Source organism: Mucilaginibacter pankratovii, assembly GCF_014773265.1.
Lineage (GTDB): Bacteria > Bacteroidota > Bacteroidia > Sphingobacteriales > Sphingobacteriaceae > Mucilaginibacter > Mucilaginibacter pankratovii.
The window spans coordinates 230,687-346,029 of record NZ_JACWMY010000004.1 but is presented as its reverse complement, the minus strand read 5'-3'; the positions used below and the strand labels follow the sequence as shown (position 1 = coordinate 346,029).

The 115,343-nt window shown below is 46.1% G+C and carries 108 protein-coding genes, 1 tRNA gene and 1 riboswitch (2 of these 110 running past the window's edge); of the genes, 63 read left to right on the top strand and 46 right to left on the bottom strand.

Features of this window, described 5'->3' with window-relative positions; translation table 11 throughout:
* A protein-coding gene (locus IDJ77_RS10055; RefSeq protein WP_191188807.1) for a hypothetical protein crosses the window boundary here: on the bottom strand, positions 1-135 show its 5' portion. It extends 156 nt beyond the left edge of the window; only the first 135 of its 291 coding nucleotides appear in the window; the start codon lies at positions 133-135; the stop codon falls past the left edge of the window.
* Between the two features lie 437 nt (positions 136-572).
* Between IDJ77_RS10055 and IDJ77_RS10050 the strand changes: the two genes are divergently transcribed.
* The 7 genes from IDJ77_RS10050 to IDJ77_RS10020 all read left to right on the top strand — a co-directional run bounded on the left by IDJ77_RS10050 (position 573) and on the right by IDJ77_RS10020 (position 5,852).
* Positions 573-1,730 carry a homogentisate 1,2-dioxygenase gene (locus IDJ77_RS10050; RefSeq protein WP_191188806.1) on the top strand — a complete coding sequence of 386 codons (1,158 nt, stop codon included), beginning with the start codon at positions 573-575 and terminating at the stop codon, positions 1,728-1,730.
* 79 nt (positions 1,731-1,809) lie between these two features.
* The gene (gene hppD / locus IDJ77_RS10045) at positions 1,810-2,934 is read left to right on the top strand and encodes a 4-hydroxyphenylpyruvate dioxygenase (protein WP_191188805.1); all 1,125 of its coding nucleotides are present in this window, start codon (positions 1,810-1,812) and stop codon (positions 2,932-2,934) included.
* A gap of 131 nt (positions 2,935-3,065) precedes the next feature.
* Entirely contained in the window at positions 3,066-3,530 is a 465-nt protein-coding gene (locus tag IDJ77_RS10040; protein WP_191188804.1) for a hypothetical protein, read from the top strand.
* Positions 3,531-3,574: 44 nt separating this feature from the next.
* Complete coding sequence (locus tag IDJ77_RS10035) at positions 3,575-4,036, top strand: YciI family protein (protein ID WP_191188803.1); 462 nt, start codon at positions 3,575-3,577, stop codon at positions 4,034-4,036.
* The gene (locus IDJ77_RS10030) at positions 4,011-4,700 is read left to right on the top strand and encodes a DNA alkylation repair protein (protein ID WP_224751035.1); all 690 of its coding nucleotides are present in this window, start codon (positions 4,011-4,013) and stop codon (positions 4,698-4,700) included. The genes IDJ77_RS10035 and IDJ77_RS10030 overlap by 26 nt, the downstream gene beginning before the upstream one ends.
* A 65-nt stretch (positions 4,701-4,765) precedes the next feature.
* Positions 4,766-5,263: a TspO/MBR family protein gene (locus IDJ77_RS10025; protein ID WP_191188802.1), complete on the top strand. Its 498-nt coding sequence runs from the start codon at positions 4,766-4,768 to the stop codon at positions 5,261-5,263.
* A 49-nt stretch (positions 5,264-5,312) separates the two neighbouring features.
* Positions 5,313-5,852, top strand: a complete 540-nt coding sequence (locus IDJ77_RS10020; protein ID WP_191188801.1) for a hypothetical protein — start codon at positions 5,313-5,315, stop codon at positions 5,850-5,852.
* 366 nt (positions 5,853-6,218) lie between these two features.
* On the opposite strand, the gene tamL is transcribed toward IDJ77_RS10020, so the two are convergent.
* The gene (gene tamL, locus IDJ77_RS10015) at positions 6,219-8,612 is read right to left on the bottom strand and encodes a translocation and assembly module lipoprotein TamL (RefSeq protein WP_191188800.1); all 2,394 of its coding nucleotides are present in this window, start codon (positions 8,610-8,612) and stop codon (positions 6,219-6,221) included.
* Here tamL and IDJ77_RS10010 point away from each other — a divergent pair.
* From IDJ77_RS10010 to IDJ77_RS10000, 3 genes are all read left to right on the top strand, one after another.
* Entirely contained in the window at positions 8,603-9,352 is a 750-nt protein-coding gene (locus IDJ77_RS10010) for a TrmH family RNA methyltransferase (protein ID WP_191188799.1), read from the top strand. The two genes, tamL and IDJ77_RS10010, sit on opposite strands and share 10 nt — an antisense overlap.
* A gap of 46 nt (positions 9,353-9,398) precedes the next feature.
* Positions 9,399-9,469: transfer RNA gene (locus tag IDJ77_RS10005), tRNA-Cys, on the top strand.
* A 31-nt stretch (positions 9,470-9,500) separates the two neighbouring features.
* Positions 9,501-9,674: a spore protein gene (locus IDJ77_RS10000; RefSeq protein ID WP_078347886.1), complete on the top strand. Its 174-nt coding sequence runs from the start codon at positions 9,501-9,503 to the stop codon at positions 9,672-9,674.
* 419 nt (positions 9,675-10,093) lie between these two features.
* On the opposite strand, the gene tnpA is transcribed toward IDJ77_RS10000, so the two are convergent.
* Positions 10,094-10,555: an IS200/IS605 family transposase gene (tnpA, locus tag IDJ77_RS09995; protein WP_191188798.1), complete on the bottom strand. Its 462-nt coding sequence runs from the start codon at positions 10,553-10,555 to the stop codon at positions 10,094-10,096.
* A gap of 4 nt (positions 10,556-10,559) precedes the next feature.
* Positions 10,560-11,597 (bottom strand): quinone-dependent dihydroorotate dehydrogenase, encoded by a 1,038-nt coding sequence (locus IDJ77_RS09990; protein ID WP_191188797.1) that lies wholly within the window; start codon positions 11,595-11,597, stop codon positions 10,560-10,562.
* A gap of 95 nt (positions 11,598-11,692) precedes the next feature.
* On the opposite strand from IDJ77_RS09990, the gene IDJ77_RS09985 reads away from it, so the two are divergent.
* The 7 genes from IDJ77_RS09985 (at position 11,693) to IDJ77_RS09955 (ending at position 18,632) form a co-directional block, all read left to right on the top strand.
* Positions 11,693-12,460, top strand: coding sequence for an SGNH/GDSL hydrolase family protein (locus IDJ77_RS09985; RefSeq protein ID WP_191188796.1), 768 nt, complete (start codon positions 11,693-11,695; stop codon positions 12,458-12,460).
* Position 12,461: 1 nt separating this feature from the next.
* The gene (locus tag IDJ77_RS09980; protein ID WP_191188795.1) at positions 12,462-12,866 is read left to right on the top strand and encodes a hypothetical protein; all 405 of its coding nucleotides are present in this window, start codon (positions 12,462-12,464) and stop codon (positions 12,864-12,866) included.
* A gap of 63 nt (positions 12,867-12,929) precedes the next feature.
* Positions 12,930-14,858: an ABC-F family ATP-binding cassette domain-containing protein gene (locus IDJ77_RS09975; RefSeq protein WP_191188794.1), complete on the top strand. Its 1,929-nt coding sequence runs from the start codon at positions 12,930-12,932 to the stop codon at positions 14,856-14,858.
* Positions 14,859-15,230: 372 nt separating this feature from the next.
* A complete protein-coding gene (locus tag IDJ77_RS09970; protein ID WP_224751034.1) occupies positions 15,231-16,481 on the top strand; it encodes a type IX secretion system plug protein in 1,251 nt (416 codons plus the stop codon).
* 146 nt (positions 16,482-16,627) lie between these two features.
* Positions 16,628-17,152 carry an acyl-CoA thioesterase gene (locus IDJ77_RS09965; protein ID WP_191188792.1) on the top strand — a complete coding sequence of 175 codons (525 nt, stop codon included), beginning with the start codon at positions 16,628-16,630 and terminating at the stop codon, positions 17,150-17,152.
* 52 nt (positions 17,153-17,204) lie between these two features.
* Positions 17,205-18,074 (top strand): pepsin/retropepsin-like aspartic protease family protein, encoded by an 870-nt coding sequence (locus IDJ77_RS09960; RefSeq protein ID WP_191188791.1) that lies wholly within the window; start codon positions 17,205-17,207, stop codon positions 18,072-18,074.
* A gap of 33 nt (positions 18,075-18,107) precedes the next feature.
* Positions 18,108-18,632 (top strand): O-acetyl-ADP-ribose deacetylase, encoded by a 525-nt coding sequence (locus IDJ77_RS09955; protein WP_191188790.1) that lies wholly within the window; start codon positions 18,108-18,110, stop codon positions 18,630-18,632.
* A 97-nt stretch (positions 18,633-18,729) separates the two neighbouring features.
* Here the strand turns inward: IDJ77_RS09955 and IDJ77_RS09950 are convergent, their stop codons facing one another.
* The 4 genes from IDJ77_RS09950 to IDJ77_RS09935 all read right to left on the bottom strand — a co-directional run bounded on the left by IDJ77_RS09950 (position 18,730) and on the right by IDJ77_RS09935 (position 22,150).
* Complete coding sequence (locus IDJ77_RS09950; protein WP_191188789.1) at positions 18,730-19,137, bottom strand: EVE domain-containing protein; 408 nt, start codon at positions 19,135-19,137, stop codon at positions 18,730-18,732.
* Positions 19,138-19,310: 173 nt separating this feature from the next.
* Positions 19,311-20,057, bottom strand: coding sequence for a carbonic anhydrase (locus tag IDJ77_RS09945; RefSeq protein WP_191188788.1), 747 nt, complete (start codon positions 20,055-20,057; stop codon positions 19,311-19,313).
* Positions 20,058-20,069: 12 nt separating this feature from the next.
* Entirely contained in the window at positions 20,070-21,674 is a 1,605-nt protein-coding gene (locus IDJ77_RS09940) for a SulP family inorganic anion transporter (protein WP_191188787.1), read from the bottom strand.
* A 143-nt stretch (positions 21,675-21,817) separates the two neighbouring features.
* Positions 21,818-22,150, bottom strand: a complete 333-nt coding sequence (locus IDJ77_RS09935) for a hypothetical protein (RefSeq protein ID WP_191188786.1) — start codon at positions 22,148-22,150, stop codon at positions 21,818-21,820.
* 99 nt (positions 22,151-22,249) lie between these two features.
* Here IDJ77_RS09935 and IDJ77_RS09930 point away from each other — a divergent pair, with 99 nt between their 5' ends.
* From IDJ77_RS09930 to IDJ77_RS09920, 3 genes are all read left to right on the top strand, one after another.
* Entirely contained in the window at positions 22,250-23,791 is a 1,542-nt protein-coding gene (locus IDJ77_RS09930; protein ID WP_191188785.1) for an acyl-CoA carboxylase subunit beta, read from the top strand.
* Between the two features lie 118 nt (positions 23,792-23,909).
* Positions 23,910-24,335, top strand: coding sequence for an endonuclease domain-containing protein (locus IDJ77_RS09925; RefSeq protein ID WP_191188784.1), 426 nt, complete (start codon positions 23,910-23,912; stop codon positions 24,333-24,335).
* A gap of 81 nt (positions 24,336-24,416) precedes the next feature.
* Positions 24,417-25,250, top strand: a complete 834-nt coding sequence (locus tag IDJ77_RS09920; RefSeq protein WP_191188783.1) for an isocitrate lyase/PEP mutase family protein — start codon at positions 24,417-24,419, stop codon at positions 25,248-25,250.
* 99 nt (positions 25,251-25,349) lie between these two features.
* Here the strand turns inward: IDJ77_RS09920 and IDJ77_RS09915 are convergent, their stop codons facing one another.
* The 4 genes from IDJ77_RS09915 to IDJ77_RS09900 all read right to left on the bottom strand — a co-directional run bounded on the left by IDJ77_RS09915 (position 25,350) and on the right by IDJ77_RS09900 (position 27,903).
* On the bottom strand, positions 25,350-25,712 hold the full coding sequence (locus IDJ77_RS09915; protein WP_191188782.1) for a helix-turn-helix domain-containing protein: 363 nt from the start codon (positions 25,710-25,712) through the stop codon (positions 25,350-25,352).
* 102 nt (positions 25,713-25,814) lie between these two features.
* A complete protein-coding gene (locus IDJ77_RS09910) occupies positions 25,815-27,149 on the bottom strand; it encodes an MBL fold metallo-hydrolase (RefSeq protein WP_191188781.1) in 1,335 nt (444 codons plus the stop codon).
* A gap of 86 nt (positions 27,150-27,235) precedes the next feature.
* Positions 27,236-27,652: a type II toxin-antitoxin system VapC family toxin gene (locus IDJ77_RS09905; protein WP_191188780.1), complete on the bottom strand. Its 417-nt coding sequence runs from the start codon at positions 27,650-27,652 to the stop codon at positions 27,236-27,238.
* Positions 27,653-27,657: 5 nt separating this feature from the next.
* A complete protein-coding gene (locus IDJ77_RS09900) occupies positions 27,658-27,903 on the bottom strand; it encodes a DUF6364 family protein (RefSeq protein ID WP_191188779.1) in 246 nt (81 codons plus the stop codon).
* A 318-nt stretch (positions 27,904-28,221) separates the two neighbouring features.
* Between IDJ77_RS09900 and IDJ77_RS09895 the strand changes: the two genes are divergently transcribed.
* Positions 28,222-30,909, top strand: coding sequence for a valine--tRNA ligase (locus IDJ77_RS09895; RefSeq protein WP_191188778.1), 2,688 nt, complete (start codon positions 28,222-28,224; stop codon positions 30,907-30,909).
* A 106-nt stretch (positions 30,910-31,015) separates the two neighbouring features.
* Complete coding sequence (locus IDJ77_RS09890; protein ID WP_191188777.1) at positions 31,016-32,824, top strand: ATP-binding protein; 1,809 nt, start codon at positions 31,016-31,018, stop codon at positions 32,822-32,824.
* A gap of 2 nt (positions 32,825-32,826) precedes the next feature.
* On the opposite strand, the gene IDJ77_RS09885 is transcribed toward IDJ77_RS09890, so the two are convergent.
* Complete coding sequence (locus IDJ77_RS09885; RefSeq protein WP_191188776.1) at positions 32,827-33,285, bottom strand: type I restriction enzyme HsdR N-terminal domain-containing protein; 459 nt, start codon at positions 33,283-33,285, stop codon at positions 32,827-32,829.
* Positions 33,286-33,401: 116 nt separating this feature from the next.
* On the opposite strand from IDJ77_RS09885, the gene holA reads away from it, so the two are divergent.
* From holA to IDJ77_RS09865, 4 genes are all read left to right on the top strand, one after another.
* The gene (holA, locus tag IDJ77_RS09880; protein WP_191188775.1) at positions 33,402-34,424 is read left to right on the top strand and encodes a DNA polymerase III subunit delta; all 1,023 of its coding nucleotides are present in this window, start codon (positions 33,402-33,404) and stop codon (positions 34,422-34,424) included.
* Positions 34,425-34,518: 94 nt separating this feature from the next.
* Complete coding sequence (locus IDJ77_RS09875) at positions 34,519-35,274, top strand: YoaK family protein (protein ID WP_191188774.1); 756 nt, start codon at positions 34,519-34,521, stop codon at positions 35,272-35,274.
* Positions 35,275-35,297: 23 nt separating this feature from the next.
* Positions 35,298-35,981, top strand: coding sequence for a carbonate dehydratase (gene can / locus IDJ77_RS09870; RefSeq protein ID WP_191188773.1), 684 nt, complete (start codon positions 35,298-35,300; stop codon positions 35,979-35,981).
* Between the two features lie 96 nt (positions 35,982-36,077).
* Positions 36,078-36,422 (top strand): hypothetical protein, encoded by a 345-nt coding sequence (locus IDJ77_RS09865; RefSeq protein ID WP_191188772.1) that lies wholly within the window; start codon positions 36,078-36,080, stop codon positions 36,420-36,422.
* A 106-nt stretch (positions 36,423-36,528) separates the two neighbouring features.
* Here the strand turns inward: IDJ77_RS09865 and pruA are convergent, their stop codons facing one another.
* The gene (gene pruA / locus IDJ77_RS09860; RefSeq protein WP_191188771.1) at positions 36,529-38,166 is read right to left on the bottom strand and encodes an L-glutamate gamma-semialdehyde dehydrogenase; all 1,638 of its coding nucleotides are present in this window, start codon (positions 38,164-38,166) and stop codon (positions 36,529-36,531) included.
* Between the two features lie 513 nt (positions 38,167-38,679).
* The gene (locus IDJ77_RS09855) at positions 38,680-39,303 is read right to left on the bottom strand and encodes a Vps62-related protein (RefSeq protein WP_191188770.1); all 624 of its coding nucleotides are present in this window, start codon (positions 39,301-39,303) and stop codon (positions 38,680-38,682) included.
* Between the two features lie 958 nt (positions 39,304-40,261).
* On the opposite strand from IDJ77_RS09855, the gene IDJ77_RS09850 reads away from it, so the two are divergent.
* Positions 40,262-41,272 carry an energy transducer TonB gene (locus IDJ77_RS09850; RefSeq protein WP_191188769.1) on the top strand — a complete coding sequence of 337 codons (1,011 nt, stop codon included), beginning with the start codon at positions 40,262-40,264 and terminating at the stop codon, positions 41,270-41,272.
* 73 nt (positions 41,273-41,345) lie between these two features.
* On the top strand, positions 41,346-41,969 hold the full coding sequence (locus IDJ77_RS09845; protein WP_191188768.1) for a DUF3267 domain-containing protein: 624 nt from the start codon (positions 41,346-41,348) through the stop codon (positions 41,967-41,969).
* 42 nt (positions 41,970-42,011) lie between these two features.
* On the opposite strand, the gene IDJ77_RS09840 is transcribed toward IDJ77_RS09845, so the two are convergent.
* A complete protein-coding gene (locus IDJ77_RS09840; protein WP_191188767.1) occupies positions 42,012-42,350 on the bottom strand; it encodes a hypothetical protein in 339 nt (112 codons plus the stop codon).
* Between the two features lie 109 nt (positions 42,351-42,459).
* Here IDJ77_RS09840 and IDJ77_RS09835 point away from each other — a divergent pair, with 109 nt between their 5' ends.
* Positions 42,460-42,729 (top strand): hypothetical protein, encoded by a 270-nt coding sequence (locus IDJ77_RS09835; protein ID WP_191188766.1) that lies wholly within the window; start codon positions 42,460-42,462, stop codon positions 42,727-42,729.
* A gap of 168 nt (positions 42,730-42,897) precedes the next feature.
* The gene (locus IDJ77_RS09830) at positions 42,898-44,184 is read left to right on the top strand and encodes a hypothetical protein (RefSeq protein ID WP_191188765.1); all 1,287 of its coding nucleotides are present in this window, start codon (positions 42,898-42,900) and stop codon (positions 44,182-44,184) included.
* A 209-nt stretch (positions 44,185-44,393) separates the two neighbouring features.
* Here IDJ77_RS09830 and IDJ77_RS09825 read toward each other — a convergent pair whose 3' ends face one another.
* On the bottom strand, positions 44,394-45,335 hold the full coding sequence (locus IDJ77_RS09825) for a DMT family transporter (RefSeq protein ID WP_191188764.1): 942 nt from the start codon (positions 45,333-45,335) through the stop codon (positions 44,394-44,396).
* 312 nt (positions 45,336-45,647) lie between these two features.
* Between IDJ77_RS09825 and IDJ77_RS09820 the strand changes: the two genes are divergently transcribed.
* The 5 genes from IDJ77_RS09820 to IDJ77_RS09800 all read left to right on the top strand — a co-directional run bounded on the left by IDJ77_RS09820 (position 45,648) and on the right by IDJ77_RS09800 (position 52,664).
* The gene (locus IDJ77_RS09820; protein WP_191188763.1) at positions 45,648-46,064 is read left to right on the top strand and encodes a GNAT family N-acetyltransferase; all 417 of its coding nucleotides are present in this window, start codon (positions 45,648-45,650) and stop codon (positions 46,062-46,064) included.
* A gap of 203 nt (positions 46,065-46,267) precedes the next feature.
* Positions 46,268-47,383: a M42 family metallopeptidase gene (locus IDJ77_RS09815; protein ID WP_191188762.1), complete on the top strand. Its 1,116-nt coding sequence runs from the start codon at positions 46,268-46,270 to the stop codon at positions 47,381-47,383.
* Between the two features lie 76 nt (positions 47,384-47,459).
* Complete coding sequence (locus tag IDJ77_RS09810; protein WP_191188761.1) at positions 47,460-48,359, top strand: nucleotidyltransferase family protein; 900 nt, start codon at positions 47,460-47,462, stop codon at positions 48,357-48,359.
* A 272-nt stretch (positions 48,360-48,631) separates the two neighbouring features.
* A complete protein-coding gene (locus IDJ77_RS09805) occupies positions 48,632-51,565 on the top strand; it encodes a M16 family metallopeptidase (protein ID WP_191188760.1) in 2,934 nt (977 codons plus the stop codon).
* Between the two features lie 724 nt (positions 51,566-52,289).
* On the top strand, positions 52,290-52,664 hold the full coding sequence (locus tag IDJ77_RS09800) for a response regulator (RefSeq protein WP_191188759.1): 375 nt from the start codon (positions 52,290-52,292) through the stop codon (positions 52,662-52,664).
* Here the strand turns inward: IDJ77_RS09800 and IDJ77_RS09795 are convergent.
* On the bottom strand, positions 52,643-53,797 hold the full coding sequence (locus IDJ77_RS09795; RefSeq protein ID WP_191188758.1) for a DUF922 domain-containing protein: 1,155 nt from the start codon (positions 53,795-53,797) through the stop codon (positions 52,643-52,645). The two genes, IDJ77_RS09800 and IDJ77_RS09795, sit on opposite strands and share 22 nt — an antisense overlap.
* A gap of 226 nt (positions 53,798-54,023) precedes the next feature.
* Here IDJ77_RS09795 and IDJ77_RS09790 point away from each other — a divergent pair, with 226 nt between their 5' ends.
* From IDJ77_RS09790 to IDJ77_RS09760, 7 genes are all read left to right on the top strand, one after another.
* Positions 54,024-57,179, top strand: coding sequence for a tetratricopeptide repeat protein (locus IDJ77_RS09790; protein ID WP_317174324.1), 3,156 nt, complete (start codon positions 54,024-54,026; stop codon positions 57,177-57,179).
* A 14-nt stretch (positions 57,180-57,193) separates the two neighbouring features.
* A complete protein-coding gene (locus IDJ77_RS09785; protein WP_191188757.1) occupies positions 57,194-59,044 on the top strand; it encodes a hypothetical protein in 1,851 nt (616 codons plus the stop codon).
* Between the two features lie 38 nt (positions 59,045-59,082).
* The gene (locus IDJ77_RS09780) at positions 59,083-60,177 is read left to right on the top strand and encodes an HU domain-containing protein (RefSeq protein ID WP_191188756.1); all 1,095 of its coding nucleotides are present in this window, start codon (positions 59,083-59,085) and stop codon (positions 60,175-60,177) included.
* Positions 60,178-60,225: 48 nt separating this feature from the next.
* Entirely contained in the window at positions 60,226-60,939 is a 714-nt protein-coding gene (locus IDJ77_RS09775) for a MotA/TolQ/ExbB proton channel family protein (RefSeq protein WP_128531728.1), read from the top strand.
* On the top strand, positions 60,936-61,337 hold the full coding sequence (locus IDJ77_RS09770; protein WP_191188755.1) for an ExbD/TolR family protein: 402 nt from the start codon (positions 60,936-60,938) through the stop codon (positions 61,335-61,337). The genes IDJ77_RS09775 and IDJ77_RS09770 overlap by 4 nt, the downstream gene beginning before the upstream one ends.
* 103 nt (positions 61,338-61,440) lie before the next feature.
* Positions 61,441-62,256, top strand: a complete 816-nt coding sequence (locus IDJ77_RS09765) for an energy transducer TonB family protein (RefSeq protein WP_191188754.1) — start codon at positions 61,441-61,443, stop codon at positions 62,254-62,256.
* A 294-nt stretch (positions 62,257-62,550) separates the two neighbouring features.
* Entirely contained in the window at positions 62,551-63,864 is a 1,314-nt protein-coding gene (locus tag IDJ77_RS09760; RefSeq protein ID WP_191188753.1) for a bifunctional folylpolyglutamate synthase/dihydrofolate synthase, read from the top strand.
* A gap of 114 nt (positions 63,865-63,978) precedes the next feature.
* Here the strand turns inward: IDJ77_RS09760 and IDJ77_RS09755 are convergent, their stop codons facing one another.
* Positions 63,979-64,482, bottom strand: a complete 504-nt coding sequence (locus IDJ77_RS09755; protein ID WP_191188752.1) for a lipocalin-like domain-containing protein — start codon at positions 64,480-64,482, stop codon at positions 63,979-63,981.
* 104 nt (positions 64,483-64,586) lie between these two features.
* On the opposite strand from IDJ77_RS09755, the gene IDJ77_RS09750 reads away from it, so the two are divergent.
* Positions 64,587-64,934, top strand: coding sequence for a winged helix-turn-helix transcriptional regulator (locus IDJ77_RS09750; RefSeq protein WP_191188751.1), 348 nt, complete (start codon positions 64,587-64,589; stop codon positions 64,932-64,934).
* Positions 64,935-65,002: 68 nt separating this feature from the next.
* Here the strand turns inward: IDJ77_RS09750 and IDJ77_RS09745 are convergent, their stop codons facing one another.
* Positions 65,003-65,521 (bottom strand): GNAT family N-acetyltransferase, encoded by a 519-nt coding sequence (locus IDJ77_RS09745; RefSeq protein ID WP_191188750.1) that lies wholly within the window; start codon positions 65,519-65,521, stop codon positions 65,003-65,005.
* A 157-nt stretch (positions 65,522-65,678) separates the two neighbouring features.
* On the opposite strand from IDJ77_RS09745, the gene mgrA reads away from it, so the two are divergent.
* The 3 genes from mgrA to IDJ77_RS09730 all read left to right on the top strand — a co-directional run bounded on the left by mgrA (position 65,679) and on the right by IDJ77_RS09730 (position 69,882).
* Positions 65,679-66,668 (top strand): L-glyceraldehyde 3-phosphate reductase, encoded by a 990-nt coding sequence (gene mgrA / locus IDJ77_RS09740; RefSeq protein ID WP_191188749.1) that lies wholly within the window; start codon positions 65,679-65,681, stop codon positions 66,666-66,668.
* A 196-nt stretch (positions 66,669-66,864) separates the two neighbouring features.
* Positions 66,865-69,321: a DUF5686 and carboxypeptidase regulatory-like domain-containing protein gene (locus IDJ77_RS09735; protein WP_191188748.1), complete on the top strand. Its 2,457-nt coding sequence runs from the start codon at positions 66,865-66,867 to the stop codon at positions 69,319-69,321.
* Positions 69,322-69,477: 156 nt separating this feature from the next.
* Complete coding sequence (locus IDJ77_RS09730) at positions 69,478-69,882, top strand: VOC family protein (protein ID WP_191188747.1); 405 nt, start codon at positions 69,478-69,480, stop codon at positions 69,880-69,882.
* A 68-nt stretch (positions 69,883-69,950) separates the two neighbouring features.
* Here the strand turns inward: IDJ77_RS09730 and IDJ77_RS09725 are convergent, their stop codons facing one another.
* A complete protein-coding gene (locus IDJ77_RS09725; RefSeq protein WP_191188746.1) occupies positions 69,951-70,484 on the bottom strand; it encodes a GNAT family N-acetyltransferase in 534 nt (177 codons plus the stop codon).
* Positions 70,485-70,601: 117 nt separating this feature from the next.
* Between IDJ77_RS09725 and guaA the strand changes: the two genes are divergently transcribed.
* The 5 genes from guaA to IDJ77_RS09700 all read left to right on the top strand — a co-directional run bounded on the left by guaA (position 70,602) and on the right by IDJ77_RS09700 (position 78,001).
* Positions 70,602-72,131 carry a glutamine-hydrolyzing GMP synthase gene (gene guaA / locus IDJ77_RS09720; protein ID WP_191188745.1) on the top strand — a complete coding sequence of 510 codons (1,530 nt, stop codon included), beginning with the start codon at positions 70,602-70,604 and terminating at the stop codon, positions 72,129-72,131.
* On the top strand, positions 72,088-73,338 hold the full coding sequence (locus IDJ77_RS09715) for an ABC transporter substrate-binding protein (protein WP_191188744.1): 1,251 nt from the start codon (positions 72,088-72,090) through the stop codon (positions 73,336-73,338). Before guaA ends, IDJ77_RS09715 begins: the two co-directional genes overlap by 44 nt.
* Positions 73,335-74,549, top strand: coding sequence for an RsmB/NOP family class I SAM-dependent RNA methyltransferase (locus tag IDJ77_RS09710; RefSeq protein WP_191188743.1), 1,215 nt, complete (start codon positions 73,335-73,337; stop codon positions 74,547-74,549). Before IDJ77_RS09715 ends, IDJ77_RS09710 begins: the two co-directional genes overlap by 4 nt.
* Before the next feature lie 194 nt (positions 74,550-74,743).
* Complete coding sequence (locus IDJ77_RS09705) at positions 74,744-77,152, top strand: ABC transporter permease (protein ID WP_191188742.1); 2,409 nt, start codon at positions 74,744-74,746, stop codon at positions 77,150-77,152.
* Positions 77,153-77,284: 132 nt separating this feature from the next.
* Positions 77,285-78,001, top strand: a complete 717-nt coding sequence (locus IDJ77_RS09700; RefSeq protein ID WP_224751033.1) for a DUF2306 domain-containing protein — start codon at positions 77,285-77,287, stop codon at positions 77,999-78,001.
* 777 nt (positions 78,002-78,778) lie between these two features.
* On the opposite strand, the gene IDJ77_RS09695 is transcribed toward IDJ77_RS09700, so the two are convergent.
* The 6 genes from IDJ77_RS09695 to IDJ77_RS09670 form a co-directional block, all read right to left on the bottom strand.
* Positions 78,779-79,348 carry a MarC family protein gene (locus tag IDJ77_RS09695; protein ID WP_191188741.1) on the bottom strand — a complete coding sequence of 190 codons (570 nt, stop codon included), beginning with the start codon at positions 79,346-79,348 and terminating at the stop codon, positions 78,779-78,781.
* Between the two features lie 13 nt (positions 79,349-79,361).
* Positions 79,362-80,528 (bottom strand): MFS transporter, encoded by a 1,167-nt coding sequence (locus tag IDJ77_RS09690; protein WP_191188740.1) that lies wholly within the window; start codon positions 80,526-80,528, stop codon positions 79,362-79,364.
* Positions 80,529-80,605: 77 nt separating this feature from the next.
* On the bottom strand, positions 80,606-82,162 hold the full coding sequence (locus IDJ77_RS09685) for an amino acid permease (protein ID WP_191188739.1): 1,557 nt from the start codon (positions 82,160-82,162) through the stop codon (positions 80,606-80,608).
* Between the two features lie 409 nt (positions 82,163-82,571).
* Positions 82,572-82,850: a hypothetical protein gene (locus IDJ77_RS09680; protein ID WP_191188738.1), complete on the bottom strand. Its 279-nt coding sequence runs from the start codon at positions 82,848-82,850 to the stop codon at positions 82,572-82,574.
* Positions 82,851-82,938: 88 nt separating this feature from the next.
* Positions 82,939-83,475 carry a glycosyl-4,4'-diaponeurosporenoate acyltransferase CrtO family protein gene (locus IDJ77_RS09675; RefSeq protein ID WP_191188737.1) on the bottom strand — a complete coding sequence of 179 codons (537 nt, stop codon included), beginning with the start codon at positions 83,473-83,475 and terminating at the stop codon, positions 82,939-82,941.
* Positions 83,476-83,762: 287 nt separating this feature from the next.
* Positions 83,763-86,003 (bottom strand): sodium-translocating pyrophosphatase, encoded by a 2,241-nt coding sequence (locus IDJ77_RS09670; protein WP_191188736.1) that lies wholly within the window; start codon positions 86,001-86,003, stop codon positions 83,763-83,765.
* 153 nt (positions 86,004-86,156) lie between these two features.
* Here IDJ77_RS09670 and IDJ77_RS09665 point away from each other — a divergent pair, with 153 nt between their 5' ends.
* From IDJ77_RS09665 to IDJ77_RS09645, 5 genes are all read left to right on the top strand, one after another.
* Positions 86,157-87,605, top strand: coding sequence for an APC family permease (locus IDJ77_RS09665; RefSeq protein WP_191188735.1), 1,449 nt, complete (start codon positions 86,157-86,159; stop codon positions 87,603-87,605).
* A gap of 51 nt (positions 87,606-87,656) precedes the next feature.
* Positions 87,657-89,084 (top strand): D-alanyl-D-alanine carboxypeptidase/D-alanyl-D-alanine endopeptidase, encoded by a 1,428-nt coding sequence (gene dacB, locus IDJ77_RS09660; RefSeq protein ID WP_224751032.1) that lies wholly within the window; start codon positions 87,657-87,659, stop codon positions 89,082-89,084.
* Positions 89,085-89,364: 280 nt separating this feature from the next.
* A complete protein-coding gene (locus IDJ77_RS09655) occupies positions 89,365-90,219 on the top strand; it encodes a bifunctional helix-turn-helix domain-containing protein/methylated-DNA--[protein]-cysteine S-methyltransferase (protein ID WP_191188734.1) in 855 nt (284 codons plus the stop codon).
* A 2-nt stretch (positions 90,220-90,221) separates the two neighbouring features.
* Positions 90,222-90,929 carry a 2OG-Fe(II) oxygenase gene (locus tag IDJ77_RS09650; RefSeq protein WP_191188733.1) on the top strand — a complete coding sequence of 236 codons (708 nt, stop codon included), beginning with the start codon at positions 90,222-90,224 and terminating at the stop codon, positions 90,927-90,929.
* Between the two features lie 84 nt (positions 90,930-91,013).
* Positions 91,014-91,610 carry a tetratricopeptide repeat protein gene (locus IDJ77_RS09645; protein WP_191188732.1) on the top strand — a complete coding sequence of 199 codons (597 nt, stop codon included), beginning with the start codon at positions 91,014-91,016 and terminating at the stop codon, positions 91,608-91,610.
* Here the strand turns inward: IDJ77_RS09645 and IDJ77_RS09640 are convergent, their stop codons facing one another.
* Positions 91,611-92,621: an MBL fold metallo-hydrolase gene (locus tag IDJ77_RS09640; protein ID WP_191188731.1), complete on the bottom strand. Its 1,011-nt coding sequence runs from the start codon at positions 92,619-92,621 to the stop codon at positions 91,611-91,613.
* A 93-nt stretch (positions 92,622-92,714) separates the two neighbouring features.
* On the opposite strand from IDJ77_RS09640, the gene IDJ77_RS09635 reads away from it, so the two are divergent.
* Positions 92,715-93,020, top strand: coding sequence for a hypothetical protein (locus IDJ77_RS09635; protein WP_191188730.1), 306 nt, complete (start codon positions 92,715-92,717; stop codon positions 93,018-93,020).
* Between the two features lie 5 nt (positions 93,021-93,025).
* Here IDJ77_RS09635 and IDJ77_RS09630 read toward each other — a convergent pair whose 3' ends face one another.
* Positions 93,026-94,120 (bottom strand): AI-2E family transporter, encoded by a 1,095-nt coding sequence (locus IDJ77_RS09630; protein ID WP_191188729.1) that lies wholly within the window; start codon positions 94,118-94,120, stop codon positions 93,026-93,028.
* Between the two features lie 296 nt (positions 94,121-94,416).
* Here IDJ77_RS09630 and IDJ77_RS09625 point away from each other — a divergent pair, with 296 nt between their 5' ends.
* Entirely contained in the window at positions 94,417-95,064 is a 648-nt protein-coding gene (locus IDJ77_RS09625) for a Vat family streptogramin A O-acetyltransferase (protein WP_191188728.1), read from the top strand.
* Between the two features lie 50 nt (positions 95,065-95,114).
* Positions 95,115-95,291: a DUF6496 domain-containing protein gene (locus tag IDJ77_RS09620; protein ID WP_191188727.1), complete on the top strand. Its 177-nt coding sequence runs from the start codon at positions 95,115-95,117 to the stop codon at positions 95,289-95,291.
* 37 nt (positions 95,292-95,328) lie between these two features.
* Here IDJ77_RS09620 and IDJ77_RS09615 read toward each other — a convergent pair whose 3' ends face one another.
* The 7 genes from IDJ77_RS09615 to IDJ77_RS09585 all read right to left on the bottom strand — a co-directional run bounded on the left by IDJ77_RS09615 (position 95,329) and on the right by IDJ77_RS09585 (position 104,839).
* Complete coding sequence (locus IDJ77_RS09615; RefSeq protein ID WP_191188726.1) at positions 95,329-95,850, bottom strand: hypothetical protein; 522 nt, start codon at positions 95,848-95,850, stop codon at positions 95,329-95,331.
* A gap of 6 nt (positions 95,851-95,856) precedes the next feature.
* On the bottom strand, positions 95,857-97,962 hold the full coding sequence (locus tag IDJ77_RS09610) for a M48 family metallopeptidase (protein WP_191188725.1): 2,106 nt from the start codon (positions 97,960-97,962) through the stop codon (positions 95,857-95,859).
* 2 nt (positions 97,963-97,964) lie between these two features.
* Positions 97,965-98,945, bottom strand: a complete 981-nt coding sequence (locus tag IDJ77_RS09605) for a Gfo/Idh/MocA family protein (RefSeq protein WP_191188724.1) — start codon at positions 98,943-98,945, stop codon at positions 97,965-97,967.
* A gap of 138 nt (positions 98,946-99,083) precedes the next feature.
* On the bottom strand, positions 99,084-101,111 hold the full coding sequence (gene ligA, locus IDJ77_RS09600) for an NAD-dependent DNA ligase LigA (protein WP_191188723.1): 2,028 nt from the start codon (positions 101,109-101,111) through the stop codon (positions 99,084-99,086).
* Positions 101,112-101,245: 134 nt separating this feature from the next.
* A complete protein-coding gene (locus tag IDJ77_RS09595; protein WP_191188722.1) occupies positions 101,246-102,091 on the bottom strand; it encodes an endonuclease/exonuclease/phosphatase family protein in 846 nt (281 codons plus the stop codon).
* Positions 102,092-102,287: 196 nt separating this feature from the next.
* A complete protein-coding gene (locus IDJ77_RS09590) occupies positions 102,288-104,405 on the bottom strand; it encodes a vWA domain-containing protein (RefSeq protein ID WP_191188721.1) in 2,118 nt (705 codons plus the stop codon).
* Between the two features lie 98 nt (positions 104,406-104,503).
* Positions 104,504-104,839 (bottom strand): winged helix-turn-helix transcriptional regulator, encoded by a 336-nt coding sequence (locus IDJ77_RS09585; protein WP_224751031.1) that lies wholly within the window; start codon positions 104,837-104,839, stop codon positions 104,504-104,506.
* A 111-nt stretch (positions 104,840-104,950) separates the two neighbouring features.
* On the opposite strand from IDJ77_RS09585, the gene IDJ77_RS09580 reads away from it, so the two are divergent.
* Positions 104,951-105,832, top strand: coding sequence for an NAD(P)H-binding protein (locus tag IDJ77_RS09580; protein ID WP_191188720.1), 882 nt, complete (start codon positions 104,951-104,953; stop codon positions 105,830-105,832).
* 60 nt (positions 105,833-105,892) lie between these two features.
* Here IDJ77_RS09580 and IDJ77_RS09575 read toward each other — a convergent pair whose 3' ends face one another.
* The 5 genes from IDJ77_RS09575 to IDJ77_RS09555 form a co-directional block, all read right to left on the bottom strand.
* A complete protein-coding gene (locus IDJ77_RS09575) occupies positions 105,893-106,471 on the bottom strand; it encodes a hypothetical protein (RefSeq protein ID WP_191188719.1) in 579 nt (192 codons plus the stop codon).
* A gap of 182 nt (positions 106,472-106,653) precedes the next feature.
* Entirely contained in the window at positions 106,654-107,397 is a 744-nt protein-coding gene (gene fabG, locus IDJ77_RS09570) for a 3-oxoacyl-[acyl-carrier-protein] reductase (RefSeq protein ID WP_191188718.1), read from the bottom strand.
* Between the two features lie 176 nt (positions 107,398-107,573).
* Positions 107,574-107,948, bottom strand: a complete 375-nt coding sequence (locus tag IDJ77_RS09565; RefSeq protein ID WP_191188717.1) for a hypothetical protein — start codon at positions 107,946-107,948, stop codon at positions 107,574-107,576.
* A 167-nt stretch (positions 107,949-108,115) separates the two neighbouring features.
* Positions 108,116-108,502 carry a hypothetical protein gene (locus IDJ77_RS09560; protein ID WP_191188716.1) on the bottom strand — a complete coding sequence of 129 codons (387 nt, stop codon included), beginning with the start codon at positions 108,500-108,502 and terminating at the stop codon, positions 108,116-108,118.
* Between the two features lie 6 nt (positions 108,503-108,508).
* Positions 108,509-109,030 (bottom strand): hypothetical protein, encoded by a 522-nt coding sequence (locus tag IDJ77_RS09555; protein ID WP_191188715.1) that lies wholly within the window; start codon positions 109,028-109,030, stop codon positions 108,509-108,511.
* A 325-nt stretch (positions 109,031-109,355) separates the two neighbouring features.
* Positions 109,356-109,549: riboswitch (cobalamin riboswitch) on the top strand.
* A gap of 167 nt (positions 109,550-109,716) precedes the next feature.
* Between IDJ77_RS09555 and metE the strand changes: the two genes are divergently transcribed.
* The 3 genes from metE (at position 109,717) to IDJ77_RS09540 (ending at position 112,897) form a co-directional block, all read left to right on the top strand.
* Complete coding sequence (gene metE / locus IDJ77_RS09550; RefSeq protein WP_191188918.1) at positions 109,717-112,020, top strand: 5-methyltetrahydropteroyltriglutamate--homocysteine S-methyltransferase; 2,304 nt, start codon at positions 109,717-109,719, stop codon at positions 112,018-112,020.
* A 49-nt stretch (positions 112,021-112,069) separates the two neighbouring features.
* Complete coding sequence (locus IDJ77_RS09545) at positions 112,070-112,462, top strand: acyl-CoA thioesterase (RefSeq protein WP_191188714.1); 393 nt, start codon at positions 112,070-112,072, stop codon at positions 112,460-112,462.
* A gap of 102 nt (positions 112,463-112,564) precedes the next feature.
* Positions 112,565-112,897: a hypothetical protein gene (locus IDJ77_RS09540; RefSeq protein ID WP_191188713.1), complete on the top strand. Its 333-nt coding sequence runs from the start codon at positions 112,565-112,567 to the stop codon at positions 112,895-112,897.
* Positions 112,898-112,957: 60 nt separating this feature from the next.
* On the opposite strand, the gene tatA is transcribed toward IDJ77_RS09540, so the two are convergent.
* The 5 genes from tatA to IDJ77_RS09515 all read right to left on the bottom strand — a co-directional run.
* Positions 112,958-113,146: a twin-arginine translocase TatA/TatE family subunit gene (gene tatA / locus IDJ77_RS09535; RefSeq protein ID WP_191188712.1), complete on the bottom strand. Its 189-nt coding sequence runs from the start codon at positions 113,144-113,146 to the stop codon at positions 112,958-112,960.
* Between the two features lie 90 nt (positions 113,147-113,236).
* Positions 113,237-113,635 (bottom strand): hypothetical protein, encoded by a 399-nt coding sequence (locus IDJ77_RS09530; RefSeq protein WP_191188711.1) that lies wholly within the window; start codon positions 113,633-113,635, stop codon positions 113,237-113,239.
* 9 nt (positions 113,636-113,644) lie between these two features.
* Positions 113,645-113,848 carry a cysteine-rich CWC family protein gene (locus tag IDJ77_RS09525; RefSeq protein ID WP_191188710.1) on the bottom strand — a complete coding sequence of 68 codons (204 nt, stop codon included), beginning with the start codon at positions 113,846-113,848 and terminating at the stop codon, positions 113,645-113,647.
* Positions 113,849-114,008: 160 nt separating this feature from the next.
* Positions 114,009-114,740, bottom strand: a complete 732-nt coding sequence (locus IDJ77_RS09520) for a hypothetical protein (RefSeq protein WP_191188709.1) — start codon at positions 114,738-114,740, stop codon at positions 114,009-114,011.
* Positions 114,741-115,078: 338 nt separating this feature from the next.
* On the bottom strand, positions 115,079-115,343 hold the final stretch of the coding sequence (locus tag IDJ77_RS09515; RefSeq protein ID WP_191188708.1) for a ribonucleoside-diphosphate reductase subunit alpha. Its footprint extends 2,111 nt past the window's final position; only the last 265 of its 2,376 coding nucleotides appear in the window; the start codon falls outside the window, past its right edge; its stop codon occupies positions 115,079-115,081.

The following is a 115,343-nucleotide window of genomic DNA, read 5'->3' as shown; positions in this document are numbered from 1 at the left end:
ATTGGTATAACTGTAAAAATACCACGGAAAACCCACAACAGTAATACCATCCGTTGTAGTTTTATCTTCAATGAATAATAGTGTTAAAATAATCCAGGCAACTATTCCAAATAGTATAGCTTCTTTCCTGATCATGCTGGTTTAATTGGAAATCAAACATAGTATTTTTTGTCCGAAAGTCCGTAAGTCGGAAAGCCCGATGATAGAGAATGTGCCTTTAATTCTTTCGGACTTACTGACTTTCCGACTTACGGACTACAAACACTTGCATATTAATTTAACTAAAGCTAAATTTGTACACCAATGATGAGCATTAAAAAACAGTTTTACTTTTCCCTTGGGCTCACCTCTATGAGTGATGCTTCGTCCTTCAGGGATGCTGTGCTCGCTACTGCCGTTTTAGCGCAATACTAACTTCTTTATTGTAAGGTTTTAATATTGAAAGGAGACGGTTGTGTTTCTGCTGTCTATTAAAACTATTCCCCCATTTCAATCGTTTAATAATTAATGATTTAGGTTAAGCTTTTAAAAACTTTCCAACCTTAAAACATTCCAACATTTAAACCAATACCATGCCTATTTACCATACTTTAGGGAGCATCCCGCCTAAGCGGCATACGCAGTTCCGTAAGCCCGATGGCACCTTATATGCCGAAGAACTGGTTTCTACCGAAGGGTTCTCCAGTCTGTATTCGCTGGTTTACCACACTTACCCACCTACCATCGTAAAGGCGCTGGGCGAGCCCTACTCCGTTGAACCAAAAATAGCCCGCGAAAAACACCTGAAGCATACCAGCCTCATTGGTTTTAATATCGAACCTGTCGACGATTACCTGCAAAGCCGCAAACCGGTATTGGTAAACGCCGATCTGCATATCTCCCTTGCCGCGCCCCGTAAAAGCATGACCGACTATTTTTACAAGAACAGCCAGGCCGACGAGGTGATCTTTATCCACGTTGGCAGCGGTACTTTAAAAACCGGCTTTGGGAAGATCAGGTTCGAATATGGCGACTACCTGGTTGTCCCTCGTGGTACTATTTACCAGCTGGAATTTGATACGCCCGACAATCGTTTGTTTATTGTAGAGAGCTTTAGTCCCATACGCTCGCCAAAACGCTACCGAAACGCATACGGGCAACTAATGGAACACTCGCCCTATTGCGAACGCGATATTAAGCGCCCTACCGATTTGGAAACGCACGATGAAAAAGGCGACTTTAAGATCCTCATTAAAAAACAAGGACTTATTTATCCCTACATCTACGGCACGCACCCCTTCGATTTTATCGGCTGGGATGGCTTCCACTACCCATGGGCATTTTCCATCCACGATTTTGAACCGATAACCGGTCGCCTGCACCAGCCGCCGCCGGTGCACCAAACGTTTGAGGGCAATAACTTTGTCATCTGCTCTTTTGTGCCACGGAAGTTTGATTATCACCCGCTCTCTATCCCTGCCCCATACAACCACAGCAATGTGGATAGCGACGAGGTGCTGTACTATGTAGACGGTGATTTTATGAGCCGCAAAAGTGTAGTAAAAGGGCAGATAACCCTGCACCCCGGCGGCATCCCGCACGGCCCTGCACCGGGCTCGGTGGAAAAATCTATCGGCAAAGAATTTACAGACGAACTCGCCGTAATGATAGACCCCTTCCGCCCGCTGATGCTAACGGAAGATGCGGTGAGAATTGAGGACGAAAATTATTATAAGAGCTGGGTTATTTAAGGTGAAAGGTTAAAGCTAAAAGGTTAAAGCTTTTGGAAATTCACTCATTCACTAACTCGCTCATTCACTAATTAAAACCATGGAAACACTAACATTAGATACAAAACCAACCACAACAGATTTTTTGCCGCTTAATGGTACAGATCATGTTGAATTTTACGTGGGCAACGCCAAGCAGGCGGCGCATTATTATAAAACCGCTTTCGGTTTCCAGGACCTGGCTTATGCCGGGCCGGAAACGGGTGTGCGCGACCGTGCATCGTACGTTTTACAGCAGGGTAAGATCCGGCTGGTGCTTACTACCCCGCTGCATTCTGATCACCCCATTGCCGAGCATATTAAAAAGCACGGCGACGGTGTAAAGATCCTGGCCCTTTGGGTGGACGATGCCTTCGACGCGTTTAAACAAACCGTAAAACGTGGTGCAGAGCCTTATCAGGAACCAAAATCCATCACCGATGAATTTGGCGAAGTTCGCACCAGCGGCATTAAGCTGTACGGCGAAACCGTGCATTTATTTATCGAACGCAAAAATTATAAGGGTGCGTTTTTACCTGGCTATAAGCCTATGCAAACCACCTACCAGCCAACCGATACCGGCCTGCTGTACGTAGACCATTGCGTGGGCAACGTGGGCTGGCATAAAATGAACCAATGGGTTAATTTTTATGAGGACATTATGGGTTTTCGTAACATCTTAACCTTTGACGATAAGATGATCTCTACCGAATACTCTGCCCTGATGAGCAAGGTAATGAGCAACGGAAACGGCTACGTAAAGTTCCCAATAAATGAACCGGCCGAGGGCAAAAAGAAAAGTCAGATAGAAGAATACCTGGAGTTTTACGAGGGCGAAGGCGTACAGCACCTGGCCCTGGCCACAGCCGATATCGTAAAAACCGTTACCGACCTGCAAAGCCGTGGCATCGAGTTTTTAACCGTGCCTACCACCTACTATGATGAACTCACCGCCCGTGTCGGCCATATTGATGAAGACCTGGGCCCTCTAAAAGAGCTCGGCATCCTGGTAGACCGGGACGACGAGGGTTACCTGTTGCAGATCTTCACCAAGCCCGTGGAAGACAGGCCTACGCTGTTCTTCGAGATCATCCAGCGCAAAGGCGCCAAATCCTTCGGCGCGGGTAATTTTAAAGCTTTGTTTGAAGCGATTGAACGGGAACAGGAGTTGAGGGGAAACCTTTAATAGATTTCGGAATTGGGAATTTCGATTTCGGATTTATACTTTGAGCCGGGCTGATTAGCCCGGCTTTTTAGCTCTATAACAATAAACGGTTTCTGTTATCTTTAGAGAACTAAAACCTCCTATCATTTATTATGAAACGTATTATCTGTTTATCTCTTTTGATTGGCCAACTGATGGCATTTCCAGTTACATTGAAAGCTCAAAATAAATTATTTATAAATCCTAACCCCGTTACACATCATTTGAACAACGGCATTCCAATAGGGAAAACCGACTTTGACAACAAGGTAGCCAAATACCTCAAAATGATGATGAATGGTTTTGAATTCGACAAACAAGATTATATAGACATGGTGAGGATATATAATACGATCGGCTGGTCGTTCGAAACACCTCGCGATAGTTACCGCTTATTTTATGATGCATTTTTAGTTGTACACGTTAGGCCCGCCGTGAAAAAACTAAATGCCGGATTAAGTAAAGGCATGTCGTATTACTCCCCTAAGTACAATTTGTATATAGGCGACGGACCAATCATAAAAGATGGTATCCGCAGCAGCGATAACAGCAAATTCAAAGTTGACACGCTACGTTAGAACAGATTACCTATCTTTATTTCACAATCCTAAAAACCTGCTGTATGTTACGATTAAAACTATTGCTGCCATTGCTGTTCATCGGGATGGCCTGCCTTGCGCAAACCGAAAAACCTGTTTATGATGCCGCGCTTGCCCAAAAACTGGGTGCCGACCAATACGGTATGAAAAAATATGTAATGGCTTTCCTTAAAGAAGGTCCAACAAAAATCACCGATGCCAAAGCCGGGCAGGAGCTGCAGATGGCACACTTACGTAATATTATGAAACTGGCCGCCGAAGGCAAACTGGTTGTGGCAGGCCCGTTTATGGACGATCAGCCTATTCGCGGGATCTTTATCTTTAATGTTGAAAGCATTGAAGAGGCCCAAAAACTAACCGCTACCGACCCGGCTATAAAAGCAGGTACTTTGGTGATGGAGCTGCACCCTTTTTATTGTACTGCCGCACTCATGCAAGTGAACGCTATTCACAATTCCATTGAAAAAAAAAGCGTTGCCGACTAAAGCACAAACCGATGCCGATAGCATCATTGCGCTGCTTAAACAGCAGGCCGATGCCAAATACCTGGCAGGGATGCTACGCTTTGGGATAGAGAACCAACGTGCCCTCGGCGTGAAGATCCCCGAGGTGCGCAAAATAGCTAAAGCTTATAAAAAAGACCATGAACTGGCCCAGCAGCTTTGGGCCACCGGCATCCATGAGGCAAGGATAATGGCCTCGATGGTGGATGACCCGGCAAAGGTGACCGAAAAGCAAATAAACGAATGGACCAAGGAATTCTACTCCTGGGACCTTTGCGACCAGGTTTGCGGCAACCTGTTCGACCGTACACCCTTTGCTGTAGATAAAGCCCATGAATTTAGCCTGCGCCAGGAAGAATATGTAAAACGAGCAGGCTTTGTGCTGATGGCAGAATATGCCGTTCACAATAAAAAAGCGCCCAATGAGGTATTTATGCAGTTCTTCCCCATAATGGAACGGGAAGCATACGACGACAGAAACTTTGTAAAAAAAGCAATTAACTGGGCGCTAAGGCAAATTGGCAAACGGAACGGTATCCTCAAGGTGGAAGCTGTGGACACCGCCCGGCGGATTCTTGCGCAGGATAGCAAAGCGGCTAAATGGATAGCGTCAAACGCCCTTACAGAGCTTTTAAACCGTCCTTAATCGCCAACAGAAGTCGAACAATCGCAGATTAAACATTTGAGTTGTCGGCGTGTTATAATGATACCATGAAAGCCTCCTCATCCCTAACCAGGTTCCAGCTTATTCCGTTTGCCATCAGCCTTTTTATCACACTGGCTATTGGCGGTGTTGCTACGCTCTTTACCCGCCCCGAGATCAAAGGCTGGTATGTTACCCTCAACAAACCGGGCTTTACGCCGCCAAACTGGCTCTTTCCGGTTGCGTGGACAACGCTTTACATCCTTATTGCCACGGCAGCCTACCTGGTTTGGAAACGCCGCGACGGCACACCGGTTTACAAAACCACGTCCATTATTTATACTATACAGCTGCTGCTTAATTTTTCATGGTCGATAGTTTTCTTTGGGATGCACCAAATATTTGGCGGGCTTATCGTCATCGTGCTTTTGCTGGTGTTCATCATTCTTAATATCGCCTGGTTTGGCAGATTCAGCAAAACGGCGGCCTGGCTGCTGGTTCCTTACCTTGTTTGGGTAAGCTACGCCACGCTGCTCAACATCAGTATTTATATACTAAATAAGTGATGGAAAAAATACTATTTTTATTGCAGGCTATATCCGCCTAAATACACTAATGAAAAAGATACTTTTTACCTGCTGCCTGTTTATCGTTGCGTCGGGTTTTGCTTTTGCAGATACCGTTTCTATCAAACATTTTGTGGTGAAGGAAAACCCCTTCGCTAAAGACGAGATAGCTGTTGTAGCAGTTGATACCGGCAAAAACATCCAGGAAAATGTGAACGGCACCTTCAGCTTTACTATCAATGGCTTTGTAGAAACCCTCAAGTTTGAAAAAGGCACCGCCTTTTACCGCCACAAGCTGGAAAAATCGAGCTTTATATTTGCCCGCCATCAAAACGACGAGGGTACCACCTCTATGCTGTACTACGTTTACCGCCACGACAGCAAACTCACCCCGGTAAAAATAAGCTGGATCCTCCTGATAGCCATACCCTTAGGCTTGGTTTTAATAGGCTATATGTTTAAGCGCTTCATCATCATCGCGCTTATCATCTTCTGTATCTTCCTGTATTTTAACTATCACAACGGCCTTAGCATACCCACGTTTTTCCAAAGTGTGCTGGATGGGTTGAAGGGAATATTTGCAGGTTAGAGGTTAGAGGTTAGAGGTTAGAGGTTAGAGGTTAGAGGTTAGAGGTTAGAGGTTAGAGGTTAGAGGTTAGAGGTTAGAGGTTAGAGGTTAGAGGTGAACGCCACTCTCTATTAGTTTGTTTGCGAAAATTCTTTTACTTAGCCAAATTTTTGCGTTCGGGATTGCAGCGGATACCGGCCATGTGGTTAAGGCCTGTGCAGTATGAGCGGAAAGCCCGGGCCGAAGGCAACGCCCTAATTCAATTGATTATATCTGTCTATTTACAACTTCTCCATCATCTAACCACTGAACTTTAAAGCACCAACAAATTAATACCTCACCTTCAATCTTACTCATTCACCATTCACTAAATCAATCCCTCACACATTAAAACGGCAGCCCTATACCAAAGTTCAGCTGCATAAAATTGTAGCTATCGCCTACGTAGTTGCCATTTCCGTCTAAACCGGTGCTGTTTGCCTTGATGTAGGCCTTCTTAAAATCGCCCGCTTTAAACAGTTCGTTGGCGTGTTTAATGAGCACCCACTGGTCTGATCCGCTAAACTGCGGGTCTTTAAATTTAAAGGCAGCATCCAGCCGGAAGATAAAGAAGCTCAGATCGAACCGAAGCCCGGTACCGATGCCGATAGCGGTAGAATTGAACAGATTATTAAACCTGAATTCGCCGTTAGGATTATCAGCAGTTTTGTGCAGGCGCCATACGTTGCCCATATCCATAAACAAGGCCCCCTTAAGTTTCGAGCCGAAGAAGTTATCAACCAGCTTATAACGGTACTCAATGTTGGCCACCATTTTTATCTCACCAAACTGGTCGAGATATTTTAAACGTGCCCTTGTGGTATCTGCAACGCCGCCTACGCCATAACTGGCGCGGTTAAACTGCCCCGGGCCAAGCGTACGTGGCAGCCAGGCGCGGATATCGTTAGCACCGCCGGTGTAAAAGTTCTTTTCAAATATCAGCTGGTTGCTGTTGCCGTAAGGGATACCAATGCCGGGGCTGAAACGGAAGATAAACTGCCGCTCTCCGCCAAGGCTTTTGTACAGGCGATAATCAATTTCGGTCTTTACGTATTGCGAAAAGGCGTTGCCGAAAAAGGTACGCTGGCCAAGGGTATCTTTAGGTGTTTTGAAAGCGCGGCTTAGTAAATTAAGCGTACCACCGCCCATATCCAGGCTTCCGCGGAAATAGTAAAAATTCTCGTAAGTATTTAGCTTGATGCTGTTATACTGAAAGGTGTACTGGCTGCCCGATGTAAAAGTTGTGCGGCCGATAAGGTAAACATACGAATAGCGGTTTTGCCTCAGCAGCTCTGCCTTGGCTATTGGGTCGATACTCCCGCTGGAAAACTCGATATTAATTGGGGTAATAGAGTGCTGCTTGGTGCGGGTATCGAAGAAATCGTAAGTGATGGAGTTGATCCAGCTGCGGCGCTGCACCAGTCCCTTTTGGTAAAACAGCGAGAAGTTGGTAGAGAAGGTGGTATGCGGCACCCCAAACTTGGCCAGGTTAGGGAAATCAAACGGCGATACAATGCGCGGGTATATCAAACTCACCCCGGCTTTAAACTCCTGGTTCTGGATGCCTTTACTGTCGCCGGCGTTGCGCCCGCTATCAAATAAAATGCTCCAGTTTAGTTTCACCTGTAACGCGGCGGCCTGCTTAAATAAATTACGGTTGGTAAAGGTATTACCTATGTTGTAACCGTACCGCCCGCCGTTGAACAGGAACTCCGCCTCCACCCGGTCGCTCATACGCTTAAGCGGGGTGATATCTATCCGCGTGTTCAGCCTGTTGGTACTATCGGGCAGTTTTTCGTAAATAGGGCTGGGTACGTTCCTGAATACGTTTAACTCCGATAAGCGCGAAGTAGTGAGCGTTTGCATATCGATATCAAACAAGCGCCCCTTCTTCTGGAAAATATAATCGGTTACCGTTTTTGGCTTAAATCTGCCGGAGTAATCTACATACCTGAACTGCGAATCCACCTGTATCGTATCGGGTTTACCTGTTTTGCGGCCATTGGGTTGTGCAATGGTTATCAGTGTGTTATTAATGGTATATGTTGGATGAGCCGGTTTATCCGCGGGGTTATCAATAATCATTACCAGGTCTACAATGCTTTGGTTATAGCTCGAGTCGGGCTCAAAGTTGATATACTGGCGGTAAAAATCAAAGTAGCCGTTCCGTTTCATCACCTGGAAGAACTGGTCGCGGTCATACGCCAGGCTATCGGTATCAAAGCGGCTGCCCGGGTTTACATGAGAGTATTGCGCTTTTGTGCGGCTGTAGAGGGCTTTTACGTTAGGGTCGGCAATACTATCCTTATAGTTGCGGATACGAAACATCGGCCCTTCGATAGCGGTAAATATCAGTTCGGCCTTTTGCTTTTTGACGACGATGGAATCAGAAACCTTTGCTTTGAGGTAGCCCTTGTTTTGCAGGTATTTTTGCAACTGCAGGCGCGAAAACTCCACCAGGTTACTATCCAAAAGGCGTGGTGCCTCGCCAATGTTACGCTTGCCTTTTTTACTGAAGGTGTAATAAAATTGCAGGTTGAGCCAGTTGTTGGGCTGCTGCTCTTTATCTACATAGTTAACGGCTGCTTCGGCAAATTCCTTATCAATACCTTTTAGAGTAAGCTTGCGTACAATGGCCTGGTTTGGTTTTATTCCACGCGTAACGCTGCAGCTGGAGATAATAACCACCAAAATACTTAATATTGCAATACGGTAATGGCCGGGTGTTAAATATGCTTTCAAAATCTCAGATCAGTTTACTAACGTCTTTACAACATAAAAAGTTTCGCCGGGAGAATGGTTTGTTTTTGGTGGAGGGGTACAAATCCATTATTGAATTTGCCGGTTCGCCCTACCGTATTCAAACCATTTACCATACGCCTGGTATCGCCCCAAAATTGCTTAATTTATCCCGAAAAATAAACTTTCAGGAAATTTCGTTAAACGAGCTGCAAAAAATAAGCGCTTTAAAGAACCCTGCCGATGCAATTGCGGCCGTTAATATACCCGAATGGGCAGGTTTTAGCGATAAGGACCTGAAGAATAAATTCACTTTGGTACTTGATGGTGTGCAGGATCCGGGCAATATGGGCACCATTATCCGCACTGCCGATTGGTTTGGCATCACCAATTTGGTGTGCAGCGAGGATACGGTAGATGTTTATAACCCAAAAGTGGTGCAGGCCACGATGGGGAGTTTGGCGCGGATGAATATTAATTATACCGATTTGAAAGAGTTCCTCCGCTCGGCAAAGCTGCCCGTTTATGGCGCTTTGTTAAATGGAAAAAGTATTTATAAAACCAATTTTGGCACTGAAGGACTGGTAGTTATGGGCAACGAAGGCAACGGCATCCGCCCCGAAATTGAAGCTTTGATCAATAATGCGGTGACGATTCCGCGCATTGGCGGGGCCGAATCGTTGAACGTGGCTATAGCTACCGCGATATTTTGTTCAGAAGTTGCAGGAAAATCCTCCAAATAAAATTGATTGGCAAATAATAATTACTATTTTTGCAGTCCTTAAAAAAGGTCGGATGGCCGAGTGGCTAGGCAGAGGTCTGCAAAACCTCCTACAGCGGTTCGAATCCGCTTCCGACCTCAGGGTTAAAACATTTATTAAATAAAAGATCATGGGCGTTACTCGTTTAAAAAGAAAAGATAGAAGAAACAAAACTTTCTCTCGTTTAGAAGTACAGTTTTTAAAGTTAGCTACTAACATTGAGTTAGGCAGCCGTTCTGCAGAGAAAAAAGATAGCCAGATAGCAAAAAACAATGCTGTTTTAGCTATTGCTGCAGGTAAATAATCTCTATCTACACAAAAGAATTTGAAGGTGTACCAATTAATTGGTACGCCTTTTTTTGTTGGGGGAATTTTAATCTGAACCATGATTTACACGATTTAAGGATTATGGCCAGCACCGCTCGGTAGGATTTGCAAGTTTTAGGGGGCACCTACGGAGCCTAAAATCCCATTCGATTCTTTCTATAAACAGGATGCTCCTAACGGAGCGTTGAAATTTTGTAATTATAAAAATTATGGTTGATAGGGATTCCGGGCGGAATCCCTTGTTTATAGCATGACCATAATAGCCGGTTCGTGAGGGCCACAATTACATCAATAAAAATCAACGCTGTTCCTGCGCTCCGTTAGGAGCATCCTGTTTATAGAAACACGGACAGCGTTCCCCGGCTCCGTAGGTGCCTCCTATCGCCTGCTAATTGCCTATTCGAAAAAATCAAACACGTACCGCTCATCAAACTGCAATTCAAATTTCTGCAACAAGCCTAAATATTCTTGCTTAAAGGTTTTCTTTTGATGATGTGCCTCCTGGTTGAGCACATAGTTAACTACTTTATCTATATGCGAATGCGAATAGGAAAAAACGCCGTAACCTTCCTGCCAATTGAATTTACCGGCAACCCACCCCTTACTGTTAATAAAATCGTTACTCTCCACCTTGATTTCCTTAACAAAATCAGAAATGGACATAGTTGGCTTAAACCCAACGAAGATGTGAATGTGGTCGGGCATACAATTTACCGCCAGCATTTTGGCTTTGCGGTTTTGCACAAGCCCTGTGATGTATTTATGCAACTCCTCTTTATGTGCCTTGGGTATCAGGCTTTGCCTGTTTTGTACAGCAAATACAAATTGTAAATAAATTTGAGAGAATGTATTTGCCATAATGCTACAAGGATAACAGCTCTTTATTAATTTTTGATATCAACCCTGGTCCCTCATAAATAAACCCGGTATACAACTGCACCAATACCGCGCCTGCCGCAATTTTCTCCACCGCATCCTCTGCCGAATGAATGCCGCCTACACCGATAATAGGGAATGCGCCGTTGGATGCTTTGTGCAAATAACTGATCACCTCGGTAGAGCGCTTGGTTAATGGCTTACCGCTTAGCCCACCCATTTCATCTTTAAATTTCGATGTTAGCCCTTCGCGACTGATGGTGGTATTGGTAGCGATGATGCCAGCTATGCCGGTTTGCTTTACAATATCGGCGATATCATCCAACTGCTCGTTGGTCAAATCAGGTGCTATTTTAAGGAGGATGGGGCGGCTGATACCGTTTTTGCTATTACGTTGCTGCAGGGTATTCAGGATATGCATTAGCGGCTCCTTTTCCTGTAGGGCGCGCAGACCCGGCGTATTGGGCGAGCTTACATTAACCACAAAATAATCTACTACATCAAACAACCTGTCGAAGCATTTGATGTAATCGCTCACCGCATCTTCGTTAGGCGTAACCTTGTTTTTGCCGATGTTACCGCCGATAATGAGGGCGGTTTCGCCTGGTTTTAAGCTTTTGCGGTAAGTAGCAATGCGTTCGGCAGCCACATCAACGCCTAAATTATTAAAACCCATACGGTTTATCAATGCCTCATCTGCAGGCAGGCGAAACATGCGGGGCTTATCATTACCGGGCTGAGGCAGTGGGGTAACCGTACCAACTTCTACAAAACCAAAACCCAAAGCGCCCATTTCTGCTATCAGTTCGGCATTTTTGTCGAAACCGGCAGCCAGGCCTACAGGGTTCTTAAACTTCAGGCCGAATACTTCTTTCTCCAAACGCTTATCGTTAGACGCCCAAATAGCTTCGCTGATGGCGGTACCGCCCGGCATTTTATTAAAGCGTTTTAAATTGCGGGTAACAAAGTAATGCACGTTCTCCGGGTCGAACTTGAACAGCAGGGGTTTAAGCAGTTGATACATGTCGCGAAGTTACCGTTTTTAATATTTAAGGGTAAACATCTTAAAGAATATTGTAATTTAGTTGCTGTCCGATTTATCCGAACATCTACGCATAAATGAAGAATTTTTTATTGAACTCGCGCCGTAACTTTATCAAAAGCGCCGCTATTGGCACGGTTGCTACTTTGTCTATCCCGCAAATTGTATCTGCCGCCATTGGTACCTCTTCGACAAAAAAAGTGGAGCTGAGCGATAATGACGTGATCCTTTTCCAGGGAGATTCCATCACCGATTGGGGCCGCGACCATAAAGCCACCGAACCCAATACCACCAACATGCTGGGCACCGGATACACTACTTACGCCGCCAGCGAGCTCTTACTTAAACATCCACAAAAGAACTTCAAAATATACAATCGCGGCATCAGCGGCAACAAAGTTTATCAGCTTGCCGAACGCTGGGAAGCCGATTGCCTCGCCCTGAAACCAAACGTGATAAGTATCCACATCGGCGTAAACGATTTTTGGCACAGTCTCACCAGCGGCTACAAAGGCACTATTGATACTTACATTAACGATTATAAAGCTCTGCTGGAGCGTACACAAAAAGCATTGCCGGGTGTAAAATTCATCATCGGCGAACCCTTTGCCTTAAAAGGGACCAAATTTGTAGATGATAAATGGTACCCTACCTTCCCGTTATTCCAAAAGGCAGCAAAAGACATGGCCGAGCAATTCGATGCGCCGCTGATCCCTTTGCAAAAGATCTTCGACAAGGCACTGGAAGTTGGATCTGCCAATTACTGGACGCTGGATGGCGTACACCCAAGCGTAGCAGGCTCCAGGTTAATGGCAGAGGGATGGTTGCAGGTAATGAAAGGATAATATGGGAAAGTTTATATTAACAATTACGCTGCTTTTATCGGTATGGGGTTTTAGCCCTCCTGCAACTATAAACGGTAAATGGAAAGTGGGCGAGGTACAAGTATCCGCCATAACGGAGAAAGCAACTCCAAAACAAAAGGCCATGCTTGTGGCACAAACCAAAAAGATGTTTATTGGCCAGATATTTGATTTCCGGGATGGGCAGGCTTTCTCTATGTCGCCCGGTATGCCAACTATGCCTGGCAATTTAACATGGTCTTATAACGCATCAACAGGCATTTTGCTTATAACGGAGGCTAATGACCCCCGCAGCCGGATTTTCGACATGGCTGCATCGGAACAGGATGGCAAGGTTATTTTCACTATCCGCGACGCGCCAATTGCATTAACCATGCACAGATTATAGGCTAATTACCTCATTTACTATTCCGTTTTATCCTCTCCCCGCAAAACCGTATCTTTGCGGCAAATGATCGCTATAAATAACCTTACGTTTGAGATTGGTGCGCGGGCGCTGTACGATGAAGCTAACTGGCATATAAAACCAGGAGAAAAAATTGGCCTTATTGGCGCCAATGGCACCGGTAAAACTACCCTTTTGAAGATCATTGTAGGCGACTACAAGCCTACCTCTGGTACGATATCCATGGCTAAGGACCTTACCATGGGTTACCTTAACCAGGATCTGCTCTCCTACTCATCCGATAAGAACATCGTTCACGTTGCCATGGAAGCCTTTGAGCGCCAAAACCAGCTGCACGATGAGATTGAGGCCCTGTTGAAGAAACTGGAAACCGATTACACCGAAGACCTTTTACATAAGCTAAGCGATAAACAGCACGAATTTGAACTGCTTGATGGTTACAACATCGAATACAAAGCACACGAAATTTTAGCCGGCCTTGGTTTTAGCGAAGCGGATTGCCAGCGCAAACTAAGCACCTTCTCGGGAGGCTGGCGCATGCGCGTAATGCTCGCAAAGATTCTGTTACAAGCCCCTGATATTCTTTTACTGGATGAGCCTACCAACCACTTGGATTTACCGTCCATACAATGGCTGGAAGATTATTTGAAAGCCTTTAACGGCGCTATCATCATCGTATCGCACGATAGGTGGTTTTTAGATAAGGTGATAAACCGTACGGTAGAATCGCGCAAGGGTAAGCTGAATGTTTACGCGGGTAACTATACTTTTTACCTGGAAGAAAAAGCCTTACGCGCCGAAATTCAGCGTGGTGAGTTTAAAAACCAACAATCGAAAATAAAACAGGAAGAGCGTTTGATCGAACGTTTCCGTGCTAAAGCTTCTAAGGCCAAAATGGCCCAGTCGCGTATAAAAATGCTGGATAAAATGGAGCGCGTTGATGACGTGGATGATGATAACCCGGAGGTTAACTTCAGCTTCCGTTTCAGCAAGCAAAGCGGCAGGCACGTGGTTACCATGGAGCATATCACTAAGAAATATCCTGCAATTGATATTTTGGACGATGCCGAAGCGATCATCGAGAAAGGCGATAAAATTGCTTTGATAGGCGCCAACGGTAAAGGTAAATCAACCCTGTTACGCATTGTAGCGGGTGCAGATACCGAATACGAAGGTACCGCCCAAACAGGCCACAACGTAACGCAAACATTCTTCGCGCAGCACCAGTTGGAATCGTTACACCTGGAGCACCAGATACTACAAGAGTTGCAGGCATTCGCCCCAAAACATACCGACACAGAGCTCCGTTCGATATTAGGTTCGTTCCTGTTTACCGGCGATGATGTGTTTAAGAAAATCAAAGTACTATCGGGTGGTGAAAAATCGCGCGTGGCCTTAGCTAAAGCCTTAACTGCCGATGCAAATTTTTTAGTACTGGATGAGCCTACCAATCACCTGGACATGGCTTCAGTAAACATCCTGATACAGGCCCTGCAGCAGTACGAAGGTACGGTAATCGTTGTATCGCACGACAGGTATTTCCTGGATAATGTAGCCAACAAAATTTGGTTTATCGAAGATCAGAAGATAAAACAATACCCGGGCACTTACGCCGAGTACGACGTCTGGAACGCCAAACGTATTTTGGAGCCAAAAGCTGCAACACCTGCCCCTCAGCCAAAAAAGGAAGAGAAGAAGGAGGTTGCCCCGGTTAAACAACAAGCCAGCGGCGATAATAAGCACCAGCAGCTAAAAAAACTTAACCAGGACCTGGGCAAGCTGGAAGACAACATTGCATCGGTAGAGAAAGAAATAAAAGCGATGGAGGCTCAACTGGCCGACAACAGCATTTTTAACCAGGCCGAGAAGTTGAAGCAGATAAACAATAACTATCAGCTAAAAAAAATGGAGCTTGGCGGCTTACATCAAAAATGGGAAGCCCTGGCCGACCAGATAATGGAGCTGGAAGCGTAAGAAATATATGCCTTCATAATCAAAGGCCTTTCTTAAACGGAAAGGCTTTTTTATTTGTCATCCTGAGGAACGAAGGATCTAATCGCCCGTGTGCATAGTGGAAAATAGATGTTTCGCTCCTCAGCATGACAACAGCCCCTTGAAATAATTTCCCACCCTCTACGTTTTTGTGCTATTATTGCGATAATGAAACAAGCGTTTTTGCCCCGGATTTTTAGTAGCACTCCTTTATTCCCCTCTCGAGAGGGCGCGCGCGGACTGGTGTGGTGGCAGGGGAGTGTTCGCCCCTATGCAAATAGCGCAAAACATTGGGTACGGAACACGCACCTCCCCCCCTCTCAAGAGGGGAATCGCACATTCCCCCGCTTTTCATTGTCCTTTATTATTCTTTGTCTCCTCATCCAAACCGCCTCCTTCGCCCAAGCCCCTTACGGCAACTACGTTTTCCGCCCCGAAATAAAAAGCGTTGAGTTTTACAAGGTGGATAAGCAGGCGGCATCCTTCCCGGTGATCAGTTTAAACAGCGACGAGAAGGTTGTTTTAGGCTTTGACGACCTGAGCGGTGGCAGCCGCAATTTTTATTATACCATTGAGCATTGCGATGCCAACTGGAAATCATCTAACCTCTCCCCTGCCGAATACCTGCAAACCTTTATGGACGACAGGCTTTTTAACTACTCCTATTCATCGGGCACGTTCCAAAAATATACTCATTATGAGTTAACGCTGCCAAATCAAAATATCGCCCCCAAAATATCGGGCAATTATATTTTAAAGGTTTACGAAGATGGCGACCTTAATAAAATGATCCTTACCCGCCGCATGTACGTACTAAACAGTCGGGTAGCCGTTGGTGGCACCATCGCCTCGTCGAACAACGTATCGGCAAGGCGCACTAATCAAAAACTAAATTTTACGGTAGATTATGGAGGCTTGAACGTGCAAAACCCCAATCGTGATATCCGCGTGCTGGTGATGCAAAATAACCGACCCGAAACCGGTAAAATAAACAACGTACCCACCTACATCCGCGGCACGCAGTTGGTTTATAATGATGTAAACATTAACGATTTTGCAGGTGGTAACGAGTTCAGGCATTTTGATACACGATCATTAAAGGTAAATTCGGAACGGATTGCGCGGATCTACCGCGACACGGCCAACACCGTAATGCTGCTGGGCGACCCAAACCGTAACCTGCCCAACTACACTTTACTGTATGATAACGATGGCAAGTACTACGTCATCAACCAGGATGGCCGCGATTCGCGCACGGATGCGGATTATGCGCATATGTATTTTAATGTAGGCACCAATAAATCGGAGACCGAAGGCACGCCCTACATCATTGGCCAGTTTAACGATTATAAGATAGACGAGAACAGCCGCATGAAGTTCGATAGTCGTGGCCGTTTCTATACAGACCTGTTACTGAAACAAGGCGTTTACGATTACATGTATGTTTGGGTGAACAACGCTACTAAGCAGCCCGACTACTTCGCACTGGAAGGCAATTACTTTGAAACCGAAAATGAATACCAATTATTGGTTTACGCCCGCCCCGCAGGCAGTCGCTGGGAGGAACTGGTGGGTTATAGTTTGTTAAGGACGGTAAGGCCGTAAATATTTTTTTGTAGAGACGCGATACTTCGCGTCTCCCTTAGGACAGGTAACAGATATTCGTTTTATAAAACATTCATCAAGCCGCGAAGTATCGCGGCTCTACGATGAAACAGATTATTTCCCCCTTAAAAACTATCTTTGCATATATGAAAGGAAAAGCGCCCAAAGAATCATTCACCATCATGAACGAATTGGTATTACCCAACGATACCAACACCCTCAACAATTTAATGGGTGGGCGCCTGCTGCACTGGATGGATATAGCCGCTGCCATATCCGCGCAAAAACATTGTAACCGCGTGGTGGTAACCGCATCGGTAGATAACGTATCTTTTCATCACCCCATAAAACTGGGCGATGTGATCACCATTGAGGCAAAGGTTACACGTGCGTTCACTACATCGGTAGAGGTGCGGATGGATGTTTATGCCGAGAATATCCCCTTAGGCACCCGCAATAAAAGCAATGAGGCGTATTACACCTTTGTGGCCCTTGATAAAGACGGCGGCAAAGTAGCTGTTGCCCCGTTGCTCCCAGAAACCGAAGACGAAACAGAACTTTACGAAGGGGCCCTTCGCCGCCGCCAGTTAAGGTTGATTTTGGGTGGTAAAATGAAACCGGATGATGCTACGGAATTGAAGGCTTTGTTTTTTGCTGCGCAGAAGAAGTAATATAGGTCTTCTGTAACTTTCTCGCTCCCCATCAATCCAAATAAAAAACCGGATGATGAGAAATATCTGCCTGCTTACCTTTGCGCTGCTCTTTACCTGCTGCAATACTGCACCGGCCCAAAACAAACTGCAATTTTCCATCCCCTTTACTTTGGTGGATAACCGCCCATTTATCGAAGTGAAGATCCAAAACAAAACTCTTCATTTCATACTGGATTGCGGCGCTACCGATGTTATTGATGTGACGACCGCCCGGGCTTTAAACCTTAAGTTGGAAAACGAGACCACCACCAGTGGCGCGGGAGCCAAACGGATGCCCTCCTGGGAAACTACGGTTGATACTACACGCATTGGCAAAATGACTTTAGTTAAGAGAGATTTCAATGTGGTGGATCTGTCCGAAATAAAAAACAAGCTACACCTGCCCTACCTGGACGGCGCTATCGGCTATAATTTCATGAAGGATTATATCGTGCAGTTTGATTACCCTAACCATACGGTAAACTTTTATAGCGCTTACGCCGGTAAGAGTGGCGTGCCCTTCAGCATGTATTACCATATCCCAAAACTAAAAGCTACTATCGACGGAAAACCCGCCACCCTCATTATGGATACCGGCGACCGCACCGCCCTTACCGTATTTAACCATTACGCCGAAAGCACAGGCATTAAAACCCGCTACCCTTTATCAGATACCAGCATCACCGGTTACGGCATTGGCGGGCCTATTTATGCCCGCACGTTTATACTAAAGCAGATAGGCATTGGCAAACAATTAATAGCCAATGTACCTTCCCGCATCCCCATGCTTAAAACAGGTGGCTTTGCCGATACCCAAATAGATGGCAGCATAGGCGGCGGCATTTTAAAAAGGTTTAAATTCACTATCGATTACAAAAAGAGCCTGCTTTACCTCGAGTAACAAACCCAAGCCGCAAAATTCCGTTAATACCTTATGGACAAAAGAATAAAACTTCAGCAAGGCGATATCACCAAATTACAGGTAGACGCTATTGTGAACGCAGCCAACAGCAGCCTGATGGGCGGCGGCGGGGTAGACGGCGCTATTCATCGTGCAGGTGGTAAGCAAATACTGGAAGAGTGTATTAAAATTATAGACCGCCAGGGGCGTTGCAAAACCGGCAACGCGGTTATTACCACCGGCGGCAACCTACCCGCCAAATATGTTATCCATACCGTTGGCCCGGTTTATAATGGTGGCAAAAATGTACTGAAGGAAGAAGAACAATTGGCCAATTGCTATAGCAACAGCTTAAAGTTGGCCATGGAGAACGGCATCAAAACCATCGCCTTCCCCAATATCAGCACCGGCGTTTACCGTTTCCCAAAACAGCGGGCGGCAGAGATAGCGGTAGCAACCGTTGATAATTTCCTCGCCGAAAATGAGCAAATGAAAGACGTGATCTTTATTTGTTTCGACGACGAAAATTTTGGCATCTATCAAAAACTCGGATTGTAACGATAGCCTAAAAAACGGTAAGAAAAGGGCGCGTTTCTATACCATTTTTAGATAAAAAACACCCAAAACCCCGTAAAAACGCGCAAATTTTCGGAAGTTAATTATTCGCCAGTTCCAGTATCCGGTCAAATTCCTCGCGTTTAACCGCCATTACCGATAGGCGGCCCTGGCGCACCAGGCCGATATCTTTCAGGCGCTCATCGGCTTTTATTTCCTCCAGGGTTACTGCGCGTTTAAGAGGCTCTACAGGCTCAAGATCTACCACTACCCAATTTGGGTCTTCGGTGGTAGGGTCCTGGTAGGCTTCTTTTACTACGCGGGCAATACCTACAATTTCTTTACCCTCGTTGCTATGGTACCACATCACCAGATCGCCGTTTACCATCAGTCGCAGGTTGTTACGCGCCTGGTAATTACGCACGCCATCCCAAAAGGTGCGGCCCTCTTTATTGAATTTTTCCCAGCTATATTTAAATGGTTCTGATTTTACCAGCCAATGATTCATGATAATAGTGCTATATTAAGAAGCAAATATGATAAAAATGCCCCTGTAAACTAAATAGCAGACTAACATATTTACGCAAATACCACACAGCCGCAAAACATTCGCCAACAAAAAACCCCGGCTGCATAACTGCAAACCGGGGCTAATTTAAACCTCACCTCAACATGAGTATCTTAATGTGCAGCTACGGCATCTTCGCCGTGCAGTTCGTATACATAACCCAGGTTCTGCGGGCTGCTGCTGGTTACTTTTAAGTCTTTTACAAGGCCGCTGCCCAGGTCTATCACCCAGCCATGTACCTCCAGGTCGTGGCGTTCCATCCAGGCATTCTGTACGATGGATGTTTTGCACAGGTTGTAAACCTGCTCGCTTACGTTAAGCTCAACCAGCCGGTTAACCTTTTGGGTATGGTCTGTTATGCGGTCCAGTTCGTGGCTGTGCAGGCGGTACACATCTTTAATGTGGCGCAACCAGTTATCAATAATACCAAATTGCTTGTTGGTAAGCGCGGCAGCAACGCCACCGCAGCCATAATGGCCGGCAACTATTACGTGTTTCACCTTCAATACGTTAACCGCATAATCCAGCACGCTCAGCATATTCATATCCGTGTGGTTACATACGTTGGCAATGTTACGGTGTACAAATACTTCGCCCGGCTTGGTGCCGGTAACCTCGTTTGCCGGTACACGGCTGTCTGAGCAGCCTATCCACAGCACTTCAGGGCTTTGACCTTTAGCCAGGTTGGTGAAATATTCCGGGTCCTCGCCAATGCGTTTAGCCACCCATTCGGCGTTATTTGCTATCAGCTTATTGTAGCTGTCTTTTTGTGCAAGCGATATTTGGCTTACATCGATTTTTGGTTTGCTTTCGCTGCCATTAAGGCCGTTGTTGTTTTTTTTGTTCTCTATGGTCGACATGGTAATGTTCTTTTAAAGTTTATAAACTAATTCTTTCAGCGGCGGAACGTCGTACCTTTCTTTGACGTCTACCAGTTGTACAATAATGCCCTTGGTATAGGCATTGTGCTTATAATTATGGATGATCTCCAACACATCCGGGTCTATAAAGCGCGAGTTGGAGGCATCAATGATCACATCGCTACCTTTTGGTAAGCTGGTAAGCGTTACCTGTATGGCCGCTTTATTCAGGAACGATACTTCTTCTGCAAGCCTCAGGGTGATGGTCTTTTTATCGCCTTTGGTGGTTATCTGGTAAAAGTATGGGTTGCGCAAATTGGTACGCAGTATATAAAATATACCTACCAGCATACCTATCCCTACACCAATTAGCAGATCGGTAAACACTACGGCCACAATAGTTACCACAAACGGGATAAACTGATCGAGCCCTTTGTGCCACATATGCTTAAACAGGCTTATACGTGCCAGTTTATAACCCGTCATTAACAAGATAGCTGCCAAACACGATAGCGGTATCTGGTTGATTAATTTGGGGATAAATAAAAGGGATAAAAGCAGCATCAGCCCGTGAAAAACGGCGCTTACCTTGGTACGTGCACCCGCATTTACGTTAGCAGACGAGCGTACGATAACCGCTGTCATAGGTAAACCACCAAGCAAACCGCTCACTAAATTGCCAGCCCCCTGAGCAACCAGCTCGCGGTTCGTCGGTGATATTCTCTTTATTGGGTCTATTTTATCAACAGCCTCCAGGCTCAGCAGCGTTTCTAAACTCGCTACCACGGCAATGGTGAAGGCTGTAATCCAAACTTCTTTATTGGTTATGGCACCAAAATTCGGGCTTTTAAACAGCGCGAAAAACTCTCCGCTGTTATTCACCATCGGTAAGTTAACCATCTGTTTTTCCTGCAATGCCAACCCTGTCCCGGCAAATAAGGCGCTCAATCCAATCCCTGCCAGCACCACTAATAACGGGGCAGGCACCATGGCCACCTTCTTAATTTTTGGCCAGTAGATCATTAATAACAAGGATACCCCTGCAATAATAACCGCGCCGTAATTGATCTTGCCGAATGCGCTCATGATCCCGCTGAAGGTGTTGTTACCTTCTCCTGCTTCACTAAAGCCTTCATCGCCTTCAAAATCTTTATCATAGCCAACAGCATGCGGAAATTGTTTCATGATGAGGATAATGCCGATAGCGGCCAGCATACCTTCTATAACGGGAGACGGGAAGTAATTAGCAATAGTACCGGCTTTTATAATACCCAGCAGTATTTGAAGTGCCCCGGCTATCATCACCGCTAATAAGAATGTTTCGTACGAGCCGAGCTTAGTTATAGCATTTAATACGATAACGGTTAAACCCGCGGCAGGCCCGGCAACGCTCAATTGCGAACCGCTAAAAATACCAACCACAATACCACCAATGATACCGGTTAATATCCCCGCGAAAAGCGGCGCGCCGGATGCCAGCGCAATACCCAAACATAAAGGCAGGGCTACCAGGAACACCACGACACTTGCGGGCAGATCTTTTTTTAGATTTTTAGACAGGAAATATTTTTTCAGGTTGAGATCGCCGCCGGCGATGCCTCCTTGATTAATTTGCATAACAGATTTTTTTTAGAATGAATTTGGGGACCTACAGCGGATTTGCCTAAGCCGCAATAATTGCGACAAAGCACGCTGCCTCAGCCGTAAACAAAATTGTACGGCTGGCTACCCGGTTCAGTAATTGAACCGGCGAAAAGATATTATGCGTTGGGAGGTGGGGTAGGTACTACCGGGTGGTAAAGCTGCTGATAAAGCGAGTGCTCCTGGTTATGCAATATGTTGGTTTCAACAATAAAAGTTTTGAATACAACAAAATGAAGGTAATTCTCATCGAAGATTTTTTTCTCCTTAAAGGCGTCCTTCTCAGGATCCTCCTTTTCAGTTTTCGATTCGTGCTCCAACTGCATAATAACCGCGTTCACCGCTTTATTATCGAGGCATAAAAAAGCAGGTGCAATGGATATAACCATCTTTGCAACAAAGATGCTCATAAACAAAACCACTACCGAAAGTTTTAAATTTCTTGCTTTCATGCGTCGCAAATATAGTAAAATCTATAAACCAAAAACACCGAAATAACAATCTTACAATTTAATTACTAATTTTAGCGCTGTACCTAATAAACCGGGATAGTGAATAAAAAGTTAGAGATATTACAGCAAAAGCGCCAAAAAGCGCTCGAAGGTGGCGGCCACGCCCGTATAGAAAGTCAGCATAAAAAAGGTAAACTAACTGCACGCGAGCGCCTTCACTTTTTATTGGATGATGGCAGTTTCCAGGAAATTGGGATGCTGGTTTCGCATCGCTCTACCGATTTTGGGATGGAAAAAGAAAAGTACCCGGGCGACGGCGTGGTTACCGGTTATGGTACCGTGAATGGCCGCCTGGTATACGTTTTCTCCCAGGATTTCACCGTATTCGGCGGCTCCCTATCAGAAACCCATGCCGAAAAGATCTGTAAAATAATGGATCTGGCCATGAAGAACGGCGCACCCGTTGTCGGGTTAAACGATTCGGGCGGAGCCCGCATCCAGGAAGGCGTGGTATCTTTAGGTGGCTACGCCGATATATTTTACCGCAACACCATGGCCAGCGGCGTAGTGCCACAGATATCTGCCATTATGGGCCCCTGCGCGGGCGGTGCGGTGTACTCACCTGCCATTACCGATTTTATTTTGATGGTAGAGCATACCAGCTACATGTTTGTAACCGGCCCCAACGTGGTAAAAACGGTTACGCACGAGGTAGTAACCTCCGAAGAGCTTGGTGGTGCTAATACCCATGCCACTAAAAGCGGCGTAACACATTTTGCCTGCACCAACGAGATAGATGCCATACAGCATGTAAAAAAACTACTGAGCTATATGCCCCAGAATTGCGAGGACCGCGCCCCTTCCCTGCCCTACGAAGCAGGCAACGAAAGCCGCCCCGCGTTAACCACCTTACTGCCCGAGAACAATTCACAACCTTACGATATCCGCGAGGTGATTGAAGAAGTAATAGATGGTGGCTCGTTCTTAGAAGTTCATAAAGATTTTGCGGAGAATATTGTTGTCGGCTTTGGTCGGCTGGCAGGGCGCAGCATTGGCATTGTGGCCAATCAGCCTGCGTTTTTAGCGGGGGTGCTGGATATCCATTCCTCCCAAAAGGCCGCCCGCTTTGTCCGCTTTTGCGATAGCTTTAATATCCCTCTGCTGGTGTTTGAAGATGTACCGGGCTTTTTGCCGGGTACCGACCAGGAATGGAACGCCATCATCACCAACGGCGCTAAACTGCTGTTTGCCTTTTGCGAAGCCACTGTCCCACGTATTACCGTTATCACCCGCAAGGCTTACGGCGGCGCTTATGATGTAATGAACTCCAAGCACATTGGTGCCGATATGAACTTTGCCTGGCCAACTGCTGAGATTGCCGTAATGGGCGCCAAAGGCGCCGCCGAAATTATCTTTAAACGCGAGATCACCACGGCTGAAGACCCGGAAGCAAAATGGCGCGAAAAGGAGCAGCAGTACGCCGAGATCTTTGCAAACCCCTACCGCGCTGCCGAGCGTGGTTTTATAGATGAGGTGATTGAGCCTGCGGAGACCCGCATCAAGCTTATCCACGCCTTTAAAATGCTGGAGAATAAAGTGGTGAACAATCCGAAGAAGAAGCACGGGAATATTCCGTTGTAGAGTTCAGAGCTGGGGATTTCGAATGTCCGATTGCCGATTTGCGGGCTTTTGTAGCTAATCCCTCCCTCGGGAGGGTAGGGAGGGGTTAACCACGCGCAAGGAAACGAATGTCAAAATAATGGCCAAAATAATTCCATACAACCCAAGCTTAAAAGCATTAGCCCGCAAATTACGGGATGAAATGACTTACGGCGAAGTGCTGCTGTGGAACGAGTTAAAAGATGATAAATTATGGGGCTTTGATTTCGACAGGCAACGGTGTATTGACAATTACATCGTTGATTTCTTTTGCAAGTCGTTAATGCTGGCTATCGAAGTGGATGGCATGTCGCATAATCATGAAGAAGCTTTTCACAAAGACGAGATTAGGCAGCAAAAGTTGGAAAGTTTAGGAATAACATTTATCCGCTTCAGTGAGGCTGAGGTAAAATATGATATGCTAAATGTGATGCGGGGTATTGAAGAAATTACTCTCCGGCTTATAAAGAAAGACAGTTCCATGAAACTTCCGAAAGATTTTCCATTGGAGGTATTAGATGGTTAATTATTTAATTCTCAAGGCATAGTTCAAGAACCCCTCCCTGCCCTCCCGAGGGAGGGATAAGCTCAAAAATTGAAATCTACCATGGAAAATCATACCCAACACCAAAAAGCGCTCGCCTTTAAAGCCCTGCACCAACGCAGCGGTATATTTGCCATCCCAAACCCATGGGATGCGGGTTCGGCGCGAATACTGGCAAGCCTGGGCTTTGAGGCACTTGCTACCACCAGCGCAGGTTTGGCATACTCCTTAGCCAAGCCCGATGGCGAAGGCGTGGTAACTTTGCAGGAAGCATTGGCCAATAGCGAAGCCATCAGCGGGGCGGTTGATCTGCCCGTATCTGCCGACCTGGAGAACGGCTACTCCGATGATCCGGAAGGATGTGCCCAGGCCATTTTGCTGGCCGCAAAAGCAGGTGTAGTAGGTGGTTCCATAGAAGATGCTACTGGCAAAGCTGATGCACCCATTTATCCCTTTGAATTATCGGTAGAACGCATCCGCGCAGCCGTTGAAGCCGCAAGGAGCCTGTCGTTCCCTTTTATGCTTACCGCAAGGGCAGAAAACCTCATCCATGGTGTTATCGACCTGAAAGACACCATTAAACGCCTCGAAGCTTACGCCGAAGCAGGTGCAGATGTACTTTTTGCACCGGGACTAAAGTCTGCCGAGGACATTGCAACGGTTGTAAAAGCCGTAGCGCCGAAGCCGGTAAATGTAGTAATGGGGTTGTCGGGCACAAGTTTTTCGCTTAATCAGTTAGAAGACCTGGGTGTAAAGCGGGTGAGCTTGGGTTCATCTTTAGCGCGTGCAGCTTACGGTGCATTTATCAATGCAGCCTCGGAAATTAAAAATACCGGTAAGTTTGATTTTGCAAACGGGATAATCCCTTACGGGGATTTGAATAAGTTGCTGAGATAGGATTCCACATTCGCCCGGCTAATTAACTCACCCCAATGCGCTACGCTGTTCTACCCTCTCTACCTGCGATAAAGAAGGTGAAAATAGGAAGGCTTTAAATTACCCTGCCTTTTGTTGCTCAGCGTTTCCCTTAATTTCCTGTAGTTCCAGCTCGTAGGCGCGCATGCGGGCGTGGAGGATATCCACCTCGGTACGCAGCATCTGAATTTCGGTGATAAGTTTGGCTGATTCGGGCTTGTGAATGTTCTTTTCGCCGGTGCCGAGGATGAGCCATTCGGGCGAGTATTTAAGCTGGAAACATAGCTTGCGGATAAGGTAATAGCTGATGTCCTGCTTTTTATTGATCACCTTGCTGATGAAGCCCTGGTCTACCCCAATAGCGTTTGCCAGTGCAAGCTGTCCGCCATGCTCCTTTACTATAACCTTTATCCGTTTTACAACCGCGTCGTCTGACATACTCATTGGTTGCAATTATAGTAAAAAAGTTCATAGTTTATAGTTCATGGATGATGGTTCATTGTTCATAGTAGCTTCGGCCATGAACTATCATCCATGAACCATCAACTAATTAAACTCCTTCACTGCTTCGCTCAGGTCGTAAACCGGAACGGCTTTTATTTTGCCAGAGATAATACCGGCTGCAGCAGCAGAACGATATCCGGCCGCACAATGCACCACAATGGGTTTATCAGCTGGGATCTCGCTTAAACGTTCCCTTAATTCGGGCAGGGGAATGGTCAGCGCATCGGCAAATAGTTTGCCGACGTTTATCTCCGCCCAATTGCGGGCATCTATAATAGTATAGTTATCGGTATGAGCTTTAAAGTCACCCAGGTTTATAATGGCGGATTTTACAGTAGCACTATCCGGCGTAAGCAAGGCCGCTTTTATATTTCTTTCGTAACCTATTTTAGCGGCTTTTTTGATCATCACATCCAGCTCCTCGTCTGTATTGGCGATCAAATAAAAAGCTTCACCAGGGCCAACAACCGATCCCAGCCAGGTTTCAAACTTCTCGCCATCCTGCAGGTTAATGCTATTTTTTACATGGCCTTTGCGGTATAACTGGCTTGGGCGGGTATCTATCACCAACAGGCCTTTTTCTAATTCGATATTGCTATCAGCCTTTACAACATTGTTGATGCTCTCGGCAAACCCCGGTGCACCCGTTTTATTTAGCTCCACATCATATCCAAAATACTTGGGCATAAAAGGCTGGTCGGCCAGCAGGGTTTGCACAAATTTCAGCTCATCCATCAGTTGCAGCGCGTAGTTCTCGCGCAGCTCTTTGCCAATGGTGGTATGCAGATCGGGGCTCATGCTTTTACCGCAAAGCGAGCCGGGGCCATGCGCGGGGTAAACCGTAACATCTTTGGGCAGTACCATCAGTTTTTCGCGGGTGCTGTGGTACATATCGCGGGCAAGCTCTTCTTTTTTGGCGGTAATGTTACCTGCAGTTTCGCGCAGATCGGGGCGACCTACATCGCCTGCAAAAAGGGTATCACCAGTAAAGATGGCGCAGTCCTTCCCTTTTTCGTCTTCCAGTAAAATACAAATAGAATCGGGCGAGTGGCCGGGCGTGTTGATCGCTTTAAGCTTGATGTCGTCCAGTTGGATCACGTCGCCATCATCAAAGGTTTCGTGCGGAAAAGTGCCGCCGGCCAGCTTGCTTACATAAATAACGGCACCAGTAGTTTGATGGATCTCGAGGTGCGAGCTCACAAAATCGGCATGGGGGTGGGTTTCTATCACGCCCAAAATATCGGCGCTGTGGATCTCGGCAAAGTCGTAGTAAGGCTGCGGGTCGCGGGCGGGGTCTATCACCACCATGCGGCCATTGCGAATGATGGCGTAAGAAGCGTGGGCCAAACCCTTATCGTAAAACTGGTTAACTATCATAGCGTATAATGGCCGCAAAGATAATGTTTCGGCTGAATGGTTTGAAAAGGGAAATGTTGGGCGGGGGTAAAGAATTGGAGAGGATTTTACCTAAGTGCAGCAAAAGCCTCGGCAGGCGTTAAAATGGCTAAGGTACTTTTCTTAAAATCCTTAGTATCCCGTGTTACTATTAAACTAATATCTTCTACGCTGAGAGCGCAATAATATTGGATGGCGTCTTCATAATCCTTAAAGTCTGTTTTTAAAGATTGCCTGATAATTGATTTGGTTACGTCTACTATTTCTGTCATTTCAGCTAACTCATTCAATAATGAGATTGCCATATTATTGCCGAAAGATCGCTTTACAACGTAGTGGATATTACCATAAGAAAGTGCTGAAATATAGATTTTTATCTTCTCCTTAACAGCCATATCAAACAACTTAGCAGCGTCTAATACGAACGGTTGTCGATTGGTTAAGAAATCTATAACCACATTGGTATCCATAAAAACATGCTTCATCGGGCTTACTTATATTTTTCGGCCAGGGCATCCCCAAGTTCCTTTTTGTAATCAAAATCATCGGGGACCTTAAGTATCCCCATCAGGCGGGTTACTTTGGGCGAGATTTCAGAAATTGTATCGTCCTGAATGGCTATAGATTTCAGATAGTTTTCTACAATGTCAGACAAACTTTTCCCATTATCACGAGCATATTTCTTCGCTGAATCAATTACTGTATCTTCCATCGTTAGCGTAAGTTTCGTAGTCATTACACGTGTGATTTATTAACCGAAGATACGTATATGAAATATTATTTCAAAGGTTTAAGCAATAAGTTAGAGATTTTCCCCTACTTATTAAACCACTTAATAACTACCGATAACCTCGATAATTTGAGCATAGCTGCCAGGAAACGATTTAATGGAATTGTTTTCATATCTGTGCTGTGATATACTTTATAAACTACTCCATATTTAAATTATTGTCAGCGAGGCTTATAAATACTAATTCTTAATAGTAGTATGCCTGCAAAACTCAATCTACATTAGGGCTTAACAATTTGGCGCAAATAGTTATTTTTGCGGGCTATGATCATTGCTAAAACATATTCCCCAAAAGAAGCCGAAGAAAAGTGGTACAGTTACTGGTTACAACACAATTTTTTCCGCTCGGTGCCCGATGAGCGCGAGCCTTATACCATTGTGATCCCTCCGCCAAACGTAACCGGCGTGCTGCACATGGGGCATATGCTAAACAATACCATACAGGATGTACTCATCCGCCGTGCCCGTATGAAAGGCAAAAACGCCTGCTGGGTTCCCGGTACCGACCATGCCAGCATTGCTACCGAAGCCAAAGTTGTGGCTATGCTGAAAGAGCGCGGCATCAACAAAAAAGATATCACCCGCGAGGAGTTTTTAAAATACGCCTGGGAGTGGAAGGAAAAATACGGCGGCATCATCCTGGAGCAGCTAAAAAAACTCGGCGCATCCTGCGATTGGGAACGCACCAAATTCACCATGGATGAGGATATGAGCGAAGCCGTTATCGACTACTTTGTTCGCCTGCACAAACAGGGCCTCATCTACCGCGGCGTACGCATGGTTAACTGGGACCCGCAAGGTAACACCGCCGTAAGCGACGAGGAAGTTATCCGCAAAGAGGTAAACCAGAAGCTCTATTATATTAAGTATTTTTTTAGTCCGCAAGACGGAAATGCGTCCTCTCTTTCGGACTTGCCGACTTCCGGACTTTCGGACTTCCTCACCGTAGCTACCACTCGCCCCGAAACTATTATGGCAGATGCTGCGATATGCGTAAACCCTAACGATGAGCGCTACCTGCACCTGCATGGCAAAAGTGTATTTATCCCGCTTATCAACCGCGAAATACCGGTGATACTGGATGATTACGTGACCATGGATTTTGGTACCGGCTGCTTAAAGGTTACCCCGGCGCACGATCTGAATGACTACGCCCTCGGCCAAAAACATAACCTGCCCATCATCGATATTTTAAATGATGATGGTACCCTGAACGAAAAGGCACAGATATTGGTTGGCGAAGACCGCTTTGCTGCCCGTAAAAAAATTGCCGTATTGCTGGAAGAAGCCGGCGCGCTGGCCAAAACAGAAGACTACACTTCGCAGATAGGCTTCAGCGAGCGAACCAACGCCGTTATCGAACCAAAACTTTCGATGCAGTGGTTCTGCAAAATGCAGGAGATGGCTAAACCGGCTTTGGAGTATGTACTTAATGGTGAGGTTAAACTGATCCCCGAGAAGTTTATTAACACCTACCGCCATTGGATGGAGAACGTGCGCGACTGGAACATCAGCCGCCAGCTTTGGTGGGGCCAGCAAATTCCCGCCTACTACCTTCCCAACGGCGAATACGTGGTTGCCAAAACAAAGGAAGAAGCTTTGGCAATTGCAAACGAAACTTACCACTCACCGCTCACCATTAACGATCTGCGCCAGGAAGATGACGTGCTTGATACCTGGTTCTCATCGGGCCTGTGGCCTATATCGGTTTTTGATGGCGTGCGCAACCCGGATAATGCCGAAATAAACTACTACTACCCTACCAACGACCTGGTTACCGCGCCCGAGATCCTGTTCTTCTGGGTGGCGAGGATGATCATGTCTGGCCATGAGCTACGGGGTCAAAAGCCGTTTAGTAATGTTTATTTGACCGGTATAGTAAGGGATAAACTGGGCCGGAAAATGTCGAAGCAATTAGGCAACTCTCCCGACCCGATAGAACTGATGGGCAAATACGGCGCCGACGGCGTTCGCGTGGGTATGCTGCTTTGCTCGCCTGCCGGTAACGACTTGATGTTCGACGAAAGCTACTGCGAGCAGGGCCGAAACTTTGCCAATAAAATATGGAATGCCTTTAAACTAATACAGGGTTGGGCGGTTGATGAAAACTTAACCAATACCAACCAGATAGCTATTGAATGGTTCGATAGCCGTTTTAACCAGGCGCTGGCGCAGATAGAAGACGATTTTAAACAATACCGCTTATCGGAAGCTTTGATGGCCACCTACAAACTGGTTTGGGACGACTACTGCGCCTGGTACCTGGAGATGGTGAAGCCCGTTTACAAACCTAATGCCGAAAAGCAAAGCATCGATGCGGAAACCTATGCAGCTACCATCAATTTCTTTCAAAACATCCTAAAAGTGCTGCATCCGTTTATGCCCTTCCTTACCGAAGAGCTATGGCATGATGAACTGTTTGGAGAAAGAGCGGAACTCGATTGCTGCATTGTGGCGCAATTGCCCGCAATTGGGGAAATCAATACTCAACTGGTTTCCGAAATTGAAATTATCCAGCAGATTGTTGCCCAGGTTCGCAACACTCGTAATACCAAACAGTTATCGCCAAAAGAAGCTTTACCATTAGCGGTTAGAGCAAATTCGGCTATCGATTATATAAAATATCAGCCTATTATTAAACATCTGGGCAACATCAACGAGCTTACTTTGGTTACCGAAGCCATTGGCGGCGCAGTAAACTTTATTGCCGGTACCGATGAGTTCTACATTGCTTTGAATATAGAAATTGATGTAGCGGCAGAAAAGGAAAGGCTGGAAAAAGAGAGGGATTACCTTATTGGTTTCTTAAAGGCCGTAAATGCCAAATTAAGCAACGAACGCTTTATGGCTAATGCCAAACCCGAGATCATCCAAAATGAATTGAAAAAGAAAGCCGATGCCGAAGCACGTTTAAAAATAGTAGAAGATGCCCTGCGGGGATTGGCAGGCTAATTGCAATACGTTAAGGCTGTTTTAAACCTACATATAATTTATTGCGTATATTAAACCGCAAATATTTTTTTTAGATTTAAATAAATTAACGGCGCAAAATAGTAAAGTGGATTTTTTTAATTTCTCAATTTATAAAATACTTTCAAGAGACCTGTCGATACTCGACCAGGCGCGTATCCGTTTACTTTATTATGGCTTCCTGCTCATCTTTGTTGCGCTTGGCGCCTTGTTTTTAAGCGTTTATTTGCAGGGGCTGCCTTTACTAACCGCAACATCAGGTATTTTGATGTTCTGCGTAGCGGCGTTGTTTAAGTACCTCACCTTTAAGCCGCATTGGCGCCAGATCTCGCATATCCTGCTCATACTTGGCACCATAGTAAATCTTTCTACCGTGTTTGTGATCATGCAGGATGTTAATATCATCGTGATACAGATCATCATCCTGGTGGTGGTTTTCAGCTTTTATATGCTGGGCCTTAACTGGGGCATGTTTTATTCCCTGCTGAATTTGCTGCCGGTATTACTGTTCCTGGTGATGGTTTACGATCATAACTATTACATCGATTTTAAGCCCGAAAAAGTAGATGATGCCACTATTATTATAGGGGTGTTCGCCAATTTTATACTGATTATATTTATCCACAGCCACTTTTATACCGCCTTTTTAAAGAACATACAACAGCTTAAAGATACCAGCGAAGAACAGGCTGCCCTCAACATCAAATTCGAAAAGGCGATAGAAAAAGCCGAGAAATCATCCCAGGTGCAGTCGGAGTTTTTGTCCACCATGTCGCACGAGATCAGAACGCCGCTCAACGCCGTTATTGGTATGAGCAACCTGCTGATGATGAACAGCCCCCGGCCAGACCAGGGCGAGAACCTGGAGATCCTGAAATTTTCGGCCAACAACCTCCTTGCCATTGTTAACGACGTACTCGATTTTAACAAGATAGAGTCGGGTAAGATCGTATTCGAAAAAATAAAATTCAACCTGGTAGATCTGCTGCACAACATCTGCGGCGGGCAAATTATCAAGGCCGAAGAAAAAGGCTTATTGTTTAAGCTGGATATCGATAGTGCCCTTCGGCGAAAAGTGATCTTTGGCGACCCTACCCGCCTCACGCAGATCATCTTCAACCTTACCAGCAACGCCATTAAATTTACCGCGGCAGGCAGCGTTGGGGTGCGCGTAACCTGTATCGAAGACCGCCACAACAATATCACCGTAAGCTTTTCTGTAAAGGATACGGGTATAGGTATCAAAAAAGAAAACCTCGAGAGCATCTTCGAGCCGTTTACCCAGGAATCTATCACCACCACCCGCCAATATGGTGGCACAGGGCTTGGCCTGGCCATTGTAAAACGACTCCTGGAATTGCAGGGTGTAAAAATGCACGTTCATAGCGTAGTTACCCAGGGTTCGGAGTTCTCTTTCAATATGGAGTTCCCTGTATCCACAGAAGCGGTTGTGCCACCTGTTCAAAAACAAAAAATTCAGCAATCCGCGCCCGAGACCGACATTTTTGGCGCCGCCAACTTGCGCGTGCTGATAGCCGAAGACAACCCGGTGAATGTGATGCTAATGAAGAAGCTGTTCAGCAAATGGCAGATAGTACCTACCATCGCCGAAAATGGTGAGCGCGCCGTGGAAATTATGCAGTACGGTAACTTCGATATTATTTTGATGGACCTGCAGATGCCGATCATGAACGGTTTCGATGCCACCATCGAGATCCGCAAGATGCCCGATCCGGCCAAAGCTAACATCCCTATTATTGCGCTCACTGCCTCTGCCCTGTTTGATATTAAGGACCAGGTAACCAGCGCCGGCATGAATGATTATGTGGCCAAGCCATTTAAACCGGATGAACTAATGGAAAAGATCCAGAACCTCGTGTCGGCAAAGGTGGCATAGGGCTATAGATCTCTATAAGAGGGCAATTCCTCTAAAAACCTGTATTTTTCCTGCTCAAAATCTATCCGGCAATAGTAGTGTTGCAATCCGTTGCTCACAACAAGCAGCTGTACTCTGTGTACCATATTGTACCGCGCAGCCTGGTCGAACGTGGCTTGGCTGATGGCTACCGAAGGTGCTTTGCATTCCACCAGTAAAACCTTCTCGCCCGATGAATTATGCACCACGATGTCCGATCGTTTGGCCATACCATGCAGTTTCAGCCCGCCCTCCAGCTTAATCAGCGACCGGGGGTAATGCTTTTCTTTGATCAGGTACTGCACAAAATGCTGGCGTACCCACTCCTCGGGGGTAAGGATGATCTTTCGTTTCCGCAATTCGTCAAACACGCTCAGCTGCCCGTTCTCGTCGGTAAGTTTAAAAGGGTATGGCGGAAGATTGAGCGGGAGTAGCAATTCCATTTGTTCTAAGTCGAAAGCCAAAAGTAGCAAGTCTTAAGTCAAAAAAACAAAATGCCTGGTTTTAGTTAAAACATAGATTTGACTTCTTACTTTTGGCTTCCGACTTTTTACTTGAAATGACTGCTCCCGAAATCATAAAAGACCTTAAGGCCCGCAAATTTAAGCCCCTGTACCTGCTGCATGGCGAGGAACCTTATTTTATAGATCTGGTGAGCAACTACATCGAACATAAGGTACTCTCCGATGCCGAAAAAGGCTTTAACCAAACCGTGCTGTACGGTAAGGATACAGATATTATGACGGCCATTAACGCCGCCAAACGCTACCCCATGATGAGCGATTACCAGGTAGTGATGATAAAAGAGGCGCAAGACATGAAATGGGGCCGCGATGATGAGGACAAAAAGCACATCAACCCGCTCCTCGCCTACCTGGAGAACCCACTACCCAGTACTATACTGGTATTCTGCTACAAATACGGCAAGTTTGATAAACGCAAGAAAACGTACAAAGCGATAGACAAGAACGGGCTGATCTTCGAATCGGCAACGTTGTACGATAGCAAGATCCCCGCCTGGATAGAGGGTTATATTGCTGATAAAAAATACAAGATCAACGGGCAGGCATCGGCTATGCTTGCCGAATACCTCGGTAACGACCTCTCTAAAATTGCCAACGAGCTTGATAAACTGATGCTGAACGTAGCAACAGGCGAAGAGATCACCCTCAAACACATCCAGGATAATATTGGCATCAGCAAAGAGTATAACGTTTTCGAGCTGCAATCGGCATTAACTAAAAAGGATGCCTATAAGGTGAACCAGATAGTAAACTACTTTGAGGCAAACCCGAAGGCAAACCCCATAGTACTTGTTTTAGGCAATTTGAACAACTTTTTCAGTAAGGTACTGGCCTATCATTACATAAAAGATAAATCGCCGCAGAGCCTTGCGCGCGAGCTTGGCGTGAGCCCCTATTTTGTAAAAGATTACGAGCAGGCGGCACGCGGCTACAGCCTCGGCAAAACCTTCCAGGTGATCAGCTACCTGCGCGAGTACGACTTGAAAAGCAAGGGCGTGGAATCAAACACCGGCCAAGGCGGTTTGATGAAGGAGCTGATGTTTAAGATATTGCATTAACTTATCGCCCCCCGGTGTTAGGTTTTTAAAATTCCGCTAAACTTTTTTTGCGGCAGTGAGTTTATGGTTACGTAACTAAAACGCTGATTAAACTATGCTGAGGCAACCGCAAAAGAAAAGATCTCTTAAACAAAACCTCATGCTGGCCTCATCCACCGCATTTGTTGCCGGTATAATTGATGTGGTTGGTCTCCTCGCTTTCCTGGCGTTTACTTCCAACGTAACAGGTCACGTTGCCAACCTCGCCAAAAATATTCTTCAGCAAGACATTCGCGACATCCTTATATTTGGCTTTTGGTTGCTGATGTTTATGCTGGGCTCTTTCGTATCAAGCTTTGTGGTACGCTCGCTAAAACATATCAGTACCTACCGGGCGCATTCGGTACCTATCATCATCGAGATCATAGTACTACTGTTTGTAGCCCTTTACGGCAATAATTTTTATAACGAAACGCAAAACGAGCGCCGGATAGTAATTGCCGCCTTATTGTTTGCCATGGGTTTGCAGAATGGGCTGGTATCCAATATATCGGGCGGGTTAATAAAATCCACTCATCTTACCGGCTTGTTTACCGACCTGGGCGGCGAACTGGCCGATTGGATACATCCCCGCACGGAAGATACTCAAATAGTTAAAAATAAAATTTATGTAAGGGTAACCATCCTCACCTTCTTTATTTTTGGCGGGCTGGTTGGCGGTTACTTTTTTAATTTGTATGAGTTTAAAGTTTTGTACTTTGTACCGGTAATATTGCTAACCATTTTGTATTACGATATGCTACCGGTATTATACCATAAAATATACCAGCTGTTTTATCCAACAAAGCGAAAACTATCTAAAACCGAGTAACATCATAAAACCTATATTATATTATGTGCGCAAAAACCAACCCCATACACGACACCAGCCACATTACTTACGAAAGTCTGCTGGAAGGAAACCGTCAGTTTGTGGAAGAAACCCTGCAGGAAGACCCTGAGTACTTTACCACCCTGGCCAATGGCCAAAAGCCGCCCGTTTTGTGGATAGGCTGCGCGGATAGCCGCGTACCCGCCAACCAGATCACCCATACCCGGCCGGGCGAGATCTTTGTACACCGCAACATTGCCAATATGGTGATCCATACGGATATGAACATGCTAAGCGTGCTGGATTATGCAGTGAACGTGCTGCAGGTACGCCATGTTATTGTAACCGGCCATTACGGCTGCGGCGGCGTACTGGCATCCATGACGAATAAGCAATTTGGTATTATTGATAACTGGCTCCGCCACATTAAAGATGTGTACCGCGTACACGCCCGCGAACTGGATGCCATTGAAGACGAAACCAAACGCGGCGACCGCCTGGTAGAGCTTAACGTGATAGAGAACGTAAACAACCTCTGCAAAACATCCATTGTGCAAAACGCCTGGCAAAACGGGCAGGACTTATGCGTACATGGCTGGGTATATAGCCTGGCAACGGGCATCATTACCGATATGAAGGTAAGCGCCAACAACAACTCCCAACTGGATGAGGTGTTTAGGTTTAGCGCCCCAGCCCCCGTTGGCTAACGGGGGAGTTTTTGAAGAATTTGATCCCAATCCGCCCGGATTGGGATTTTTTGTTTTTAGGCAGTATCTTTATACTACCAAACCAATTGACAATTTATGTGGAATACCGATACATTATGGGTAGAAGTAGCTGTAGTAACTATCTTTTTCCTGCTTGGGCATATTTACTTTGGGCACTTTGAAGAACGCAGCCCTAAATGGCGTAAACTATTAAAGTATATTGTTACTCTCGGCATCATTATAGCGCTATCGGTTTATGTAGGGAGGGTGTATGCCTTCGGCTTACTTGGGCTGGCGTTATTGCCTGTTGCTTATATACATGGCGTTGTGCTGCCTAAAAAAGGCATCAACGGCTGGACGGGCGAACCCAAAGGCAAATACTACGAATTTAGAGGATGGAGCAAAAATATTTTTGGCGAAGGAACCAATAATGTCGAATAATGAATATTGAATATCAAACGCTGAAGTTCAACTTCATCATTCGATATTCAACATTCGGTGTTCGATATTTCCTCCGCTCTCCCCTTCAGGGGGTTGGGGGGCTCGCCTACCGTTCCGGCGTCAAGAACGGATAACGATAATCCTTAGGCGAATCAAAGGTTTCTTTGATTGTTCTTGGCGATACCCAGCGCAGCAGGTTGATCATCGAGCCGGCCTTATCATTGGTACCGCTTCCGCGGGCACCGCCGAATGGCTGCTGGCCTACTACGGCACCGGTTGGTTTATCGTTAATGTAGAAGTTACCAGCCGCGTTACGCAGCTTGTAGGTAGCATCTGCAATGGCGTAGCGGTCTTGCGACAGCACGGCGCCGGTAAGCGCATAGATAGAAGTTTTATCGATGATGCTGAGCGTTTCGTCCCATTTGTCGTCTTCGTAAACGTAGATGGTTAATACGGGGCCAAAAAGCTCTTCGCACATGGTAACGTAGTATGGGTCCTGCACCTGCAGTACGGTTGGCTCTACAAACCAGCCCTGGCTTTTATCGTAGTTACCGCCGGCGATAATTTCAACGCCTTTGTCCTTTTTGGCAGCGTCGATATATTTGGCCAGTTTATCAAAGCTAAGCTCGCTGATCACCGCATTAATAAAATTCTCAAAATCTTCTGTCGGGCCCATTTTAAAGGTGGCCATTTCGCGCACCACGTGCTCTTTTACTGCGGGCCAAAGGCTTGCCGGGATGTAGGCACGCGATGCTGCCGAACATTTTTGCCCCTGGTATTCAAACGCGCCGCGTAACAGGGCAACCGCAACCGCGTCGGCATTGGCGCTGGGGTGAGCCAGCACAAAGTCCTTACCGCCGGTTTCGCCCACTATGCGCGGGTAGGTTTTATATTTGTGTATGTTGGTACCAATAGTTTGCCAAATGTGCTGGAAAACCTTGGTAGAACCGGTGAAGTGAATTCCCGCAAAATCGGGGTGGTTAAATACCACGTCGCCTACCTCGGGGCCGTCGGCATAGATGAGGTTGATCACGCCATCGGGCACGCCGGCCTCTTTAAAGATCTGCATGATTACGTTGGCGGCGTACACCTGTGTATCGGCAGGTTTCCAAACCACTACGTTACCCATCATGGCGGCACTGGCAGGCAGGTTACCCGCAATAGCCGTAAAGTTGAACGGCGTAAGCGCGAAAACAAAACCTTCTAACGGCCTTTGCTCCAAGCGGTTCCAAATACCTTTGCCCGATACGGGGGGCTGCTGTGCGTAGATCTCCGTCATGTACTGCACGTTGAAGCGTAGGAAATCTATCAGTTCGCAAGCCGAATCAATCTCGGCCTGATAAGCATTTTTGCTTTGGCCGAGCATGGTAGCCGCGTTCAGTTTATAACGGTACGGACCTGCTATCAGCTCTGCTGCCTTTAAAAATATGGCTGCACGCTGCTCCCAGGGCAGGTTTTCCCAATCCGCTTTAGCAGCAAGAGCTGCATCAATAGCGTCGGTTACGTGTGTTTTATCACCGTAATGGAACGAGCCCAACAAGTGTTTATGATCATGCGGCGGGCGAAGCTCTACCAGTTTGCCGGTGCGTACTTCATCCGCGCCAATGTACATGGGTATATCCAGTTGCTGTGCGCGGGCCTCTTCGAGGGCTGCCCTAAGCGCTGCACGTTCCACACTGCGCGGGCCGTAGTTTAAAACGGGCTCGTTTACCGGCGCCGGAACATTAAAAAATCCTTTAAGCATAGGTAATAATTTAAGGCTGCAAAGATAGGGGTAAATGTGCAGATGTGCGAATATGCAGATGTGCAGATTGTTTTTGTGACGGGAGAGGGACAGTTGGCTGAACCTTGTTTGCCTGATTATGGGATTTCTTGATGCGCATTCGTATTTCCCTCCCACGTGGGAAAGGTGTGGCAGGGTGATGCGCGCAAAGACAGGGAGGGGTTGCGGTCGTTTGAAAAGAAAAGCCCTTGCTTCCGTCTCATAAATGAGACGGCAATGAAGGTGGATTGAGGGTATAAGTCAGCTACACACCTTCATTGCCGTCGGTTTTAACCGACGATAGAGGCTAATTTGAAAAGCAAAGCCAGTGGTGCTTCGGTACCGCCAGCCCCGCTATTCGCTGCAAGCCGCTGATAGAAGCGGGCTTTACGCTGCTATCGGGTTTAGTTAGGGCAGGATAGTGCTAAGGAACTAAGCAACCTTTTCCACGTCGTCTTTACGAGCGATAGCGCGATTCAGTAAATGAAACCATATTTAGGTTACAATTAACTTATACGCAGTGCCGGTATATGGTTGGTGATTGGCCTGAGCCACAAATGCGCCGGATACCCCTCCAAGCTCGAAAAGCTCCAGATCATTCGAGATACCTGTGCCGGCATCGTTCCAAATTTGCGAGCCAGCCGATGAGCCGGTTACAAAATCCTTACGAATGCACACATAATTGGGAATATTGGGTTTTCCATAACTATTGTTGAACACAAAACCGAGTGCCAGGTAACCATCCGGAGCAACGGCCTTCCAGCAAGAGCCGTCATATCTGCCGCCCGTGCCCCGATCGTTCCAGAGAAGGGTATAATCGGAAGGCGCTTTTAAAATGGGGTTTCTCGGATCGCCGTTTACCTCTTTTATGATAAGTGATGAGCCTGTTGGGTCTCTGTGATTGCCTTGTGCGTAATCGCCTACGATAAAATAGCTCTTATCGCTTGGGTTTGGCCGGAAAACAGATAGGTCTGCACGCGCGCCGCTACCCTTGTCGTTATAAAGCCAGTTGTATTGATTGGTGAAACTAACATACAACGATGGTTGCCCTTTAAAATCGTTGGTTAAGAATGCTGTTGACAACGATGATCTGATGATGATCGGTTCCTGGTCTGACATTTTTTTGTGTTTAAGGATTAAATAAAATTTGTTCGATCAATTTATCAATTGATCGAACAAATGTCAATTTTACGCCGACCCTACAACAGGGTGTAAACAGCTTATTGCAAAGTGGTTTTGCGGGTTGAAAAAAGATGAAAAGGTTGGTGCAGCTGCCGCAAGCGTCCCCGGCTTGTGGCCCACATGCAAGGTAGCCACTATGCATTGCGTATTTGCATTAGTTACTTACTGCCATTTTAAAGCATTACGGCACCACAAGCCGGAGACGCTTGCGGTAGCGGTGGTAAAACGTATCATAAATTAACCCATGCTGCCGTCACCCGCGAATTCTCCTTTCCCACTCTTCTAAAGGCAAAAACGTCATCACAACGAGCACCAGGATTAAAAAGACCAGGGTAAGCCGCGTTTCTGCATCTTTATCAAAAACATAATCTTTTGTTTCCGAATAGTACAGGTCAGGCAAAATGCCTCGTCCTATCTTGTCATAGTTTTTATGGTGAAGGTCAACATGGTATACGCTATCCTTATAAAGCACATACACGTCGGACCGATGATTTCTGCCGCCATTTATTTCCTTAGATATGAATGTATACTTTATCTTTTTGGAAGGGCTGCTTGATTATGCTTTAATATCCAGATGCCCAATGAAAACATACAGCGCCAGTGCGATTAATACAATTCTGAAAATCCATGTATAAGTTTTTTTCGACATCGTAACCAAAGGTTTTCATTCCCTGCGCTTATTTGAGTAGTCGGGGGTTGATTATCAAAAGTATAAACTTTTGTGGCTTTGCCGTTAGTATGTTATGCCGTTCTCCTCCCCCACTGGTCGAAGTTTACAACTTCGACCTACAATGACTTAAGCTTTCAGCTAAGACTACCAGCCCGAGAGCTAAATTGTCCACATCACTTGCCGTTATTATTTCAATAGGTATATTTAACCGTAAACTATGATCTAATGAAATACCTCGCCTTATTACTGCTTTTAACTATCTGCATCAAATTACCCGCACAGGTTATCGACAAAAACAATCTTTGGAAAAGCTGGGTGTTGGAGAAAGTTACCTATGAAGATGGTTCTGAATTATCTGAGGATAATTTAATGAAGTACCATTATATCAAATACACTTTCAGCGAACCCGAGAAAATACAATCCTCCATGGAGTATTTTGATAAGGGAGATGCTTTTCTATTCGACTTAACCAATAACGAACTAAACATAAAAACCCCACAGGGGTGGACGAGCAACTCTTTCAGGATCGACGAACTCTCCTCGGATAAAATGGTGCTCACGCAAAAAGCCGACAGAAAAAACATCACACCGGAATCGTTAAAATTTTATTTTTCTGCTGAAAAAGTGGTGCAGGCCGCTATAAAACTGGGCGCAGCCGACATTAACAGCATCATAAATGGCGACACCATTTATAATCGCAGCCCTAAATTATACCCGTCTTTTGCCGATGAGAATTTTCAACGGTACATTTACAGTAATATTGGCCAGAGTATGGATGGCAAGGCGGGCCGCTTGTCGGCCAATTTTATAGTTTTTAAAAATGGGATAGCCGACAGTGTAAAAATAATTGAGGGCATCAGCCCAAAGTTTGATAAGGCCTTTATAAAGGCTTTTACAAAGGCAAGCAAAAAATGGACACCCGCAGTTTTGGATGGAAGAACCGTATCTGTGATGGCCAGCGTACAACTCGGCTATTCTACCTCAGCCATCGAACTCCCGCTAATGGGCATATCAGACGATGCGCTGAGGTATTACAACAACAGGGACTTTGAAAACGCCCGTTTATTGTACGACCAGATATTAGAGCATAAACCAGACGACGTTAATAGCTTATATATGAGAGGCATGTGCAACCTCATACTCGGCAAAAAGCCGGCAGCAATTGCCGATTGGAAGCGATTGAAAAAAACAGGTTCTACCAAAGCAGATATTATACTGGCGAAATACGATCGGTAAAGATTCGTCCTCCCCTATGATAGGTTTACCGTAACAATTCATCGGCAACAGCATCAAATAACAACATTAAATTATGCAGCTAAGCCCTGAAGAACTACCTGAGAACGGTTACGTGATTTTAGATAAAATGGACCACCTAGAGCTGGTGCCCTTTGTACAGGCTTACCTTAAAAAAAGCACCTTATACTCCATAGCTTATTTCGCGGCGAACGCCCTTGTAGTGGTATTGATGGTGTTTTATTTTTTACTGAGCCTGCATCAAAACAAGGGTTTTAGTGCGGGCAAAGGCTTTTCGTATTTGGCTTATGGCATCGGGTTGGCGTTCCTGCTCATCCCGCTGCACGAATATATTCATGTGCTGGCATACCGCTCGCAGGGAGCCAAAAATACATCCTACGACGCCAACCTTAAAAAGTTTTACTTTATGGCCCTTGCCGATAGGTTTGTGGCCAATAAACGCGAGTTTACCATTGTAGCGCTGGCGCCATTTGTAGCGATCACCCTGGGCCTGCTTATCGCGTTATTATTTACCGGGCCATACTGGAGTTTTACGATGCTGGGGATGATGTTCACCCATACAGCCTGCTGTTCGGGAGATTTTGGGTTGTTAAGCTATTTTGAGTTTAACCGGCATAAAAGTCCGGTAACTTATGATGATAACACTAACCGGGTATCCTACTTTTTGGGGAAGGAATGATCCGGGATTAAGAAACTAACGAGCCTGGGTACCTTTTACCCGCTATATCCTCCATAAACCGGGATGCTCGCGGTGATGGTTAATGTTTTCGATAACTTCCTGTACGTCGTCTGTGGAGAGCTCCTGATTACCGTCTGCCGTGTAGGTAAAAAGTTTCCCGGGCTGCTCAAACGTGATGTAGCCCAGATAGTTTGGGCTCCTTTTTTTATCCAGTAACAATTCCTTTTCTTTCAGGTTTATCATCGCCGCATCCTCAAAACCTTCGTCGCGGTATATGTTGTAGGTATAGGTGAGTACCACATGCCCATCTAAATGCGCCTCGGTGTTGGGAATCACCATCAAGGGTAATTCGGCTCCAACTTTAAAAAATATCGGCGACATGTGCTTAGTGGTTTGTATGGAGAACAATAGCGCAATTAAATAGTTTTATCCTTTTTTAGAATACCTAATACCCCGGAAATATCTGTAAATTAGCTTCTACAACAAAACCATGGCCGAACTAAAATTAACCGGTAAACTTTCGCTGCTGATAGAGCCCGCTGACAAAAAACTCCGGCTGGTTATAAGCGACGAGGGCAGCGAACTCGCCTGCCGAAAGGAATCCCGCGGCAAACTCAAACGTTTCCTTTCATCTGCCGAAACCAGCATTTTTAAAGGCAGGCTGCAATTACACAAGAACAACAACACAGTTGCAGTGATACTGAAGGGCGAAGATGTGGGCGTGATAAGGTTGGCGGAGTTGGAGAAGGCATTGAATTAATAGGAACTTCATTATACCCTATCGAAGCCTCACCCTGCCCTCTCCAAAGGAGAGGGTTTCGATTTTTTTCAAGTCCTCTCCTTTGGAGAGGATTTAGGTGAGGCTAATTGGAAGGCTGCCAACATTTCGAAAAAAATAGCTATCTTACCCCTACCTATTTCACACTTTATGACAAACGCTGCCGAACCCGCCTACTGGTCCGCCCCGAGAAAAATTGCCTGCCGCTTTTTTGTGGTATTTTTTGTCCTTTACGTTTTCCTGAACCCCAACGGCGTGCTGCCGCAGGTTGATAGGGTTTATGAATACTATATCCAGCCCTTTCACTCGCTGATGGTGTGGATAGCCGCGCACATTTTACACCTGGAAAAACCGGTAACACAATTTACAGGCGGCAGCGGCGATACTACCTATGATTATATCATCCTGCTGTTTATCGCATTTGTGGCTACGGTGAGCGCCATCATCTGGTCGGTTATTGATCGGAAGGCACGCAATTACAACAACCTGTTTTACTGGCTTACCGTTATTGTACGGTACTACATGGCCATTACCATGGTTACTTATGGCGCGGTAAAAATTATTAAACTGCAATTCCCCGGCCCCTCTCCCGACAGGCTTTTACAACCGCTGGGCACCATGTCGCCCATGGGGCTGGCGTGGACATATATGGGCTATTCGGTAGGTTTTAACTATTTCACCGGCTTTGCCGAGCTTATTTGCGGCCTGCTGCTTTTCTTCCGTAAAACGGCCACACTTGGCGCGGTAATAGGGCTGGTTGTTGCCGGCAATATCATGGCCATCAATTACTGTTTTGATGTACCTGTAAAACTGCTGGCAACCATGCTGGTGCTGATGAGTGTTTTCCTGCTGAGCAAGGATGCTATCCGGCTTATCAATTTCTTTTTTCTGAATAAGCCGGCGGCCCCGGCCAACCTTAGTCCGCATACTTTTAAAAAACGCTGGAAGAATATTACCCTCTGCGTTATTAAATATGTGCTCGTCATCTACTCGGTAGCGGGCAATTTCATCAGCGATGTGCAGGCCATGAGCCAATATGGCGATAAGGTAAAAAAACCGCCGCTGTACGGCATCTATAACGTGCAAAGCTTTGTACGGAATAAGGACACTATTGCTCCCTTAACCACCGATACCACCCGCTGGAACAAATTTGTGATCAGCCGCCCGGGCGGTGCGAGGGTGCGCATGATGAACGACAGCAGCAAACGGTATGATTTTGAAATAGACACCCTGAAGCATACCATTGTAATGAATACTTATGCCGATACCATCAATAAGGCACATTTTACTTACCAAACCAAAAAAGATACGCTGATACTTGCTGGTACATTCAAAAAAGATTCGCTGCATATCCGCATGACGAAGTACGACCTGAATAATTTCATCCTGATAAAACGCGGCTTCCATTGGGTGAATGAAGTTCCGTTTAACAGGTAATTAAACGGTAGTGAATGAATCGCTTGGCGAGGTGACTCACCCCGACTACGCTACGCTGGTCGACCCTCTCTGCTTCGCAAAGAGGGTGAGGAAAAAAAGAAGACAAACAAAAAACCTCTCCTCTTTCCGAAGGAGAGAGGGGCCGGGCCTGCCTGCCGGTAGGCAGGGGTGAGTCAACTAACCGTGCCGGCTATCAGAATATTCAAGGTTTAAACTGTGGCCTTCTTTCGGAATTTACTAAAGTCGATCCGCGTGAGGTAAACGCCGCCAAGGATGATGAACAGGCAGCCAATTTGCCCTATGGTGATGGTTTCGCCGTAGTACCAGCCCCAGCCAAAGGCCACAAAAGGGATACCGTAACTGGCTGTAGATGTAAACAGCACGCTGGTACGTTGCACCAACGCGTAAAAAAGCATCCAGGCAAGCGCCGTGCCCAGCATACCTAAGGTACAGACGGCCACAACAGCTTTGATGTATTGGTACTGCAGTAGCGGCAGCCCAAAGAAGCCCGTTTGCAATAAAATAAACAGCGAAGGCAAACCTACCGACACCAAACTAAATGCTGTAATAATAAGCGGACTTACACCATTGAGGTACCGCTTTACCACGATGATATTGATACCATAAAAAATGGTGGCCAATATCACCAGCCCGGCATAGCCAATTTGCCCGTAGCCGGTATGCTTTTGCACCACGTAAAGTAGTACGATACCCCCGAAACCGATAATGATGCCGATGATATGGGTAAAGGGTACCTTGTTGCCGAAGAACAGGAAGCCAAATATGATGGCAAATATGGGCGTAAGCGAATTAAGGGTACCGGCAAGGGCGCTGTCTATCTTGGTCTCGGCAATGCAGAATAAAAAAGCGGGCAAAAAGCTGCCAAAGAAGCCCGAGAACACCAGCCAGCCCGAAAGCTTAAAGGGTATCTTACTACGGTGCCTGATGAGTATTGGCGTGAGCACTATCCCGGCGGTGATGATGCGGATGGCCGCTACCTGCGATGCGGTAAGTAAAGGTTGGCGTTCATCGTCATACAAACCCAGTTTCATTAAAATAAACGAGCTCCCCCATATTAAACAGATAGCGAAGAACATGAGCCAATTGATAAGTTTGGGCGGGAAAAGGGACGTGGGGGCGTTTTGCTGCATGATACCGCAAAATAGTATAAAGTAAGCTAAGCTAAAGGCAAAGTTGAAATTTGTTTGGGATAGAAGTAGTAATTAAGTGATGTCCAAAACCCTCTTTGCGAAGCAGAGAGGGTGGTCGAGCGAAGCAAAGACCGGGTGAGTCAACTCGCCGAGCGGGCCTAACCAACTGGCTATTTAACTCACCCCGACGACGCTGCGCTGGTCGGCCCTCTCTACCTGCGGTAAAGGGGGCATAAGAAACTTTCGGATATTCGAGACCTCCCGCCTCAAAAAAACCTTTTACCTTTACCCTTTTACCTTTCGCCTTAAAAAATGCTATCTATCGAACAAATTCGCCCCGAACTTACCTGGCGCTTGCGGCACGAAGTGCTATACCCCAACGAGCAACTGGCCCATATGGCTATGGAAGAAGATAACCACGGTTATCATTTTGGTGCTTTTCAGGATAACGCTCTGGTGGCCGTTGTATCCCTGTTTCAGCGCGGGCGCGATTGGCAGTTCCGTAAGTTTGCGGTAACCGATGCTTTGCAGGGGCAGCGCGTGGGCACGCAGCTACTTGATTATATAACGGCGTTTGTAGTAAAAGAAAATGGCGGCCTGCTTTGGTGCAACGCGCGGTTATCGGCCATTGGTTTTTACAACAAGTTTGGTTTTAGCGCCGTTGGCGAAGTGTTTCATAAAAATGGGTTCGATTACATTATCATGCAAAAAGATATCCCCTCGGGCTAAAAAGCAACAGGTCGGCTTGCCTCGCGCAACCGACCTGTCAATTAACTGATCTTATTTATTAACGGCGCGAAGTTGAGCTTATAGTGTTAAAACTATGTTAACAAACAAACATTATTTAATATACCGTGTAAAGGGTATTGCGGCAATGTCAACCGCTTTACTATATTTGCGAATGGCCATCCAAGGGCCTCATACTTATATCAATGGCTAAAAAGAAAACTGAAGTAGAGCAGAAACCTGCCGTAGTTACCGAAAATTCCCTTGCATTCTTCGAGAAATATATCAATAATGCGTCTCCTACCGGCTTCGAGTGGAAAGGGCAGCAATTGTGGCTGGAATATCTTAAGCCATACATCGACGATCATTTTGTAGACAATTACGGCACTGCCGTAGGTGTGATAAACCCCACTGCCGAATACAAAGTAGTAATTGAGGCCCACGCCGATGAAATATCGTGGTTTGTAAACTACATCACCAGCGATGGTTTGATCTACGTGATCCGCAATGGCGGGTCAGATCACCAGATAGCGCCTTCAAAACGCGTAGACATCCATACCGATAACGGCATTGTAAAAGCGGTTTTCGGCTGGCCGGCCATCCACACCCGCCTCGGCGGCGAAAAGGAAGAGGCCCCTACCCTCAAAAACATTTTTTTGGATTGCGGCTGTACCAGCAAAGAGGAGGTTGAAAAACTGGGCATCCACGTAGGCTGTGTAATAACCTACGAAGATGAGTTTATGGTGCTTAACAACCGTTATTATGTTGGCCGCGCGCTGGATAACCGTGCCGGCGGTTTCATGATAGCCGAGGTTGCCCGTTTACTAAAAGAAAACAACGTAACCCTGCCATTCGGCTTATACATTGTAAACGCCGTACAGGAAGAAATTGGCTTGCGCGGTGCCGAAATGATAGCACATCGCATTAAACCAAACGTGGCCATTGTTACCGATGTTACCCATGATACCGGTACGCCAATGATCAACAAAATTACCCAGGGCGACCTGAGCTGCGGCAAAGGCCCGGTAATATCATACGCCCCGGCGGTACAAAATAACCTCAACAAATTACTGATAGAATCGGCACAGAAAGCAAATATCCCATTCCAGCGCCAGGCATCCTCGCGCAGCACCGGAACAGATACCGACGCCTTCGCTTATTCTAACGACGGCGTACCATCGGCATTGATCTCTTTACCCCTGCGCTATATGCACACTACGGTAGAGATGATCCACAAAGAAGACGTGGATAATGTGATCCGCCTCATCTATGAATCGTTACTAAATATCAAATCCGGGCAGGATTTCAGATATTTTAGGTAATTATTAATAATAATCCAAAAAATCATTATTATTGGCAATAATTTAAGTAATACTATAAAAATCTATCAAAAAAAATATGAAACCTACCTTATTGATCTTGGCTGCAGGTATGGCCAGCCGCTATGGAAGCATGAAACAAGTTGACGGGTTTGGCCCCAACGGCGAAACCATTATCGACTATTCTATCTACGATGCTATTAACGCCGGTTTTGGCAAGATATCATTCATCATACGCGAAGAATTTTTAGATAGTTTCAAAGCTATTTTTGAGCCTAAATTGGCCGGTAAGGTAGAAACTGATTACGTTTTCCAAAACTACGATCTTACCCAGTTTGGCATTGATTATGAAGTAGAGCGCGCAAAACCATGGGGAACTGCCCATGCGGTTTTAGCTGCCCGCAACCAGGTAAACGAACCATTTTGCGTAATAAACGCTGATGATTTTTACGGTTTTGATGCCTTCAAAAAAATGGCTGATTTTTTAACAAGCGAAGTGGCCGATGACACCTATTCTATTATAGGTTACCAGGTAGATCGTACCTTGTCAGATCATGGTTCGGTATCGCGCGGTGTTTGCCAGGTTGAGGATGGTAAAATGGTTGCCATAAACGAGCGCCTTAAAGTATATTTTAAAGATGATGGTTCTGTAGCTTACGAAGAAGATGATAAAGAATATCCGTTAGATCCAAATACCCGCGTATCTATGAATTTCTGGGGTTTTACACCGGCTGTTTTCAAACAAAGCGAGCCAATGTTTAAAGCCTTCGTAGAAGCAAACAAAACCAACCCTAAAGCCGAGTTTTTCATCCCGCTTGTAGCCGATGGTTTAATAAAAAGCGGCGAAGCATCTTTTAAAGTTATCCCTACCGATGCAAAATGGTTTGGTGTTACTTACAAAGAAGACAAACCTATCGTACAAAAAAGTATATCAGACCTGGTGGAGAACGGAACTTATCCGGCCAACCTGTGGGCTTAAAAGCATAACAAGTTTCAAGAGATCCCGCTCAATTTTTTTGGGCGGGATTTTTTATGGGATAATATTTATTATTAAACCACAAAGAAACACAAAGCCTTCACAGTTTGAGCTTTATTAAATTTAATAAAGCTTAACCTTGGTGCTCTTTGTGTCTATATGTCCTGCAAATCCTTGTGGCCTTTGTGTTTAAATCATCACCTTAAAAACTATCTTTTTAGTTTCACCAGATGGAATACTTGCTTTTTAGTATATTTAAGCCTTTACAAACTAACATGAAAATAAAACTATCCCTTATCCTTTTACTGCTTGGCTCGTACACGGCCAAAGTATCTGCCCAAACCCCATACGTTTGGAAAACCGCTACCACAGGCGGCTACACGTATAAATATGTAACCAACGACCCTACCCAGGCCCGGTTTTACACCCTCAGGAACGGCTTAACGGTAATACTTAGCCCAACAAACAAACAGCCACGCATACAGGCTTACATTGCTGTAAAGGCCGGCAGTAAAACCGACCCCGCCGATCATACCGGCCTTGCCCATTACCTGGAGCATATGATGTTTAAGGGTACCGATAAATTTGGATCGCTTAACTGGGCGAAGGAGAAACCCCTGCTGGATAAGATAGACGACCTGTACGAGCAATACAACTCTACCAAAGACGAAGCAAAACGTAAAGAAATTTACAAGGAGATAGATAAAACATCCGGCGAGGCGGCAAAGTTCAGCATTGCTAACGAGTACGATAAAATGATGGCCGCCATGGGCGGGCAGGGCAGCAATGCCTTTACCTCTTTTGAACAAACGGTATATACCGAGGATATCCCCGGTTCGGCAGTTGATAAATTTTTAACTATGCAGGCCGAACGTTTCCGCGCACCCGTGCTGCGGATCTTCCATACCGAGCTGGAAGCCGTGTATGAAGAAAAGAACCGTGGGCTGGATAATGATGGCCGCAAAGCCCAGGAAGCCATGTTCGAGGCTTTGTTCCCCAATAATAACTATGGTAAACAAACCACTATCGGCACCATCGAGCACCTTAAAAACCCATCGCTGAAAGCTATCCGCAAATATTACTACGATTACTACGTACCCAATAATATGGGGATCATCCTCTCGGGCGATTTTAACCCCGATGTGATGATAAAAAAGGTAGCCGCCCATTTCAACTACATGGTGCCAAAGGCTATCCCTGCCTATACCTTTGCGCCCGAGGCACCAATCACCAGCCCTATCCAACGGGATGTTTACGGCCCTACTCCCGAAAGCTTAACCATTGCTTTCCGTTTCCCGGGTGCAAATACCAAGGATGCCCGTATGCTTAGCCTAATAGGCTCGATATTAACCAACGGTAAAGCCGGTTTATTCGACCTCGACCTCACCAAAAAACAAAAACTCCTTAGTGCGTCGGCCTCACCTTATGTACTTAAAGATTACAGCGTATTGATGCTGCGCGGCAACCCGGTAAAAGGGCAGTCGCTTGATGATGTAAAGGCCCTGATGCTGGCAGAAATTGACAAGCTGAAAAAAGGCGAATTTGCTGCCGACCTGATCCCCTCTATTGTAAACAATTTAAAAAAGAGCATCATACAGCAAAACGAAAACTATGGCAATCGCGCCGGCAACCTCATGAGCGATTTTACATCGGGCGTGGATTGGCGGGTAGACCTGGCCAGCATAAACGAATTGGCAAAAGTAGATATTGCCCAGGTTACGGCTTTTGCCAACAAGTATTTAACGGCCAATAATTACGTAATTGTTTACAAGCACCAGGGCGAGGATAAAAATATCCTGAAGGTTGAAAAACCACCAATAACACCTGTTGAGGTAAACGCGGGCGAACAATCGGCATACGTTAAAAAAATAAACGCCATGCCCGATAACCCCATACAGCCTTTGTTTTTAGATTACGCTAAAGATATCCAGCGGGCAAAAGCGGGTAAGGTTGATGTGCTCTCGGTTCAGAATAAAGATAACGCCATTTTCCGCCTGTATTACCGTTTTGATATGGGCAGCTGGAACAATAAGCTTTTACCGGTTGCAGCGGCTTACCTGCAGTTTTTAGGTACCGATAAAATGAGTGCCGAAGATATCAGCAAGGCTTTTTATAAACTGGCATCTACCTACAGTATTAGCGCCAGCCCCGAAAACACCAACGTAAATATTGGCGGCCTGCAGGAAAACTTTGGTGCCACGGTAACCTTATTAGAAAACCTGCTGGCCAATTGCCAGCCCGATGAAAAAGCGCTGGCCAGCTACAAAGCCCGGTTAAAAAAAGTGCGCGAGAATCAAAAATTAAACAAGGGCGCTATTATGCAGGGGCTGGTTAACTATGCGCAATACGGCATTAACAATCCTTTTAATAATGTACTTACCGATGAAGAAATAGAGAACATTAAAGCGCAGGACCTTGTTGATATTTTACATAGTCTGGTAAATTATAAACACACCATCCTGTACTACGGCCCGCAAACGGCGGTACAGGCCGGCGCAACTTTGGCCAAACTGCATAAAACCCCGGCAAGCTTTTTACCTTACCCGGCGGCTAAAAAATTCACCCGTGTAAAACCGGGCGAAAACCAGGTATTATTTGCCAACTACGATATGGTGCAGGCAGAGATCAACTGGGTACGCAACGAAGAGCCATACGATGTCGCCAAAACACCGGCTGTTGAACTATTGAATAACTATTTTGGCTCTGGTATCAGCTCTATTATTTTCCAAAACATCCGCGAATCTAAAGCGCTGGCGTACTCCACCTACGCCTATTACAACCAGGCCGCTAAAAAAGGCGAAAGCGATAGTTTTGTAGCTTATGTGGGTACCCAGGCCGATAAGATGAACGAGGCTATAAAAGCAATGAACGAATTGCTGAACAGCATGCCCGAATCTGAAAAAGGTTTGCTTGCGGCCAGGGATAACGTTCGCAAATCCATAGAGACCGAACGCGTTACCCAGGATGATATTTTGTTTAATTATTTGGATGCGAAACAGCGGGGGCTGGATTACGATCTTCGTAAAAATACATTCACAGCTATTAACAAATTAGGGCTGGCAGATGTGAAAGCCTTTCATGATGCCGAGTTGAAGGATAAACCCTACACCTATTGTATTGTAGCATCCGAAAAACGGGTAAGCGACGAAGACCTCAAAAAATACGGCGTACTTTCAAAACCCGATCTTAAAACAATATTTGGATATTAAATAATATATCCACAATGCAAAAGGAGGCTTGTGTACAACATGGGCCTCCTTTTTTGCATATAAATCAAGTAGCATATATTTCCTCATAACATATTTGCGCCGGTATATAAATATTATATATTTGTTACATATTTAAGTATACAACCCTAATTGTATTACTAATGATTTTGTCCGCACCAGATAACGTAACCACCCGCAAAAAAGCGACGGCAGTATGCTCCAAATGCAAATCTGTTTTAGACAGCCGTGCTCACCGCAGTTGGTTTGTAAAAACTTTTCTTTTCTGGCTACCCATTCGCAATTTTAAATGCTATAAATGCAATCGTACGCAATACGTACTGATTAATCGATAGTTAAATAAAATAACCTTTGTAGTTCATTTTTTACAACAAAAGGCTTGTTGGGTTGTTATAAATTACTAATATTACATTTTAGTAAACAATTATAGCCGATACCTTGGAGAAAACAACTAAGCCCCTAAGTTCTAAATGCCCTAAATGTGGCAAGCATTTTCATCATAAACTACACCGCAGCTGGTTTGTAAAAAACTTACTGGCCTTTATTCCTTATAAAAAATATTTCTGTGCCAACTGTAAAAAGGCATATTATATTGTAAAAAAGGACACTAATAAGAACGAATAACATTTTGGTATAAGTATTGTGGTAACGCCTCAGAACACTATGCGTTTCGGCGCATTTTTGCAGATACTTAACTTATAATGACATGAGCATGGGGCGGATTTTAGCTGTAGATGATGATATAGATATACTGGAAGTGCTTCAATTCATATTGGAAGACTCGGGCTACGAGGTGGAGACCTTATCAGACGGGCACTATTTACTGGACACAATTCGTGAAAATGCACCAGATTTGATACTGCTTGATATTATGTTGGGCAATATGGATGGGCGGGAACTTTGTAAAGAAGTAAAAAAACAAGAATCTACACATGATATCCCGGTGATCCTGATCTCGGCGAGCCATAACATCTCCAACGCCATGAACCAGGATGGCGCGCCAAACGATTTCATAGCCAAACCGTTTGATATCAACAACCTGCTTGCTAAAATAAAAAATCAGTTAAGGCCCGCCGCCTGACCAGGAGAAGGTTTTATGCCTAACTCCTGTAATTCCTTCTCAATGCGCGCATTCCACAATTGCTGCTGGTAGGTATTGGTACTATGCCCTGTTTCGGTATCGTATTGTTTTTGCAGAGCGTTTATTTCCCTTAAGGCATCAAAATAAGCCATATTAATTGGCCCGTCGTAGTTACCAGGCTTTAGCTTTTCGGCTAATATTTGCTTCTTAAAATGTTCGCCAACTATTTTTACAATATCAAAATGGTGCTGCTCATGTACAAGGCTACTGTTGGTCATGGCCTCATACCGAGCCCAACACGCGCTTTTTGGCAAGTACACTTTAATATCCAGCTTAAGATTGATGATGCCTTGGGATACACTGATGCTTTCATTATACCCTAAACTTGCGAAAACTTCAGCGCCATATTTACTGTTTTGTGGTTTCAGCTGAAAATCATCCCACCGTAACGGGCGGTTAATGTCGTAATAAATAGTATCGCCTTCGGGGCTTTCCTGATGATCGGTAAAGTTTATCCTAACACCTTTCGCAAGCTTAATATTGGTATCGGCCTGCTTATTCATCCAGTTATTAAGGTAAGTTACCGTATTTACTATGGCGTTTCTTAATAACGGTTCAACCTGCTGTGGGGGGCCGGTGTTGCGCTGGTAAGTACTTGCGGTACTGTAGTCGCCAAGTTTTATAAATTCTTCATCGCGCTCAAAACCAAAGGTTATTGTCAGGCCTATACGCCCATCGGCCCGCGTATTCGCCGCAGGGCTTTCTACAACACTAAACGTGGTTATTTTTATGATGATGGGCCGCAGGGTTTTATCGGCAGTAAAACTGTTATCTATAAAGCCCTTAACGGCTGCGGCTGCACCGCCTTTAAAGTCAACTTTAAGCGTTTCATCCGGTTTACCGGCGTTGCTTTTCATCGGGAGTATTTTGCCAATTAACGTTCTATCGGCGCGTTCGTCATCTATGCGGGCAATATAAAACTCTTTGGGGATAAAGTTAAGACGCTGGTTTTGCAGCTCGATGAAGGCATCAGCTGCGGTGTTTATTTTAAAAGCAGCTAATACCGGGATAAAGGCAGCTGCCATTATCACCAATAAAAAAAAATTAAAACGGGATGAGATTAATTTGCGCATTCTGTAAAACAAAACGTTACAAATTTGGCAATATTTTATGCTACCAATTGGCTTACAGCGCGATAATTCTTAAACGGCGTAATTACTTTTAAACACCTTCTCCAAGTTCCCCACATCCTTCGGTTATCCACAAACATTCTCCCTACTTTTAATTTTCCACAGGCATACCACCGCGTTTTTGCCTTCGTTTAAAAAAAGTGCTTATTCACATTTGTTAATTACTATTGTGGATTGCATTTTTGCGTTTAGCTATTTTAGCACCATCATTAGTATGCGCTTTATGATCAAAACTAAGTATATAATCCTCGTTGCACCCGTATTTTTTGCCCTAACCACGCAGGCGCAGCAAAATCCTTCCTTCCATATTAACCAGGTTTACAACACCGCTGCCGACCTGCTGGATAAAGGGAAATACGCCTCCGCCGCAGAGCAATACCGGTTGGTAGAAGAGAGCCGCCTTAAACCCGCGCCGCAATCAAAATTCGAATCGGAACTATCCCTGCTGAAAGAAAACGCCCAGTATTACGAAGCCTTCTGCGCGCTGGAACTGGGCAACGATGATGCTGAAAGCATGTTTTTGCGCTTTATAAAAGAACACCCCGAAAACTCGCTTACCAAGCTGGCTTTCTTCCAGGTGGGCCGGGCGTACTTTAAACAGGGGAAATTTGAGGAAGCCCTGGTTTGGTTCAACAAGGTGCAGGCGGGCGAGCTTACAGGTTCACAAAATACTGAGTACAAGTTTCGCAAGGGCTACGCCTATTTTATGCTGAACGATTACAAGAACGCGCAGTCGCTTTTTGGCGAGGTGAAGAATAAAAAGTCGGCGTTTACAGATGATGCCGTTTACTACTTTGCGTACATCGCCTACTTAAAAAAGGACTACAGCATCGCGCTGGTAAACTTCGAGCGGTTAAAAAACTCCAAAAAATACGAAAGCAGCTATCCGTACTACATCACAGCTGTTTACTTTTTAGATAAACGCTACAACGATGTACTGGCCTATGCCATCCCCATCCTAAAAACAACCAAACAGCAAAACGAAACCGAAATGCTGCGCATTGTGGGTGCATCGTACTTTGCCAAAGGCGATTTTGATAACTCCGTAAGCTACTACAGCCGTTTCCAGGACCAGGATCAGGGGAAAACCCAAAACACACAGGATAGCTACCAGATAGGCTACGCCTTTTATAAGGTAGGCAACTACGGCAAAGCATCCAGCGAACTGGAGAAGTTGGTGGCCCAAAACGATAATTACAGCCAAAGCGGCAGCTACACTTTGGGAGATGTGTTCCTGAAAATGAACAATAAACAGAGCGCCCGCAACGCCTTCCGTGTTGCCTCAAAGCTCGATTTTGACAAACAGCTGCAGGAAGATGCGCTTTACCAGTACGCCAAACTCTCCTACGAGCTTGATTTTAACAACGAGGCGCTGATAGCAACCCGTGCCTATTTAAAAAATTATCCGCGCAGCAGCCGCAACGACGAGGTGAAAACACTGTTGGGCGAAGAACTATTAAACTCGCACAATTACAAAGAGGCTGTGGAGATCTTAGAGCCGATCCCTAATAAATCGGCCAGTGCGCAGGAAGCCTATCAAAAAGTAACTTATTACCGCGGACTGGAATTTTATAACGAGCGCGCTTTTGAAAACGCCATCGGCATATTCCTGCGTTCGCTTAAAAACCCTATCGATACCAAAATACAGGCGCTTACTTATTACTGGATGGCCGAGGCCATGTACGAGGTACGCAAGTACGGCGAATCGGTGGATAATTTCCAACGATTTTTGGCTATGCCGGAATCAAAGGAAACCGATGTGGCTAACTTTGCCAACTACGCGCTTGCATACGCGGCCTTCGGTGGCGAGCAATACCGCACGGCCGCTACCTACTTCGAAAAATTCCTGAAAGGTGATATTAAAGATAAAAACAGCGAGAACGACGCCGTAAGCCGCCTGGGCGACAGTTATTTTGTATTGAAAAGCTACGATAATGCCATGGAAGCCTACAATCGCATCATTGCAAGGCAAAGCCAGGACCAGGATTACGCTCTTTTTCAGCGGGGTATTATACAAGGCTTGCAAGGCAACCTGGATACCAAAATAAGCACGCTAAACGATGTATTATCCCGTTTCCCAAATTCAGATTATGCGGATGATGCATCCTTCGAGATAGCTTATACCTACTTTTTAAAGAACGATGGCGACCGCGCCAAAACTGATCTGCAGGCCATGATACAAAAGTATCCGCGCAGCAGCTACGTACCGCGTGCCTTAACAACCATCGGCCTGATAGATTACAACGCCGGCCGCGACGACGAGGCGGTTAACTCCTTTAAACAAGTAGTTGCCGATTACTCCTCAAGCGATGAAGCAAAAACGGCGCTAAAACAGGTAGAGAAAATTTATACCGATAAAGGTGATGCGCAAACGTTCATCAACTACGCCGGTACTACCGCTATAGGCAATTACTCTACCGCCGATCAGGAGAACATTATGTACGCAGCCGCCAATAACCTTTACTTGCGCGGCGACTGGCAGGGAACCGTAAACGCCGTTGGCGCCTACTTTGACAAATTCCCAACCAAGCAGATCTTTGAGAAAGAAACCAGGTTTATCCGTGCGCAAAGTTTGGTAAATTTGGGTAAAACCGACGAGGCTGTTGTGGATTACAACGTGATCCTGAACGACTGGACCAGCGCCTACAGCGAAAAAGCGCTCATTAGCATGGCTAAACTTTACATGGCTCAAAAGAAATACAACGATGCCATCGTGTTTTTGAAAAGGCTGGAAACCAACTCGGAGTACAAGGCCGATTACTCTTACGCCATTAACAACCTGCTGTTTTGCTATTCGCAGATAAACATGCCCGATGATATCCTGAAATATGCCAACCTGATCCGTGATAACGAAAAATCGGCACAGGAGGATATATTTAAAACCGGCACATACGCAGGGAAAGCTTACCTGGCAAAAGCAGATACCGCATCGGCCATTACCGAGTTTAATTACACACTAAAAAACACCAAAACCGTAGCCGCCGCCGAAGCCAAATACAACCTGGCCAACATCGAATACCTGCGCGGCAAGTACAAGGCATCCCAAAAAACATGTTTCGACCTGGTGAAGGAAATGCCTAACTATGACTACTGGGTGGCCAAAACCTACATCCTGCTGGCAGATAATTACGTGGGATTAAAAGATGCCTTCCAGGCGAAAGCAACCCTGCAAAGTATTATCGAGAATTATAAAGGCGATGACGACATTTTGCCTACGGCCAAACAAAAGCTGGCGCAAATGTCGCCCCAAAAGGCCGGCGCGCTAAAACCTGCTGCTGATAAACCTGCGGCAACAGATACAACTAAACAAGGTACCAAAGAATAAAAGAGGAACAAGCAATGAACACAAGATACACCTACATACTGCTCGCCTTGTTAATGAGTTTTTTCTTTGTCCCGGCAAGTGCACAAACAAAGAAACCGGCGGCAAAGAAACCGGCAGCCAAAACTGTTCAAAAACCGGCGCCTAAAAAGAAACCCGCTAAGGCAGCGCCTGTTGTACAAAAATCATCGGCCAAAAACCTGGGCGATGCAGCATCTACCGTTGCGGCAGATACCACCAAAAAAGGCGGACAAAACAATCCTGCCAATACACCCGGTGCAGGCCTTACAGAAGAGATAGTTGTTACCACCGCCTACAAACCGGTATTGGCCGAGGCGGTAAAAATACGCCGCAACCCAAACCTGGAGGAAGCATCGCCTTTTAAAGCGCCTTTGGCTTACGCGCCTATTGATAAAAAGCTGCAGCAGGATAACAACATCGGCGAACTGGAAGCCATGAAACGCCCCGCCGAGCAAGATTCGGTACTGATCAATAACTACGTAAAAGTGGGTGCAGGTAGTCTAAAAACCACCTACGCCGAAGGCTATTTTGCCAACGGGCGCGACGAAGCCCTACAGGTTGGCGGCTTTTTAAAACATTTTGCGCAAGCTGGCAACCAGTACAAACAAAATGAGATAAGGGATGAGGTGGGTGTTTTCGGCAAAAGTATTATGGCCGATAATACACTGACAGGCCGTATCAGTTACAAACGCCGCGGAACTTATTTTTATGGTGATAATACCTCGGGCGTTGCCCCGGCGGCCTACGTTTTCGATCCGCAGAAACAAACCTTTAATACCATTGGTGCCGAAGCTGAATTGGCAAAAAACTATAAAGATGTTGAGAATGATTTCACCTACGCTTTAAAACTAAAGGGTTATCTATTCAGTAACGCATACAGCGCAAAGGAAAATAACCTGGTACTATCGGGCTTTGTTAACCAAACGGTTAAACAGTTTTATGCAGGGGTAGCGGCCTCCTTAGATCTTAACACACAAAAAGATGCCTTATACTCGGTAAGCAATAGCATTGTACGCGCAAACCCTTACATCAAGTTCCAGGGCGAAAACTATAAGATAGATGCGGGTATCAACATCGCCAAGGAGTTTGGCTTTTCCGACAGGTTCTTCATCTTCCCGGCTGCTAAACTGGAGTACCAGGTAGTGCCTAAATATGTGCGTTTATTTGCCGAGGCAAAGGGCGATGTAAACCGTGCCTCGATATTGGAATATACTGATATAAACCCCTTCCTTGGCGAAAACATTAACCTGGTGAACTCGGTAGACCAGTTGGATATCACCGTTGGTCTGAAAGGAACACTGGCACCCGGGCTGAGCTTTAAAGCTGCCATTTTCCGCAACAGCGTAAAAAACCTGCCGCTGTTTGTAAACGATTTTGCTAATACAGGCAACAAATTCGGCGTGATATACGATGGCGGCAAGGCGCGCATCAGCGGCTTTAACGGCGAACTTAATTTTAAAGCAGCCGAAGATTTCGACCTGTTTGGCCGTGTAGAAATTAAAGATTATAAACTGGCCACCGAAGCTGAGCCATGGAACCTGCCCACCTTTAAGTTAACCGCGGGTACGGTTATCCACATCAGCAATACGGTTGACATCAATGGCTCTCTGATGTTCCGTGGAGCAACCCAGGATAAGCCATTAACATCCGGTGGGGTGTCATCTACGCCAGCAAGTTCAAACATAGCATCTTTTGCCGATCTGAGCGGCGGGGCCACTTATAAGGTAAACAAAAAGATCTCGGTATTTGTACAGGTAAATAATATACTAAGCACCAGCAACCAAACCTGGCTTTATTACCCAAATTACGGGCTTAATGTGTTTGGCGGAGTGGGTTATGCTTTTTAAGCTTTTTGATGTTTTATAATTATCCGTACTTTTAGCGAATGGATGTAGGCTACTATATAAGCGAATTGCTTGGGCAGCACGGCGAGGTAAATGTGCCGGGACTCGGATATTTCGCAAATAGCCGTGTAAACGGCTTTTATAACGACAGGGAGGGCAAGTTTTACCCGCCGGGTTATAGCGTACAGTTCGACCCGCAGGTTTTAGACGACGATACCCTGGCCATACATATTGCCGAAAAGAAAAAGATCTCGGTAGCATCGTCAAAGTACTTTACCGAAAAATTTGTACTAACCCTAAAACAGCAGGCTGCAATAGGCGAAACAGCACTTGCCGACCTCGGCTGGTTCACCATGTACAACTTACAGCTTATATTTAAGCCCAACGCAGTTACCAGCACCGATCCGGAGTTTTTTGGTTATCCAACCATTAAGCTGCACAAAAAAGGAAAGCAACCCGTTATTGACCAACACCAGCCCGCCGAGCCATCTCACAGCCCCGATATAGCAGAACCGCAGTACAATCCGCAGCCCTACATCCCTGAGGAGCAGTATCAGGCAGACGGGGGACAAGAAGAATACCTGATAGAGCTTAGCCGCAAAAAGCGCCGTAAAACCACTTGGGTGTTTATTTTACTTACCCTTATCGCTACCGCGGTTGCTGTATTCATGGTGAAAAAGTACGACCCGGAAACTTTCAAATTCTCCTTCGGATCGAAAGAAAAGGCGCCCGAAAAGGCCCCGGTAATTTTGGAAACTATTGATACCGGTAAAACAAAGGCCGATACCGATTCTGTGCACATAGTGCGTAACGTAAAGCCGGATTCGGTGAAAAATACTTTAGCCGCCGTAAAAGATACCACGGCTGTACCGCGTTATGAGGTGATAGCCGGTGCGTTTAAAGATCTTACAGAGGCGGGCAACGCCATCAGGAATTTTAAAACAATTGGCATAGATGCCAAGATCGTTCCGGAGATGCCGGGCAGGCGTATTAAAGTTTCTGTAGGCACGTTTATAACCCCGGAGCCGGCAGAAAAACTAAAGCAACACCTGATAGCCGCAAAAAAAATTGCCGCCGATTCCTATGTACAGCCCATCAAGCCGAAAGAGAAGGATGCTAAAACGGTAAAAAAATAAAACTGCAAAAAAGACGGAATCTTTAAATAAATCCAGAAACAACAACAAATGACTTTATTATTCGCCCAGGTTACAGATACAGCAACTAAGCTGATAGATACAGCAAAACAGGCAGGCCAGCAATTGGCGCAGATCCCTGATGAAGAACTACGCTTTGGCGATCTGCTTATAAAAGGTGGCTGGGTGATGATCCCCATCGGGATATTGGCGGTATTGGGCCTCGTGATATTTTTCGAACGCTTTTTCACTATCCGCAAAGCCTCAAAAGACGAATCGCACCTGATGATCCAGGTTCGGGCCAGCATCATGTCGGGCAATTTAGAGTCGGCCATTGCTATTTGTAAAAACAGCAACTCGCCGCTTGGCCGCATGCTGCAAAAAGGGCTCTTACGTATTGGCCGCCCCATAAAAGATATTGAAGGCGCTATCGAAAATATTGGCAAGCTGGAAGTATCAAAACTGGAGAAGAATATCGGCATCATTGGCATTGTGGCCGGTATTGCGCCCATGTTTGGCTTCCTGGGTACCATTGCCGGGGTTATCAAGATCTTTTACGATATCTCCAAAACGGATAATATCAGTATGGGTGTAATATCCGGCGGTTTATATGTTAAAATGGTAACATCGGCAGCCGGTTTGTTTGTGGGGATCATTGCTTACGTATGCTACCATATTTTAAATATGATGGTTGATAAGGTGATATTAAAGCTGGAGACCGACGCAATTGAGTTTATTGACCTGTTAGAGGAGCCGAGCAAATGAATTTAAGAAAGAGAAAACGCGGTGCAACTGCGGAGGTACATACCTCGGCCATGAATGACATCATGTTCTTCCTGCTTTTGTTCTTTTTGATAGCATCTACGGTTACCAACCCAAACGTCATCAAGCTGATGCTGCCAAAATCATCAAGCGGGCAGTCGGTATCTAAAAAAACCATCAATGTTTCGATAGATAAGGATCTGAAGTACACCGTTGATAAAAAAGAGGTGCCCGTTGCCGACCTGCCCACCGTGATAGGCAACTACAAAAAACTGGCAAGCGAATTGACGATAGTATTATATGTAGACCGTACCGTAGCCATACAGGATGTGGTACAGGTGATGGATATAGCACAAAAATTAAATATAAAACTGGTACTGGCAACAGAACCTAAGGGATAGAGAGGAAGGTGAAAGGTAAAAGCTGAAAGGTTAAAGGTAGCTGCCTTTCTGTTCAGTTTTAAAAACCTTTTACCCTTAACCTTTTACCTTACATCTCAAAAGAATGGACTACAGGGAACAAAATAATTATCCGAAAGCGTTTGCTGCAACAGGTGTAATACTTGCTGTGGTAATTGCCCTGTGCTATTTTATCGTTTTCCAAACCCCGCCTAAAGATGAAGAGGGTACTGGTGGTATTTTGGTGAACTATGGTACGGTAGACGAAGGTACGGGCAGCGATTATATGAGCATTGAAGAGCCTTCCGTTGCCGAAAATGCCAACCAGTCGAAACCCGATAAGGTAACCGAAACCCCACCCACTGAGGAGAAACCGGTAGAAGAGAGCAGCGATAAAAACGTTGTTACCCAAAATAACGAAGATGCGCCCGAAGTAGCCGCCAACTCTAAAGCACCGAGCAAAACGGTTGCCACACAGCCCGTTAAAAAACCTGTAGAAGCCCCAAAAGTGAACCAAAATGCACTGTATAAAGGTAAGACCAACAACGGCAGCGGCGAAGGCGACGGTACAGGCAGCACGCCGGGCAACCAGGGCAAAACCACGGGTACAACGTTAACCAACAATTATAATGGTACAGGCAGTGGAAACGGTGGTAGCCTAAATCTTACGCAGCGTAGTTTTGTGAGCCGCCCAAGCGTAAGCGACGATAAACGCCATGCCGGCAAAGTAGTGGTTGATATTACAGTAGACAAAAACGGCCGCGTAGTAACCGCACGTGCAGGTGCACGGGGCACCACCATTACCGATGCAGACCTGCTGCAAAAATGTGAGGATGCCCTGCTAAACTCGCAATTCAATTCATCAGATACAGCTCCTGATAGCCAGCGGGGAACGATGACGTTTGTGTTTAAGCTGAACTAAGTTTTAGTTCATGGATCATAATTGATGGTTCTGGCAAAATACCCGGGGAAATCGCTCTTAGCATTTTTACAGGCTTATTCCGTGATGATTTATTTAAAATCACAATGTTCGGGCTTGTTCGGGCTGTTCGCACTACATCGCGAACGCGAACAAGCGTAAAAACCCGTATTGTTAGCGGTTCTGTTTTAAAGGCAATTTCCCTGAAATATCCCTTTCAGGTTTTCATTATCATTTCCCGATGCTACCTTTGCTGCAATAGGACGTGGTTCGGCCATGACCTATGAACCATCAACCATGAACTACCAACAAACCCTCGATTACCTGTACACCCAACTGCCCATGTTTACGCGTGTGGGTGCATCTGCTTTTAAAAAGGACTTGACTAATACCCTTGCCCTTTGCGAAAAGCTGGATAACCCGCAGCATAAGTTTAAAAGCATCCATGTTGGCGGCACCAACGGCAAAGGCTCCACATCGCACATGCTGGCGTCCATTTTACAAACAGCAGGATACAAAACCGGGCTATATACTTCGCCTCATTTAAAAGATTTTAGAGAGCGTATCCGCATCAATGGCGAAATGATAAGTGAGCAAACGGTGGTTGATTTTGTAGCCCATCATCAAGCCGATTTTGAAGAAATTGAACCCTCGTTTTTTGAGATGACGGTTGCGCTGGCTTTTGATGTATTTGCAAAGGAACAGGTTGATATAGCTGTGGTAGAAGTAGGGCTTGGAGGCAGGCTCGATTCTACCAATATCATCACCCCGCTCCTCTCGGTGATCACCAACATCGGTTGGGACCACATGAATATGCTGGGCGATACCCTGGAACTAATAGCCGGAGAAAAAGCAGGCATCATCAAGCCGGGCATACCCGTTGTAATAGGCGAGCATCAGCCCGAGGTATCAGAAATATTTTTGAACAAGGCTAAAAAGGCGAGAAGCCCGATAGAATTTGCTTCTGAAAATTGGGAAATATTATCGCAAAGCAGTGATTTGAATTTGTTATCTGTAGAGATCCAAAGACAAGTGCTCCCCACTTTTGCATTCTCGGAGGAGCCGGTGTTTAAATTCCTGCTGGATCTGCCCGGCAGCTACCAGTTAAAAAATCTAAAAACCGTACTCTCTGCAGTAGATGAGCTGCGCGAACAGGGTTTCAACATCACCGATGAACACCTTGCTACAGCACTGCAAAACGTAAAAAAACTAACCGGGCTGCACGGTCGCTGGGAAGTACTTAACACCACTCCACTGACTATCTGTGATACCGGCCACAACCCCGAGGGCATTGAAGAAGTATTAAAGAACATTTCCTCGGTACCATACAAACAGCTCCATTTTGTAATAGGGATGGTGAACGATAAAGATATTACCAAAGTGCTGGCCATGCTGCCTAAAAACGCCATCTACTACTTCTGCAGACCCGATATCCCGCGTGGGCTGGACGCCGAAAGCTTAAAGCAAAAAGCGGAAAGCCTTGGTCTTCATGGCGAAGCATTCGTCTCGGTTAAAGATGCGGTGCGAGCCGCGCAGTCTGCCGCGCAGGCAAATGATTTAGTGTTTGTTGGTGGCAGTACGTTTGTGGTGGCGGAAGTAAGCCCAGAGTAAGCTCTGTATTCCGTCGGTTAAAAACGACGGCAATGAAGGTGGGAAACCCAAAAATCACCGTAGCGATCTTGCGCAATCCACCTTCATTGCCGTTCTATGTATGGGACGGGCACCTTACATCCTCTCCCAAACCACCTCTCCCCTTACTGCGTTGCCGGTAGTTGGTACTGCCACAATATAACTCAATATCTTCCCGTCGAATTTAAACCGGCTTTTGCGCTGCGTGTTTTCCCAGTTGGGATAGGTGGCGGCTATAATATCATAAACGATGGATTGCGTTGCCTTGTCGATACTGTATTTACCAAAATGCGCATTGCTGCCGCGCACGGCGGCACGGTATTCTTCATCGGTCCCTTTGCCTTTGTCGTTTGCAGCAAACGCGGGGCGACCATCACTACTATAAATTTCCATGGCGTAGTTGCCTGCAGCATCAAACATTAAAATACCCTTGGGGTTATCGCCATAGAGGTGTACCCGGCTGCTATCGGCCAAAATATTATCCACTATTTTCAGTCTGTAAGTCCCGGTTAAGTTTATGTTGACGCCTTTCGTTTCCTTTTTTTGTGCGAATGCTGTGCAGCTGCTCAGCAAAAACGCTAAAATTAGTGTAGCTTTCATATACCAAAGTTATATTTGTATCCAGGCGGCATCAAGTAGGTACAAAAAATAGCCTGCGCACCAAAAAGTTACCTATCTGTATTCCAGGTAAATAAATTTTCGAGATGGAAAAAAAAAGCAAAAACAAGCCACCCAAATGCGGCATCGATTATGCTTTTCAGCGTATTGGCGGTAAATACAAGGGGCGTATTTTGTGGAGGCTACGGGGCGGCACTCTGCGTTATGGCGAACTGCGCCGCACGGTTACCGGCATTACCCCAAAAATGCTTACCCAGACCCTGCGCGAATTGGAAGAAGACGGGCTCATCAGCCGGAAAGTTTATGTAGAAGTACCGCCGAAAGTAGAATATACCCTAACCGAAAACGGGCATCATCTGTTGCCATTTTTAACCCTGTTGAGAGACTGGGCCAAAGAGCAAATGGTGCTGAATAACATTGTGGCGATGCCATAGCGCCTATATTTTGACTATTATCAAAACCCCTTTATTCGGACATCAGCCAAATCCTTTAATCAATAAAATCAACGGTTCAGATGGTACCAGCTATGCCTGATGCCGGCGTGCTCAAAATCTTCCACGTATTTCAACCCTGCTTTTTGCAGGGCCTTGTTTGAGCCAATATTATCCACATCGGCCATGCCGAATAATTCATCCAGTTTCAATACATCAAACCCATAATTAACAGATGCAATGGCGGCTTCGGTAGCGTAGCCTTTGCCCCAGTAACGTTTGATAAAGCGATAACCCACATCGTAAAAATTAGTATGCCGGTTACGTGTTTCCGTCATGAATTTTAGTCCGGCCCAGCCGGTAAATTCACTGGTTGCTTTTTCGATAACGGCCCAGCGGCCAATGCCATAGTCGAGATATTGCTGACGGATAAAAGCGATGCCCTGCTGCGCCTCCTCTAAAGTTTCGATAGGCTTATTGCCCAAATAGCGGTGTACATCGGGGTCGCTGTCCAACTCAAACATACCCTGGGCATCCGTAGGAAGTATTTCTCTAAGTATCAATCGATCTGTTTCGGCGAAGATTTGCATGGCGGCTGGTCTGAACTCGAATTTAAGGAATTTTTAGAATTGGCAGAATTAATCACTTGCGGCTGCCTGTTTTAAATTCTGTAAATCCATTAATTCGTTTAATTCGGGTTCAGACAAAAAATTAAAACCCTATTTTTATCGCCATAAACCAAACAATATGGCCTACCAACCTTCAACAAAACGTTACGATAAAATGCAATACCGCCGCTGCGGTAAAAGCGGCATAAAATTACCCGCCATCTCCCTTGGCCTTTGGCACAACTTCGGGCATGTGGATGTGATGGAGAATTTCCGCAAGATCCTGCACCTTGCTTTTGACAGCGGCATCACCCATTTCGATCTGGCTAACAACTACGGACCGCCCCCCGGCTCGGCTGAAACTAATTTTGGCAAGATATTAAAAGAAGATTTTGAAGGCTACCGCGATGAGATGATCATCTCTACCAAGGCAGGTTATCATATGTGGGAAGGCCCTTACGGCGAATGGGGCTCTAAAAAGTACTTAGTAAGCAGTCTCGACCAAAGCCTGAAGCGCATGGGTCTGGATTATGTAGATATATTTTACCACCACCGCCCGGATCCTGACACCCCGCTGGAAGAAACCATGATGGCACTGGACCTAATCGTTCGCCAGGGGAAGGCACTGTACGCCGGTATCTCCAACTACAACGCCGAAGAAGCCGATAAGGCGATAGCTATTTTGAAACAATTAGGCACGCCATGCCTCATCCATCAGCCTAAATACTCCATGTTTGTACGCGACGCGGAAGCGGGCTTACTGGATGTGCTGGAAAAAGATGGCGTAGGCTGTATCCCGTTCTCGCCATTAGCGCAAGGCCTGCTTACCAATAAATACCTGCACGGCATCCCCCAGGATTCGCGCGCGGCAAAATCAACCGGCTTTTTACAAACCGACCAGGTAACCGATGAAGTTATCGGTAAAATAAGATCATTAAACGACCTGGCTGTGCAACGCGGCCAAACCCTCGCTCAAATGGCATTGGCCTGGCTGCTGAAAGATAACCGTGTTACTTCTGTACTCATCGGTGCCAGCAAGCCAGAGCAACTGGCAGATTCGCTGAAGGCATTGGATAATGTTGATTTTTCTACGGATGAACTGGAGAAGATAGAGGGGATATTGAAATAAAAATGGAAGGTTCCGGTGAGGACACCGGCACCACGGATATAATATTGTTCCCCGCTGGCGGTGGGGACACCGCCAGCTTCCAAAAGGCATATTTAAGGTAAACTTAAATATGCCTTTTGCTTTAACAATAATTAACATCCGGCGTCTAAAATCTTTGGCATATAACATCCATCTTAGTACAAACTTATCCTACCGAATGAAGTCACCCCTACTCCTCGCATTTCTATTGCTATTCTCGCTTAAATTATCAGCTCAGGATGTAACCATTAGCGGTAAAATAACCGCCGAAAATGGCAAGCCCATTCCCTTTGCAACTGTGTATATTAAAAGTACTACCAAAGGCACATCGGCAAACAGCGAGGGCGAATACAGCATCAACCTTAAAGCCGGCACTTACGAATTGCAGTTTAAAGCCATTGGTTACCGGCAGGAAAGCCGTAAAATAGAGTTGAAAAGCAGCCAAAGCATCAGCGTTGTTTTAAGGAACGAGGATTACCAGATAAAGGAAGTTACGGTACGTGCAGGTAGCGAGGACCCGGCCTACGCCATCATCCGCAAGGCTATTAAAAAGCGCAAGGGTTATTTGAATGCCGTAAATTCCTACACCGCCGAAGTGTACATAAAAGGCTTGCAAAAACTACTTGCAGCGCCAAAAAAGTTTTTAATGTTTGATGTGCAAAAAGCCACCCGCGAGGCCGGGCTGGACAGTAACCGTACGGGTATTGTTTACCTGTCCGAGTCGCAATCCAAACTGAGTTTTATGCGGCCGGATGATATTCACGAGGAGATCATCTCGTCCAAAGTATCGGGCAGTAACCGGGCGTTCAGCTTTAACCGGGCATCAGACCTTAGAGTGAATTTTTACGAGAACACCCAGGTTTGGGAAGGTTTAAGCAACCGCCCGCTGGTTTCGCCCATTGCGGATAACGCGCTTTTTTACTACAGGTACCAATGGATGGGTATTTCGATAGAGAATGGCGAAACGATCAACAAAATAAAAGTTACCCCCCGCCGCGAGCACGACCCATGTTTTAGCGGGTACATTTATATATTGGAGGATAGCTGGCGCCTGCAAAGCCTCGGCCTCTCCATCACTAAAAAATCGAACATCAATTTTGTAGATACGCTGAAGGTGAACCAGGAATTTGTGCCGGTAACCGGCAACGTTTGGATGCCGGCTTCCATTAAATTCGAGTTTACGGGCGGCTTGTTTGGCTTCCGGATCGGCGGGTATTTTATATCTATCTACAAGGATTACGACATTAACCCCATCCTGGATAAGAAGCAATTCGCCGAAGTATTGCGCATCACCAAAGGCGTAAATAAAAAAGATTCGGCCTTTTGGGAGCAACAACGCCCTATCCCGCTAACCATCGAAGAAAAAACCGATTACAGCAAAAAAGCGATTTTGGCCGCCAAGCGCGAATCTAAACCCTACCTCGATTCCCTCGACAAGGAGAATAACAAAGTAAGCTTTGATAAGCTGCTCATAAGTGGCTACAGCCATCGCAACCGCTACGACCATGAGTATTATAATTTCAACTCCGTTTTAGGTTCCGTATTTTATAACACCGTGCAGGGTTTCGCGCTGGATTATGGCGGCTCGTTCACCAAACAGATAGACAGCATAAATAATAAATACTTCTCGGTTTACGGTAAAGCGGGGTACGGTTTTGGTAACAAGCTTTTCTACGGAAGTGGCGGCGTTACGCTTCCCGCGGGTCCATTCAGCCTCAACATTGCGGGCGGTTCGGATGTGGTGGACATGAACAATCGCCAGCCCATCACCCGCTTTATGAACACAGCCTACAGTTTGCTGAACCGGAAGAACTTCGAAAAACTGTATCAAAAGAAGTTTGCATCGGTTAGCCTGTCTACCCGTGTAAGCGGCGGCTGGCTGGCAAGTGGCACCATGGAATGGGCGGACAGGAACTGGCTGCCTAATACCGCAAGCTACAGCCTCTTCCATCCGAAAGGGAATGAGTTTACCTCTAACAACCCGTTGAACCCAACTGTTGATGCGCCGCTGTTCCCGCAAAACCAATCGTTTAAACTGAGCCTGCGCACCTCATACGATTTCAGCAATAAGTACGAGACCTATCCAAACGACCGTCGTTACCTGCCATCCAAGTACCCTACCATTAGTTTTAATGTAACTAAAGGAATTAAGGATGTACTGGGTTCGGATGTGGATTACACCCTGCTTTCGGCAGATATCTCCAAATCGGATATCCCGCTTGGGTTTTACGGCAAAACGAGCTTTTATATAGGCGCGGGCAAATTCTTCAACGCCAACAGTTTGTTTTATACCGATTACAAGCATTTCTCGGGTAACCAGGTATTGTTTTACGATTCGGGCATCAACCATTTTATGCTCTTGGATTATTACCGCTACAGCACCGGTGATAAATACCTGGAAGGCCACCTGGAGCACAATTTCTCGGGCTTTATCACCAATAAGATCCCGCTGATCCGCAAGCTGAAACTGCAGGAGATCTTCGATGTGAATTACCTGTACACCCCAACCTTAAAGCATTATACCGAACTGGGCTTCGGGCTGCAAACCAACACGGGTATCCGGGTGATGTATGGCATGGCCTTTAACCAGGGCGGTAAGGTAAATAGTGCGCTGAGAATCGGGGTGAGTTTTTGATGATGTCAAGCTGAGCCTGTAGAAGCATTTACCGCGAGGCCTTCGACAAGCTAAGGCTGACAAAGCTTTTTAGAAACTTAACAAATCTTCCTGTTTTCCTGTAGGATTATTTAACAATAAACCCTTAAATTTATTTCAACAAAACCAACCCGTATTATGATATTTAAAAACGCCGTTAGCTGGTTTGAGATCCCCGCAGAGGATATCAGCCGTGCCCAAAAGTTTTATGAAGCTATTTTTGATATCGAGATGATCCCGATGGAGATGCCGGGTTTCGAGATGCGGATGTTCCCTATCGAAAACCCCATGGAAAACGTAGGCGGCGCCATTTGCAAAAGCGGCGATTTTTATAAACCATCCGCCGAAAGCGGCCCGGTAGTTTACCTAAATGCTAACCCCGATGTACAAATTACATTAGACAAGATAGAAGCCGCCGGCGGTAAAATTGTAGTTCCCAAAACAGAAATATCGCCTGAATACGGCTTCATGGCTGTATTTATAGATAGCGAGGGAAACAGGGTGGCCCTGCATTCGGTACCGGTGGGGATGGGTGGGGAATAAAGAAATTCCACAGCCTACAACACCTTCATTGCCGTTGACTTAAGTCAACGGCAATGAAGGTGTATTGCTTACCATTTTACCGAAAGCTCTTTCCTCATCCTCACAATCCCCAACACCTCGCCATCGGGCAAGGGAGCGTCGATCCGCTCAACAGCCGTATAACCCAATGCCTCGTAAAGCGGCACACCAGGCAGGGTTGCACCTAATTCCATCGTGCTAAAACCGTTGGCTTGTGCGGCGTCCTCGCAGGTATTTATCAATTTACGGCCTATCCCCTGCCGGGCGTAACCGGGGTGCACGAAGAAGGCCCTTATCCGTGCAGCATCTTTAGAGGGGTCAAGCAAAGGGTCTTCCACAGCCTTATGCTGATCGCCACCGTAGAGGGTATTGCGTTTGCTCCAGCCGCCACAGCCGGTAATTACGCCATCTTTTTCGGTAAGATAATAAGTACCGTCTTTTACCAATTGAGTATCCACACCAAAAATATATTTAATGGCGCTTTCTATCTGCGCGTCGGTATAATAGCCTTTACTTAGGCCCCGCACCGAGAGGGCTATTAGTTGCTGTAAAGCAGGAATGTCGTTTGAATTTGCTAATCTCATGCCATCAGGCTCCGTTATCAATAGGCGGAGCTTTGAATGCAAGGTAGATATCCTTATAAAAAATCCGAAATTGAAAATTCGAAATCCGAAATCTTCTAAAAAAACCTATCTTTGCCCATGCAAGAAAAAATCCTCATTCTTGACTTCGGTTCGCAGTTTACCCAGCTTATCGCGCGCCGTGTCAGGGAACTCAACATCTACTGCGAGATCCACCCCTTTAACAAAGTTCCTGAAGTTGACGAAAGTGTAAAAGGTATCATCCTTTCGGGTAGTCCATATTCTGTTCGCCAGGAAGATGCGCCTCACTTCGATTTTGTAAAACACCATACCACGCTGCCAATATTAGGCGTTTGCTACGGTGCACAATATATCGCGCATTTCCATGGCGGCGAGGTTCTGGCCTCCAGCACAAGGGAATATGGCCGCGCCAACCTCGACTATATTAAAGCGGACAATCCACTGTTTAAAGATGTTCCGAAAGGTTCGCAGGTGTGGATGTCGCATGCGGATACTATCGCCAGGATCGCCGATGATTTTGAGATCATTGCCAGTACAGATAGCGTTGAAGTTGCGGCTTACCAGGTAACCGGCACGCAAACCTATGCGATCCAGTTTCACCCAGAGGTTACGCACAGCATCGACGGCAAGCAATTGCTGCAGAACTTTTTGGTTGATATTTGCGGATGCAGCCAGGATTGGACGCCCGATTCGTTCATCGAAACCACCATTGCCGAACTGAAAGCAAAACTGGGCAATGATAAAGTAGTGTTAGGGCTCTCAGGCGGTGTAGATTCATCTGTTGCGGCGGTATTGCTGCATCAGGCCATCGGCGCCAACCTGCACTGTATATTTGTAGATAACGGCCTGCTGCGTAAAGACGAATACCAATCTGTTTTGGATTCGTACCAGCACATGGGGCTCAACATAAAAGGCATTGATGCCAAGCAACGTTTTTACGATGCGCTGGCAGGCCTAACCGACCCTGAGAAAAAACGTAAAGCCATTGGCCGCGTGTTCATAGAGGTATTTGATGATGCCGCGCACGAGGTACAGGGCGTAAGCTGGCTTGGCCAGGGTACCATTTACCCGGACGTTATCGAGTCGATTTCGGTGAAAGGGCCATCGGCTACCATCAAATCGCACCACAACGTTGGCGGCTTGCCCGATTTTATGAAACTGAAGGTGGTAGAGCCTTTAAACACCTTATTTAAAGACGAAGTACGCCGCGTAGGTAAAGCCTTAGGCATCGACCCGAATATATTAGGCCGCCACCCTTTCCCGGGTCCGGGCTTGGCTATCAGGATCTTAGGAGACATCACACCCGAGAAAGTTGATATTTTACAACAGGCTGATGCGATTTATATCAACAATTTACGCTCGGCCGGTGTTTACGATAGTGTTTGGCAAGCAGGCGCCATTTACTTACCGGTGCAATCGGTAGGCGTTATGGGCGATGAGCGCACTTACGAGAATGTAATTTGCCTCCGCGCGGTAGAATCGTTAGACGGGATGACGGCAGATTGGTGCCACTTACCTTATAACCTGCTGGCCAAGATCTCTAACGAGATCATCAACAACGTAAAAGGAATTAACCGGGTAGTATATGACATCAGTTCGAAACCACCGGCCACCATTGAGTGGGAATAAGTGGTTTATAGTATTAGTAGCCCTTTTGGTGAGCGCATGCTCGCCTAAAGTGCGTACTGTACCCGTTGCTACCAAACCCGTAGCCGAAAAACCGGTTGTAAAACCTGAAAAAGCACCCGCTAAACCAAATGTTGTTGAGGCAAAATCTTCCGTAGTATCGCTTATTTTGCCTTTGAGTTTGGATAAACTTGCGCCGGGGCAAAACTATAGTTCGGCCGATCTGAAGAAGGCCAACATGTCGGTAGAGTATTACCAGGGCTTTAAGCTGGCGCTTGATTCTGTTGCCGGGCAGGGTGCCAACTTTAAACTCCAGGTTTACGATAGTAAGGATGATGCCGCTATACATAGCCTCGGGCTAAACCCGCAGGTAAAAAATGGCGACCTGATCGTCGGCCCGATATTCCCGGAGGATATCAGGCTGTTTGCGGCGATGTTTCAATATTCGCGCAAGCCTCTTGTATCGCCGTTATCGCCGGCTTCGCCCACGCTGTTCAATAACCAAAACCTGGTTACCATGACCCCGCCGCTGGAGTACCATGCCCGGGGCGCGGCAACTTACATAGCCAGCAGGCTGAAACCAAAGAAGGTTTACATCCTTAACTCCGGCTTTAGCGATGAAAAACTTTACACCGCCCCCTTTAAGCGTACTATAGATAGCCTGAGCAAACGCAGGATACAGGTGGTGCCATTTACAGTTGTGCGTGGCAACCTTACACCACTGGTTGCGCAACTGAACAATAAGGTAGATAACATTTTTTTAGTATCTTCAACCAAACAGGCATTTTTGATGGTTACCTTAAAATCATTGGATACTTTATCACGCAAATTCCCGGTTATGGTGTTTGGGCATCCCAACTGGGAGAAGTTCGCCTTTTTAAAAGCGCCCCTGCTGCAACGCTTAAAAACGCATATCACCAGTACCGATAAGGTGGACTACAAATCGCCCGAAACCAATAACTTTATTCGCTTGTACCGCAAAGTATACCGCGCCGACCCTACCGATTTCGCCATAAAAGGTTTTGATGAAGGGCTTTACTTCGGGCAGCTTTTGGCCCGCGATGATGATAGTTACCGCCGCGTAGAACAAAACGACTTTACCGGGATTCACAACAGCTTTCATTTTGAAAAGAGGCCGGGGCAAGGCTGGATAAATACGCACGTAGATATCCTGCGTTACGAAAACTTTGAACTTAAACCCGTGCAATGAAAGCCATAAACCAGCTTAAAACCTTTCAGCGCATTTTGGGTGATTACCCGGCAGATACACCATTAGGCAAATTCCTCCCCGGCTTTTACAGGCAAAACAAACAAATGGGCTCTACCGACCGTAAGGTTGCTGGTCGATTGATATATAATTACTTCCGTTTAGGCAAGGCACTTTACAACACCCCCCCCGAAGACCGGCTGATGGTTGCCGAGTTTTTGTGCAACACGCAAACCAACTCCTTTCTGCAGCATTTTAAACCCGAATGGGCCGCTTGCATAGGTTTTGGAGTCGATGAAAAGATAAACCTCGTCAAAACCGCCCACCCCGATTTTAAACTGGAAGACGTGTTTCCATGGACTGCGCAACTTTCTGCTGGGATAGATAAGGACGCATACTTAAAATCTTTTTTTGTGCAGCCCGATCTGTACATCCGCATGGCCAAAGGCATGGAAGCGCAGGTTAAAGCGGAGCTTATCAAAGCCGGAGTTATTTTTAAGGATGAGGGGAATAATTGCTTATCGCTGCCCAACGGCACCCGTTTGGAAACTATTTTTGCCAAACAACATTGGTACGAGGTGCAGGACTACTCGTCGCAACAAACGGCCAATTACTTTAAGCCGCAAAAATGGGATAGCTGGTGGGATGCCTGCGCGGCATCGGGCGGTAAATCGCTGCTGCTGCACAGTCTGCAACCGGATATCAAACTCGTGGTGTCAGACATCCGCGAATCTATCCTATCCAATTTAGATGAGCGTTTCCAGCAGGCCGGTTTGCGTAAATACCAGAAGAAGCTGATGGACCTTACCGAGAATAACGAGCAGCTTTTATATCAGTACGCGTTCGACGGTATTATTTTAGATGCGCCCTGCAGTGGCTCGGGTACCTGGGGCCGCACCCCGGAGATGATCAGCCAGTTTGATTTCCACAGAGCCGATTTTTTTAAACGCCTGCAGCAAAGCATCATCACCAATGTAGTGAAGCATCTTAAACCGGGTAAACCCATCATTTACATCACCTGCTCGGCCTTTAAGGCCGAAAATGAGGATGCAGTAGATTTTATGGTGAAACAATTAGGCCTGAAACTGGAAGAGATGCGGGTACTGAAAGGTTACGAGCGCAAGGCGGATACGATGTTTGTGGCGAGGCTGACAGCGGCCGCAAGCAGAGCGCCACAATCCCCTGAAGGGGGAACTTTTGAGGAGTTGAGTTAACGGCTCCCGCGAGATTAGCGCAGCGTATCTCGTGGTTGGCATTGGGCAAGCTTCCAGCTTGCGGCAGTTGAAAACTGCAGCCATGCGCGCCACGAGTTGGAAACTCGCGGCAGCAACGGGCATTGTTAAATAATGTTAATCTTTTCATTTATTGCTCTTTAGCTCCCTACATTAGGTGTACAAACCCCACACCTATGCTGCACAACTACTTCATCATCGCCTGGCGCAACATTATCAAGCACAAGCTTTTTTCGCTTATCAATATATTCGGGCTATCGGTAGGTATCGCTTTTACCTTGCTCATTGCCAGCTACGTATGGCATGAAGTAAACATTAATGCCGACCTTAAAAACGCCGATAACCAGTACATCATTCAAAGCAAATGGAAGGACCCTAACATGGGCTACGTACTCACCGCCCTTGCACCGATGCCAAAGGCTTTAAAGGATGAGTACCCCACACTGGTAGCTAACTCTTACCATTGGGATGGCGTGAGCTCTAACGTATCTAAAGGCGATAAGCACTTTAGGGAGAGCATCCAGGTTGGCGACAGCACCTTTTTAACTACCTATGGCTTTAAACTATTGCATGGGGATGCCAATACCGCGCTGAACGATCCTTTCTCGGTAGTAATAACCGACAATATGGCCATCAAATATTTCGGCAAAACCGATGTGGTGGGCGAAACCCTGAGCATAGAAAATTTTAAAGGCGACAAGCACGATTTTGTAGTGAACGGCGTGCTGGATAAGCTGAGCAAAAACTCGGTTACCAACGTAAGCGACCAAAGTAACAGTACCTTCTTTTTACCAACCGCTGCGGCAAAATTCTTAAGCAGAAGTTTGGATGGCTGGAACAACACCGTCATCTGCGGCTTGATTGAACTCCGCCCCGGTGTAAAGCCCGAAGCGCTGGATGGCCCTATGCGTAGCCTCATCAAAAAGAATGCGCCACCACAAATCTCTGCCAACCTTACCCCCTATCTCGTGCCGTTGAAATCTTATTATTTAGAAGCAACAAACGGGCTGGTGAAAAAGATGCTGTATACCCTATCATTTATAGCGCTGTTTATTTTGCTGATGGCGGTTATTAACTTTGTCAACATCTGTATCAGTCGCTCCTCACAACGAATGAAAGAGATGGGCATTCGCAAGGTTTTGGGTGGATTGAGGAAACAACTTATCTGGCAGTTTCTGACGGAATCGGTATTGATGGTGTTTATCGCCACAGTGTTCGCGCTTGGTATTTACGGGCTTGCCCGCCCCTATTTTGCCAATTTGTTAGGGACGGATCTTACCAGACTATTCTCATTCCCGCTTTATTATTACCTGCTGCCCTTTGCGCTGGCATTGGTTATCGGGCTGATGGCGGGGCTTTACCCCGCTTTAGTGCTATCCTCATTAAAATCTGTAGATTCTTTAAAAGGAAAGCTGAACCAGGTGAAGGATAACGTAATCTTCCGTAAGGCGCTTATCGCCTTCCAGTTTGCTACGGCGGCGGTGGTGCTTGTCAGTGCTATCGTAGTTTCCAAGCAGATCAATCTCTTCTTCAGCAAAAGTTTGGGCTATGATAAAGATTACGTGGTGTACGCCCAACTCCCGCGTGATTGGAGCAAACCCGGCGTGCAAAAGATGGAAAGTAATCGCTACCGATTGGCGCAATTGCCTCAGGTAAGTTCGGTAACACTATCATGGGAAATTCCGGATGGTAACAACGGCGGCACCTTCCGTGCTACTAAAATGGATGCGGATTCCGCGTCGGGGTTTTCATCGCAGATATTGGTAGCCGATAACCAATACGCTGCGACGTACGGACTAAAACTAAAGGCTGGTCAGTTTTTTATGCCGCAGTATACGCAGGCAGATTCGGGCAAGGTGGTTATCAACGAAATGCAAGCCAAAGCGCTGGGCTTCGCTGATGCGAAGGACGCCATCGGGCAGCAGTTCCGGGCATTGGGCAGCCGCGATCCATTGTCCATCTGCGGTGTTGTTGCCGATTTCCAATTTGGTTCGATGCAGGCGAAAATGCAACCTGTTACATTTTACAACGTAAATCAAACGCCCTTTTATCGCTTTTTCTCCATTAAACTAAGGCCGGGCAATATCCAAAGCAGCCTGGAAACCCTGCAAAAGAAATGGGCCGAAGTAATGCCGGGCGCGCCATTCGAATATAATTTTATGGACGATGCCCTCGCCAAAATGTATAAAACTGAGTTGCAGCTTAAACAAGCTGCTTACGTGGCAACCGGCCTGGCCATCGTTATTGTGCTGCTGGGTGTATTGGGCCTTATCTCGCTCAGCGTTCAAAAACGCACCAAAGAAATCGGCATCCGCAAAGTGCTGGGCTCATCTGTAAACCATGTGATGATGCTGTTTATGAAGGACTTTTTGGGCACCGTGGTTGTTGCCGGTGTGGTTGCTTGTCCGCTGGCTTATTACCTGATGCAGCGTTGGCTGGATAATTATGCTTATAAGATAAGCCTCACGCCTGTACCATTCATTTTGGCGGTGCTGGCTTTAACAATAGTTACGGCAATACTCATCAGTATACAAACTGTTAAGGCGGCGCTGGCGAATCCGGTGAAGAGTTTGAGAAGTGAGTGAGTTTGATTTGAAGATTCGTTGATTTGGAAATTTGAGGACGCGGATTAAAGAACGCGCAACCTTCTTTATTGCTTCTCATTTTAATAACTCATATCTTCCCATTCAAATTAAAAACTCCTGCTTCAGGGCATATTGGAAACCGTAAAATACATCCTCAAAACAACAGTAGTTTACATGCTGCTTTGCGTGGCTACTTTTTTAATGCTGAGGGGTATTATAGAATATTTCCCCATGAGGGATAATATCGGCTTTCTTCAGTATAAACAGGAGTACCTCCATATCCTCCCCTGGAAGATCGCTTTTTATACCCATGTATTTTCGGTAATATTTGCCTTGCTGGCGGGCTTTACGCAATTCAACGGCGATATCCTGCGCGATCATAAACGTGTACACCGGCTGATGGGCCAGATATATGCCTATGATGTATTGCTGGTGAATTTTCCCGCAGCCATGATCATGGCCATTTACGCCAACGGCTTGCTGCCTACTAAAACTGCATTTGTAATTTTAGATTGCCTTTGGTTTTGGTTTACCTACAAAGCCGTGGTTGAAATAAAAGCCGGAAATATTAAAGCTCACAAAGAAAACATGATCCGGAGTTATGCGCTTACGCTATCAGCGGTCACCTTAAGGCTCTGGAAGATCATCATCTCCGGTTTTGTTAATATCGACCCACTACCGCTGTACATGATTGATGCCTGGATGGGTTTTGTACCAAATTTATTATTTGCCGAATGGCTGATCAGGAGAAAAAAGCATAAACACGTGCTATCTGTCAAAATCAAAACCGGCGGCGATAACGGCTCCTATAACAAACAATGTAGCAAAAAAGCAGAGTATAAACGTTAATATACTCCAAAGCATGGCGTATCCTCTGCCAGAACTTTGAAAGGCCCGCCAAATGGCACGTGATGCAAAATAAGCAGGAATGGAAAGAATAGCCAATATTATCACTAATTCGGGCGTACCGATATTAAGAAATAATAAAATAGCGGTGTGTGACGGCATTTGAAATTTATGGATTGGTTTAAGCTTTATCCGGGGTAACGTTTTTTATCATCTTCTTGAAAAACTGAGTTGTAGAAGTATAATAGTGCCAATAGCAAACAGCGTAATAAAATAACTCAGTATAAAGGTTAATGCGCCCCATAATCTCGCCCGCTTATTGCCTGATCCTTCGAGCCTGCGCTCCACAGCCCGCGATATAAAGTAGGTTATCAAACCAACTAAGCTTACTAAAGAGCTGTAAATTGCTAATGTCTGTAAGTCCGACTTCATGGCTATTGATAAGGTTTTGATATGGTGAAATATACGATAAATTGTATCAAATTTATTAGCCGGCGGTTTCGCTATTTCTAAACATGCCTGCCTCCTCCTCTGCTAAACCCAATGTTTAAGATAAGCACAAAAATTATCCCGCAGAAAATAACCAAAAAACTAAATACAAAAGCGAATATGCTTATCGCATTTGCATGCTTATTGGTCGACGCTATCAGCATCCGCTTCACTTTAGATGCAATAAGCATCGCTAACAAAACAGAAACCGCAAGTACGAACAGCAAAACCAGTAAAATCATTTTTTTATGTTTTAATCACAACTCATAAACCCGGACAGGAAAATTGAAATTAAAGCCCGCTATTACTCCTGAACAATTTTATCGCGATAGCTAACAGTATCACCCCAAAAGCCTTGCGCAAAATATGCAGCCCGGTTTTGCCAAATAGTCGTTCCAGCCATTGCACGTTCTTGAGCACCAGGTAAACAAACAGCGTGTTTACGATAATACCTACGATGATATTTTGGGTTTGATATTGCGATTTGAGGGATAACAGCGTGGTCATGGTACCGGCACCGGCTATAAGCGGGAAAGCTAACGGAACGATGGATACCGACTCGGGTACCTCCTCCTTAAAAAAGTCGACCCCTAATACCATCTCCAGCGCGATGATGAAGATCACGATAGAACCCGCGATAGCAAACGAGGAGATGTCCAGACCGATGATGGCAAGTAGTTCATCCCCCACAAATAAAAAGGCGATCATGAGCACCAACACCGCTATGCTTGCCTTCTCCGATTCGATATGGCCGGAACGCTGCCTTAACTGGATAATCACGGGTATGGCACCAAGGATATCAATAATGGCAAAGAGGATCATCGTTACCGACAGGATCTCTTTAAAGATGAAGTGTGGCATAGGTGTTCGGGTTTTACTCTCTCGACTTTAAGCGAATACTGAACAAAAGTGCAATTAAAATATATAAAGACGACAAAAAGAAAATACTATGTACCGATATAGCCGTAATTAACCCCGCGCTAACCGGCCCCAGGGTTTGCCCGATAGAGGCATAGGACTGGTTGATGCCCATCACCTCCCCTTTTTCCGAGTCGTTATTATGGTCGGCAATAATGGCGTTGAGCATGGGGTTGCGCAAGCCATTGAATAAGCCGTAGACAGATATACTTACGATGAACATAACCAGACCGGTAGCAAAGCCGGTTAGTATCATCATCCCCAGGCACACCAGGGTGGAGAGCATCAGGATCAAAGCCTGCGATGGAATTACTTTTTTGATCAGCGGAACCGCTAATTGCATCAATATCCCGGTTACACCAAAACCTGCGTACATCAGTCCGATTTGGGTGGGGTTAATTTTCAAAACATCTACCGTAAAGGTTTGAAAACCGATGATCATGGTGAACTGCGCCATTGTCAGCAAAAAACCAACCAAAACCGCGGTGCCTATAACCGGTTTCTTCATCACAGTAATGAGGGATACAAAGTTGAAGCTATGTCCTTTATCCTTACTCTTCCCGTCTTTCGTCCTTTTATTGGTTTCTTCCAAAAGGAACACCGTAAGCAATACACCTATCAGCGCTATACCTGCGGCGAAGAAGAAAGGCACCTTTTCACCAAACTTGCTGAGCAAGCCACCTATGGCAGGGCCTATTACAAAGCCGAAACCAAACGCCGAACCTAATATCCCAAAGTTTTTGGCGCGCTCCTTTGGTGAAGAGATATCCGATACCATGGCCTGTGCCACCGAGATGTTGCCACCTGTAATGCCATCTAATATCCGCGCAGCGAAAAGCAATATTAGGCTATTGGCAAACCCAAAAAGGATAAACGATGCGCAGGTACCCACCAGGCTGATAGCCAGCAAAGGCTTCCGGCCAAATCGATCAGAAAGTGAGCCTAACACCGGTGTGGCAAAAAACTGCGCGATAGAAAACGCAGCGGTAAGCAAGCCGATGGTTTGCCCGGTAACACCGAATTTTTTGCCATAGGAATACAGCAGCGGCACAATAAAGCCAAAGCCCATGGAATTGATCACCGAAATAAAAACAAGCACCCACAGGGTTTTATTGGCTTTCATCTGCTACAAAAAGGTTGAAAACAAAAAAGGTTCTGTGTTTAACAGAACCTTTTTTGTTTTATAGGTTTTAAGCTTAGTTATTCAACATATTTTGGGTTGATAGGGTCGTTAGCCGGCTCTACAACGCCTTTACGAACGTGTGAGCGTTTGATACTGTAGGTAAAGTAGATTATAAAACCTATCAGTAACCAAACAATTAAACGTGCCCAGTTTTCCCAGCCTTCGCTTGCTATCATACACAAGCAGATAGCGGCGCCCAGCGGGCAAACCACCATATACCATGGCGTTTTAAACGGACGAACCAAATTCGGATCGGTACGGCGCAGGATGAAGATACCCAAACATACCAGTACGAACGCGAATAAGGTACCGATACTTACCATATCGCCCACGTATTTATCAGGAATAAAACCTGCAAACAGGGATACAAACACAAAGAACAACCATTGAGATTTGTATGGTGTGCGGTGTTTTGGGTGCAGTTGAGAGAATACTTTAGGGATCAGGCCATCAACGCTCATGGTGTAGAACACGCGGGTTTGGCCCATCAGCATCACCAGGATAACCGAAGAGAAACCAGCCAGGATAGATACTGTTACAAACGATGCTAACCAGCCGTACCCAGGCATGGCTGCTTTGATAGCATAGCTAACCGACGCTTCTTTACCCTGGATAAGGAACTCTTTGTATGATACCAAACCGGTAAGTACGTGAGAGAACAGGATGTATAAACCGGTACAGATAGCCAAAGAGATCAAAATACCTTTTGGCATATCGCGCTGCGGGTTTTTAGCTTCCTGTGCAGCGGTGGATACTGCATCAAAACCGATGAACGCGAAGAAAACCACACTTGCGCCGCGCAATACGCCCAGCCAGCCATGGTTAAAGGTGTCGCCATAGTCAACCGTGCCCGCGCTTACCTTGATGGTACCCGCATCAGCAGGGATCATGTAAGGTGTGTGCAATGCAGGGTTGATGAAATGCCAGCCAAAACCGATGATCATTAATACGATAGCTACTTTTATTACTACAATAACGTTATTTACCACAGCAGATTCTGCAGTACCACGGATAAGTAATAAGGTAAGCATCAGCAAAATGAAGATGGCGGGAAGGTTCACATAGCCATGCTGACCAAGTTCGGCGGCGTACATACCGGTTGTGGTGTTAGATACCTCCAACGGTGAGTGCGACCAGATAAACGGTATATGCACGTTAAAGAACGTATGCAAAAACTCGTTAAAATACTGCGACCAGCCTATAGATACCGTTGCGGCACCCAAAGCATACTCCAGCACCAAATCCCAGCCGATGATCCAGGCGATAAACTCGCCCATAGTGGCATACGAGTAGGTGTATGCCGAACCTGCTATAGGTATCATACTGGCAAATTCCGCGTAGCATAAGCCTGCCAGCGCGCAACCTGCAGCTGCAATTAAAAAGGATATGGTTACTGCAGGGCCTGCGTGCTCACCTGCCGCAGCAGCTGTACGCACAAATATACCCGCGCCTATAATAGCGCCAATACCCAACGCAATAAGCGAACCAACACCTAACGTTCGTTTTAATGTTTTCTCCGATTCCGCCGACGCGGCCATTAACTGCGCTATCGGTTTCTTGATAAATAACTTCATTTTAATTTTTTAGTAAGATCAGTAATAGTTAAAATCGTGTAGCCCAAACGTACTTAAATTTATTGAAAAGATAAAGAGCAGAATGTAACAACGGTATGTTTGTTATAAACAGAATTAATCAGAGGCAAGAGATTAAGAATCAGGGGGCAAGAACGCTCGATTAAGGGTTGGAATATTGGGGATTAAGTCGAAAGAAATAAGAAGTCGTGCTAATTCTTAATTCATAAATTTGAGTTCAGGAAAAAACCGGAAATTTCGATTCTAAAAATAATGGCGATGCCTGCGGCCCGGGCTTTCCCTTACAACTCCTCATTCCGCGCTGCTGATAGAAGCAGCGCTTCATTCCGGGGTTTCCACTGCAATCCCTATCGCAGGTTTATGGCTAACTACTAAAGTAGATTTCCTCATTCTACGGCAAAGCCTTATACAAAAACCAGGGCGTAAGTACCACATTCAAAATTAGCATTAATACGCCTAAATACCTGTTAAACCTCCCGCTACTATTCAGGAGAATAATGCCCAAAACTATCCCGCCAAACAGCATCATCGCGGCATCAAAGTAGGTAAGCGCGTCCGGATCGGGTGGGTAAAAATCTATATTGAACAGGCCGAGGGCATCGGGCAGATAGAGGTAAATATCGTAGAGGCAAATGATGTAAATAATAAGTTTGACTAATGGCTTGTGCATGTTGGGATAAAGCTACTCATAGGTTTTCAATTTATAAAAACGTGCCCTAAACCGTTTACTATTAAAAACCTGATAATTACTTATTCCGTTACCGCCGTTCACTAATCTTTATGGCTCTTTCAATTCGCGGCCGGTTGTAGCGTTGCAATAAAACAGGGTATAAATTGAGTAATATATTCAGGACCAACAACCACAGGGACTTAAGTATCCCGAATTTAAAAGCCACAAAAATATTAAACCCTAACACGATGATGAAAATGAGGAGATGCCCCAATTCAGATTTTTTTGTTCGGTTATGGAGGTGTATTAAAGCTTCGGTATTCTTTTCTACCGGTGCCGCTTTTTTGTTTAGTTTTTCCCAGCCTATCCAAACCAATAGTTTCCGGTAAAAATCAATTCCGAGCGAACGGTATATTTTTCCGCCCCGTTCCCATGGTTGTTCGTTGTAATACCCCTGATTAAGCTGGCCTTTTAATGCTTCCGTAAAGTTGATCGTGCCTGCCATCAACAGGAAATTAAGCGCCCAGGCAAATGCAAAGCTGTCCATCTTCATGTAATGGGCCAGGGCGTACGTTAAGGCGATGGTGATGAGTACGATAAAAGTCAGGGTAAAAGTCTTTCGCATCGGCTACGTTCGTTAAGATTTTAAGGTGCAGCTAAACTCGCAAATATTCCTATATAGCGTAGTTAAAAATCGAAAATTGTGCTTTAAGTTAAGCAACTATACGTCATGCCGGTTTATCTCGGCACCCCATACAGCTTGTAACCGGCATGCAAAGCAGCCGGGCACTATGGCTACTTATATGATGGGGTCTTGAAACAAGTTTAAGATTACGTTTTGTGACTTCCACTTTCCAAACAAAAAAGCCTCCAAATTTTCATCAGGAGGCTTTCAAATAACTACAACTTAAATTACAATTTCTTATCTACCTGCACTACATGCACCGTGATGGATTGTACTTTCTCCTGCCGCTGTGCCGTTTTTACGCCGGTCTCATTCGTATTCAAATGCGGTGCAATAACCAGGGAAACAATCGACATCAGCTTAATGAGGATATTCATCGACGGACCAGAGGTATCTTTAAACGGATCGCCTACGGTATCGCCGGTTACAGACGCTTTATGCGGTTCTGATTTTTTGTAGTAGATCTCGCCGTTTATCTCTACGCCTTTTTCGAAGGATTTCTTAGCGTTATCCCATGCACCACCTGCGTTGCTTTGGAAGATCCCCATCAACACACCCGATACAGTAACACCGGCCAATAAACCGCCCAATACTTCCGGACCAAAAATAAAGCCCACGACAATTGGCGTAATTAAAGCGATAAGCCCCGGTGCAACCATCTCGCGGATAGAAGCCTTGGTAGAGATCTCCACGCATTTTTCATACTCAGGGCGTGCCTTATACTCCATAATACCCGGGATCTCGCGGAACTGACGGCGAACTTCTTCTACCATGGCCATGGCCGCGCGACCTACTGCCGAGATACACAGGGCGGAGAAGATGAACGGTATCATACCGCCTACAAACAAACCGGCCAAAACGTTGGCCTTATAAATATCAATATGCTCAATACCCGCAACACCCACAAAGGCCGCGAACAGCGCCAGTGAGGTTAAAGCTGCAGACGCAATAGCAAAACCTTTACCTGTTGCGGCGGTAGTGTTACCTACAGCGTCCAGGTTATCGGTACGGCCGCGCACTTCTTCCGGCAGGCGGCTCATTTCGGCAATACCACCCGCGTTATCGGCAATAGGGCCAAAAGCGTCGATTGCTAATTGCATAGCAGTTGTAGCCATCATACCGGCAGCAGCGATTGCCACACCATATAAGCCTGCAAAAAAGTAAGAACCGTAAATACCGGCTGCTAATACCAAAATTGGCAATACGGTAGATTCCATACCTACGGCCAAACCGCCGATAATATTGGTTGCGTGCCCGGTTGCCGACTGCCTGATGATGCTCATCACCGGGCGTTTACCCATAGCGGTATAATACTCGGTGATGATGGACATTAAAGTACCAACAACCAAACCTACCAGTATCGAACCAAAAACCCCGTTCTTGGTAAACACCAGTGAACCTGCTTTGATAGCATGGTTGGCATCCTCATCGCGCAGCATGTGAAAACTATCATTTGGCAGCATCCATTGCACCAAAAAGTAAGTAGCTACGGCTGTTAATATGATAGACGCCCAGTTACCTATGTTAAGCGCCTTTTGTACGCTGTCGGTTTCGTTTTTAATTTTAACAAGCGATGCGCCAACGATAGAAAACAGCAGACCCAGGCCTGCAATAACCATCGGCAATAATACCGGGGCTATACCGCCGAAGGCGTCGTTCGACACGATCTCACGGCCCAATACCATTGTGGCTAACATGGTGGCCACGTATGAGCCAAACAAATCCGCACCCATGCCGGCAACATCGCCTACGTTATCGCCCACGTTATCGGCAATGGTAGCAGGGTTACGCACATCATCCTCGGGGATGCCGGCTTCAACCTTACCTACAAGGTCGGCACCTACGTCTGCTGCTTTGGTGTAAATACCCCCGCCTACGCGGGCAAACAGCGCGATAGACTCGGCGCCTAAGGAGAAACCAGCCAAAACATCAAGCGCCTTCGCCATGTCGTCACCATTAACGGTAGCACCAGCAACGTTTTTTACGTACATCGTATAGAATACGATAAATAACGAACCCAAACCAATAATAGCTAAACCTGCAACGCCAAGACCCATAACGGTACCGCCTGTAAACGATACTTTTAAAGCCTGCGCCAGGCTGGTTTTAGCGGCTTGTGTAGTACGCACGTTTGATTTGGTAGCTATCCGCATCCCCAGATAACCTGCAAACGCTGATAAAAATGCGCCGATAACAAACGAAATTGCAATAACCGGGCTGGAGGTAGCAACCGTAGTGCCGCTCCATGCCAGCAGCAAGCCCGCAACTACCACAAAGTAGCTCAGTATCTTCCACTCGGCACGCAGGAACGCCATTGCACCATCTGCAATGTAGCCTGCCAGCTCGTTCATAGATGCATCGCCGGTTTCCTGTTTGGTTACCCAGGCCGATTTAATGGCCATAACAAGTATCCCCACGAGGCCAAATACCGGGATTAAGTAAATTAAGTAATTGTTCAAAAGATCCATATTCAATAGTTGGTTTATAAGTGTGCTTGGTTAAGAGTTTACACGCGGGGCGTAAATATAAATGGCTGGTGCAAAATAGCAAATTAATTTCTTTACAATAGAATGTCAAAATTTAAAGTTTTTGAATAGATTAGGGAACTTAAACTAAAATTGATGGCATCAGATACTTCTCAACCTAAAATGAAACACGAGCTGAGCTTGCTCGACGGCACCATGCTGGTAGCAGGCTCGATGATCGGTTCCGGGATATTTATTGTAAGCGCGGATATTACCCGCAACGTTGGTTCGGCCGGCTGGCTGATAGCCGTTTGGCTCATCACCGGTTTCATGACCCTTACCGCAGCCCTTAGTTATGGCGAATTAAGCGCCATGTTCCCCAAAGCAGGCGGGCAATACATTTACTTAAAAGAATCGTACAACAAACTCATCGCATTCTTATACGGCTGGAGCTTCTTCGCGGTGATACAAACCGGCACTATTGCCGCTGTTGGTGTAGCCTTCTCCAAATTTACGGCTTATTTAATACCGGCAGTAAGCGAAGACAACATCCTTTTTCAACAGGGCTTTGTGAAGATTAGCGCGGCACAATTAGTTTCCATCGTACTTATTTTCCTGCTTACCTTTATCAATACCAAAGGCGTAAAAGGCGGTAAACTGATACAAACCACTTTCACCATGACCAAGCTCTTAAGCTTGTTCGGGTTGATCATTTTCGGCTTTTTAGCCCTTAAACCCGAAATATGGAGCGCCAACTGGACCAACGCCTGGGACATGCATAAACTTGATATTGGCGCTGCAGCCAGCAAGCCAGGCGATTATGGCCCTTATGCAATTAACGCCGCTTTAGGTGCCATCGCTATAGCAATGGTTGGTTCTATCTTCAGCAGCGATGCCTGGAATAACGTAACATTTATAGCCGGAGAAATGAAAAATCCAAAACGCGATGTGGCGCTAAGTTTGTTCTTCGGTACACTCATCGTTACGCTTATTTACGTAGCGGCAAATGTAGTTTATACCGGCGTACTCTCATTACATGATATTGCCACTGCCGATAAAGACCGGGTGGCTGTAGCAGCATCGGATGTGATCTTTGGCAGTAAAGGGACGATAGTTATCGCCGTAATGATCATGATCTCCACCTTCGGCTGTAACAACGGTTTGATATTGGCCGGCTCGCGCGTTTATTATTCTATGGCGAAGGATGGCTTATTCTTTAAAAAGACAGGCGAATTGAACAAAAATGGCGTACCTGAATTTGGTTTGTGGATCCAGGCGGTAGTAGCATCTATTCTATGCCTCAGTGGCCGTTACGGCGATCTGCTGGATATGATATCTTTTGTGGTGGTATTATTCTACGTACTTACCATCATCGGTATTTACAGGTTAAGGGCAAAAATGCCAAATGCTGAACGCCCGTACAAAGCCTTTGGCTACCCGGTACTGCCTGCCATTTATATTTTAATGGGATTAGCATTCTGTACCCTTTTAATTATTTACAAACCAGAATTTACCTGGCCCGGATTGATCATTGTATTAATAGGTATCCCAATTTATTACATCACCAAAGCAACGAGCAAACAAGAGCCGGACGCTGCGGTTTAAATAATAAACAACCCGACTGTTCGCTCAGTCGGGTTTTAATTTTTTAGAGATTTGAATACGATAAATAAAATAAAGTCGATAACATTCATTAGCCTGCTTTTAGCGGGCAGCCAGCTGCACGCACAAAGCCTGCAGCAAAAATTACAAATAGCATTTAACAAGCTGCAGCAGGATAGCCAGTGCAAATACGCCACCCTCTCCTTAACCGTATTGGACGCCAAAACCGGCGAGCAGGTATTTGCCGCCAACCCTGATATGGGCCTGGCACCCGGCTCCACCCTAAAAACGGTCACCAGTATTACCTCGTTCTTTGTTTTAGGGAAAGACTACCAGTTTGAAACAACCGTTGGCTATACCGGCACAATCGATAAAAAAGGCACGCTAACCGGCGATATCATTATCAAAGGCAGCGGCGACCCTACCCTGGGCAGCTGGCGCTATGCAACAACCAAAGAGGGTTATGTACTGAATACCATGGTGGAGGCCATTAAAAAGGCAGGCATTAAAAAAGTGAACGGTAAAATTATTGGCGATGATGGGAGCTTTAACCACCAAAGCATCCCAGATGGCTGGATCTGGCAGGACCTGGGCACCTATTATGGCGCGGGCATTGCCGGGCTTTGCTGGCGCGAGAACCAATTTGATATTAAGCTGAATACCGGCGGCGTTGGCGATGCTATCACCGTGGCCGGCACCGTACCCAATACTTATTACCTGCAATACAAAAGCGAGCTCACCACCGGCGCCGCCAAAACCGGCGACCTGGCCTATCCCTACCTGCCCGGCTTCAACAGCAAAACCATGTACCTGCGCGGTACTTATGCTATCGACCAAAGCAAAAAAACCATCTCCGCCGCTATCCCCGACCCGGCTTATGATGCCGCTTTGCGTTTAAGCGATACCTTAAAGAAAATGGGGATTGCGGTAAGTACCGATCCGGCGTCTTCCTTATCCTTAAAAGAGAAATCATTAGTTGTACCTGCGGCCACAAATAGCTTAACTGTTATTAAATCTCCCGAACTGAGCAAGATCGTTTACTGGCTCAACCAAAAAAGCGTAAACCTTTATGCCGAGCAGTTGCTGGCTACTATATCAACAAAATTAGGCAAGGGCGCCGTTACCACCGATGGTGTAGAAGCGGTAAAAGACTTTTGGGAAGCAAAAGGCATCGATCATCGCTCGATGAACATCTATGACGGTAGCGGCCTTTCGCCGGAGGACAGGATCACCTCCTCTACCATCGCGCACATCCTACAAGCCGCCCACCAGGAAAAATGGTTTGGCGACTTTTATGAGAGCCTGCCCGTTTACAACGATATGAAAATGAAAAGCGGCAGCATCAGCGGCGTACAGGCCTATGCCGGTTTCCAGAAAAATAACAGCCGTGAGCTTTGCTTCTCCATCATGGTGAACAACTACAACGGCCCCGGTAGCGGCATAAGGGCGAAGATGTTTGCGGTGTTGAATGAGATGAAGTAGAGGTTTAGTCTCCTCCCCTGAAGGGAAAAGAAGTTGAAAAGGAATAAATATTACTCGCTGTCATTTCGAGGGAAGCGAAGCGACGAGAAATCTTGTTAAACATGCAAAGCGGATTTGCATAGCCGCTTTGCATCGACGGCTTTGCGCATCTAACAAGATTTCTCCCTCGTACCTCGGTTCGAAATGACAACGCTTTATAATCGGTGCAACCCAAACTCCGCAAGTTTCGGGTTCTTTAGCCTTTGTCGCCACGGTACATTTGTGTTATAATCTTCATATCATGGAAACACAAAACAACATCAATTTCGATCGTATTGCCGAGGCGATAAATTATATCAAACTCAATTTTAAAACCCAGCCCAGCCTGGATGAAGTGGCCGAAAAAGTAAACCTGAGCCCCTACCACTTCCAGCGCATGTTTACCGATTGGGCAGGCATCAGTCCAAAAAAATTCCTGCAATACCTGAGTTTGGATTACGCCAAAGGCATCCTGAAGGAACAACAAGCAACTCTGTTTGATGCAGCATACGAAACCGGCCTTTCCGGCACCAGCCGTCTGCATGATCTGTTCATCAACATAGAAGGGATGACACCCGCCGAATACAAGAACGGCGGCAAGGCGCTCTCCATCAATTTCAGCTACGCCGAAACACCCTTTGGCAACATCATTGTGGCATCAACCGCGAAAGGTATTTGCTACATAGCGTTTGCGGATGACAAGGACGAAGCATTCAACAGTCTGTACGCGCAATTTCCTAACGCCAGTTATTACCAGGTGGTAGATCTGGCACAGCAGAATGTGCTGTATATTTTCACCCGGGATTGGTCACAACTATCATCCATCAAGCTCCACTTAAAAGGCACCAGTTTCCAGCTAAAGGTTTGGGAGGCATTACTGAAGATCCCAATGGGCGGGTTAAATACTTACTCGACAGTAGCTAAAACGGTAGAATTACCCACCGCGAGCCGTGCCGTTGGGAGTGCTATTGGTGCAAACCCTGTCGCTTTTTTGATACCTTGCCACAGGGTTATCAAATCAACCGGCGAGTTTGGGCAATATCATTGGGGCGCCAACCGCAAATCGGCCATTATTGGCTGGGAGGCAGCAAAAGTTAACAATTTCAGCATCGTATAAATATGGATCTGCAGCAAAGAATTGAACAAACCGATTGGGCGAACATAACCGAAAGCCTGAACGACAGGGGTTATGCCACCATCCCAAAAATACTATTGGCACATGAATGTGATGCCTTGATAGCTAACTACGGCGACGATGCTCTTTACCGCAAAACCATCCAAATGGAAAACCATGGCTATGGGATGGGGCAGTACAAATACTATAACTACCCGCTGCCTGGCGTAGTACAGCAACTGCGCGAAGGGATTTACCCTAACATTGCCACCGTTGCCAATAACTGGATGAATGCTTTGGGGATCGAAAAAACATTCCCCGGTACTTTAAACGAGTTAACGGAATTGTGCCACCAGCACAACCAAAATCGCCCTACTCCACTCATATTAAAATACGGCAAGGGCGGCTACAATGCCATGCACCAGGACCTGTATGGCGAGATCTTCTTCCCCATGCAACTGGTGGTTTGCCTCAATGAGCCGGGCACCGATTTTGAGGGTGGCGAATTTGTTTTAGTTGAACAGCGGCCCAGGATGCAATCGAAAGCCATCGTATTAAATCCCCGTAAAGGAGATATGCTGATATTTACCACCAACTTCCGTCCGTCGAAGGGAACAAAAGGTTATCACCGCGTAAACATGCGCCATGGCGTAAGCGAACTGAGCAGCGGCGAAAGGCATACGCTTGGGGTAATTTTTCATGATGCATCATAATGGTTACTGTAATTTAAACATCCCCATGCAATGCCCCGGCTATTCCTGCGTTAGCTGATTATATTTGCACAAATTTGCTACCTTATGCCTAAGAAAGTATTATTACTGTTGATCGCCGTTTTTGCCATCGTAACCGCCAGGGCCCAAACCGCCGAAGAAGTTTATAACCGTTATCTGGATTTTAACCTCTCCCGACTGGAAGGCCCAACTACCAAAGCGTTGGAACTTGGAGAAGCGCTGTTACCCGATACCGCCAAGCTTACACCCAAGGCAAGGATCAACTTCTATTACTCGATAGGGAAGTTATATGAGGACGATGAGCAATCGGTAAAGGCCAAAATATATTATGAGCGTGTTGCCGCCGCCGTACCCAATTACTACGTGGTACAGCGTGCCTTAGGCTATATCTACGCTAAACAGGCAGAAGTATTTGCCGGCCAGTTGAACGCCACAGCATCAAACATCACCGAAAACAAACGAATAACAGCGCTATATATGGCCGCCGCAAAAAAGGCTATCCCCTACCTCGAAAAAGCCCAGGCCTGCGACCCGGACGATGATACCCTTACGCGTATTAACATCCTCCTTAAAAACACAAAAGACACACAGGGTTTAGCAACGTTGAAAACCAAACTCGCCACCCTATCAAAAACCTGCGTAGACCTGCTGGACGATAAGTAACTAAAACCCCAGCGGCTTGCCCTGGCGCGGATACACCAGGTTCATCTCCCGTTTAGTATTGAGATAATTTAGCTGCGTTTTTATTTTGGTGATGGTTTTGTAAGGTGGCTTGAGGTGTGTAATTACCACATTCAGCCCTTTGAGCGATGTACCCGAAAGCTGCGCCAGTACATCCAGCTCATTCATCAGCAAACGCGGCGTAAGGTGCCCGAAAAGGCTTTTATCGGGTTGCTCGTTAGCATAGCTTACTTCTATCATCAGCGCCTTTAATTTACCGGCTGCAACCAACGGGGCTACGGCTTCCCATAGTTTGTGCAGGTTCTGGCTTTTTTCTTTCTCATCGGCACCTGTATCGCCCAGGTACAATACATAACTATCTTTGCTTCGCAGTAAAAAAGCGGTGCTGGTTAAATTAGAGTGGCTCAATGGGAACGCCTGTACCTGCATCTCTGTGTTATCTACCGGGGTTTCTACACCGGGTTGCAACACGCTGTAATGGTATTTTCTTAGCTGAGGGTTACCGCCGTCGTCGGCAAAGTTGGCCCAGCTTTCCCAGGTAAAATAATGCGTCTTTACGGTTTCGAGGGTACTTGCCAGTCCGTAGATATTTTTGGTGCTGTCTTCCGGAGAGTTGATGATGAGGCCTGCGATATGATCGAGATGGGCGTGGGATATAAAATACCCCTTAATATACTGCTTCAAAACTTTTTCACTCCGCGCGTCGAAGGCGTTTTCTTTGATAGCTTTCTCTATCCCGGCATGCAGCGTACCGGCATCCAGGCAGGCGTAATTATCAGAGCCGGCCGGTGCTACCATATAAGCCGATAAGTTACTTTCGTCTATCCCTCCCAAAACACCCAAAGGCACTATCCGGAAAGATGACGCTGCACCTGCCGTAACTGTAGGAATATGTTTGGGTTGATAGCTCTTCTTGTGCTTGCGTTGCGCAAATACAAATATGGGCAGCAGGAAGAGGCAGGTAAGGGTTATTAGTTTGCGATGCACTAACATAGGGGAATTGTTTTCTCAAAAATAATCATCCCTTTCACATAAAGGAATTATTTATAAACGCATTTTGAGCCAAAAACTTTTACTTTGCCCGGTATGAAAGTTAGCCAGATAGCCGCGAAAGCTGTAGTCCGTATATTTTTTATTTTATTGCTGATAGCGCTCATCCCCTTTTTGCAGGGCGACGGCAGCAAATTGCAGCACCTTTACCTCACGCCAAAACACGCATACATGCTGGCCTTTCCCATTCTGTTGATACTGGGTTTTATCACACTGCTGGTGCTTTGCTCTATCAAAAAATACAGCAAACCCGATATGAACTGGCTGTTGGTGGTAAACACCGTAGTGTTGATAGCCTACGCTGCCACACTGTATATCAGTATATATAAGCTGATCAAATAGCGCGGTTATTCCGTCTTCATTTTCTTTTCTGCCGATTCTTTATACTCATAATCGCCGCCCAGCAGGTAGCCCCATGGCTTAAGGCTGTCGATCCGGTCGAAGATAATTTTAAAAATGGCGATGATAGGGATAGACAAAAACATGCCCGAAAGCCCCCAAAGCATCTCGCCCAGTATAATACCAATGAATGTGATAAGCGCATTGAGCCTCACTTTAGAGCCTACTACGGCGGGCAACAATACATTTGCATCCAGCAAGTGGATGCCAATTACGCTTGCCCCCACGGTCACCGTTTCGCTGATGGTACCAGTTGCAAAGGTGATGAGCACACTTAAAAACAGCGCCGTAAAAATACCCAGGTAAGGAATAATGTTAAAAAGCCCAACAATAAGCCCAAGCAGCGCCGCGTATTTGATACCGATGATCCAAAAAGCCGTCATGGCAACGGCCGATACGATAACCATCTCCAGTAACAGGCCAAAAATATATTGCCGCAATATCTTCTGCACATTCTCGGCTATATCAACTACCACATGCGAGTGATCATCCTCAAAAACAGAGATCGCAAAACGGAAGAGCAGCCGCCTGTAAAACAGGATGAAGAAAGTGAATATCATGATGAAGATGTAGAACAGCATCAGCGAAGAAATGGCGCCGAACGTGGTCTCGAGCACCGCGCCACCTGATGCCATTATTTTGCGGGCGGTATTGTCTACATAGGTCATTTGTTTAGTAGCATCTATCTGGAAAGCGTGCTGCACCCATTCCTGTAAACCGTCTACAGATTGATCAACCTGCTTTTTCAGCATCGGCCAATCGCTGGCCAGGTTGGAGATCTGCGCGCCAACCAGGTACAAAATGCCGCCAACAAAGCCTATCATCAATAAAATAGCTACAAATGATGAAGCGCTGCGGGGGAGGCGCAACTTCTTTTCTAAAAAGTTGGCCAGCGGCAGTAACAGCACTGCAAATAAAAAACCAAATAAGAGCGGGTCCAACAGATCTTTAGCTACTATCACAAGGTATCCTAATATGCAGAAACCTATCAATACCAGGGCAAGCCGTTCGTAAAAGGGGGCGATGATTTTTTTGATGGGCATATTATAGGGGTAACGTTTTTTTCATGATGAACATAGTTATAAATGCGCAGTTTTTTGCAATACAATTCAATTAACTTAAAAAGCGTAAATAAGTTGCGGATAATTTCAATTGATTTTTAGGCTTGTTCGCGTTCGACATCGGGCGCGAACAGCCCGAACAAGCCCGAACATTGTGATTTTAAACGAATAAGTACTGAATAAGCGTGTAAAAGTTCTAAAGGCGATTCCCCTGATATGCCAACGATGCATTTGTGCATTGTGATACAATTACTTAAATTCACTCAAATTTCTCACCCATGCTTAACGGACCAAATCCTGGTATGCGCTACCCGATGGAGCCGTACCAAAACCTGGTATTTTTAAAAAACATGATCACCCGCCCTAACATCGAGGTAGGCGATTATACGTATTACGATGATTTTAAAGACCCGGGCAACTTCGAAAAGAATGTGCTTTACCATTTCGATTTTATTGGCGATAAGCTGATCATCGGAAAGTTCTGCGCTATCGCTTCGGGCGTTAAATTTATTATGAACGGGGCCAACCACGAAAGTACCCCTATCTCTACATTCCCGTTCGCTATCTTCCGTAACGGATGGGAAAAAATAACTGATAGCGAGCACCCCACCGGTAAATTCCCCTACAAAGGCGACACCGTTGTTGGTAACGACGTTTGGATAGGATTTGACGCCACCATATTACCCGGTGTGAAGATTGGTGATGGCGCGGTGATAGCTTCAAAAGCAGTAGTAACCAAAGATGTACCACCCTATTCCATTGTTGGCGGCAACCCTGCAAAACTCATCCGTAAGCGCTTTGATGACGATGCCGCCGCCCGCCTGCAAAAAATAGCCTGGTGGAACTGGAGCGCGGAAAAAATAACCGAAAACCTGCTGCTGATCAATTCGGCAGATATTGATGCATTGGAGAAAGCGGCCGGCTAATTTTGGCAGATCGTTTGCTATGTTTTAGGTTGAAATAAAAACTCAACATCATGGCAAAATATTCTGAAAAAGCGAACGAAAAGGTAGAAGAAACCATGCACGAAATGAAAGAGGGTAAGCTAAAAAGCGGCAGTGGCAAAAAAGTGACCAGCAAGAAACAGGCCGTTGCCATTGGCCTTTCGGAAGCCCGTAAAGAAGGCGCAAAAGTGCCTAAGAAAAACGATTAATACACACCAAAGGCCCGGAACTCCCAAGCCTTTGGTATTATCTTTCCTCCATCGAAAAGGTAGATATCACCCAATCATTTAACTCCCCTTTTGTGTCGAGGACGATCAAATGGTCAATATCCTCATCGGGTTTATGAGCAGGTTCGGCGCTATATTTTTTTACCACTGCGCGTACCGCAACAATATTCGCGTTGTTTGGATCCCGGTCCTCTTTATGCTCCAAAACATATTTGGAGAAAGCTGCCATAAAAACAAAGCCCAGCTGGGGGTTACGGTCAGATAAGTTCATAACCGCCTCTACCAATCTGATAGTAACAGCCGGCGTACCTTTGGCCCATTTTAGTAAAAACTGATTAGCCTCCTCTGTTTTTTGCGGTTGCGCTTTCCAGGGGGTTTGCTGCAGCCAGTCGGCAGTTTTTATAATATCGGGTTCATACTTAGCGTAATCGTCCCTGGTTTTAAGCACATAGTTCTTGGGCACATCAAAATTTTGTGCATATCCCTGCATACCTGTCGTTAACAGGAGGAGTAATAAACCCAGTATGGCAAAACTCTTCATAATTGCTTAAGCCCTGTTTTCTAACAAATTAAGCTGAAAATTCAGCAAATATTTCTTCATTTCAAAATGGTGCTTCGATACTGCTGATATATAGGCCTGGGTGCCCTTATTAAAAACATCGATAGCCTCATTATCATAATTTGGATGGTTAAAATACACCCAATCCTTCATTAAATATTTATTCACCTCTTCTACTTGCGCTGCGGTAAGGTAGCAGTTTATATTTTCATTTGCAACAAGCTGTTTTACAACTGGTTTTAAATCTTTTTCTTTAGCGTAAATTGCATCTACCGTATTGCTTATTTCGGCATAGGGCATACTTTCATAGATCTTGTTAAACAGGCTCAAAGCCTCGCCATACTGCTGGTACCGGCCTACGGCTACCCTCTGGCAGGCAAAAAGCATTTTATATTTCCCGGCAAGCTCCTCACGCTCTGCAGGGGTTCCGCAAATATTAGTAAAGTAAATAAAGGCTTGCTCATCCAGCTCCTTTATCCGTGCTTCGGTTTCTTTGTGCTCCGTATTTATCAGCCCTTTAATATACGGGGCATCGTCCCGGCTGTATTTGTTGCCTTTATAATCAAAGTTCTTTATATCAAGGCGCACATTGGTGATGGTGTCCATTATTTCGGCATCGCCTTCCATACGTTCGGCAGCCTGCGGCAGGGCGCAATTCTCATCGGTAAATAAGCTATCAAAAGTGTAGGTGTTTTTACCATCGGCTGCTGCAAGGGCGGCATCTACATCAAACTCATTAATATTTCGGTCGTAGTAGTTTTTGTAGCGTTTATCAAGCAGATCGGTGTTTACAGTGGCGTTAAAGTCCTCTTTAAACTCATTTAAATTTACAAAAGCGGCCTCGTTGCTTTTAGTTACGCCTGCATATAAGTGATTGGTGAGCATCACCTGCAGTTCCCCGGCGTTGTTAAATAACGACCATGCAGATTGGTGGTTTACATCTGTAAACAGGTTTATCCGTTCCAGGTGCAATTCGCGGTCTTCCGTTGATGGGTGCGACGACCATTGGTCCTCAATAACCACTTCACTGTTATCGGTTATAAACATCCCCTTTTTTATTACCGGCAGGCCCGCGCTGTCGGTGGGCATCAAACGCCTGTCGGCAAAAAGTCTCATCATTTCCAGTTGCTGCGGATATATGTTTTCCGACCGTTTATTCTCCGCCAGTTTTGTGTTCCAGTAATCTAAAAGGCGGCTATAGCATAACTGCCCAATTTCTATTCTTTTAAGGGATGTAACCAAGTGGTTTGAGCCGCTTACATAGGCCGCCACAGCATCTGCATGAAACTCCATTTCGCGCGAGAGGCTCATATATGTTTTGTTTAACACAATATAAACCTGCCGCAAAACATATTGCATGCCTTTTATTATCTGTACGTTTATAAAGGCAATTGCCTTAAATACCCAATGGCTTGCTGCCATGCTGCCAAGAACGCGCTCGTAACCTTCATTGTCATAAAGCATATTATAAATAACCTTGTTGAGGTTGTATACATAGCTGCCAAACTTCATACTGCGCTGCGAAAAGTGGCCAAATTCGTGCGCCATAACCGCTTTAAATTCGGATACATTAACGCTATTTACCAGCCCCAGTCCAATCTTAAGATTCTTTTTTACCGGGAGGAACATGCTCCAAAAACTGGAATCGTAAAACACACCGGCATTTACATCTGCCGAAAGGTAGATCCGTTTTGGAGCAGGCGCGTTTGCCTCCTCGGTTATTTTATTAATGAAAGCGAAAAGATTGGGTTGTTCTGCAGCGGTAATCTCCATCAGATCTGACCGATCCTCGTGATTTTTTTTGAATAAGAACTTAATGACGAAAAATATGAGCATGAGGCCCGAGCCAATAAGGCCGAGCCCGACCATGATAGTTAACCAATGGACCTTTAGCGAAATAATGCCTATGCCGAGTGCTCCAAACGCTATAGCTAAACACACGGTGATTGCAAAAAGCAAAAGGTAGCACAGCACAAACAGTAAAATTGCAGCGATGGAGCCATAAACCTTTTTTGTGAAGGACGCAGATGGCTTGAGGATACTTTTATCCGCTCCGGCAGGCATCGGGGGATATGATAAGGTTAGGGTATTCATTGTTATTTTAGGGTAAACGAGTCTATTATTTTCATTAACACCACCGCCTCATCTATAGTGCAGGGGTTTGGGCCTTCATCCTTAAAAAAAGCCACTATTTTTTCTATCATGGGCTGCTGTATGTGCATCGGATGTGTAAAATCTGTGGTTTCTTCGCCTGCTTCGGTTTTTAGCGTAACAAATTTACCAAAGAACGGGAAAGTAATTTTCCCTTTTGTGCCAACGATCTCGCAGGTATCTACCGCTTCGCTTTCGGCCACGTTAAAACTCCAGGAGCCGTTTACTATCACTTTGTTTTTAAAAACGATCAAGCCGCAAACATGGTCATCAGCGGGGCTGCTATTTGCCTGATTAAGGCTGTAGCCGTTATAATGTTCGGGCTCACCAAAAAAGTAGAGCATCAGATCTAACTGGTGCGGGGCGAGGTCGTGAAAGTAACCACCGCCAGATACTTCGGGGTCCAGCCGCCAGTTGGTACCGGGGTATGTAGGTACCTTAGGCTCGCGGTTTTGCCACATGCGGATCTGCACGGTGCGCACATCGCCAATGGCATTATTCTCCAACAGGCTTTTTACATACAGAAACATAGGCAGCGCCCTGCGGTAATGCGCCACCGTTAGTTTGGCACCGCTTTCCCTTACAGCTTCCGCCATTGCCTCTGCCTCGGCGGCGTTGCGGGTTACCGGTTTCTCTACATAAACATTGAGGCCTTTTGCAATGGCGCGTTTGGCGTAATCTAAATGCGAAGACGGCGGCGTAGCGATAGATACAGCATTTACTTCCGGATCGTTCATCAGCAATTCGGCATCGCTGTACCATTTGCCAACGTTGTGTCGGCGGGCATAATCGGCCGCTTTTTCGGCATCGCGGCGCATTACAGCAACCAGGCTGCTATCGGCTATTTTATTGTAGGCCTGGCCGCTCTTCAGTTCGGTAACGTCGCCGCAGCCGATAATGCCCCATTTAATTTTTTGTGATTCCATTTTTTTGATTACACCGATACTTTTTTTGATTTCACCGATACTTTTGGATTACACCGATTACTATTTTTTGGATTACACTGATTTTTATAATGTTGATTACACTGATTTTTTTTGATTACACTGATTTGATCGGTGTAATCATCCCATAATCGGTGTAATCATTTTTAATAATTCTTCATCGCTGATGATGGGTATGTTTAGTTTGTTGGCTTTCTCCAGTTTGGCAGGGCCCATATTATCGCCGGCTACCAGGTAACTCAATTTGGCAGAGATGCTGCTCAATATCTTGCCGCCGTTTTGCTCGATGATGTCCTTCAATTCATCTCTCGAATATTTTTCGAAAACACCCGATATGATGAAGCTTTGTCCGGCTAATTTTTCGCTGGCCAGCGTTACTTCTTTCTCCTCGGCTACAAGCTGAAGCCCGGCGGCTCTTAATTTTTCAATTTCTGCGCGATGGCTTTCGTCGGCAAAATATTCGGTAATGCTTTGGGCTATGCGGCCGCCAATTTCTTCGGCAGCGGTTAGTTCCTCCACCGATGCCGTCATTAACTTATCGATGGTTTTAAAATGAGCCGCCAGTTTTTGAGCTACAGTTGCGCCCACATAGCGGATGCCCATGCCGAACAGCACTTTTTCGAAGGGCTGCTGCTTGGATTTTTCAATGCCATCCAGCATATTGTTGATGGATTGCTCGCCAAAGCGGTCCATTTGCTTTAGTTCGTCGGTATGATCTTTTAAAGCATAAATATCGCTGATGTGCCTGATGAAATTCCGGTTGTACAGGGTGTTGATGGTCTCATCGCCCAGCCCATCGATATTCATGGCCTTACGGCCGATATAGTGCTGCATTTTACCAACTATCTGCGGCGGGCAGCCTTCATCATTAGGGCAATAAAAAGCGGCCTCGCCCTCCTGCCTCTTTAGTTCCGTACCGCAGGCGGGGCAATGGGTAATGTATTGTACAGGCTGCGCATCGGGCTTGCGCTTATCCAGGTTTACACTGATAATTTTGGGGATGATCTCTCCGCCCTTCTCTACATAAACGGTATCATGCTCGTGCAGTTGCAGGCGCAGCATAATCTCGTCGGCATTGTGCAGGGTGGCGCGTTTAACGGTGGTACCGGCTAACAGCACCGGTTTCAAATTAGCCACGGGCACTACAGCGCCTGTACGGCCTACCTGGTAGGTTACTGCAAGCAGTTCGGTCTCCACCCGTTCGGCTTTAAATTTATAGGAGATGGCCCAGCGCGGCGATTTGGCTGTAAAACCCAGTTCCTGCTGCTGCGAGTAGTTGTTTACTTTAATAACGATGCCGTCGATATCGTAACTCAGATTATGCCTTTCGGTATCCCAGTGACTGATAAATTCGAGCACGCCGCTGATATCGCTTACCAAACGGCTATGATTATCAATATGAAACCCCCAGCTTTTTACAGCCTCGAGGCTTTCCCAATGAGTTTTAAAGAGTGTTTTTTCGGTATATAATCCATACAGAAAACAATCCAGCGGGCGGCGGGCCACCTCGGCAGAATCCTGCAGTTTCATGGTGCCCGATGCAAAGTTGCGCGGGTTGGCGTAGGGTACTTCACCATTATCAACGCGCTCTTTATTTAATCGTTCGAAAGCCTTGAGGTGCATAAACACTTCGCCGCGGATCTCGAACAGATCGGGGTAAGTACCTTTCTCCAGTTTCTTGGGGATGGTGTGGATAGTGCGCACATTGGTGGTTACTTCATCGCCTTGGGTGCCATCGCCGCGGGTAACGGCGCGGGCCAGTTTACCGTTCTCGTAAGTGAGGCTCATGGATAAACCGTCGAACTTCAGCTCGCACACGTATTCGAAATTGTCGCCTATGGCTTTGCGTACGCGCTGGTCGAAATCTACCAGTTCCTGCTCGTTATAGGTATTGCCCAGGGAGAGCATGGGCCAGCGGTGCCTTACGGTTACAAACTCTTTGGTGATATCGCCGCCGACCTTTTGCGTAGGCGAATCGGGGTCTAAAAACTCCGGAAATTCCTTTTCCAGCTTATTCAGCTGCTCCAGCTTCTGGTCGAAATCGTAATCGGTAATGGTAGGCATAGCCAGCACATAATAGTTGTAAGTGTGCTGTTTAAGTTCGGCAGTAAGCGCTTGTATCAGTTGTTGGGCTTCGTTAGGCGACATGATAGCGAAGATAGTTTTTTTAGTTTATAGATAATAGTTCATGGTTCATAGATTTAGTTCATAGCAGATGGTTCATGGTTCATAGCAGCCGCGCTTTTTCCTATGAACTATCATCCATGATCTATGAACCGGAACTACCTATACTTCAGTGTCACCACCACCGGGTAATGGTCTGAAGGCAATCTTCCGTGATAAGTATTGGTAAGGATGCCATAACGGGTTACCTTGAATTTTTTGGTGACGAAGATATGGTCGATACGGGCGTCTCCGGCTTTGCTCACATCATAGCCATTAAAGGTATTACTTGCTGCCAGGCGAATGGGCGATAACTCGTAGCTGTCTCTTAACAAGCCCGAAGTATTAATGAGCGTATAACTCTCATTAGTTTGGTCGACATTGAAATCGCCAGTGAGGATAGTGGGTGTATTGCCTGCCATTTGTTTAATCTTCGCCATTACCAGTTTGGCGCTTTCGCGGCGGGCCACTACGCCAACATGATCCATATGGAGGTTGAAGAAATTAAATACCAGCCCGGTTTTCAATTCTTTAAACTGCGCCCAGCTGCAAATGCGCGGTAACGCTGCATCCCAGCCCTTGTTTGGTTTATCGGTAATGGTCGACATCCAAAAATCGCCCGACTTTAGGATCTTAAATTTATCGCTTTTATAAAATATAGCGGAATGCTCGCCGCCGTGTTTGCCGTCGTCGCGCCCGGCGCCTATCCATTTATAACCGGGCAGGCTATCGTTCAGTTGGGTTAACTGGTGGTATAAGCCTTCCTGGATGCCGAAGATATCCAGTTCGTTAAAGCGAATGATCTGCGCAATATTGGGATAACGTGCCCGCCAGCCATTGCCGGCGATAGAATCGTCCTTACTATCGTAACGGATGTTGTATGTAGCGATATTGAGTTGCTGGGCCTGGGTAGTAGTGGCAGTTGCGGCGAGCAACAGCAGGGCGATGATAATTTTGATTTTCATAAGTGGTGATGTTAACGCGCCAAATTTACAAATCCTCTATGTTAAGCGCGAGGAGTGCTGTATTATGATTTTGTTACGGGCTTTGCCGGGGAGTTTTGGCTAAAGCCGGGCGTTTTCTGCATTGTACCGTTGGTTGAAACCAACGGCAATGAAGGTGAATTTCGGAGACATCCGCTAACTGCTAACTGCCAACTGATTACACCTCCCCTTCTCTCTTCCTTAAAAACCATTCGGTGCTTAGCAATATAACCAGCAGGGCAAAGATCCATTTCAGGCTGATCATATCACTGTAGCGCTTATCTTCATAAACAACCGTTTTAATGTTTTCGTTTTTGCGGATGAGCGCGGCAAGCTGATCTACCTGCGCCGGCAACAGCATCTGTCCGCCGGAACGTTCTGCAATGCTTTTCAGCAGGCGATGGTTGGCTGTGCTTTGGCGGGTTTCCAGGTTCAATTGTTTTACGGTGAGCTGCCCGTTGGCAGTGTATTGCTGCTTCCCGTTTTTGGCCATGACCGAATAGCTGTACTCGCCAACAGGTAATGTACCTGCGTTTAACTGGTAGCTTTGCCCGCTGCGGGTGAACAGGAAACTGTAGTTTTTACCGTCCCTGCTTTTTAACGCGATGCGTACATCGGGGGTATTCACCAATTCCAGCGCATCGTTGTACAATTCGGCGTTCAGCAGCACATTCTCGCCTTCATCAAACACGTTTTTGGATGGATACACCCTGAAACGTTCGCGGTTAGCATTGGCTGTGAGGTATTGCACGCCCTGGCTAAACAATTCTTCTACAGCATGATGGTTACCATATTCGCGGTACTCGGCCAATTGCCAGCGCCAAAGCCCTTCGGCGGTAAGCACGGCAGTGCGGCGGCCACCTTCATCGCTAAAGGCCAGCAAGGGGTAATTAGTAGGCACGCTGCCTATCTTTTGCTTCAGCAGTACAGCAGCATTGGGCTGTGCCTCGTAGGTACCATAAGCGGCCAGTAAAGGCGGCAGTTTGGCAATTTTGTTTTGGGTAGAATCTGAAAGCGTGAAGGCCATAAAGGTTGACATCGGCTGCGCGAAAACTTCCTGCACATCATCCCTTCCGGCATTTGCGGTTACCACTTTTTGCGCCCGGTTAAAAGCAGCCATATCCGCCTGCGCGCCCGACATCAACCACAAAGGCATTTTGCCCGTTAAAATGTTTTGCGCCTTATTGTAACTGGCTGCGGAGAGCTGGTATAGTATGGCCAGGCTATAATCGCTTACATTGAGAGAGGCAATGTCCGTCATTAAACTTGCCTTTACCTCAAAGTTGCGGTTACTTTCTACCGATTGTTTGATCACGCTGATATCCGGGTGCGGGCCATCATAAAGCAGCAAGATCTTTTGCCTTGCATCCAACACCTCTATATAAAAGGTTTCGGTATTGTTTTGTACCGATAGCTCATTTTTTACCGGGGCCAGGTTTACCGTAAATTTACGGACACCCTTTTTATCGGCGTTCAGCTTTAGAGGGATAACTTTTTTAAAGGCGGCAGCAGTGATAGCGATGTTTTGACTGCTAACCTGCCGGCCATCTTCGCTAACAGTTAGCCGCATGGTTTCACCCGTACTTTGGTAGGCTTCGGCCAGTATCTCCACCTCGAAATCATTCCCTAAGTAAGCGGTTTTGTTGTAGTTGATATTACCTATCAGAAGGTCGCGGCGTGGGGTTGTATCGCCAAGGGCGATGGTATAAATACTGGTTTTGATATTGCGGGCTTCGTATTGTGGATCGGTGCCGAGGTTGTAGAGGCCATCGGTAGCCAGTACCAGAGCGCCTATGTTGCGGTTTACAAAGCGGTCGTTCAGTTGGTGCAGGGCAGATGAAATATCGGTTTGCTTGCCGTTGAAGGTATTGGAGAGACCGTTGTGCAGGTCCTTATCAAAATTGAACTCGTGCACTTCGTAGCCATCCCCGAGCTGGGTTTTGAGTTGGGCGAGCGCGGCCTCAGTCCGGCCCTCTCCAGAGGAGGGGGAATTAGAAGTCCTATCCTTTGGAGAGGATTTAGGTGAGGCTCCCTGAAACAGCTTCACCGATTGCGAATTATCCTGCGCTATCAATATCACCGGCTTTTGCGGCTGGTAGCTTACGGATCTAATTAGCGGCGACACGAGCAATAATGCTAAGAGCGTAACCACCACAGCCCGCAAGGCAAACAGCACATACCTTACTGCCTTGGCCAGTTGCACCGGCTGGCGATACATGAGCCAGGCATAAAGCAAACCTAATACAAGGCAAGCCGGCACCCACCATCCCGAAACAGATCCCCAGGTAATTGACATTAGTAATTAATAGTGAATGGTAAATGGTGAGTAATGCGCATACAATCCATACCCGCAAAATGCGAAATTATTGTGATAAGCTTTGATTTTTCTGCCTGTTAAATATTATCGGCGCTCCATTGCTCGTAGCCCCATTTAGCTATGGCATTCAACACGGGCTTTATACTCTCACCCCTATCGCTAAACTTGTAGATGACGTATGGTGGTACCACAGGCTCGGCATGGCGATCAACCAGGCCATCGGCCTGTAGCTGTTTTAAATGCTGAATCAGCATTTTTTCGGTAATGGTTGGTATCGCGCGTTTCAGTTCGCTGTAGCGTTTGGGGCCGCTCATCAACTGGTAAAGAATGATGGGTTTCCAGTGGCCGCCTATCTTGTTCATTACAAAGCTCACCGGGCAGGCCTGCATGCTTAGTTCTTTATTAAAGTCCATGTGGAGTTTTCTTTTATCTGTGTCATCACGCTTGCTTACTTAAGGGTAAGTACTTGTAAAAAAGTAAGTACAAATATAACTTTGTCCCAACAAATAAAAAATATAATTATCATGAAAATCATTTTAACAGGCTCATTGGGGAACATTAGTAAACCCTTAGCCATAAACTTAATTATTGCAGGCCACAATGTAACCGTAATCAGCAGCAGCGCAGATAAAGCCGCCGAAATTGAAGCCCTTGGCGGCGTGCCCGCAATCGGTTCGGTTAGCGATGTGGCCTTTTTAACCAAAACATTCACCGGTGCCGATGCATTGTATGCTATGATACCGAATGATCTTAGTTCCGATAACTTCCGTGCGCACATTGGCGGCGTGGGCATTAAGTACGCCGAAGCCATTAAAGCAAGCGGCATTAAAAAGGTGGTGCTTTTAAGCAGCATTGGTGCACATATCGATGGTGGTACAGGCCCTATCTCGGGCATCCATGATGTGGAGCAAACCTTTAATCAATTGGATGGCGTTGATATCCGTATCCTGCGCCCGGCGTTCTTTTACACCAATTTCTTCAACAGTATTGCTATGGTAAAACATGCCGGTATCATTGGCGCTAACTATCCTGGTCATAATACCCAAGTAATGGTACACCCCCGCGATATTGCCGAAGTTGCGGCTTACGAATTGCAGCAGCCCTTTACCGGTAAAACTATCCGCTATATTACCAGCGACGAGCGCACATTTGATGACGTAGCCTCTGTTTTAGGCAAAGCCATTGGCAAACCTGATTTGAAATGGGTAGAATTTACAGACGAGCAATCCCTGCAAGGCATGCTGGATGCCGGCCTGCCGCAAGAATTTTCGCGCAGCTATACCGAAATGGGTGCAGCTGTAAGGGAAGGCATCCTTTTTGACGATTACCTGCAACACAAACCCGAATTTAGCAAAACCAAACTGGAAGATTTTGCGGTAGAATTTGCAGCAGCTTACGCTAAGTAATTAGGTTAGTTGCGATATAAATGGGCCGACGGATGGGATGATCCGCCGACCCATTTATATTTAATCCTCCGTCGTCTCCGCGCCATACTTTACGCCTCGCTTTATAAAAAACGTCCTTAGCATATCGTACTTCTGTTCGCAATATTCAACCGGTTTTGTCTTAGACGAGCTATAGTAATATTTCCAGCACTGGAAGCAGAATTTGATATATTGGGTAATGTTTCCTGCACTATCTAAAAACAATATCGCGTTTCTTGGTTCGTAGCAACTCATTTCTTTTTCAATACGGTAGAATGTCCCCTTTACGGGTGTATAGCCAACATTGTATAGAATATCCGTTAGCGAGTCGATACCGCCACCACTGAGTGTTTTTTCCTCTTTTATTTTACGGTAGTTGACCGCGAATCTATTAGGTGCCAAAGCGGCAATAACAGCCACGGTATCGCTATCAACCTGGCTCCCACTAATTATCTTTCCCTCGCTACCATATATAATCGGGTCATGCGGCTCAGTGTATTCAAAAGAAATGAGTTTTATTTTGCCGGCGTTGGCAAAGGGAAAGAAAGAACGCCGTTCCTTTGCCGAATATCTATTCGTATGCAGGCATTGAAAGTTTCGCTCTGCTCTCTCCTCTTCCACCTTTGTAAGGGGGCGAGGTAGGCGAGCCGGCCGCTTCTTCTGCCCAAAAGCACAACAAGTTAGCAGCAGCAATAAAACGATAAATAGGGTTTGGCGCATCAGGTTTATTTCACTTCCAATATAAAACAAAAAAGCCAAAAACCTTCGCGGCTTTTGGCTTTCATCTTTATGCTTTTGGCTTACTACAACATCCCGCCATCAACAGGGATTACCTGCCCGGTGATGTAGGCTGCCATATCTGATGCCAGGAACACGCAGGCGTTGGCCACGTCTTCTACCTCGCCGGCACGTTTTAATGGTATTGCTGCTGCCCAGCCCTCTACTACTTTAGGGTCCAGCACGTCGGTCATTTCGGTGCGGATAAAGCCCGGGGCAACCACATTGGTACGGATATTACGCGAGCCTAATTCTTTTGCTACGGATTTGGAGAAACCAATGATACCCGCTTTTGAGGCGGCATAATTAGCCTGGCCTGCATTGCCCTGCACACCTACTACCGAACTCATGTTAATGAACACACCCTGGCGGTTCTTCATCATAATTTTTGATGCCGCTTTGGTTACGTTGAAGATGGATTTTAAGTTCACATTCAAAACTTCGTCCCATGCTTCTTCGGTCATGCGCATCAGCAGGCCGTCTTTAGTGATGCCGGCGTTGTTCACCACTATATGTAAAGTGCCAAAATCGGCCACAATATCGTTTATTAGTTTCTCGGCTTCGTCGAATTTGGAAGCGTCGCTACGGTAACCTTTTACCTGCGTGCCAAAGCTTTGCAGTTCAGCTTCCAGTGCTTGCCCTTTTTCTACCGAAGAAAGGTAGGTGAAAGCTACGTTAGCGCCATGCTCGGCAAATTTCTCGGCAATTTTACGGCCTATACCTTTAGATGCACCAGTGATCAGCGCGGTTTTTCCTTCTAATAATTTCATAATTTAGTATGAGTTTATGGGTGGCGAAGGTAAGGAATTAGTCCGAAAGTTGGAAAAATGCAGGAATGTGTATTGGGCTTCAAGAAAAGCGGGGAGTACTGGAGGGTTAAATCAAGTCCATAGAAATGGGGGGCTTTCTACGGGCTTGTTCATCAAAGCGGTTTTTGTTGGATGTTTTAGAAGGTGGTATTAAAATAAGTACCTAAGGAACCGTCGTAACAACGGGCGGTTACATTTAAGGTGCCACCGCAATTAACCGGGATGGTAACAGAGGTACTGTAAGTAGTACTGCCAAAACCTCCGGTAGTGCTGCAACGATAATAACCGCCATAAGTGTAATAGCTGGCGTTAGTGCCACTCCAGGTTACGGTTACGGTGCCATCTCCGTTGTAAACTTTGCTAACGAAGGTAACCGTAGCGTTGCAAGTGAATTTGCGGGTGACCGCCGCCTTTTTTGCCGGTTTAACAGGCGCGGGTTTAACCACAGTGAACGAATAAAAGCAGGCCAAAACAAGGCCCATTACAAGGCTGTAGAATAGTTTGTTTCTCATTTTTGTATAATTTAAAGGTTTATAAATGGTAGAAGTGCTACCGCTTTGGTTATACTAAAGGTAAGATTATATTGCTCAATAGTATAATATATATTACCCATTATTAAATAATTAATAAAAGAGAAAGTATTCAACTAAATATTGCGTGCAGGTATATTACCCAGGTGCTATTCCACATCGCGCACCCAAGGCTCCTCGCCATTGAAGCAGATATTACGATTGGAGGTATCGAGTGCAAAATCCCAGCGTATTGTATCTGTTGCATCGTTGTGCACATCAGAGCAGGTGTAATGAAAGTGGATGCCGAATTTGCATTTACAATAACCCGACAGACTTTCAACATTAAAACCGCTATCAATAATTTCAAACTCTGCTACCTCCGGTGAGCCGCCGTCCTTATTATGATAGGCTACCAGGCCTTCGCACATAGCCCGGTAATCAGGGCTGTTTATCGGGCCGAATAAGCGGGACAAAAACCCTGATATATTTAATTGCTGTTTTACAAGCTGTTTTAAGAGACCATCTTCAACCTTCAGCGAGAATTTTTCTCCCATCCCCTGTTATTTCAAATATTCTTTAGGTATCGGGTTGGTTTTGCTCTCTCCATCGTAATACCAGGCAATCAGCCAGAAACGTTTGCCATCATTATACAATTCTATGCTGTTAATGCCACGCGCGGTTACCGGCCCGCCTGCAACAGTACGGCTTTCATAAGTGCTCCAAACATGGTAAATGCTGCCAAACTTTTCCACCTTGCGCGCTATCTCTGCTTCTACAAAGCCCTCCTTGGCCAGCGAGGCATCGCTTAATTGATGGTACTCGGGCAATGTCATGTAATGTAGTGCCTTGCTTCCATCCTTCTTTTGCATCACGTATCCTACACGCGGGTCGGGTATGTGCAGGCAGCTATCGCGCTGATAGCTGGGCATCTCTCCCTTTTTTACGGTAACCACGTCATAGTAGGCTTTCATGATGCCATCCAGTGTACCTACGTTGTCGCCATATTTGGTTAATACTTGCGCCGACGCAGGGCGGATTAATGCTGCTGTAACGAACAGCGCAATTAGCAATATTTTTCTCATGAGAATTGGTTTTGATGGTTTAAAGATAGGGGATTTGGGACGATTGGCAAAGGAAAGGGTTAGTCGGAAGAAACCAATAGCCGATCGGTAATGTCCGCTTGGCAATTCAACTCACCCCCAGCCCCTCTCTGCTTCGCAAAGAGGGGAGCTTTTTTTTCCCCTTTCTTCACCCTCTTTGCGAAGCAGAGAGGGGCGACCAGCGTAGCGTAGTCGGGGTGAGTTAAACACCCACGCGCCCCCCTCTTGCCCTATGGCAACAAACACCCACCCGCCTTTCCGCATTGCTTATTAGTTTACTTAATAGCTATATTTACCCCAGTTCTTTACTTTATTTCAAACTTGAGGTTCCCGGGTAATACCGGGATTAATAAGGAACCGTGTGAAAATCACGGGCTGTCGCGCAACTGTAAGTAACGCAGCAAATTATTGCCACGCAAGCCCATTGTACCGCCAAAACGGTATGAGAAGGGCGGCAATAATGTTACAAGCCAGGATACTTGCCACAAGTTTTAAGACAATGCTTTCGCGTTATGAAGCAGTAGTCAGAGATAAAACGGGTGTCCGCATGCTTTTTTAAAGCCTGGTGTACCGTTGTGTCTTTTATTACCACTCCCCACGAAAGCATACCGAAAACCGTAAGGAGCATTAATTCATCATTAATGTTTAACCAAAAAAGTTTTATGCGTATGCTCAAAAACAACCTCGGGTACCCTCGCGTAGGGGCCCATCGCGAACTCAAAAAGGCCAGTGAACAATACTGGGCGGGCACCATTAGCCGCGACGATCTTTTTACCATAGCCAAAGCCATCCGCCGGCAAAACTGGCAGTTGCAGCAAGATGCGGGTATCGACCTCATTCCCTGTAACGATTTTAGCCTGTACGATCTGGTGCTGGATACCTCGCTAATGCTGGGCGTAATTCCGCAGCGGTACAACCCCGTGCTTACCCAAAATCCGCAAAACAAGGAGGTAGACCTGTACTTCGCCATGGCTCGCGGCTATCAAAAAGACGGGCTGGATATTACCGCCATGGAAATGACCAAGTGGTTTGATACCAACTACCATTACATCGTGCCCGAATTCACCGCCAATCAGCAGTTCCGTGTTTTTTCCGAAAAGGTATTCGAAGAATTTAACCTGGCTAAACAGGCGCTGGGCACCGTACCAAAACCGGTGTTAATAGGCCCGGTGAGCTATCTTTTATTAGGGAAGGAAAAGGAAGCGGGGTTCGATAAGATCAGCCTGATTAAAAAGCTGGTGCCGGTTTATATCGAGATCCTAAAAAAACTACAAAATCAGGGCGCCGTATGGGTTCAGCTGGATGAGCCATTTCTTACTATGGACCTGTCCCGGGAGGAAAAAGATGCCTTTATTTATGCTTATGCAGAAATTAAAAAGCATTGCCCAAACATCAAGACCCTGCTTACTACCTATTTCGACAGTCTTCACAAAAACAGCTTTTTGGCGGTTAGTCTACCCGTTTGCGCCCTGCATCTCGACCTGGTGCGCGCGCCCGGGCAGTTAGACGAAGTATTAAAATTAATCCCCGGGCAACTTACCTTATCCCTTGGTGTGGTAGACGGGAGGAACATCTGGAAGAATGATTACATCCGTTCGGTTGGCCACATCAAAACAGCCGTTGCTGCCATTGGTGCCGACCGTGTAATGATTGCGCCAAGCTGCTCGCTGCTCCACACCCCGGCCGACCTTGACCTGGAAACCGCCATCAATCCCGAAATAAAGAATTGGATGGCCTTTGCCAAACAGAAACTGAACGAGATTAAGGAGCTGGGCGAAATTATGGAAGGCAACACCCCGTTGCTGCTGCAGAACATAAAGGCCATATCGGCCCGGAATTTATCCAAGCTGATTCACAAGCAGGCCATAAAAGAGCGCGCAGCGGCCATAACAGATGCAGATGCCACCCGCACAAGCGAATTTAAAACCCGGCAGAAAATACAGCAGGACAGGTTTAAGCTGCCGCTGTTCCCCACAACCACTATTGGTTCGTTCCCGCAAACGGATGATATCCGTCAGCTGCGGGCCAAGTTGAAGAAAGGCGTTTTATTGCAGGAGGAATACGATGCCGAAATTGAGCATGCCACTATAGGAGCCATCCGCTGGCAGGAAGACATTGGTATTGATGTATTGGTGCACGGCGAGTTTGAACGCAACGACATGGTGGAATACTTTGGCGAACAGCTCGACGGATTCCTCTTCACCAAAAATGGCTGGGTGCAAAGCTATGGCAGCCGCTGCGTAAAACCCCCTGTAATTTATGGCGATGTGAGTCGCCCCCGCGATATGACGGTAAGGTGGAGCAGCTTCGCGCAAGCCAATACACAAAAGCTGATGAAAGGCATGCTTACCGGGCCGGTAACTATTTTGCAATGGTCGTTCGTTCGGGATGATCAGCCGCGTTCGGAAACGGCCAACCAGATAGCCCTGGCTATTCGTGATGAGGTGGTTGCGCTGGAAGCCGCCGGCATTAAAATGATCCAGATAGATGAGCCCGCCATACGCGAAGGCCTGCCCTTGCGCAAAGCCGATTGGGATAAATACCTCGACTGGGCGGTTAAGGCCTTCCGCATTTCGGCAAGCGGCGTGCAGGACGAGACGCAGATCCACACGCATATGTGCTATAGCGAGTTTAACGATATCATCCGCCATATCGCGCTGATGGATGCCGATGTGATCACGATAGAAACATCGCGCTCGCAGATGGAACTGCTGGAGGCCTTTGCCGATTTTAAATACCCTGCCGAGATCGGCCCGGGCGTGTACGACATCCATTCGCCCCGCGTGCCGGCGGTTGAAGAAATGGTAAGCCTGCTGGAAAAAGCAGCGGCGTTACTCCCCGTCGGCAATATTTGGGTAAACCCCGATTGCGGCCTCAAAACCCGCAAATGGCCCGAAACACAGGCTGCATTAACGCATATGGTTGAGGCGGCAAGGGCCGCCCGCGAAATTTTCAGCAAACAAACTGTTTAATAACACAGCATCCGCCCGGCTCAAAACCGGGCGGATCTATATTTATCCCATGACCGTAGAAGAAAGAACAAAAGCTGCCGAAACACGCATCTTTAAAGCCGTTTTCCCCAACACCACCAACCATTACGATACCCTGTTTGGCGGAACCGCCATGGCGCTGATGGATGAGGTTGCCTTTATAACCGCCACCCGTTTTACCCGCAAAACCATGGTAACAGTATCGTCTGACAGGATTGATTTCAACCAGCCCATCCCGGCGGGTACCATTATAGAACTGGTGGGCAGTGTATCGAACATCGGCAACACCAGCCTGAAGGTACTGGTAGAAATTTATGTGGAAGAGATGTACAGCTTCAGCCGCGAAAAGGCTATCACGGGTACTTTTACCTTTGTGGCGATAGATAAAAATAAGAAACCGGTGAAGGTGTTAGAGGATAAATAATTCGGTATTAGCAATAGTGGTTTCGGAGCGGTTCCCTTTCCTGTAAATAATTAAAACGCCAACCGCTATTTTGTGTTAAGCTATAACACATTAGCCCGCAATATGATAACTGCCAAGATCATCCGCCACCGCCATAAGTACCATCATTACATGAACGACGACCTGAAAGAGGTGACCGAGGAAACTTTCTTTAAGATCGTTTTCTCCGAACCCTCAGAGATGGACCTGTTTAAAGAATGGATTGTAAAACACGATGGCGAGTACAAATACAACAAGGAAGAAAGCAAACAGGAGGGAAAATTTCCAAAAGTGCCCATGTTTCATGATGAGATCTGCTGGTGCGATATCATGACCTATTACCTGCTGCATGTGGCAAAATACAGTTTCCACTCTACCATCAGCCCGTATAAGGGCGAAGTGTATGTAAGAGATTAAGGTTGAGGAAATCCTATAAATTGTAAAAGGCCTCTTAGCGAGGCCTTTTACAATTATAACTTAAATGTTATTTTCTTTTGGCGATGCAACCGGTACGGGTTGTGGCTCTGCGTTAGCAGCGCTTTGGGCCTCTTTAAATTCTTTTACGCCTTTGCCAAGGCCGCGCATCATTTCGGGTATTTTTTTACCTCCAAATAATAACAAAATTGCGACCAATATTAAAATGATCTCCGGTGCTCCTAATCCCATGGTATGTGTTTTTAATTGATGTTTGTTAATGTACTTACGCAAAAAACAACGTTACGATTTTATATTTGTTTTTTAATATGCAATTGCCGCCTAATAAACCAGTGCCAGCGGCCCGTCCTTTGCTGCAAATACCGACCAGCCGGGTTTGTCTCCATGCCGCAGTTCGGCTACAAACTTTCCGTGTAGCATAATAGCAGCCTCTATCACTTCATCCTCAGATTCGTCCCACTCGCAATACACCTGGCTCACATCGGATATAGGTATCATCAAGGTGTCTTTTTTTATATAATCTGCAGGGTTTAGGGGTGGCATTTCATCGGTATTTAAAAAAGAGCCCGCAGGTGTTGCGGTGCTATTGTACAGCCATACATCAGAAACAATGTCTTCATAAAAAAGGAGATATGCATAGGCTACACGCCCGTTATCTTCTACAACTATGGCGTAAGCATCATCAAACGGACAGGGTATAGATAAGTAAAATGCAGCCATATGATATTATTATAAACTCTCCTGGTATTCCTTCTGCAGATCCAGCAAACAACTGGCGCAGAGGCAGCCATCATAAAGTTCGCTTACGTATTGTACCTCGTTGATACTAAGCTGCACCGTGCTGCACTGGCATTTGGTGTAAGAGTTGGCCTTGCATTCAAACGCGCTTTGGCAGCGCTCGCAGTGTAATATTTCGTGTTTGGCGGAGATCATATTGTGAGTCGGAAGTCGGGAAGACCGAAAAGTCCGAAAGATTTAATTCTGTTTCGAAAGTCGGAAAGAAAAAATTTCTATTTATCATCAAAACGTAAAAGGCCGGCAAACTGTACAGCTTCCCGGCCTTTATTATCACAGGGCAATTATTTCTGCGTGCTTAAAACTGGTATGTTAAAAAAATATTCCCGGCAACAGAGTTAAATCCTTTGGTAACGCTTCCGCCGGTACGGGAGTTATAGTTTGCACCTACGGTGCCCAGGCTGTAACGTCCTTCCAGTGCCATGCCCAAACTGCGGCTCAACATAAAGTTGAGTCCCACCTTTGGTGCAATGTAAGTGCTCTGCGCATTGGCGACCTCTTCGGTGCTCGAAAAATTGGTATCGTCGATAGTGATCTTATAGCTTACCATTACAACCCCGCCGTTTACGCCGCCGTACACGTTTATATCGCTGCTGAGGGGAAGTTCGTAAGCTATGCCCAGATACAAGCCAATGCCCTTCAATTTACTAAATGTAGCGCCATAGTAATCGGTATCATCGTAGCTTATCTGCAGGGTATCCTGTAAGGGTTTATAGCTGCGGTAATCAACTGTTGCGGAATAAAGCAAGTGACCCATCCTGCGGAACAGGTTAACGCCAAAGGTTGGCGAACCCTTGTAACTCTGTTTCACTTCGCCCAGCGGAGATTCGTAACCGCCGTTAAAGCCTATCATCCAGCCATCCTGGTTAACATGGCCGCCGCTGCTGCTGTTACTGCCGCTAAGTACATCGCCATCGGCATTCATACCCCGGTTACGCTGGGCGTTTGCTGCCGAATAAACAAATAGAGTTAAGACGAAGGAAAGGATGGATACGCATAATTTAAAGCGCAGATTATGATAGGGGGCCATTTATAAGGTGAGGTTATATGTTTCCCCCTAATTAACGCAATTCTTTTGATTTTTGGGGAAAATATTTGAAATTGAGTGGGCGGGTAAAAGGAGGGGCTTTGACAAACCTTTATCCGTCGCGTCATTGCGAGGCACGAAGCAATCTCTACGTAAAGACAAACGGACTTGCAAAGTGGCTTTGCTTATGGGGAGATTGCTTCGTGCCTCGCAATGACGTGCAGATTGTATACGGCTTAAAAACGCAAAAAGGCCGGGAAACATTTCAGTTCCCCGGCCTTTATTATGTAGTGCAAATCCTTCTTTCGGACTTGCCGACTTTCCGTCTTTCGGACTAAAGCTTAAGCGCTACAAGTTACACAGCCTTCTTCCATCGAGCATGATGGGCCGGCTGGTACGTCCTCGGTGCTGTTGTCTGCAACAACTTCTGGTATAACAGCGTCCATGTTTTTGCCGCCCTGGTTCTCCACAGTAAATTTAACCGCTTGCGATGCTGCCTGTGTACGCAGGTAGTACATACCTGTTTTAAGGCCTTTCTTCCATGCGTAGAAGTGCATAGAAGTCAATTTGCTTGCATTTGGCGAGTTGATGAACAGGTTAAGCGAC

What these genes read in the sequence shown, in the direction of transcription:
- IDJ77_RS09735 (WP_191188748.1), top strand. Translation starts at nt 66,865, where the DNA reads ATGAAGTCACCCCTACTCCTCGCATTTCTATTGCTATTCTCGCTTAAA.
- IDJ77_RS09620 (WP_191188727.1), top strand. Translation starts at nt 95,115, where the DNA reads ATGGCAAAATATTCTGAAAAAGCGAACGAAAAGGTAGAAGAAACCATG.
- IDJ77_RS09825 (WP_191188764.1), bottom strand. Translation starts at nt 45,335, where the DNA reads ATGCAGCAAAACGCCCCCACGTCCCTTTTCCCGCCCAAACTTATCAAT.
- IDJ77_RS09830 (WP_191188765.1), top strand. Translation starts at nt 42,898, where the DNA reads ATGACAAACGCTGCCGAACCCGCCTACTGGTCCGCCCCGAGAAAAATT.
- IDJ77_RS09635 (WP_191188730.1), top strand. Translation starts at nt 92,715, where the DNA reads ATGAAAGTTAGCCAGATAGCCGCGAAAGCTGTAGTCCGTATATTTTTT.
- IDJ77_RS10050 (WP_191188806.1), top strand. Translation starts at nt 573, where the DNA reads ATGCCTATTTACCATACTTTAGGGAGCATCCCGCCTAAGCGGCATACG.
- IDJ77_RS09810 (WP_191188761.1), top strand. Translation starts at nt 47,460, where the DNA reads ATGAAACCTACCTTATTGATCTTGGCTGCAGGTATGGCCAGCCGCTAT.
- IDJ77_RS09915 (WP_191188782.1), bottom strand. Translation starts at nt 25,712, where the DNA reads ATGAGTATGTCAGACGACGCGGTTGTAAAACGGATAAAGGTTATAGTA.
- IDJ77_RS09590 (WP_191188721.1), bottom strand. Translation starts at nt 104,405, where the DNA reads ATGTCAATTACCTGGGGATCTGTTTCGGGATGGTGGGTGCCGGCTTGC.
- can (WP_191188773.1), top strand. Translation starts at nt 35,298, where the DNA reads ATGTGCGCAAAAACCAACCCCATACACGACACCAGCCACATTACTTAC.
- IDJ77_RS09770 (WP_191188755.1), top strand. Translation starts at nt 60,936, where the DNA reads ATGAATTTAAGAAAGAGAAAACGCGGTGCAACTGCGGAGGTACATACC.
- IDJ77_RS09850 (WP_191188769.1), top strand. Translation starts at nt 40,262, where the DNA reads ATGAAATACCTCGCCTTATTACTGCTTTTAACTATCTGCATCAAATTA.
- IDJ77_RS09695 (WP_191188741.1), bottom strand. Translation starts at nt 79,348, where the DNA reads ATGCCACACTTCATCTTTAAAGAGATCCTGTCGGTAACGATGATCCTC.
- IDJ77_RS09835 (WP_191188766.1), top strand. Translation starts at nt 42,460, where the DNA reads ATGGCCGAACTAAAATTAACCGGTAAACTTTCGCTGCTGATAGAGCCC.
- IDJ77_RS09650 (WP_191188733.1), top strand. Translation starts at nt 90,222, where the DNA reads ATGGATCTGCAGCAAAGAATTGAACAAACCGATTGGGCGAACATAACC.
- hppD (WP_191188805.1), top strand. Translation starts at nt 1,810, where the DNA reads ATGGAAACACTAACATTAGATACAAAACCAACCACAACAGATTTTTTG.
- IDJ77_RS09745 (WP_191188750.1), bottom strand. Translation starts at nt 65,521, where the DNA reads ATGCAAATCTTCGCCGAAACAGATCGATTGATACTTAGAGAAATACTT.
- IDJ77_RS09815 (WP_191188762.1), top strand. Translation starts at nt 46,268, where the DNA reads ATGGCTAAAAAGAAAACTGAAGTAGAGCAGAAACCTGCCGTAGTTACC.
- IDJ77_RS09730 (WP_191188747.1), top strand. Translation starts at nt 69,478, where the DNA reads ATGATATTTAAAAACGCCGTTAGCTGGTTTGAGATCCCCGCAGAGGAT.
- IDJ77_RS09865 (WP_191188772.1), top strand. Translation starts at nt 36,078, where the DNA reads ATGTGGAATACCGATACATTATGGGTAGAAGTAGCTGTAGTAACTATC.
- IDJ77_RS09820 (WP_191188763.1), top strand. Translation starts at nt 45,648, where the DNA reads ATGCTATCTATCGAACAAATTCGCCCCGAACTTACCTGGCGCTTGCGG.
- IDJ77_RS09885 (WP_191188776.1), bottom strand. Translation starts at nt 33,285, where the DNA reads ATGGAATTGCTACTCCCGCTCAATCTTCCGCCATACCCTTTTAAACTT.
- IDJ77_RS09675 (WP_191188737.1), bottom strand. Translation starts at nt 83,475, where the DNA reads ATGCGAAAGACTTTTACCCTGACTTTTATCGTACTCATCACCATCGCC.
- IDJ77_RS10040 (WP_191188804.1), top strand. Translation starts at nt 3,066, where the DNA reads ATGAAACGTATTATCTGTTTATCTCTTTTGATTGGCCAACTGATGGCA.
- IDJ77_RS09755 (WP_191188752.1), bottom strand. Translation starts at nt 64,482, where the DNA reads ATGAAAGCTACACTAATTTTAGCGTTTTTGCTGAGCAGCTGCACAGCA.
- IDJ77_RS10025 (WP_191188802.1), top strand. Translation starts at nt 4,766, where the DNA reads ATGAAAGCCTCCTCATCCCTAACCAGGTTCCAGCTTATTCCGTTTGCC.
- IDJ77_RS09605 (WP_191188724.1), bottom strand. Translation starts at nt 98,945, where the DNA reads ATGGAATCACAAAAAATTAAATGGGGCATTATCGGCTGCGGCGACGTT.
- IDJ77_RS09655 (WP_191188734.1), top strand. Translation starts at nt 89,365, where the DNA reads ATGGAAACACAAAACAACATCAATTTCGATCGTATTGCCGAGGCGATA.
- IDJ77_RS09775 (WP_128531728.1), top strand. Translation starts at nt 60,226, where the DNA reads ATGACTTTATTATTCGCCCAGGTTACAGATACAGCAACTAAGCTGATA.
- tnpA (WP_191188798.1), bottom strand. Translation starts at nt 10,555, where the DNA reads ATGGCAAATACATTCTCTCAAATTTATTTACAATTTGTATTTGCTGTA.
- IDJ77_RS09900 (WP_191188779.1), bottom strand. Translation starts at nt 27,903, where the DNA reads ATGACTACGAAACTTACGCTAACGATGGAAGATACAGTAATTGATTCA.
- IDJ77_RS09710 (WP_191188743.1), top strand. Translation starts at nt 73,335, where the DNA reads ATGAAAGCCATAAACCAGCTTAAAACCTTTCAGCGCATTTTGGGTGAT.
- IDJ77_RS09765 (WP_191188754.1), top strand. Translation starts at nt 61,441, where the DNA reads ATGGACTACAGGGAACAAAATAATTATCCGAAAGCGTTTGCTGCAACA.
- IDJ77_RS09935 (WP_191188786.1), bottom strand. Translation starts at nt 22,150, where the DNA reads ATGAAAGCAAGAAATTTAAAACTTTCGGTAGTGGTTTTGTTTATGAGC.
- IDJ77_RS09705 (WP_191188742.1), top strand. Translation starts at nt 74,744, where the DNA reads ATGCTGCACAACTACTTCATCATCGCCTGGCGCAACATTATCAAGCAC.
- IDJ77_RS09760 (WP_191188753.1), top strand. Translation starts at nt 62,551, where the DNA reads ATGAACTACCAACAAACCCTCGATTACCTGTACACCCAACTGCCCATG.
- IDJ77_RS09540 (WP_191188713.1), top strand. Translation starts at nt 112,565, where the DNA reads ATGATAACTGCCAAGATCATCCGCCACCGCCATAAGTACCATCATTAC.
- IDJ77_RS09615 (WP_191188726.1), bottom strand. Translation starts at nt 95,850, where the DNA reads ATGAAGAGTTTTGCCATACTGGGTTTATTACTCCTCCTGTTAACGACA.
- IDJ77_RS09680 (WP_191188738.1), bottom strand. Translation starts at nt 82,850, where the DNA reads ATGCACAAGCCATTAGTCAAACTTATTATTTACATCATTTGCCTCTAC.
- IDJ77_RS09985 (WP_191188796.1), top strand. Translation starts at nt 11,693, where the DNA reads ATGAAGAATTTTTTATTGAACTCGCGCCGTAACTTTATCAAAAGCGCC.
- IDJ77_RS09945 (WP_191188788.1), bottom strand. Translation starts at nt 20,057, where the DNA reads ATGTCGACCATAGAGAACAAAAAAAACAACAACGGCCTTAATGGCAGC.
- IDJ77_RS09725 (WP_191188746.1), bottom strand. Translation starts at nt 70,484, where the DNA reads ATGAGATTAGCAAATTCAAACGACATTCCTGCTTTACAGCAACTAATA.
- guaA (WP_191188745.1), top strand. Translation starts at nt 70,602, where the DNA reads ATGCAAGAAAAAATCCTCATTCTTGACTTCGGTTCGCAGTTTACCCAG.
- IDJ77_RS09960 (WP_191188791.1), top strand. Translation starts at nt 17,205, where the DNA reads ATGATGAGAAATATCTGCCTGCTTACCTTTGCGCTGCTCTTTACCTGC.
- ligA (WP_191188723.1), bottom strand. Translation starts at nt 101,111, where the DNA reads ATGTCGCCTAACGAAGCCCAACAACTGATACAAGCGCTTACTGCCGAA.
- IDJ77_RS09715 (WP_191188744.1), top strand. Translation starts at nt 72,088, where the DNA reads ATGACATCAGTTCGAAACCACCGGCCACCATTGAGTGGGAATAAGTGG.
- IDJ77_RS09905 (WP_191188780.1), bottom strand. Translation starts at nt 27,652, where the DNA reads ATGAAGCATGTTTTTATGGATACCAATGTGGTTATAGATTTCTTAACC.
- IDJ77_RS09855 (WP_191188770.1), bottom strand. Translation starts at nt 39,303, where the DNA reads ATGTCAGACCAGGAACCGATCATCATCAGATCATCGTTGTCAACAGCA.
- IDJ77_RS09800 (WP_191188759.1), top strand. Translation starts at nt 52,290, where the DNA reads ATGAGCATGGGGCGGATTTTAGCTGTAGATGATGATATAGATATACTG.
- IDJ77_RS09690 (WP_191188740.1), bottom strand. Translation starts at nt 80,528, where the DNA reads ATGAAAGCCAATAAAACCCTGTGGGTGCTTGTTTTTATTTCGGTGATC.
- IDJ77_RS09840 (WP_191188767.1), bottom strand. Translation starts at nt 42,350, where the DNA reads ATGTCGCCGATATTTTTTAAAGTTGGAGCCGAATTACCCTTGATGGTG.
- IDJ77_RS09565 (WP_191188717.1), bottom strand. Translation starts at nt 107,948, where the DNA reads ATGAGAAACAAACTATTCTACAGCCTTGTAATGGGCCTTGTTTTGGCC.
- IDJ77_RS09685 (WP_191188739.1), bottom strand. Translation starts at nt 82,162, where the DNA reads ATGAAGTTATTTATCAAGAAACCGATAGCGCAGTTAATGGCCGCGTCG.
- mgrA (WP_191188749.1), top strand. Translation starts at nt 65,679, where the DNA reads ATGGCCTACCAACCTTCAACAAAACGTTACGATAAAATGCAATACCGC.
- IDJ77_RS09595 (WP_191188722.1), bottom strand. Translation starts at nt 102,091, where the DNA reads ATGAAAATCAAAATTATCATCGCCCTGCTGTTGCTCGCCGCAACTGCC.
- IDJ77_RS10035 (WP_191188803.1), top strand. Translation starts at nt 3,575, where the DNA reads ATGTTACGATTAAAACTATTGCTGCCATTGCTGTTCATCGGGATGGCC.
- tatA (WP_191188712.1), bottom strand. Translation starts at nt 113,146, where the DNA reads ATGGGATTAGGAGCACCGGAGATCATTTTAATATTGGTCGCAATTTTG.
- IDJ77_RS09910 (WP_191188781.1), bottom strand. Translation starts at nt 27,149, where the DNA reads ATGATAGTTAACCAGTTTTACGATAAGGGTTTGGCCCACGCTTCTTAC.
- IDJ77_RS09940 (WP_191188787.1), bottom strand. Translation starts at nt 21,674, where the DNA reads ATGCAAATTAATCAAGGAGGCATCGCCGGCGGCGATCTCAACCTGAAA.
- IDJ77_RS09625 (WP_191188728.1), top strand. Translation starts at nt 94,417, where the DNA reads ATGCTTAACGGACCAAATCCTGGTATGCGCTACCCGATGGAGCCGTAC.
- IDJ77_RS09980 (WP_191188795.1), top strand. Translation starts at nt 12,462, where the DNA reads ATGGGAAAGTTTATATTAACAATTACGCTGCTTTTATCGGTATGGGGT.
- IDJ77_RS09545 (WP_191188714.1), top strand. Translation starts at nt 112,070, where the DNA reads ATGACCGTAGAAGAAAGAACAAAAGCTGCCGAAACACGCATCTTTAAA.
- IDJ77_RS09895 (WP_191188778.1), top strand. Translation starts at nt 28,222, where the DNA reads ATGATCATTGCTAAAACATATTCCCCAAAAGAAGCCGAAGAAAAGTGG.
- IDJ77_RS09665 (WP_191188735.1), top strand. Translation starts at nt 86,157, where the DNA reads ATGGCATCAGATACTTCTCAACCTAAAATGAAACACGAGCTGAGCTTG.
- IDJ77_RS10020 (WP_191188801.1), top strand. Translation starts at nt 5,313, where the DNA reads ATGAAAAAGATACTTTTTACCTGCTGCCTGTTTATCGTTGCGTCGGGT.
- IDJ77_RS09585 (WP_224751031.1), bottom strand. Translation starts at nt 104,839, where the DNA reads ATGGACTTTAATAAAGAACTAAGCATGCAGGCCTGCCCGGTGAGCTTT.
- IDJ77_RS09795 (WP_191188758.1), bottom strand. Translation starts at nt 53,797, where the DNA reads ATGCGCAAATTAATCTCATCCCGTTTTAATTTTTTTTTATTGGTGATA.
- IDJ77_RS09845 (WP_191188768.1), top strand. Translation starts at nt 41,346, where the DNA reads ATGCAGCTAAGCCCTGAAGAACTACCTGAGAACGGTTACGTGATTTTA.
- IDJ77_RS09525 (WP_191188710.1), bottom strand. Translation starts at nt 113,848, where the DNA reads ATGATCTCCGCCAAACACGAAATATTACACTGCGAGCGCTGCCAAAGC.
- IDJ77_RS09520 (WP_191188709.1), bottom strand. Translation starts at nt 114,740, where the DNA reads ATGGCCCCCTATCATAATCTGCGCTTTAAATTATGCGTATCCATCCTT.
- IDJ77_RS09610 (WP_191188725.1), bottom strand. Translation starts at nt 97,962, where the DNA reads ATGAATACCCTAACCTTATCATATCCCCCGATGCCTGCCGGAGCGGAT.
- IDJ77_RS09555 (WP_191188715.1), bottom strand. Translation starts at nt 109,030, where the DNA reads ATGAGAAAAATATTGCTAATTGCGCTGTTCGTTACAGCAGCATTAATC.
- IDJ77_RS09965 (WP_191188792.1), top strand. Translation starts at nt 16,628, where the DNA reads ATGAAAGGAAAAGCGCCCAAAGAATCATTCACCATCATGAACGAATTG.
- IDJ77_RS10010 (WP_191188799.1), top strand. Translation starts at nt 8,603, where the DNA reads ATGCTTTCAAAATCTCAGATCAGTTTACTAACGTCTTTACAACATAAA.
- fabG (WP_191188718.1), bottom strand. Translation starts at nt 107,397, where the DNA reads ATGAAATTATTAGAAGGAAAAACCGCGCTGATCACTGGTGCATCTAAA.
- metE (WP_191188918.1), top strand. Translation starts at nt 109,717, where the DNA reads ATGCTCAAAAACAACCTCGGGTACCCTCGCGTAGGGGCCCATCGCGAA.
- IDJ77_RS09580 (WP_191188720.1), top strand. Translation starts at nt 104,951, where the DNA reads ATGAAAATCATTTTAACAGGCTCATTGGGGAACATTAGTAAACCCTTA.
- IDJ77_RS09630 (WP_191188729.1), bottom strand. Translation starts at nt 94,120, where the DNA reads ATGCCCATCAAAAAAATCATCGCCCCCTTTTACGAACGGCTTGCCCTG.
- IDJ77_RS09645 (WP_191188732.1), top strand. Translation starts at nt 91,014, where the DNA reads ATGCCTAAGAAAGTATTATTACTGTTGATCGCCGTTTTTGCCATCGTA.
- IDJ77_RS09785 (WP_191188757.1), top strand. Translation starts at nt 57,194, where the DNA reads ATGAACACAAGATACACCTACATACTGCTCGCCTTGTTAATGAGTTTT.
- pruA (WP_191188771.1), bottom strand. Translation starts at nt 38,166, where the DNA reads ATGCTTAAAGGATTTTTTAATGTTCCGGCGCCGGTAAACGAGCCCGTT.
- IDJ77_RS09875 (WP_191188774.1), top strand. Translation starts at nt 34,519, where the DNA reads ATGCTGAGGCAACCGCAAAAGAAAAGATCTCTTAAACAAAACCTCATG.
- IDJ77_RS09560 (WP_191188716.1), bottom strand. Translation starts at nt 108,502, where the DNA reads ATGGGAGAAAAATTCTCGCTGAAGGTTGAAGATGGTCTCTTAAAACAG.
- IDJ77_RS09925 (WP_191188784.1), top strand. Translation starts at nt 23,910, where the DNA reads ATGGCCAAAATAATTCCATACAACCCAAGCTTAAAAGCATTAGCCCGC.
- IDJ77_RS09530 (WP_191188711.1), bottom strand. Translation starts at nt 113,635, where the DNA reads ATGGCTGCATTTTACTTATCTATACCCTGTCCGTTTGATGATGCTTAC.
- holA (WP_191188775.1), top strand. Translation starts at nt 33,402, where the DNA reads ATGACTGCTCCCGAAATCATAAAAGACCTTAAGGCCCGCAAATTTAAG.
- IDJ77_RS09640 (WP_191188731.1), bottom strand. Translation starts at nt 92,621, where the DNA reads ATGTTAGTGCATCGCAAACTAATAACCCTTACCTGCCTCTTCCTGCTG.
- IDJ77_RS09750 (WP_191188751.1), top strand. Translation starts at nt 64,587, where the DNA reads ATGGAAAAAAAAAGCAAAAACAAGCCACCCAAATGCGGCATCGATTAT.
- IDJ77_RS10000 (WP_078347886.1), top strand. Translation starts at nt 9,501, where the DNA reads ATGGGCGTTACTCGTTTAAAAAGAAAAGATAGAAGAAACAAAACTTTC.
- IDJ77_RS09990 (WP_191188797.1), bottom strand. Translation starts at nt 11,597, where the DNA reads ATGTATCAACTGCTTAAACCCCTGCTGTTCAAGTTCGACCCGGAGAAC.
- IDJ77_RS09780 (WP_191188756.1), top strand. Translation starts at nt 59,083, where the DNA reads ATGGATGTAGGCTACTATATAAGCGAATTGCTTGGGCAGCACGGCGAG.
- IDJ77_RS09670 (WP_191188736.1), bottom strand. Translation starts at nt 86,003, where the DNA reads ATGGATCTTTTGAACAATTACTTAATTTACTTAATCCCGGTATTTGGC.
- IDJ77_RS09955 (WP_191188790.1), top strand. Translation starts at nt 18,108, where the DNA reads ATGGACAAAAGAATAAAACTTCAGCAAGGCGATATCACCAAATTACAG.
- IDJ77_RS09805 (WP_191188760.1), top strand. Translation starts at nt 48,632, where the DNA reads ATGAAAATAAAACTATCCCTTATCCTTTTACTGCTTGGCTCGTACACG.
- IDJ77_RS09950 (WP_191188789.1), bottom strand. Translation starts at nt 19,137, where the DNA reads ATGAATCATTGGCTGGTAAAATCAGAACCATTTAAATATAGCTGGGAA.
- IDJ77_RS09975 (WP_191188794.1), top strand. Translation starts at nt 12,930, where the DNA reads ATGATCGCTATAAATAACCTTACGTTTGAGATTGGTGCGCGGGCGCTG.
- IDJ77_RS09920 (WP_191188783.1), top strand. Translation starts at nt 24,417, where the DNA reads ATGGAAAATCATACCCAACACCAAAAAGCGCTCGCCTTTAAAGCCCTG.